This window comes from Candidatus Melainabacteria bacterium (assembly GCA_003963305.1).
In the GTDB taxonomy this organism is placed as follows: domain Bacteria; phylum Cyanobacteriota; class Vampirovibrionia; order Obscuribacterales; family Obscuribacteraceae; genus PALSA-1081.
On sequence record RXJR01000028.1, the window covers coordinates 173,015 to 288,357 of the forward strand.

The following is a 115,343-nucleotide window of genomic DNA, read 5'->3' on the forward strand; positions in this document are numbered from 1 at the left end:
GCAATATTTGTGCAAGCGGGTCGTCGGGAAGGTAAATTTTCGGTGGCTTTGGCACGACAGTAAAGCGACAAAAATGCGATCCACTTAGTGGTTGCCCGTAAATATCTCGAAGACTGCTACTCAGGTTGACCGTGTAGGTAGTACCGAGTTTGAAGGCACCGCTCAAGCTCGCATCGAAACCTTGTATCTCTACATTCAAATTTTTCACGGCAGGAAAAACTTTAAACATACTCGGTTCACAAACATCAGCGTCAAGCTGATTGCAAAACTTTATAGAAGCTGTGCCACCTGCATAAATCGATTGGACTTCAGTCGGCTTCGTTGTCAGACGCAACGGCGGATAGGTATGAAAATTGAATGATTGGCGCTCGTGACCTCTATTTGGACCTTCCATCGAAGGCACCCCAGGCGATACCACAACATCTACTCGAGTATTTCTAGGCAGACTGTTCAGAGCCTTGCAAAATAGATACCGGAGCTTTCGACTGGCCGTCCAATCCGCAGGTACAGCCTCTTTACTTACATAGTCCCGGATCTCTTGCTCCGTAGCCAGCCTGAGCGGCACGGGTTTGCCATTAATCCTGGCCGAAACTAAATTGACTGCTTTCCTGGCTTCGATCTTTTGATTAAAACCAAAGACCATAAGCGGATTCAATGAGTCAGCCACCGTATTGTAAGGAGCGCTCAGGTTGAATGACTCTGCACGTGGAGATGGTGTCGAGAACGTGTTAGTGTAATTCGCTTCCAGAGTTCCACCAATGAGCGAATGAGTTCCGGCTGGAACTTCAATTTTAAATGTTGTGGCACTGGGGAAGAGTTTGGCTTTCGGCTGGAAGGCGATAGATTGAGCGTCATACCAGTGCCAGGCTCCCGGAATAGCAGGAGTCAACTTAACTGGAATAGCGGCATCGTTTCCCTCTGGTGAACTTATCGCCACCATAGGCTGACTAAACGATATCTTCAAAACATCAACAGCCGAAACTTGCCCCTGATGGCTGACACGTCTGACCTTGAGAGGCAAGCTCTTAGCCTGTTCTGGTCTGGACGGCAAATCAGATGCAGAATTTTGGGGAGGAAACTCCTGTATCTGAACATTCGCTTTGGGTGGAGGTTGTTTGATGTAAGAGATCGGTTGAAACTTAGCAGTTGCTTCAGACTTCCGCATCGGAGGCATCAACAGGGCAAGTTCTTTCAATCTCTCTGGGGAAAGTGCCTTAAGATCCAGCGGCGTCGGCACAGAAGAAACAGCCGATGACGATTTCTCCTCCGTCAATTCTAAAACTTGTATTGAATGGCTCTGTTGTTTATTGACCGGAGGAGGCGCGGGAGGAGGCGGCGGCAAAATTGATGGCGGTGGTAACTCCGGTGATGGAAAATGGGCGACAGACAACTTGTGAGCTGCAATCTTTTGATTCCCTCCGTCAGCATCGCCTATCGACTGGCTGGAAGCATAAACTTGCAAATTAGCTACAGGGCAAAGGATAGAAACGATGCAATAGACGGTTATCCATAGTCGAAAATTCCTGAAGCGAGGCACATTGCGCCTCGGAAGCATACACGTAAAAAATTCCGACTTATCTGCAGTCATGAGAAGAGCCTATCTAAAGGAGAATACGGTTCCGTGATTCGGGGCTCCGAGTATCCATGTTTACTGGTTTTCCATTATCCACTGTTTCAGAAATTAAAGCGGCAAGAAACAAATTTTTCAAAAACGAATTTAGTATGGTTCGAAAAATTAACAGCAGCGAAATTGTTCGGTGACATCAAATGCGGTGCAAATCAAAACGCCGCCCTTTCGGGCGACGTTCAATTCATAAACAATTCAAAGCGTTTTAAATCGCCGTGAACTATTTTGCTTTTTTGGTGGTCTTGTTCAAACCAGCCTGCTTATCCAATCTTGCTTCAAAGGCAGCCAACTGCTTCAAAATGTCCTTCTTGCCGGAAGCATTCATTCCGTTACCTCTGGATTTGAGGTCATCTTCTCTGGTCATGATGCCATCGAAGTCTCTTTGCAACTGGGCATTTTGGTCAGCATCGATCAAGCCGTTTTTGAAATCATCTTTCAATTTCTGTTGGATGCGTGCTGCATCTTTGTTCATTGAACCTTTAACAGGCTGATTGTTTGTAATTTCGCTCTGGCTGAAGCTTGGTGCAACTGGCATAACTGCAGCTACTACGAGCGCGGTCAAAAACAATTTCTTAAGCATTTGCAACTCCTGGTCAACTATGCGCGTTCATTTTAGTACATTGTCGAGAAAGATGTTATAGCAAATCCCGTAAACGATACGGCATAAACTATTTCGGATGATTTCAAGGTGACATTAACTACTTCGGAACCGAGCGTACACACCTGAAACCGACATGATTCGCTGCCGTCTTTTCTTCTCCCTTGCCCCGGGTGCCGACCAGGTAACGAGTGCAATATTGATCCGTACAAAGAAAGGAACCACCGCGTTGCACGCGTTTTTTCTCATTCGGCTCGGCGGGATCCCAAGATGTACTTGGTCCCTGGGGATTTCTGGTGACGACACCAGGTGTCAATTGGGCATAGTAGTCAGCTCGGTACCAATCGTTGCACCATTCCCAAACATTTCCGGCGATGTCGTATAGTCCATATCGATTGGGTGGAAATTTAGCGACCGGTGCAATACCGACAAAACCATCAGTACCGGCATCTTTAACAGGAAACGTGCCCTGATAGATGTTGGCCATCCACTTACCGCCAGGCTTGAATTCGCTGCCCCACGCAAATGGAGCACCGCTTAAACCACCACGGGCAGCAAACTCCCACTCCGCCTCTGTCGGCAATCGCTTATGAGCCCAACGACAGTAGGCCTCGGCATCGGGATAGGCAATTTGAACGACAGGATAATTGTCTTTGCCGACAATATTACTTTTTGGTCCTTCCGGATGCTGCCAGTCAGCACCATGCTGATATCGCCACCACTGATAAATATTGTTCAGCGGCACCATATTCGGTGTGGGCGAAAAGACAGTCGCGCCGGCGACAAGATTTTCTTTCGGAGCCGTTGGAAATTCCTCCTGTGTTGGAGCAATTTCCGCTACCGTTTTGTATCCTGTCTCCTGCACAAACTTTCTGAATTGCGCGTTTGTCACCTCCGTCTTGTCCATCCAGAACGGATCGACAAAGACCCGGTGAACAGGACGCGCGTCACGCATGTGCTCGTGCCCGCCACCACAGAGTTCAAGCCCAGTGGGGTCCTCGCTGCCCATCGAAAATTCCCCGCCGGGAATAAGCACCATACCGTCTGGTGCTTTCTGTTTTAAGTTGACTCGATTTTGTACGGTCTCCTTAAACGCAGTTTCTTTCGACGCGGTTGAAATTTTTTTCTCAACCTCATTGATTGCAGAGACAGGCGCGGCAAGCAGAACAAGCGAACCTATCGCAGTGAGCACTGAGCTTAAGATAGCGGCGTGACTCCGCATTACTTACCCTGTGAGTTTATCTTTTCCATAATCGCCTGTTTCACAGATTCCATATTGAAGGTTGCACCCCTCTGCATTGGTGGAAATGCGACGAAAGATTGTGCAGCTTTGGATACTTCATCCTGGACAAAAACAAAGCGCCAGAACTGATCAACAAACCAATTATAGTAGGCAAGAGAACCCGTTTTACCATTTGGCATGCCGCATCGTTCGAACGGATCGAGACGAAGATTCGTCAAAATCGGCCAGTCGACTTTATCGGTTGAACCAAGCCATCCATTCGGTTGATCTGTAAAGCGATATTTGTAGTCGTTGATTCTGACAGCGCTGAGAGTACCTTCAGTGAAGTAGAAGATTTCATGACGCTTCGATGGACCTTTACCAGTGAGCAAATCTGTCTGATCGTAACCGTCAAGATAAACCTTGTAGGTTTGATCGCCTACTTGTTTCCCGCTCAGTAACTCACTCTTTATGTTCGGATTACCGGCTAACGAGACTAAAGTCGGAAACCAATCAAGCCCCGAAACGATGCTGTTTTCCACCTTGCCTGCCGGAATGTGTCCAGGCCAGCGAATGATTGCCGGCACACGGAAGCCACCTTCAAGGGCGGTACCTTTTCCGCCGGCAAAAGGAGTCTGACCACCGTCGGGCCAGGTGAAGTTCTCAGCACCATTATCAGTGGTGAAGGCGACAATGGTGTCATTATCAAGCCCATTGTCTTTGACATACTTCAATACTGAACCGACAATATCATCGAGTTGCGCCATTCCAGCTTCTTCGATTGACCAGCCATTGTCGGGAGTACGCATCGCTTCGTACTTATCTGATAGATGCGTCTTAATATGCATACGAGTTGGATTCAACCAGACAAAAAATGGTTTGCCATCTTTTTTCGATTTATCCATAAATTTGAGAGCATTGTCGAGAATTTCGTCATCGACAGTTTCCATGCGCTTTGGAAAGAGTTCTCCAGCATCCTGGATTTTCTGTTTACCAATTTTGCCCCAGCGCGGTTGGACAGTTGCATCATCAGCGTCAGTCGCCCAGCTGTGAATCATGTTGCGCGGACCCATCGTCGTCTTCAATGCTTCTGGATAATTGCGATGGGACGGATCTTCCATTGCATCGAGATGATACAGATAGCCGAAGAACTCGTCGAAGCCATGAACCGTCGGGAGGAAACGGTTCAAATCGCCCAGGTGGTTCTTGCCAAATTGTCCTGTCTCATACCCCTGCCCTTTCAAAGCAGTAGCCAGCGTTATCGCCTGGTCCGGAATTCCTGTTGTAGAACCGGCCTGACCAACAGTTGTCAGACCAGTGCGAATAGGTAATTCACCCGTAATGAAGTTGGCTCGACCCGCAGTGCAACTTGCCTCAGCATAGTAATCGGTAAATCGCATTCCCTCATTAGCCATTCGATCTAAATTTGGAGTGCGACCAGCCATAATTCCCTGGTTGTACACGCCGATGTTCGACCAACCAACGTCGTCACCCATGATAAATATGATGTTAGGCTGTTTGCTCGTGGCAGCCATAGTAGCCGAAGGCAGTAGTGTTGTGCCGATGGCAAGAATGACTGAACAAACTTTGCGGGCAAGTTTTTTCACAATTAGCTCCCTGATTTAAACTCAACAGTTCCAGACTTTAGCATTGACTGAGTCCGCTCAACCTGAAAATTCACTGACTCAATTATCGACGCAGAAGGTGAATCACCTTCTTGTCGTAGTCAACTGTATACTGCCAGCCATCGAAGACCTGATGGCCAAGCAGAGGCTCCTCCCCGCCAAAACCGCCGCCCATATGGGCTGCGACACTCAAATCATTACAGTCTATAGGACCGATGCGCAGATGGTTTATCGTATAGACGTACGCAGAGCCTGAGCCAGAAACACCGGTAAAAGTACCGGTGGGGCAACCATCCGGGACAGGCGCACCATATTTGGCGGCTTGTTCAGGACTGTGAAAAGCAATACCGGAGCCGGAATTTCCAGTATCCATCATAAATTTGTTCTTGCGCCCGTTGATCTCGCCTTCGACGATGATTCGATTTCCAGCCTCGCGAAAAGTAAAAGGCAAGCTGTAACCCTGACTTTGAGAAGAGGCAAGCGAACCTTTCTTCGTAAATCGAATGCACTTCGCCGACTGATCCACTTGATATTCGAAGTGTTTGACAAACGTCTGCCCCAGGAGCGCATGACCATCTTCCGAATCCATTACCTGGATATCAGCTTTAGGATCGATGAAAGGTCCAACTTTGACGGCCGCAGTCATGCGCCATGTGCCAATTCTATCGGCATTAGATGAACCACCGGTGGAGCCAGTTGCTTCTCCATCCGGAGGACGCACGCCTATTGAAGCCAGCTCATGCCTGCCGATGCAAATACCCGGAGCGCCGGTATCAAGCATCATTTCAACAGGGTGACCATTGATTTCGACAGTCAACATCATCCTCTTTCCCTGTGCTTTGTAATACACATTCGCCTGATCAGGACCTTGAATTGTTGATTCAGAGCGGGAAGTAACGGAGGTGATGGAAGAACTGGTAACAGATTGGCTACCGCGAGAAACTGCGCCTGTTGAATGATAACTGGGATCTAGTTTTACTAGAACAGACTCAGCATATGAAGCAATTTGGCTTCCTGGGCTAGTTTGCACAACCTGTCGATAAAGGCTTCTAGCACGAGACATATTGCCGATCTGTTGATTGCACAATGCGTCGTAATACATTGCATTGGCATCACGAGGACTAGTCTGTAGATATAGATCAAAGGCGGCGCTGGCTTCTTTGAAGCGATGCGCTTGATAGTGCGCATAAGCTTCCTGAACCTTATTTGCACCAAAAGCTGGTGCGACGGAATTTGTCAAAAGCCCTGCTAATGACAACATCAAACCAATCTGGTTGAGCTTATCTAGAAATCGAATCGTCTTTTCTCCGCAGTCGAGACACGAATACCATCTTAAAATCTGCCTCTTGTCAACCTTGATAATAACGGCTAAGTCAAATTCTAAGCCATGTAAAGCACCTAAAATGGTCACGCAGTGGCATTTTACAGCATCACGAAGTAAATATTTCAATCAGGTCGAAATCTGGCATCGCCCGGGTATATAGATTCCAGACCGGGCTCAAATGTTGAACATTAAGCAGGCAGGGGCGCCCTGTCGCCGCCGCCTTGGTCGATTCGCTTAGTAAAGGATAGGAGAACGAGTCGAAATGAGCATTGATAATGAAAATGACGACATGGACGCTGAAAATCCAGGCAATGCTGGAGTAGCGACGGCGCCATCGATAGACGATCTCGATGCAGCCATGGCAGCTTTGATCCGCGCTGCAAGCCCTTCCGAAAGCACACAAGCGCAAAGCGCCATGGAGCCTGCCAGATCGGGACCAGCTATGGCCCTTGTAAATTCAGTCTCGATCATGGATGAAGACGACGACGACTTTTTTGATGACGATGAAGAAGACGAAACCGAAGATGCACAAGACCAGGCTCCGGCGCCACTAGCCCAGAGACAGCAGCCGACTCCGCCTGCACCGATCCCTTTCCGTGCTCCTCAAGCGGCATCAGAACTGCAGACAGCTCCAGCCCAGATGCAGTATTCTCAACCTCCTCAGATGCAACAGCCGGCTCCTGTAACCGCTGAGTATCAGCAACCCCATTACACAGCGCCGCAACCACAGCAGGCTCCAATGCAGCCCGAGTATGCAGCACCGCAGATGCCACCGCAGCCGCAACCACAACCGGTGCAGATGCAAGAGCAGCAACAGCCTCAGCAAGTTCAGCAAATGCAGCCACAACCACAGCCTATGGCGGCACCACAACCAGCACCGGTGCCGCAGCAAGCCCCAGCACCACAGGCAGCTGCTTATCAACAGCCTCAGCCAGCGGCTCAGCCCGAGGCACAGGCTCCTCAACAGAACTCCGCCCCCCAACACGCTAGAGCGACACTGATGCACGAAACCAACCAAGACAAACACCTCCACGATGCCAGCAAGTACATCAAGAAGTGGCTGGAAGACAACACTAATGATGAAGAAGTAGTGGAAGCCGCGATGGATTGGGCAAGAAAGCACAAAAATGCTGAACACAACGGACACGTTATTGCAAGTCTGTTGCTCCTCGACAATGGAGACAACGAAGTTACTGTAATGGCTGTACGCTGGTTGACGCATCACTCAATGCATGAACTGGCACCAGAAATCGTCGATGGTTTGACCAGAAGACAACAATAAAATCAGCAATAACATCCGATCGGAATTATTGAGTGTGATAGCGAGCGGTACCTATGGTACCGCTCGTTTTCTTTCTGCGATGAAGCGCAATCGGTTACGGAAGCGTCTCGTCTCTCAGCATTTGACCGGTATCTGACAGAATCTGATCAATACTTCGTGACAAGCAAATTCCAATAAAATTCACTCAGGATAAATTCGAATATAGTCATCTAACTACAATGTTTTGGGCATAAAAGTTCTAGGAACCCTGTATTTATAAGACTCAAATCGTGTCCCAGCCAAAACAAGACTATATGTCTCCGCATACACACATCGGCTTCCAGGCATCTGGTGTCGGTGATGAATACAGACAAGGAGACATGCTGGGTGGTCGCTACCAGGTAGTGAGCACGCTCGGCAGAGGAGGGATGGGAGTTGTCTACAGAGTCAAACAAGTCTTTCTCGACAAAGAATTCGCTCTGAAAACTATCAGTAAACAGTGCCTTACCGAAACTTCGATCAGGAGATTTCAGCAAGAGGCATTAACATCATTCGCCATCGATCACGCCAACGTAATCATGGTCAATGACTTCGGTCTACTTGACGATGACACTCCATTTCTCGTAATGGAACTGCTCGACGGTGAAACACTGGGAGACCGCCTGCGCCTTCGAACCCGACTGAGTGTTGACGAGGCCACTGATCTTTTCATTCAAGTTTGCTTCGGCATGGCATACGCTCACGAAAAGGGCATCGTGCATCGGGATATTAAACCGAATAACATCATGATTTTGCAAGATCGCCCACCTGGCACCGAAGGCAGTGTCAAAATAGTTGACTTTGGGATCGCCAAATATTCAGCCAGAGAAGGTGGAGAAGTACAAGCCCTGACTCGCACAGGCGAAATCTTTGGCAGTCCACTGTACATGAGTCCAGAACAATGCCAGGGAGGTAGCGTAGACCACCGCTCAGACATCTACTCACTTGGTTGCGTGATTTTCGAAACTCTCACCGGGTCGCCTCCCTTTGTTGGCGAGAACGCACTGATCACGATGATGATGCACCAAACCGAGACTGCGCCCTCATTGAGTGACGCCGCCGGAAAAGACTTCCCAAAGCAGCTCGAAGCCATTGTCGCTAAGATGATTGCAAAACAGCCTCACCAGCGCTATCAAAGTCTCGGTGAAGTAGCACTCGAACTTGGCGCTCTTAAAAACGGCGGCACTGTTAAAGCCGCTCGAACTCAGGAAAAAGCAAAGCGAGAACAGGAAAAAATATCAATAGCCAAACCCACCTTCATAGCATTACTCTTTTTAGCTGTAGCAATTTCTGCCTTAATTTCTTACTTCGCTGTATACGCTCTTACGCCAGTGGCGCCGCGCAAGGTAATTCAAGTAAGAGAATCAGCGATCACACAATCTGAAAATTCGCCTGCGAAAAATGCCGAACAGGAGCAACCGCGGCAAGAATGAAAACTGAAAAATCCGTCAAACAAGAGAATTCGAACCTCTTCGAGCCAGGTCAAACACTTGGCGGTCGATACCAGATAATATCCGCTCTCGGTCGCGGTGCAGTTGGCGTTGTCTATCACGTGTCACAGATGTTCTTGAACAAAGACATGGCGCTGAAGACAATCGAGAAACGTGGACTAACCGAGAAAACGCTACATCAGTTTCAAAAAGAAGCACGCACTGCTTTTGCAGTAAAACATCCCAATGTGATTGCAGTAGACGACTTTGGGCTCCTCGATGACGGAACCCCCTTTCTTGTCATGGAACTAATCCGCGGTGAAACACTGGCAGAACGCCTGAAGCGCAAAGTGAACTTACCGGTCAACGAAGCAGTGCCCATGTTTCTGCAAATCTGCGAAGGCTTAGCACATGCGCATCAAATGGGAATCGTCCACCGCGATATCAAACCCAGCAACATCATGATTGTAGACGATCTTGAAGTCGGCACCGAAGGTAGTGTCAAAATAGTAGACTTCGGCATCGCTACTTTCTCATCCCCGGAAGACGATGACAACCAGAGCAACGAGATCTGCGGAAGTCCACTATACATAAGCCCGGAGCAATGTACAGGAGCGGCGGTAGATGAGCGCGCCGATATCTACTCGCTCGGATGCGTACTGTTTGAAACACTCACAGGTACGCCGCCTTTCATTGGGGAGAACGCCCTGACGACACTAATGAAACACAAATCTGCAACGGTGCCAACGCTTCGAGAGGCGTCGCTGGGAAGATCATTTTCCAGAGAGATGGAACAGATCGTAGCTACCATGTTGGCAAAATCACCAGACAACAGATATCAGAAAATTACCGATGTTGCCCGAGATCTCGCTAGTGTCATGCAGGGAGAGAAAGTCAAGCCAAAATTAGCAGCATCCAAACCTAAACAGCAAACTACAGCACCATCAACGCCACTAACTCTCACTCGTAACTTATTCTTTGGAATAATCCTTGCGACAACACTAATGTCCTCGACCATAGCAGGTTTCGCGGCCTTCCAGATAAAACATCTGGAGATGGAAAAGCCCATCGTCGAAGTCATTCGTGACAAAGCGAGCGCGCAATTCCGCGCAGAAGATAGCGCGCTTCCACTTGACGACGAAACCATTGCAAACATTCAGACAATTCCCAACGACCAGTTGCTGCTGCGATTGCAAGCCGCTAAGAGTGACGGGCGTCTGGGCCTACACTATACCAACCTGGATCGTCAAAAACTCCAATTAATCGCCCAGGCGAACTGGATCAAGTTTCTGGATTTGGAGCAATGCACCCTGGACAACAAGTCGCTTGCTGTTCTGTCGCAACTGCCGGGTCTTTATTATCTTTGTACGAAGGCATCCAACTTTGACGACACTGGTGCCGAGGCTCTGAAGAAAGTAAAAACTCTCACTACAGTCTCAGTTGGAGGTTGCAACGTTACTGATAAAGGTGTTGAATCGATATCGTTCAACAAAAATATAGACTATCTCGATCTCGACTCAACTAAGCTTACTAACAACGGTCTCAAGTTTGTTGCACAACTGCCGAAATTGAACAAATTGAAAGTGAGAAATAATCCCCAACTGACGGCTGATGGATTGAAACATCTCAATTCATGCACGATTCAAGAACTCTGGCTAAACGATAATCCCGGCATTGATGACGAAGCGTGCAGAACCCTGTCCAAATTCCCATTTCTGTCATTGGTGCTTCTTACTAACACTAACGTCACCTTGACTGGACTTGAGGCTCTCTGCGGCAATCCATCGCTCAGAGAACTAACAATCGATCGCTGCAAAAGAATATCAGAAAAGGATGCGGTTATCCTCCGGCGAAAAAATCCGCATCTCAAGATTCACTCTCTTCCTGAAAAACCCAGAGTAAACCTTAACGATTAGCGTTTTGACGGCTCATCTGAGTTCAGACCAACTCCACAGGGATTGACCAACTCCACACGGATTTCACAGCCTATAATCTAGAGTAACAAGGCGACCTCATGAAGTAGGGGTTGGTCGTGTCAATCATAGCGGGCGGCGGTTGAACAGTATCATGGCAAAAAAGAAATATATCACGGCGCTTTTAGTATCAACGTTTGTTTCCATTCAACTGGCAGGTGCCCAGACGTCGGTAAAGCAGACATCAGGGCAAACAAAGCTCGAACGAGCTCTGTTCTCAGAGGGCTGTTTCTGGAAAGTGCAGAGCGTGTTTAGCAAAGTGCCAGGGGTCGTGAAGACCACAGTCGGTTATTGTGGTGGCAAAGTTTCAAATCCTACTTACAAGATGGTTTGTTCAGACACAACAGGACACGCCGAGACGTGCCTGGTCGAGTTCGACCCGACTAAAACCTCCTATCACAAATTACTGGAAACTTTCTTTGCCAGCCATGACCCGACCACGCTGAACAGCCAGGGTCCTGATTTTGGCACTCAGTATAGATCGGTAATCTTTTACTCGACCCCTGAACAAGAACGTGAAGCAGTGCAAATGAAGGACGAACTGTCGAAGCAGCACAAATTCGCTTCGCCCATAGTCACTGAGATTGTCCCGGCGAAGCAGTTCTACTCAGCCGAAAAATATCATCAGAACTACTTCGAGAAACATGGAATGGTCTGTCACTGATGTAGTAGAAAGTGGAAAGTAGAAAAAAGAAAACAAAAAGCAAAAGCTAACAAAGAAGACAAAAATGAGAAATTCAGTCAAAAATAATATGCAAAAAACTGCACTGATAACAAGCGCACTGCTTTCGCTTTACGGCTGCAGCAGTCAGGCAAAGGAAAACATTCAAGTGAGCGACAACGAATCCAAAACAAAACAAGCAGAAAATGCTGTCAAAAAGCCAGACAGTTACTGGAAACAAAAACTCAGCCCCGAAGTGTATCAAGTGACTCGCTGCAGTGCTACAGAGCCGGCTTTTACTGGTAAGTACTGGAACAATCATGATATCGGACAATACAAATGCAGTAACTGCGGCGAACTTTTGTTCGATTCGAAAACCAAATTCGATTCTGGTACAGGCTGGCCCAGTTTTACTGATGCAGAGAAAAATTCAGTCAGCACTGCAACGGACAATTCATTTGGCATGACACGCACAGAAGTTGTTTGCAAACATTGTGGAGCGCATCTGGGACACCTCTTCGACGATGGTCCGGCTCCGACAGGAAAGAGGTATTGCATCAATTCCGCGTCTCTAGATTTCGAGAAAACCAAGTAACTATACAGCCAGGACAGGTGCTGAGGCAGTTTGCACTTATGCAGGCGATAGTTCAATTTGGAGAAATGATGCCCTTGATGAAACGAATTTTTGGATTATTTTGTGTTTCTCTCAAATGTTCAACGAACTGGTTCTGAACATCAACCAGATCAATTCCGAATTCTCTTTTAAATTCAACATCGAACATTTGATGTGTATTTGCCATCTCATAAACCACCCTGGCAATTTTCGTTATTGCGTTAGGGCACCCGGAGCCATTCAGGTCGACTCGAATGAATTCAATGAATTGTCTCCCCAACGGATAAACACAGTCAGCCCAACGTTCTTGCTCCTTCTTGTCCAGGTCGTAGCCTTCTTTCCTCGCTACAAATTTTTCTTGTTGAAAAAGCCAAATGGCATCATCGGCGGTGAGTCGATTGTCATACGAGCGGGCAGGGATACGTCCTGACGGGTACAAATATTTGTGCTTAGCCAGATCGAAACGATACTCCAGGCTTTGTGCTAATCCCTCGTCCCATGGACGGCTCCAGCCCAATTGCCTGGGATTCAATCCGTTTAGAGTTCGGTAAACCAAAAGGTGAGCAATTTCATGTGCAAGAACGGTGGAAAATCTGATCTTGTCCTTCTTGTAATTTTCATAATTTGATGCCAGCAGATCGAGCTCCAGGGCTTCACCACCTGGCTCGGCATTTAGCGTTTTCTTTGCGTATGCGGTACTCAAAATAGCAACGCAATATTTTTTCTTGAGAGATTTGCTTGTCCAGCCTAGAGCTTCCATATCAAAATTGACAGCATCGGTTACCATTGCCGCTACAGCTTTGGCTTCAGCCTTCGGAATCCGACAATCTGACACAACCCGTGCGAAACTACTCTCATAGACAGTGGGCAGATTATAGAGTTGCTTATTTTCTGGTTGGCCAAACGAGGCGAATACGGGCGCGCAGGCAGAGCCTGTAAAAACGATTGCCATGATAGCCAGGAGGTTTCTTCCAAATTTCATTACTCTTCCAATTGGTCATGATCGCACACAATCTCGGTTTCGGTAATTAATTGCGCTCCCCGCTGGCATGTAGTGAAGGTCCACAACCACTGACAAAAAACGAGAAATCGACTACGCAGTCCAATCAGAAAAAATATGTGGATTATCAACCAGCTCAGCCAGGCCAATACGCCTCGTGCATGAGCATTGAATGGCCATTTGATATTAGCGACTGCCCGCATGCGGCCGATGGTTGCCATATCGCCTTTGTCAAAGTATCTAAACGGCTTACGCGGCTGGTTGGCTAAGTCTCCGACTATTTGTTCCGCTGCATAAACGCCCATCTGCATGGCTGTCTGCGCCACCCCCGGCAACAACTTCCCATTTAGTTCAAGGTGCGCCAGGTCTCCGCAAATGAATATTTCAGGATGGTGCGGCGGGTTTAAAAACTCGTCCACTATCACACAGCCGCGTTTATCGACTGGAAAGCCCAATGACTTACCGAGCGGCGAAGCCTGCACTCCTGCAGCCCAGATAATCACAGCCGCGTCAATTCGCCCGCTGCTGGTCATGACATAAGAATCTTGCACGTCAGTTACCTGAGTATTAGTCATAACTTCAACGCCGCAATCCTTCAATTGCTTGGTCGCGCTGGCGGACAGGTCCTCTGGATACGGTCCTAATACCTTCGGCATCGCCTCCAGCAATATCACCCTTGCTTTGGTGGTATCAATGTGACGAAATTCATCGCGCAGATAGACGTGACAGGTATCGGCAAGCGCCCCGGCAACTTCAACTCCAGTGGGTCCTCCGCCAATAACAACAAAATTCAAGGGCTTGTGCGTATTGGTTCGAACCATATCGCGTTCTGCTTCTTCGAAAGCAGAGAACGTTCTTCCTCTAATTCGAAGTGCGTCCTCTATAGTTTTAAGGCCAGGCGCATATCGCTCCCATTCATGATGTCCGAAGTAAGAGTGAGTAGCTCCTGTCGCTAATATCAGATAGTCGAACTGCAAAACATCTTCGTTCTTCAAATGAACAAGTCGTTTTTCCGGATCGATGGATAGAACTTCATCCATCAGCACAGTGGTGTTTGCCTGCTTCTGCAAAATGGCACGGATGGGTTGAGCAATATCTGCCGGCGACAGAGTTGCAGTTGCCACCTGATAAAGCAAAGGCTGAAACGTGTGGTGATTTTTTCTGTCTACAACAGTGACACTGACTGGCGCTGAACTCAGCGTCTTGGCTGCACGCATTCCAGCAAAACCACCACCGATGATCACAACTTTCTTCATAAAGGCTTCCATAAAGACATACCAAATACTATCACCTGGAAACACCTCTTTTCGATGGCTGCACGTACAACTCAGCCACGGACCAGCTTCAAATCCACAACGCGCAGAGACATTTCGACCAGCTACCGTTCTAAACGTGGCTGTCAGCTAACACTGCTCATCTGCAAAAAATTGGCTCGCAATTCCTCGATGCGCACAAGAGCTTCCTCAGCAGAACCAATTCGTTTTTCCAAATCCATGGCAGTCAAGTCAGCAACTAACCTATCCATTCCCTCTGATATGTTTTCATCGAGGCTTCTAGGAGATGTGACTGACAAAGGAACAGGCTCCTGGGCAGTAAGCAAAAAACTCAGGGTACAGCCCATGGCGTATAAGTCACTCTGGCTGGTGGCATGCCCCCTGAATTGTTCAGGCGCGATGAACGATTGCTTACCAACGAGAGTACCAGTAGCATTACCTAGAAATTCGTTGGCAGCACCAAAATCGATCATCACCAATTCACCGTCACTATCTAACACCAGGTTGTCCGGCGTCACATCCCGATGAACGATAGGCGGGTCTTGACTGTGCAAATATGCCAAAATTTCTGCGATTCTCGCAGCCCAAACTAAGACCTTATCTTCGCGTTGAGGACCGTTTTGCTTAACGAATTGGCTGAGGTCTTGCCCACCCCTATATTCGATTAATAGATATTGCCTCGACTCTTCAACAAAGCAATCGATCACTCGCACAATCGAAGGGTGATTGATTTTCATGAGCAGCCGCGCCTCACGCTCGAACAGCTCAGAGGCCTTCTGCTTGAGTTGCTCATCACTATCTTCGGGAACGACCGATTCTTTAAGCACAACCAGTTCACGGTCTTTGTACTGACATAAGTAAACGGCGGACAACCCGCCAAAAGAAAGCTGACTGACGACTTTCAAACGACCATCCTGCAAGGTCTGGTTAGGCTCTAAAGGCACGTATGCAGTTGCAGTAAAGCGACGCGACAACTCATCGTCCCACATCGCCGTGTAGCTAGGCAGGAGAGCCTGATCCGATTGTTTTTGCAACTCCTCCTGCAGATATTCAAGTTCCGGCGTTCTCTTGCAATTAATAGCCCAAACATTCAAAGCAACAAGAAATTGTTCGAGTTCCTCCGGTGCGAAGCACTTCACGTCGAAATACATTGGAAAACCGTCCGTTGTATGAATGACAATCTCGCGCTTCACCTGCGAGTCAACCAGCTGAGCGGAGTTGATAGCACTCCAAACGAAGTTTCTCCGCAATCCAAAGGTGCTGCCAAGAAAGAAAGGCAATTCAATGCCACTTTTGCTCAAAACAATTCGGTTATCAGATAAATTCAGTACGCTTTTGACGCCGAGAACGGTAATCAACAGCATCCCGGTGACAATGCCAACTGTCTGCATCAACGAATAAGAGAGAACTCGCCATGAATCGACGGGATTAATACAAAAGTAAACGAGCAGCCAGATCAAAAGGCCAGGAATGATGATTCCCCACAACGGCAGAAACAGAACCACTACGGCAAGCATTAGCTTCGCCGGGCGACTGTTATATCGCACTACAATCTCAAGATCAGCCATGAGAAGACCTCGACTTCCAGTCACGATTCTTGAATCTGCGCACTTCAGGCATCGGCTCAACGCTCTGCAAATCGATGACATCCGACCCAGCTACGTCTAATTTCAATATAGATATCACGTTATCAGGCAGCTTCACCTCCGTGCCTTGCAGGGCAGCGAGAGCCTCACGCACCTCGATCGCAGACTGATATCGTTGTTCAGGTTCCGTGTGCGTTAGCTTCGACACTATTTCATCGAACTGAGGGATCACATTCGCATCAAAATCACTGGGATGAGAACTCGTAATCGGTTCAGGATCTCGCCCCGAAAACAAATAAAACAGTGTCGCTCCCATGGCATACAAATCACTCTGCGGAACCGGTTTGCCTCTAAACTGCTCAGCAGGCAAGTAGGCATGTTTCCCAACGACAGTGCTGGTTGTAGTCCACTGTTTCTGCTGCGCAACGTTGAAATCGATCAAAACAAGTCGCCCGGATGCATCAAGAATGAGATTATCGGGTGTGAAATCGCGGTGCACTACCGATGGCGTCAGTGCATGCAAATAATGCAGAACATCACACATTTGCAGTGACAGGGCAATAATGTCGTCTAAAGACAATGGTCCGCACTTCTGGACAATCTGCCTGAGCGACAATCCATCGATGTGCTCTAACACAAGATAAGCGCGATGATCCTCTAAAAAGAAATCGGTCAACTTCACAATCTGTGGGTGATTCAACTCCTCCAGAATTCTCGCTTCATTCTCAAAACGCTCCAGAGCTTGCTTTCTCACATTGCGACTTGTGTAAACGGGCAAAACGAACTCTTTCAGCACGACCGTAGAGCCAGACTTGCCGCGCAGCAACTCCTTTTCATTCGAATCTGAGCGTTCGCACTCATTCTGCAGATAAGGACCGCAGTCTCGCGCGATATACGCAACTCCCTGACCGCCTGTAGCCAACTGGCGCTCAATTACATAACGACCCGACTTCAGTTTCACTCCATCGGTAAGAGGTGTGAGTCGGTTACGATTAGGTGGTGTTGTTAAAGATTGCAGCCAAAGTTCAGTGTAACTCTCTCTCTGCGGAGGCATCAAAGCTCGAATCAAGGCAGGGTCTTGCACTGCATTCGGTGCCATCTCGGTAATCGTTCTCAACAATGTTTCGCGCGAAACATGACCCTTAATCGATTCGATATTCAAATTAACCGTCGTCTTATCCTGCATCCTAATTTGCATGCGCCACTTTTCAGGGTTAGCAACATCGCCAAATTGATCAAGCTCAAAAGCAAGCATGTCTTCCCATCGATAGCTTCGACGGAAAAGAGGAATCTTTTTCCATCTAAAAAACAATTGCAAACAATCAGATTTCAGCCGAATACCATTAGGTTGAAAAACAAACATGCCCAACGCAATAGTTGAAATCCACATTACCCCAAGACAAAGGCAAATAAAGAATGGATTGGTCGCAACGGATACATACACTTCAGAGGCGCTTCCAAGACCGTTTAGCAAAAGTCCGAGCACGAATGACTCGAGTGCATCTATAGTTCTCACAAAAACGGGTACGTCAACGAAACGTTCCACATGTCGTGCGTCTGCTATGAACCCCCAGACGATATCAGGAATTCTCATCAGATAGGCGAGCAGCAAACCTGCGACCCAGCAATACCAGAAGTATTTCTCATTTTCGCTCAACGACTGTTTGAATTTATCAAACTGTTCGTGAGGATTATATGGAATCTCGAGAAAGTCCGATTTCGACTCAGGTCCTGTCGTATGCAGTCGTCTTTTCGGTTTATAAAACCTCTCCCGAAGCGCGGTCAGGTCTTCAAGATCCTCCGGTTCTGCCTCCCACCGGCATTTCGGAGACCACTTTCTCAAGGCCGCGCGAAGATTCAGCAACTTCCTGACTGAAAGCCTCGAATGGTGTATGTCGACGTGATCCGATCCAACCCAGAAACGCAGGTATATTTCCTTCTCATAGTCATCCCAATGCCAGCACAGGCGGTCGACGTCGACAATTGGAACCTGCATAGCCTTGAGCGGCGGAAAGGAAATTTTCGATTTTGTCAAAACTAGAGTATTGATTAGCAGCGCAGCGGTACTAACAGAGCCTAGAGCGAAACTACCAAGCAGCAGGTAGATACGCTCATTCACATCGAAGAAGACAGGAACAAGATAGAAACCGAATATTCCAAGGAAGAGCGCGGGAATGTACACCGCCCAGAGAGGCGCGAGCAACGCCGCCAGACGAAGGGCTGTTCGCATGGTGGAGTTATGCGTGCTGATTACGACCCGTTCTTTTTTCACGTGGTCCGTCGCTAGTCCGCTATCGCCTTGAAAGCCTATATCCATTATGCACGTCAAGTGAAATCGCGCTATGGAGAATACCCTGACAATCTAACGTGCTAAGCTTTCCAGACTTAAGGCGCTCGGAACAAACAGGCTAACGGTTTCAGCACAGCAATTGGAAGACGCACACCGGATTGGATGCTCACCAGATGGTGATCGTGGCACACGGGCTTATCCGATTAAAACTACCGACAACTGACCCAATACAGGTAACCAGAATGAAGACAAAATCGAATTTGACGCTTTTATCCGGTCAGCAGACAACCGGGTCAAGAATTGCAATCTCTCTGGTTTCCTTGTCTATTCTGGCATTCTCTCTGACAACATATCCATCTTCCGCAAAGACAAGCGCTACGCAAAAGCAGGGCGACAAAACCACTCCTGCAGATGCTGCAGTAAACACTGTTACAGAAGCGAAATTGCAATCAGCTCTGGCAACGCTAGAGAAGATGTCACAACAGCTCGTCACCGATCAATCTGTACCCGGGCTTGCGGTAGGTGTGGTTTATAAAGACAAATTGGTTTACGCCAGAGGTTTCGGTGTCAGAGAAGTCGGAAAATCAGAACCTGTCGACGCAGACACAGTATTCCAACTCGCGTCAGTCTCCAAGCCAATCGCATCGACCGTCGTCGCGGCGTTAGTAGGAGAAGGAAAAATCAATTGGGACTCAAAAATCAGCGAATTGGATCCTCAGTTCAAAATGTTCGATCCGTGGGTAACAAGCCAAATTACCATTCGTGACTTCTTTGCTCATCGCAGCGGACTGCCGGATCACGCAGGTGATCTGCTTGAAGATCTAGGCGGCGACCGCGCGCAGGTTCTGCACAGCCTGCGCTATCAAAAACCTGACAGCAGTTTCAGGTCGCATTACGAATACACAAATTTTGGTATCACAGAAGGTGCCGTGGCGGCAGCGAAAGCTTATGGATTAACCTGGGAAGAAGCCTCGGAACAGAAGTTGTTTCGCCCCCTGGGAATGAACTCCAGCAGCGCTCGCTACAATGATTTTATGGCGCGACCAAACAAAGCCCTCGGTCACGTCAAAGAAAACAATCAATGGGTCCATAGAGATCAGCGCCAACCAGATGCTCAGTCACCGGCAGGTGGCGTCAGTTCATCAGTGACCGACATGGCTAAATGGATGCGACTGCAAATCGACAGCGGCAAGTTTGAAGGGAAGCAGATCGTAAACGAAAATGCACTTGCTGAAACTCACCATCCAACCATGTTGACTCAATTCAATCCTTTCAACGGAACTCCCGGTTTTTATGGACTGGGTTTCAATGTTTCTTACGATGAACACGGACGTCTGCGCCTCAACCATTCAGGTGCATTTGGAATGGGTGCGGCTACATGTGTAACGATAATGCCGGGCGAACAACTTGGCGTGATTGCGCTCACAAATGGGAGTCCAAGCGGAATTCCTGAGGCAATAAATGCAACTTTTGTCGACATAGCTCAAAACGGTGCGCCTCAACACGATTGGCTGGCAATATTCAAAAAAGCATTTCAAAATCCTGCCCTGTTAGGAGAGGTGAAAGGCGTAGACTACTCAAAAGCACCGATATCGGTGGCTCCACAATCGGCAAGCTCAGTCTATGTCGGCAAGTACCGCAATGATTTCTTCGGCGATTTAGAAATCAAAGAAACTAATGGCAAACTATCAATGATTGTTGGTCCGAAGAACATCAGCTCGCCCCTCACGCATTACAACCGGGATATTTTCACTTACATGCCGATTGGTGAGAACGCTGATGGCCTGAGCGGTGTTACATTTCTAGTCGGTCCAGGAGAGCACGCTTCAGAAATATTCGTAGAACATTTGAACAAGTGCGGCGAAGGCACTTTCAAACTGGTTAAGTAGTCCCTACCAAAATGCTTTTCGAATCAGGTAGTGTTCAGGGTCTAATTTATTCATCTCCTGATCGGTAAATCCACATTTGGAAATCGTCTCGAGATCCATTGCACCACTTCGAAACGACTTAGCTTCAAGCAAACTTCGAGCACTTTTACACGTCAGGTTTGGATTGCGGATTGCCTTGACGTATTCAATATGGGGCATTTTTGCAATGTCTCTCAAATCGTCATCGGATAAGTCGCAGCGTTCCACGTTGATACAAAAGGCAGTGCTACCGGCCAGTCCCCTAAATGCCCCCGAGGCAAATCGAGTTCTCTCAACATCGAGAAAACTAAGGTGGTTCAAATCGCACAAGGGGACGAGATCAGCAGCAATAAACTTGCCATCATTCTTAATGCTCTTAGATGAACGAATTTCCAACCATCTTATGTTCGAGCCGGCTAACTGTCGCAGCGCTGAGGGTTCGATGTCACAAGCAATCATGCCAAAATGTCTCACTGTCGGCATACGTGCGATACCCCCAAGACTGTCATCAGATATGGTGCCATCCTCGATGCGCAGTATCTCAAACGGATGCGTAGAAAGAGTCTGAAAGTCAGATCGTTTGAATTCACAGCGCTTCAAGCAAAGCTCACGTAAATTATCTATCGCCAGGACCTTGCGTAAAATCGCGTCGGTTAACTTCGCGTCTGACACCACGCATGCAACAAAATTCGGACGATTGATCAGCGTAATCGAAGTCAGTTCATCTTCATCGACCATTAGCGGTGCAACCCGAGTCGGTAAGTCCACTTTGGTTTGCTTGATCTCGTTGATGTGCTCACTTGAACGATCAACGATATGAACCATAAAAGCAGCCAGAAGCACCGCAACCAGCGCTAACACCCCCAGCACCGCGACAGTAGTCTTATCGAGTCTTTCAAACACAGTTACTGACTCCGGGTTTCCAAATCAAAGCGTATTCCCGTAATTTCCCCAATGACGGGCCGGAGAACCCAAGCTAAAGTCAGGTATCCCTAAGCAATTATATGAAATTCCGCCGCAAACACGGCATGATGGAGCTGCAAATCGTATGGCAGACATTCTCAAATTGGTTGAAAAACCAACTGGTTCGGATAAAACAGACAATTCAATCGGAATCAACCTGGTCGATTTAGCTCAGAACGGAGCCGAAAACTCAGATTCTGGAGCCTCCGCACATTCGAAAGGGAAACAATCAGCCGAAGTGGTGACCCTACCAGCCACATCGCCTGACACCTATCACCTGCCCACACCGGACACATTGCATTTAACGCGTCCGCAAATCGATGCTGACCTGAACCGAAAATACCAACCGCTCAATCCCGGCAACTGGAATAATGATTCACCATTGCACGACTACTACGAAAACGGGTTGTTGAAATTACAAGGCGACCCTGACGGAAAACGCCTGTTCGGTATTAGAATTTCCGCTCAGAAAAATGAGCGTATTCCGTTTGTGCCGATAGGAAGACAACACTTAGATGAGAAAGGCGTCGCTCTCGAACTGCGTCTGAAGTTTCCGTAGAAGCGATCTAACGCACTGGAATCAAACTAATACGGCTGATTTTTAGGATTTGCTTCCGTGAGGTCTTTGACATGGTTTTCGATGTCTTCGGCATCCTCATTCTTATTGAGCTTGCGCAATAACTCGGCGTAGTTTGTAGCTACCAGGGTGCTGAGCGCATACAGATGCTGGTCACCACTCGGCGGATACTCGATAGCCGCAAAAGCTCGTTCAAAAAATTTCTCAGCTTCGTCGTGCTTTTGCTGCTGCATCATGAGAACACCCAGTCCGTTCGTGGCGCGCGCTGATTCGGGCAGGCTACTGTCATGAACACCGATGCTTTCCATACTCGTTAAAGCCTGGCGATAAAGTTTTTCAGCTTCTTCGTCTTTTCCCGTCAGGCGCCTGACATCACCGAGTCCCATTGCAACATCGATCGATTCTAAATCACATGAGTGTGGATTATCTTTTGACGCCTTTTCGCAGAGGACCTGAGCGCTTTCAAAATGTACTTCGGCCTTGTCGAGAGCGTTCAACGCTAAATGCGAACCGGCGATGATGCAAAGGGCCCGAACCTCACCTCTGTCATCCTCAATGCTCTTAAACACCTGCTGTGCTTTGGTGGCAATATCGATCGCGGCTTGATAATTTTCCCGCCGCATTGCTTCACGGGCGTCGTCAAGCTGACCACTTGCGGTCATACCAGTAATTTTTTTCTGCAACCAATTCATAGCGTTTAAATCCGTTCTGTTGTCGATAAACCATAGGCAGAAGCTACTCAACAATACAAAATAACATCGTTTTTCTGATTAGTCATTAATTAGCTCAGGGTCAAGGACAGCTTGTCAAACACGAATTGTTCTGCCGATACCGAGCAATTGGGAAATCGAAACTAATAAACTCAACAAAACGAGCACCATTGCTGGTGCTCGTTTAAACGGTTCAACGATTTATAGACTTGCCAAACTAAGGAGTTGAAGTCTTAGTCGAACTGTTTACTGTTGTGCTTGAGCCGTCGGGACCGACCGTTGTAGCCGAAGCTGACTTCTTATGTGTAGCTCCGGCAGCATCGATGGCATGACTTTCATGCTGCTTAGTTGCGCTGACGCTGCCATCACCGTTAGCTTGCACGGCTGTCTTTGTGTGCGACACTTTGGCTCCAGCCGGACCGCTGGTAGCTTTGTAGCTATCAGAAGCAGATCCTGCTCCCGACGAAGTTGTCTGTGTCGACACAGAAGTTTCATCAGCCAGTGCGGACTGACCGAGGGTAACTCCAAGCGCTGCAACTACTGCTAAGTTGATTACTTTGTTCATTTTGGGAATACTCCAGTTCCAGTAAGTGGACTGAAGATGGCGTCAAGTGCTCATCTGTTCCCAAATGAAAGCAAATTGAAAGGAATTTAAGATTTCACTCAGTGGATTTCCTCTTTTGCACACAAACTGAGTGGCTTGCTCTTGAGCTAAGTAGCACCTCCAGTAATGCGTACACGCACTTTCTGAGCGAATTCTTCATCACCGGTATCATGCAACGCCTGTCTCTGAAAATTATGATCTCGAACGGCAAGTTCTTCTGCCGCATGTTCATCTCTTTCTTTCAGTTCCTGAAAAAGCTCAGGTGTAGCATTAAGAGACATCAGCTGTTTCACCTGATCCGTGTCGGCATTCATTCCTTTGATTGCTTCTGTACTGCCGGAAACGTTAGCGGCAAGCTCACTGGTAATTTTCGGTGATGAGGAAGTAATGGTTAGCGAGGGCAGACTATCGGTAGACATTTCCGGGCCTGTTTTGGAAAAACATGATCGCCCAGATGGTCCGCTCAAGTCACCATTCGCCTGTCTCTGAAAACAATCACTACTGGCAGAACGACGCTCTGGAGCAGGTTCTGCATCGCGAAAAAACGATCGATTCTGATTCTTTTTGTTTGGACCTTGTGGATACATGTTTGGTCCTCCAAGTCGGACATAGGTCACTCAATGATTGCGAAAGGAGATTACCAAATGGTGACGAAAACAAATTCGCAACCACAATATCCAAACAACGTGGTGCACTGCTCAGAAACAATCAATTAATTCATACTGCCGAGATTTGGTGACTGAATTTATGCGAACATGTGATGTTCCGCTCCACACATCTATTCAGTGATCTTAAAGCTTGCCAAAATGCGATCGAAGACACTTCGCATCTCACGTTCGCTCCAAATACCGCCAGTTAGCGCTACAGCGTAGTAGTACTTACCTTCTGCAAAAAATGCAGTTAAATGACGAAAGTGATGCCCTTCAGATGTAAAAGTCGACGAGGTCAGTGAACCTTCATGCCTCGTCACACCAAATGCGGTGTGCGTACTCGACAACTTCTGGTAATTTTGCAATGGCTTCAAATATGTCTTCTCGTAGGTGTCGAAAAATTGGTCCAGAGTATAGGCAGGATCACGCTCGAGACGAGTAACAACCAATTCAGCACCCAGCCCAGCTTTATTAGCACCGTGAAATTTGACCTCAAACTCTTTGCCAGGGTCTTGTTCCAGCTTCCATCCTTCTGGATAGTCGAAAGAGACCTGCCGGGCAGCGTCATTATACTTACTAAAGGACCAACCACCGGCATCCTGCACCCTTGATGCGGAAGAATAAGGCGACTGCTGACGAATGCTGGCAACAACTTGTTCAAACACTGACTTCGCAACTGCACTGTCACGGGCGGTGCCAATGAAAGTCAGCATGTACGATTGATCTCGATTTGAAAACAACACGACGCGAGCAGAATAGATATCATCGCCAACACTGAAGTTAAAGACCTGCTCAGCTCCTGTGTACGCGAGACCTTTTCCGAAACGTATGTCTCGACGGGAAACAGGTTTACATCCTGGAAGCCCTTTTTGAAAGTTCGACGAAACCATCTGTTCAGCAAGATGTAGATCAGTGACACCTTCAAGCTTCGTCAACTTAACTTCAACATGTTTCTGATCTATGACTCCAGCCAATTTGACAATCAGATCTTTTTCCGAGTCAGCAACCTTAGTAAGAGCCTTTGGATAGTCGAATTCGATGTTAACTGCCGAATCTCTGAAACGCGCCAAATTTGTCGGCACTTCTTGTTTCGCGTAAATACTCACATACTTGCCTTGCTGTGCGCCGACGATCAGACCGGATTGCAGGAACGCAGTAATCGATAGAGCAACCGCTGGAATAATCAATTTCCCTGTCACGTTCACTGCAAACTCCTTACTTTTCTAGTGCTTTCAATGCGTCTACAAAAACCGGTGCATTCGTGTAACCGCGAATCTTACCAACGAATTCTCCATCCCGAAATACGAGGAAAGCCGGATAAGCAAATATTTTGTACTGTTTTCGCAATTTCTTGCCTTCGGCACTGCCTTGATTAACTCGAGCGCAAGTGTAGCGGCTCAAGTTTTTGGACAGAAGAGGAACATATGCAATTTCCTCATCAAAATTCTTACAATAACCGCACCAATCAGCGTGCACCTTCACAAGCAGAGGCTTATCCGAATTTTTCGCCTCCTCAGAAGCTGCGGACATAGAGTCAAACCACCCCTGTGGTAAGGGTGTTTGATTCGAAAGGGTGCCGAAGTTTACGAAGGAAACCAACTTGGAGAGAATATTCATCCTCAAATTTTAACCGAAATTGGCACTCTACTCAAAAATTGCCGCCTAGTGATTTAAAAATTGCACGTGCTGCAAGAATTCTATCTTCGATCGGATACGTTTTATTAGCCAGCAGAACCAGACCTAATTTTTCTCTGGGAATAAAAGCAGCGTAGGCGGCAAAACCTGCTGTTGAACCAGTTTTATGAATCCACACATCTGTGCGGGGTTTCTCAGGTGGAATGATTTTGGTTACCGTGGGACTCTCGAAAATCATGGCGTGCGAACTTCCATCAAGCAAGTCCTTTTCAGAGACAGGCAACGGATACTGCTCCCAGATCAGATCCTGAGTCATGGCCCGAGCCTTAAAATAGCCTGTGTGCGTAGACTCTATAGCCCGACGCAAATTTCCGTCTGCAAGCCCATCGCCCATATTGCAGCGCAAGAAGTGAAGCAAGTCGGACGCGGTAGTCCGAACACCATAAGCTTCGGATGCAAGCACCGCCTTTTTCATACGCACCGGCACATCTTTTTCAGTGTAGCCTTGCGCATAGAACTCTGATGCTGAATCTGGAATCTGCAGGTAACTCTCTTTCATTCCGAGAGGCTTGAACAACGCCGTGGGCATCAGTTCATCAAAACTTTGTTTCAAAACTTTCGCCGTGATATATCCCAGCATTCCGATTCCAGGATTCGCATAATTCCTGACTGTGCCGGGCTTATGTTTGGGCTTCCATGACTGCAAATACTGCATCAATTTTTCATTAGTTGTGACAAACTCCGGCAACTGCAATGGCAAACCACCAGATGTATGAGTTCCCAGATTCAACAATGTCAGGTCACCAAATTCGGTGCCGGATAGTGCCGGAAGAAAGACACTCACTTTATCAGCCAGCGAAAATTTTCCTTCGATCAGCGCGAGGGAAGCAAGGGTTGCTGTCATTGTTTTGGAAATCGAACCGATTTCAAAAATAGAGTGATCAGTAATGGACTTCTTAGTTGAACGGGATGCGACGCCGTAGTTGAAAATGTAAGACTTTCCACCGACGGTAATGCCAACGGACATTCCGGGGATGCCATGCTTTTTCATCAGAGGTAAAACCGACGCATCGACAACCTTTCTGCAGCTTTCTTCATTGCTTTCCCCAGCAAGACAAGGGGTCAGGTTCATCATCATGAACAGCAAGACCGCAAATGCCAGCAGTCGACCAGGGATTGTGCGCACTCGTACCTTAAGTTCATGATGGAAATCTCCGCAGCAACTAGTCAAGATATACAACGACCTCATGTTCTGCCGCATAACCAATCCGGCGGTTAATTACAGGACAGCATATTGCATCAAACGACAAAGCGATATCGTCCGCCAAGAAAGGTGAACCTGAACAGCTAGTATTTCCTTCTCATTTTTCGCCTAAATCTTGATACTCTTCCGTTGATAAGGAGTCCTCGGATCAAGTTTTGCAAAACTGTCGCGCAGGAATCTAAAATAGGCACGGCAAAATAGCCAAAAGACTACAGGAAGTTGCAAATCAATATGAAAGCAAATTTTTGGTGCAAGCTCGCTTTATCCGGACTAATTTCCATCGTCAGTTCCGGTCAGGCATGGTCGCATCCCGAAATATTTTCAGACCTGAGCCTCGAACAGGCAAAGCAAGAAGCAGCCAAAAACAACAAATTCTTGCTCATAGATTTCACGGCTAGCTGGTGTCCGCCGTGTAGGCGAATGGAAGCTTCTACCTGGACCAACGCAACCGTGCAAGATTGGATCAAAGCAAATGCCGTCGCCATCCAAATTGATGTGGATAAAGATGAGAAAACAAGTGCAGAGCTTCACGTCGAAGCGATGCCAACTATGGTCTTGTTCAAGCCACAAGATAGATCGACGGAGTTTGGGCGGCAAGTCGGCTACATGGACTCTTCTGAGCTGCTGCAGTGGCTGGAAGGAATTAAAAGCGGCAAGTCAGACCAGGAGATAGCCAAAGAGGCGAACGGCTCAAACGGCAATGAAGTTTTTGAGCACGTTACAAAAGCCCAAAATCTACAAGCCGAAGGGAAGAATGACGAGGCGTGCGAAGAGTATCTCTGGATCTGGAACAATGTTTCGAGTAACGCCCCCAACATCGGGCAAATTCGCACAGGTCTCGTGCCCAATGAACTGAAAAGACTAGCACTGACTTCACCGACTGTTCGTACCAAATGTGGAGCCCTGAGAGATGCGGCCGAAAAGAATAACAACCGAAACGATTGGATCATTTTGAACGGCATTCTCAACGAAAATGTGCGTACTTTAGCCTGGTTTGACAAAGCAAAACTAGACCCTAATCTCCGTACAGAGCTGCAAAAACAGAGCACCCTTATTGAACCCGTGCTGTGTTCCGAAGCTCGCTGGAACGACATAGTTACTTATCTCTATCCAGATCCAATCGCCAAGTTGAATGAGTACTTCAAACGTGCACAAGAAATGAAAAAACCAAGTGCAGATACGGAAGTGTCGAAAACGTTCGATCCATTCCCGACAATGGTGATGACCATTTATGCTGCATACATTGGCGCAGGAAAAAATGTTGAGGCCCAGAAAATAGCAAGCGAGTGCATGCGTCTGGACGACTCTGCAGACATGAAAGATAGCCTGAATAGAATTGAAACGGTAATGAAAACTGTGCGCAGCACTCCAGCAAAACCAGCGAAATAATCTATTCTTTTCGTCGATCGTGGACATTCCATGTCAACGCCAATAAAAGAGTAGCGATCAAGCCTGCAGCTATTATTAGAATGAATCCGGCATTCCAGCCATATTGCTGAACTGTGTATCCAATGCCAACCTCAGCGACGGTCGCACCGAGATAACCAAAAAGCCCCGTTAGCCCAGCAGCAGTTCCTACGGCTTTTTTCGGCACCAGGTCGCAGGCTGCCACGCCGATAAGCATTACCGGACCATAAATTAGAAATCCAATCGCAATAAGAGAAACAGAATCAAGGATAAAATTGCCTTTGGGATTTTGCCAGTAAAGCACCACAGCAAGTGCCACCAAAATCATAGAAATCACCATGATCGGCGAACGTCGACCGTGGAAGAGCCTGTCACTAGCCCAGCCGCAAAAGAGCATGCCGGGAATTCCGGCAAATTCATACAAGCTCGATTGCCATGCCGTATCAGTTATGGAATACCCCTTCACCTCGGTCAAGTAAGTCGGAGCCCAATTCACCACTCCGTACCGGACGATGTAGACAAAAACGTTTGCTATGGCATAAATCCAGAGAAATTTGTTATTCAAGACGTACTGAAGCAAGATCTCTTTGGCGCTCAACTCGCGCTCCCGATCTTCAACAGCAGTTGATGGATAATCATTCTTATGCTCTTCTATGCTCGGCAAACCAACAGACTGAGGCGTATCGCGCAGGTATGCCACCACAAGAAATCCAGTACCTATCGAAAGAAGGGCTGGCACGTAAAAGGCACTTTTCCAGCTGGCTGTAATTAGAATCGAATAGCTGGCGATAACCGGCGCAAGCATTCCGCCGACGTTATGAGCAAGATTCCAGATGGCCATTTTTGTGCCCCGCTCTCTATCCGAGAACCAGTGCACCATAGTCCTGCCGCAGGGAGGCCAGCCCATGCCCTGAAACCACCCGTTCAAGGACCAGAAAAAAATCATGAAATATAAGCCGGGAACGAATCCGAACGCCAGATTCACGACGCCTGAGCAAATCAGCCCGGTAGCCAGAAAAAATCGTGGATTCGATCGATCCGAAAAATTTCCCATGACAAATTTAGAGACGCCATAGGCAATTGTCAGACCTGCGGCAAGAAGTCCAACATCGCCTTTAGTCATGCCAAGATCATTTATAAGATACGGCTTGGCGACATTCATATTGGAACGCACCAGGTAGTAGCCGGCGTATCCGACAAAAATAGTAGTGAGAATCTGAAGCCGGTGTCGCCTGTACTCAGCGTCAATCTTTTCAGCGGGCAAACGCTCGATATGAGGCGCGGGTTGAAATATTCGTGATATCTTGGCGACTGGCAAACGCTTCTAACTCGGCAGGGGTCATATAATGATACGCTGCCAGGGGTTGCAAACGTGTCTTCCATAGACACACTTTAGTCACTCCTTTTGTTTAAATTCGAAATTGGAGTCAACTCAATCAAATTCCTCCGAGTCAGAACGTCGTCGTCATGTCGGCGTATCAGTTCGGCGTGCTTGAAAGAACCATTTCAATTCGACTATGACCAGCGCCATCAATTTAACGCCGACGGCGCGGTAATGCACATGGCCAATTGCCACCGCTTATAGTGCCATAACAATTTGGACCATTAGCGCTAAAGCAAAACACAATTCAACCAGGACTTCCACTTAGAAGCCCTGCTTTTGCGCATTCCAAGCCCATCTCGGAACCGTTAGCGCGATGAAAAAAAATAAAAAGACAGTCAGTGCTGTCCAATTTTTCTACGAACCGAATAAATCCAAATGTCAATGAAACAAATTGTTCTCGCGAGATACCACAGAAAAGAATTCCAAGAGGGCTTAGTATGAGCGAACGATACAGTCTAAGATGCGGACCACACGCAGAACCAAACACAGAAAGTCAGATAGAGCAATTAGCAGGCGTGCGAATTCAAAGCCAAAGAATTGGCAAGCGCAGAAGCCCGTTGGAAGCCATCAGCATAAGCGCCGCCTGCAAAGAAGAATTGCCTACCCTTTCGATTTACGCCTCCAGTGAAGCGCCAAGTCCAATTGATGAACTACGGAAGTACATTCGAAATAACGATCACATCAAACCGTTCTCTTCAGTGCTGGGACATCTACCCATAACTTTTACCATATACGATCAGGACAGAGACAACTATTGGAAAAGAGTTGAAGCACAAATAGAAAGCAGAAAACATCCAATGTGCATAAATCCGTGGCCTCGAGCTGACCACGACGACGGTTTCAAATACAAGCTTAATCCAAACACTGGAAAAATCGAACTACGGCGAGAGACCGGCACACTGGAGTATCGGCCGGATCGAGACGGCTATAACGATGGCCGCCCCCAATATGAAATCGACCCGAATACAGGCGAGATTGTACAGCAAAGAAAAATTCGCACTCTCGAATGGAGAGAGCATCGCGATGGATGGATGAGAAAAGATCACCACTATGGTCTTAACCCCGAGACTGGAAGAATTGAATTAATTCCCAATATTCAGCTGATGGATTTCCGCTCCCGTTCATAAGTTTCCAGAGAATAGAAGACCACTCACCAGTAGTGGTCTTCTAGTTTAGAAACACCGAAACGCACTTACCCGGAAGTCTCTGCAGCGGGTGCAGCAATGCTATGATCGGTGGCTCAAAAGGAGAACCCGACCATGCTTACCATTCGCTCGACAAACTGCGCTCTAATCACAGCTATTGCGTTTCAATTCAACGCCAATCTTATCTTTCCTTTCAGTGCCATTGCAGCACCTGCACCCAGCCAAGCTGATGCCATAGAAAAGCGCGGAGACGAATCAGCTGCGTCAGCGAAGATAGCACCCGGAATAACACCAGCACAGGAACAAGCGATTGTAGATGCTGCCAAAAAGCAACTGAAGGCGTTCGGAGGAAAGGAGCCCATCCCCGGGGTCTACATAGGCATCTACATGCCAGGCAAAGCGCCCTACCTGAAGGGCGTAGGAGTGGCGGATCTCAAAAACAAAAAACCGTTTGAAGAGCTGGATCGCTTCCGCATTGGCAGCAACACAAAAACTTTCGTAGTCTCAGTTCTCCTTCAATTGCAAGACGAACATCTGCTCAAGGTCGACGACCCGATCAGCAAGTACGATATCGGGGTAAAAATTCCAAACGCTAAGAACATCACAATCAGACAACTTGCTGAGATGCGCAGCGGACTTTTCGAAGCCTACGACACAAAGGAATTCAACGCCCTCAAGATCAAACCAACCACCAATCTTTCAGCCAATAAATTGATTGACTGGGCCGTAGCGCATAAAGCGCTTTTCGCACCAGGAACAAAATACAACTACAGTAATACAAACTATCTTATCCTCGGTCGGATAATAGAACTGATCACCCATGACACGGTAGGCAACCAAATCCGCAAAAGGTTGATCGATAAACTCGGCTTATCGGCGACGACATTCCCTGAGACAGTGGCGATGCCGAAACCGTATGCGCACGGATATGGACCAGCCAAGAATGGAAGTTGGGAAGACGTCTCTGAAACGCTGCCGCCCTGCATTACCTGGGCCGCAGGCAATATGATTTCAGACATTCCAGACATGGCCAGATGGGTCAAAGCGTACGTTACCGGCACTACCAATAGTGCCGATTCGCAAAAGGACAGGCTGAAGTGTTTGCCGATCGCCCCAGGTTCTACAATGACATTTGGTATGGGCATCGGTCATCATGCCGGCTGGTATGGCTATACAGGCGGCTTGCCCGGCTATCACACAGCGGCATACTATCTGCCCGAAAAAGACATCACCATGATTGCTTTTGTAACAGCCCAGAAAGAAAAGCCTGCTCCTGGTGCAGCCAACGTTATCGTTCGAGAAATATCTCGAATAATAACTCCTGACCATGTAATCTTCGCACCAATACCGAAGCCGCACTAAGAACACAGCTCATACTAAATGCACGATGTGCAACAGCCACATTTAGGCAGTTCGCGTTCAAACTTATCGCGAGAGTGACGCTCGAACAATAGCTGGTAGAGAACATCGACCACTTTAGTGAAACCAACCGGTTTCATCAGGTAGTCATTCATGCCGGCATCAAAACATTGCTCAGGCGTCGCGCCACCTGCGGTAGTGGCAATGATGTAAGCAGGGGCATGTCCGTGCTCCAGCTCATGACTCCTTATCGTCTCCGCCGCAAGAATGCCGTTCATATTAGGCATCTGAATATCCATGAAAATGACGTCATAGCGGCACCCCAGTACAAGCTGAACCGCTTGCACCCCGTCATGTGCAACATCAACTCTCAACCCGAAGATTTTCAGTTGAATCTGCATGATCTTTCGAATAGTCTGATCATCATCGACGACCAGAAACTTCAAGCCACGTTTCCCAGTGTCATTACAAGTCATAGTTTGCATTTTTGCCCCCCGGCGCAGGCGAACACTGCAAATAGATGCTGTTCAATTTCGCGCTCTATTACCGTTATAGTCAGAGCTGTTGGCAGACATATGGCAAAATCTGACGCAAATAGAATCCTTTGGAAAAAGGTGACAATGCAGTCATAGCGGGCCTTGGCTCGCCTAAATGCGGTAAAATTTCCACCGATGTGCCGGGTGCGGCACGGTGAAAGTGATGAGGTAAACCATGTCATCTAATGGACACGGGCTTTTTCAGCTCGGGAAGAGAGATACACAATATCGGTTGATCAGCAAAGATCAGGTCTCAGTGGAGAAATTCGGCGACAAAGAGATGTTGGTCGTCAAGCCTGAAGCCCTGGAAGAACTGAGTAAAGCAGCATTTCATGACATCGCGCATTACCTGAGAGCTTCCCATCTGCAAAATCTCCGTGCCATTCTGGACGATAAAGAAGCCTCATCGAACGACCACTTCGTAGCGCTGGAACTTCTCAAGAACGCGAGTATTGCGGCTGGCGGCACCCTGCCAATGTGCCAGGACACCGGCACAGCTATAGTCGTGGCCCACAAAGGCGACCGGGTCTGGACAGGCGCAGACGACGCCGAGCTGCTTCAAGAAGGCGTCAAGAAAACTTACCTTGACTGTAACTTGCGTTACAGCCAGATGGCACCGATCGACATGTATAAGGAAGCGAATACAGGCAGCAATTTGCCAGCCCAGATCGACATTCTCTCCGAACCAGGCGAAGAGTACGAATTCCTCTTTATCGCCAAAGGCGGCGGCTCGGCGAACAAAACATTCCTTTTGCAGGAAACTAAATCGGTTTTGAATCCCACCTCTTTGCGGCAGCTGCTCACAGAAAAGATTGCCGGGCTCGGTACCTCCGCATGTCCGCCCTATCATCTAGCCATTGTCATTGGCGGACTTTCAGCCGAGATGACCTTGAAAACCGTAAAATTGGCTAGCTGCCACTATCTCGACACCCTGCCAAGAGAAGGTGACAAGACGGGGCGAGCCTTCCGCGACATAGCACTGGAGAAGGAGATACTGGAAATCACACGCGAGCTGGGTATAGGTGCCCAGTTTGGCGGCAAGTATTTCTGCCACGATGTGCGCGTCATCCGCCTGCCTCGCCATGGCGCCAGTTTACCGATCGGCATCGGAGTTTCATGCAGTGCCGACCGTCAAATACTCGGTCGAATCGACAGAAACGGTGTCTGGCTCGAACAGCTGGAAGTCGACCCGGCTAAATATCTGCCTGAAATTGAAGACGACAGTCTGCTCAGCCAGACCATACATGTCGACCTCAATCAACCCATGGAAGAAGTGCGCAAATTGCTCTCCGGCAAGCCGGCAGGCACGCGGCTGATGCTGAGCGGCACCCTGCTTGTCGCACGCGACATCGCCCACGCAAAATGGAAGGAGATGATCGAGCGCGGTGAGGAACTGCCTCAATACACCCGCCAGCACCCAATCTACTATGCTGGCCCAGCCAAGACTCCTACCGGTTACGCATCTGGTTCGTTTGGACCGACGACCGCGGGGCGCATGGACTCCTACGCAGATCTGCTGATGTCGCGTGGTGCCAGTTTGATTACGCTCGCTAAAGGCAATCGCGGTAAAAATGTGAAAGAAGCGTGCGCTAAATATGGCGGCTTCTATCTCGGCACCATCGGCGGTGCGGCGGCGCGGTTAGCCAAAGATTCAATTCGCAAAGTTGAAGTGATCGACTTTCCTGAATTGGGTATGGAAGCAGTTCACAAAGTAGAGATCGAGGAATTTCCTGCATTCATCGTCATAAACGATAAAGGCGAAGACTTCTATGCGTCCATTTCTGAAAGCCGAGTCGCTATCGCTCACTAAAGCTCTGGCCTGTTTTGTTATGACAGTTCAGGTTGGTTCTCTGTATCTCTGGTGCCGAAGTTCAATTGCTGCAGATGTAGTTCCAACACAGAAAAATTCAGCCCAGCACAGCAAAATGGACAAGGAAAAGACGAACAAGGAAATCACACTGATAGAGACCACCTTGCAGTCTCAAGCCGATGCCTGGAACGCAGGCGATCTGGACAAATTTATGACTGCCTATTTGAACTCGCCAGAAATCACTTTTGTTTCAGCCGATGGTGAGATGAAAGGTTACGAAGCGTTGGAGGCAAGGTACCGTAAAAAATACGGAACCAGTCGCGACACCATGGGTAAACTGTCATTCTCAGATTTGCAGATCAAATTGCTCGAAAAACAACACGCCCTCTGCATCGGGCACTGGCTGGTCGAACGACCGGACCATTCGAAGTTGCAAGGCATGTTCAGCCTCGTGCTAGACAAAGTCGATGGTGCCTGGAAAATCATTCACGATCATACGTCTTTATTTCCTGCTGCGGCTTCGAACGAATCGAAGTCTTAGCCAACTACACTCGGCATCTGAGTCGGTAATCACAAACGTTGCTGAAGATTAATTTTTAAGCGAGATCTTAGGCGCATAATATCACTTGCAAATTTAACGGCGGCCCATGAAATTACTTCTATCAATAGACAATTCGGAACATTCGCAAGTCGCCATTGAGGACGTGTCACACGGACTTTGGCCGGACGGCACCGAAGTTATGATCGCAACGGCGGTCTGGTCTCCTTTCGGTTTCGTTGGTTCGAAAGAACACTCCAACGAAGCAGCTCAAAAATTATTGAACGATGCTGCTGAGATTATTCGAAGCAATCAATATATAACGAAGGTAGAAACACAGATACTGGCAGGAAATCCAAAGAATGAAATCATTGGGGTGCTCGCCGAGAAACACTTCGACCTGCTCGTAATGGGTTCGCGTCGCCCGTCGATGCAAAAAATACTTTTTGGCAGCGTCTCTCATGCCTTGCTGCTTGGCTCACCTTGTTCGGTGCGCATAGCCCGACGCGCCATTGTCAGAAAAAAGCGTCGCGTGCTTGTCGGATTTGACGGCTCGGAATTTTGCTGGCGAGCACTGTCCATAGTGGCTGGTCGCCATGTACCAGACGGCACCGAAATATTTATTGTCAATGCGGTGCCGACTGTTGACGAAAGTGCTTATGATAACCCTCATGTTTTTTCGCAAGAACAGCTCGAACAAGGGCGCAGCCGTTTGTTGGATGTTGCTCAAGACGGGTTGGCCGAGGCCAAAGCTAAACTCTCTGCTCAGTTACCTCACTGTATCGTCAACACTAAGATTCTCAACGGTCATCCACGAAAAGCGCTAATTGCAGCGTGCGAAGACTTCGATGCCGACATCATTTTTGTTGGCACCCAGGGCCGAAATTTTTCCGCTCTCATTGCAATTGGCAGCGTGTCGGAAGCCGTAGCAGTTGGGGCACCATGTACCGTCGAAATTATCAAAACACCAAATGCTTCCTGAAAAATAAGATGGACCTGTCTTAGTCACTCTTGCTCTCGAGATCAAATATACAAATGCTTCCCTTCGGTAATCTAATCAGGCGATTGAATTTCGAATCAAATTTCGCACGCCTTTCAGCCTGTTTTCTCACACTGATTTGCATGGTGTGCATAGGAAAAGGAGTGATAGCTTATGCAGCCAGCGATTCACAAGCAGCCGACGCGACTGCAGCCTCGTCGCATGCGAACGCGGGAGAGACACCACCGCCAGAGAAAGGCAAGCTGACGGATTTCTCCGACGGCGAACCAACTATAAATTTGACCGGCGAGAGCGAATCAGACAATCAGAAATATCGATTGCCAAAAGATGTAGCTGTAGAAATCAACGGCTTGCCCTCTAAGCTTTCCGACCTGAAGCATGGCGATGAGTGCACAGTCACCAGAGACGCCAGTGGAAATGTCACCAAAATCACAGTAACAAGAACTACCTCTGGCATAATCGTGGACTCCACGCCAAACTCCCTGGTGCTTTCCTCTGACATGGTGAAAAAGGAAACGTATCAGATGGCGCCTGGAGCCAGGGTGCTGGCAGACGGCAAGCCTGCTTCGCTCGATTCGCTAGTCAAAGGCGACGACGTGACCTTGCTTCTCGACAATAACCAAAACATTCTCAAGGTCGAATCGATACACTTCAGTCTGTTCGCCAAGTTCTGGAATAACTTCCGTTCGAACCTATTCAAGCCGCTTCTGCTTTTCTTCTATGTCGGATTTTGCATTCCGCTTCTGCGCGTCGCCTTTGACTTTCCAAAGGCAATCTATCAGGGTCTGACGATTTACTTGCTCGTATCAATCGGCTGGCACGGCGGAGAAGAGCTTGCCATGCTGAGCAGCAAGTCCTTTAATCAAGCCTTTGCATTCATGATTGTCGGATTCTTGACCAACGCAGTCATTGCGCTTCTTGCATACGGCATGCTGCGGCTTTTCGTCCCGAAATTGCGCAAAGTCGATGCAGCTACAGTGGCCGCCTATTACGGTTCTGACTCAGCAGGAACATTCGTCACATGTCTGGGCGTATTGCAGGCTGCTCACATCGCCGCTGCCGCTTATATGCCGGTAATGCTGGCGATCATGGAAATTCCAGGATGTCTTGTCGGGCTTCTGCTGGTCAACCAGTTGCGCTTAAAAGGCATGGATCGTCGCGGAAACATGCCGGATGAACCAAACTACAAACCGCGAACAGACGAAGAGCAAGCTTCAGCTAAAAAGCAGAAGTGGGGTCATGTTTTCCACGAGATCTTCTTTAATCCTGGATCTTTCCTGCTTTTTGGCGGCATTTTTATCGGCTATGTAAGCCGATTACAAGGTCTGAAAGTGGTTCAACAAGACGACGCAGTTTTCATCTCACTCTTCCAGGGTTTCCTTTGCTTGTTCCTGCTCGAGATGGGCATGACCGCATCGCGACGTCTGGCCGACTTGCGATCAGTAAACTGGACGTTCATTGCCTTCGGGCTCGTCGCACCGAACATCTTTGCTATCTTCGGAATGGCTGTGGCGCAGCTTCTCAGTCACGCACTGCACCAGCCCTTCCAACTTGGCACCTATACGTTGTTCGCCGTGCTCTGCGCTGCGGCGTCATACATTGCTGTTCCCGCCGTGCAACGACTGGCAATTCCCGAAGCGAGTCCATCACTTCCACTGGCAGCCAGTCTCGGTCTGACATTTTCCTACAACGTAACTGTTGGAATTCCGCTCTACATGCTGATTGCGCAAATTCTGATGCGCCAATTCCCGGTTAGTTAAGCAGATTTCCACTTTCTTGACACAGGAATAATCTTTACGACCTGCTGCAAAGAAGGCAGGTTGAACTAATATTGTGCTAACTCCGAGACTTCGCTGAGTGTAATTTTGAGCGAATTCCTCACCGTCACTCAATCAAGATCATTTCGCAGCAGCAAGTGTGCATCGACCTGCGTCAAGCTTTTTGGATTATCGCATCCGCCTTTTGCCAGATTCGTTCTGGAGGTCAAATGAGTTTCATTAGCCGCTCAAAATTTCTACTTTTATCGGTGTTTTTACTGACCCTGCCCCTCGTTCAAGAAGCACATGCTGCCAAAAGTCCAAACCAATACGACAGCGACCTGATTGTGCAAGACAGGGTCGTAGCTAAGCCTTACGGTGCTTCGTCGATGAACGCCAGGCTGGAACACGCAACCGAAGGAGCGGCACACCTGACTCTGGCTCCTGCTTCACCGGAAGAGAAAGCCCAGGAAATTTCGCTCAAGCCTGACACAAGAATCACACTGAATGGTGCTCTCGCTGCGGTATCTGATTTGAAGTCGGGAGACGCTCTGGAACTTATAAACGATTCTGACGGCAAGGTAACCGAAGTCAAAGCAATTCGAGCGATATCGGCGATCGTAGTAAACAGTAACAGTAACGATCTCAAATGCACGAGCGACTATCTCGACAAATTCTCTTTCGCAGTTGGAAATGACACTTCGGTCATGATAAATGGCTTACCTGCCAGCCTGGCTGATCTTAAAATCGGAGACCAGGCCACGGTGGTGGCAAGCCAAAATGGCACAGCAAAGACAATAACAGTTGTGCGCAAAACTCTTATCGAAAGTTTCTGGGACAACTTTCGCACGAATCTGTTCAAACCTCTACTTCTATTTTTCTATTTGGGCTTTGCAATCGCGCTCCTGAAGATAGCCTTTGAATTTCCTCAGCCTGTTTATCAAGGACTGACAATATACCTGTTGCTGGCGATTGGGTGGAACGGCGGTGAGGAACTGGCGGCGCTTAGTGGTGGTACGATGGCGCAAGCAGTAAGTTTTATGGTGATTGGGTTCATAACAAACGCTGTTGTAACTGTTGCTGCCTACTTCATCCTGCGGGCAATAATTCCGAAGATGCGTCGCATAGACTCAGCCACGGTAGCAGCATTTTACGGTTCCGATTCAGCAGGTACATTTGTCACGTGCCTGGGAGTGCTGCAAGCGGCGCACATCGCTTTCGCTGCTTACATGCCGGTGATGTTGGCTGTTATGGAAATTCCAGGATGTCTTGTCGGGCTGTACATAGTCTCGAAATTGCGCAAAGGATACATGGATGCCCACGGCAATATGCCGGGTGAATATGGTTACGACTCCGATGCCATGCCTGAAAGTCACACTGAAAGCGCTGCCACGATAGGAGGACATAGTGCGTCTATCGACGACACTGTTCGTCCGCAAATTGCCGGCGCAACCGCGCTCGTATCAAAAGAATTAGTTGGAGCAGGATTCAGAAGCGGAAGTGCACTCGGAGTCGGTGTCGGTATCAGAAGCGAAGGTGCAAGCGGAGTTGGAATAGCAAGCGAAGTCGTGAACGGTTCTAGTGCTCGTGCAAATTCTCTATCAAGACGCAGCGGTGATGACTACGCGGCACCAGCAAGTTTCAGATCGCGAAGAAGAGATGGCATGCCCCTGTCAGTAAGCCCATTGAGCAACTACGACCCCAATCCATCCCTCGTACTCAGAGAAGTTTTTCTCAACCCGGGAATCGCTCTATTATTCGGCGGCATCATAATCGGCTTCCTGAGCCGCAGCCAGGGTTACACAGTCGCTCAGCCCAGTGACCAACTTTTTGTCAATCTATTTCAAGGTATGCTCTGCCTCTTCTTACTCGAGATGGGCATGACGGCTGCCAGAAGACTGCAAGACTTGAGAAACGCGAACTGGCGCTTTGTGCTTTTCGGCTTAATAGCACCAAATGTATTCGCCATTGCTGGGATGTGCATCGCGAGCCTGTTCAGTCATGTCGCCAACCAACCGCTCCAGCTCGGCACATACGTCTTGTTTGCTGTGCTATGTGGATCAGCATCCTATATTGCCTTGCCGGCAATTCAACGACTGGCCATTCCTGAATCGAGCCCCACATTGCCCCTGGCTGCATCACTGGGTCTGACCTTTTCGTACAACGTAACGATTGGCATACCGATTTATCTGATGATCGCTCAGGAGTTGCTTAAGGCGTTTCCCGTAAGCATTTAAATTATTGAACAGAAGGCAACGGCGGTCTGCGCATAACCGGCAGATAGTCTGGCGGAAGGCTGCCATCAACTCTCTGTTCGCGTCGCAGTTCATCAACCATTTGCTCACGAATGCGCTTGGCAAAGAGGAATTGGTCGACCTGCTCTGGTGTCAAACCTACATATCGAAGCTCACTCCAGCGTTGCTGTTGCTCCGGCGTTCGCTCAGAAATTTTGTGAAGCTTCCACCACTCATTTTCCAACGGTCCACGGTCCGGATATGCCAGTTCCGAATTCCAAAATGGAATGTCAGGCAATGGCTCACCGGCAGGCACCTTAAGTTCTTCACGCAACCACTGTTCGGTTCGTTCACGAGCACGTTCGATCGCCTGGTCCGTTTTTGCTAACTCTGCATCGGCCAGAGCTTTTCCTTCAGGAGTCATAATGTCGTAAGCGAATCCAAAACTGCGTCGTGGACTGGCAAGGGACTCGTTCATTGTTTTGTCACGGAAAAATATGTCGGTCTCCGGACCATTCATGCCTACTAACTTGCTAAATCCACCAGGAGTGGCGTAATTATCGATCGAATCAGCATTGATAAGGGATCTCGAGGCTGCGTACCAGGGCGTGCTTTCATGCGGAACGTACCAATTATCGTTGCCGGTTCGTTGCAAAAGAGAACGTTCCAGGTCGGTCAGCTCGACCGCTTTGCCACCATATGCAGTATCGACAACTCTCTGGTCTAGAGGTTTGGCAATCTTCTCACCAAGTGAAGTGATCGCCGCCGCCTCTTCGTCACTGACGAACCGTCCAAAAGCCTGTCTGGTTGCCAACTGTGCCCACTCGGCTCCGGAGCCGTTGAAACTTGCCAATTGAGAGGCACGCGAATCATACTCGTTGGACAATCTTTGTAGCCTCTCCAACTCAGCTTGTTCGCTCGCTGATCTCTGACCGGCAGGCTTTTCAGAGACTGCTGAAAGCTCGTTTCCTCTGGTCAGATTTAAATCAGCAGCAATATTGTTTGCGTAGATCATACGCATAAATCCAGGTGGTCCGATCTGGTGCTCCAAAATCATGTTGCCGATTCCGTTAACTCGCTCTGGACTCAGCCCCTGCTCCTTCATGAATGAAAGAAAAGCCAGTGCCCCTTCACGCCCATCACGATGGTGCACCATAAAGTTGGATTTGTGTTTGACCGCATCTGAAAACATCGATCCAATCAGGGAATCTTCGGTCTGCTCAGGAGTGAGACCCATTCTCTGAGCGGAATCGATATTTCGCCCGAATTCACCTTGAGTGTGAATCCAGTTCTTCTCCTGATCCGGATCTATAGAGCCATCACGCTGGCGAGTTGAAACATGATTCTCACGCACCGCAGCCAGTGCATTCAATACACGCTCCTTCTGTGCATCGGAAAGGTTCGAGTCGTTAAACTTATCCCAGACACTGATCGAGCGCCCATCCTCAGCAGAGGCTTTCACCTGTGCCAGTTCATTTCTGACAGCAGTCCTACCAATATCAAGTTGTTGTTCGGAATAGCGGGGAAATCTTGCCCGCATTTCACTCGGCGAAGCAATCTCACTCTTCTTTCCAAATGCCTCTATGCCACCAAAAGCGGCACCAAGTAAAGCGAAAGAAGCGATGTCATCACGCAGCTCTGTTCCAGAGGCAAGTTTGCCTTTGTGCACTATTGAATTCAACTCCGCGTTCGTAAAACCACCCGGAATACCGCTGCCTATTCCAAAAAGTGAGCTGCGCATGATGCGACTTGCGAGTGGAAGTTCGCCAGTCGATGCAAAGCTGGACGCAAGTTTCGAACTTGCAGCACCCATAACGCCGAAAGTACCGGCATCGACAAGACCGTTTTTCAGGCGTCCGCTAAAACCATCGTCTGATGGAGTAAGCGCAAAACCCATAAGTGCGCCGGTCGCTGCCTGCTCGCCAGTGCGGGATAGCATAGAACCAGTGAACTCAATATTCAATTTCGAAGCGCCAAACCCGACTGCTTTGTGGGCGACCATAAATGGCACGAGCATGCCAACAACATTGCCGGCCTGCTGGGCGAATTTGGCGGTGCCGTCAGAAGAAACATAGGGGTCGAAGTAGTGTAACTCCGGCAGCTTCAGACCGGATACCTCGCTTCCTATCTGACTGAGGCTGTTGATGGGATTCTGAATCGCGGAATTGATCAGCGATTTGCCGAAAGTTTCCAGCACCGAATCACTGTCATGCTTGTCAGCAGTGGCTTTAGGGATTTCAAACTCTGGAGGCATGACTGCCACTCCACAGAAAACGGCCCACTACCTCTATTCCCGCCAGAATAAGTCTCCCGCCGCTTTACAGCCCGTTGCCGGTTCGAATGGACCGAATTAATCAGGTGTAGTCCTCTGGCGTCGACTCTGCACACGACGCACCCAAATCATGCGCACTGGGGACGTAAGAAATCGCGAACCTACAGTTTGGTAATAAATTCGTAAGACCGCTCAGATATTGTTCAATCACGCCCGAACCAGATCATTTCCGCAAATGGGCGGGCGCCATCTTACCAGGAACCCAGGGGTGTGCCGTGGCATCAAACGCTCCATTAGACATACGTCCCGAAGCTCAGCGCAGAGCCGAACAGCACGCCGCGCCCAATATAGACGTGATCGAACTTCAAAGAAACGCGCACGATCGCCCCAGAAAAGGTGCACGCGTTCCTTCCGAGCAACCTAAAGAGTTAACGTACGATTCCATCGAAGAGCTGCTCAAGAAAAACGTCACTGACAGAAGAAACGTGGCTTGTAAGGTATCGCCCAGGTCCGGTGAAATTCCTGTTTTGCAGCCCGGGAAAGAAAGCAAAGGATGCGAATATACAAACTCCACGAAAGACCCTCTGGCAGTGTCGATCTATAAGCAGCATAGAGATCAAACCGTACAGATCAATGCAAAAAGTGAGAGTGGTCCTCGCAAGGGCAGCGGCGTAATAGTGGGTCAGGAGAAGGGCACCTGTCTCGTCTTGACTGATGCTCACGTCACAAACGGGCTTAATGTCGACAAGAAAGTCTCGTCTGTTTCCGTAATCACGGCAGCCGGTGAAAAGTTTCCTGCCACAGTGAAAAAACTGGATCCGAGCCAGGATCTTGCCCTACTGTCTGTAAAAACCGGTGCCGAGACAGAGCGTGTGTGTAAGCCCGTCAAAGTTGCAGAAGACTTGAGCAGCACCCGTACCGGAGAGCCGCTTGTTACCCTTGGTTCGCCCGAGTACTCAACGAGTGTCTATGCATCACCTGGCAAATCGCTTGGAACGAACCAACTGATCAACACCTTTGGCGAAGTCAGCAATATTCCAGGTCACCCTTATGTCAGCCAGTTCAGCGAAGTTGTACGTGGCGAAGACACCGGCAGACCTGTAATCGAACAAAATGCTCAGGTATATCCGGGCAATTCGGGTGGACCGACCTTCAACAAAGCAGGCGAACTGGTGGGAGTGCTAAGCCGCACGAAAGGACCAGCCCACTCCTTGACCACTCCTGTCACTGCCTCGACAATCGAAGCATTGCGTAAATAGCGACGGCGAAAAGAAAAATGCTTCTATACTGAGTGAAAATCACTCAAGCTTGGGCGTGGAGCAATTCTTGACATGACCGCCGTTACCGATTATCCAGCAATCGCTGAAGAAACCTTCGCTGGGCACCCGAAAGGCTTGTTCAATCTCTTTTTCACTGAGATGTGGGAACGCTTTAGCTATTACGGAATGCGTGCCATCCTGGTACTGTATATGGTGACAGCAGTAGCCGATGGCGGGCTCGCCATGACAAATGCTCAAGCTGGACAAATCTACGGTCTCTATACAATGGCAGTCTACCTGAGCGCGCTGCCGGGCGGCTTTCTCGGAGACAAGGTTTTTGGTGCTCGCCGCGCAGTTTTAATTGGCGGCATCGTCATTGCACTCGGTCATTTCACTATTGCTTTTCCAAGCACCACTTCACTTTTTCTCGGCATGCTCATGATTGTCCTCGGCACCGGGCTGCTCAAGCCAAACATGGCAACTATGGTCGGTGCACTCTATGGTCCTGGCGATGTCAGACGCGATGCCGGGTTCTCCATTTTCTATATGGGTGTCAATCTCGGCGCCATGTTTGCACCGCTCGTTTGCGGTTACCTGGCTCAAGGAACAGAGTTCAAAACATGGCTAACCAGCATCGGAGTATCGCCTCACATCAGCTGGCATTTCGGTTTTGCAGCGGCAGGTATTGGTATGGTTGTGGGGCTGATCATCTTTCTTTTGAACGCCCGACTGCTCGGTAACGCCGGGTTAAAAATCGCCAGATCTGAAGCCGCAGAGTCGGACAAAAAGCAAACCAACGGCGAGTTCTTAAGCAAAGATGAATGGAGACGAATTGGTGCTATCGGTCTGCTCTTCCTTTTCAATATTCTCTTCTGGGCCATTTACGAACAGGGCGGATCGAGCCTCAACATTTTCGCCAGTAAGTGCGTTAACACAACAATTTTCGGTTGGTCATTTCCATCTACCTGGTTGCAAACCTTTCAAGCACTATTCATCATAATTTTCGCACCGATAATTTCGTGGATATGGCTCAAACTCGGCGAAAAACAACCGACGGCACCATCCAAATTCGGCATTGGAATTTTTCTTCTCGGGCTGGGCATTTCGCTTATGGTGCCTGCAAGTATGTTAGCGGCGCACGACAAAGTAAGTCCGCTGTGGCTGGTTGGTGTATTCCTGCTTGAATGCCTGGGTGAACTTTGCTTGAGCCCTGTAGGACTGAGTACGGTAACTAAACTGGCACCAGCCCGGTTTGGCTCATTAACCATGGGCGCCTGGTATCTGAGCATTTCAATCGGCAATTACGTCGCCGGCAGTTTAAGCGGATTTTTCGATGAAAAGAACATCAGCGGCATGAACACGCTGTTTGGAGCAATGGCAGTATCGGCCATGGTGGCGACAGGACTGATGGCATTGCTGGTGCCTACGATTAAAAAACTGATGGGCGGCATTAAGTAGCTCTATCACACCTCAGGTAAGTTACCTATGGGCTGTGCGTAGATGAAGTTGATCACTGAAATTCGGCGTTCATTGTAGCTTTTAGCAGTTTCGTCGATTGCTTTAGATAAAGTAGCTTTCGGCAGGTACTTGTAGCGATGCTCATGATCTACATGCAAAATATTTTGCTCGGCAAAATCTCTCAGGCAGTCTTCAACCGCTCGCGGCTCGAGCTGCAATGCCCTTGATACCTCAACAATAGTTAGCGCCTTCTCGCATTTCTTGAGATACAGAAGTAGCTCGAGTTGCCAGACCGCCTTAATGTGCTGCCTTATGAATGCTTGCGCTGCCGGAGTAATCTCAGCCGTAACACTCCCTCCCATGTGATCTAAATCGAGATTGCCAGTGCTTCTTTTCTAACGAGTTTCGATTTCCACTGTGTAAACAGCGAACATTTCAGACTTTTCTTCCGCCGGACTGGCCAAAAGAAACGCTTTTGAAAGCTTCGTCACTGGATAACTAGAAATAGTGAGCGTTTCAGCGTTTTCGGAATGTGTCTATTCGAAACGTATTTGAAAAATTCATTGACTACCTTGAAAACAGATATCCAGAGGAGACACGATGAACGACGCGCAAGAACGCAATCAACCCTTCCTCGCCTACTCGATCGGCGTCAGATTGAAATCACTTTTAGAAGAGCAGGAAAGTGATGAAGCTGAGCAAGCCTCGTTATTTAACTGCAAACCATACTCCCCACTGAGAACATCAGACACAGAACAAGGCAGCATCGAGAGGTACCAATAGTGCAAATGCTCTCCTACCGTGGACCAAATGCCGCAGGAGGTGTTTCAAGCGCTCTCGGGCATATGTTCACCAGAGAAACCGGCATGAACTGGTGGTACTTGAAAGACGATCGATTATGTCGTCACTCCAGTCAAGCACAGCAAACAGTAAGTTCCTTCAGCAACGAGATTAAGGACAATCATTATCGTTACTGCAACAATTTTTTGTGGCCGGTCCTGCATGACCTTCCACAATTCGCACATTACAGCGAATTTGAGCGCCGCTGTTATCGCGCCTTCAACGGGGCAGTAGCCGCGCAAGCGCAGGAAATTGAACTAGAAGGCGATATCTGGTTCATCAACGATTATCAGTTTGCGATTATGCCTCGCTTGCTGCAGCAAGACTCAGATAGTCTGGTATTCTGGCACATCCCCTGGCCAAAACATGTTCTTGCTCAACATGTGGAACCTTTGACAGAGCTCGCGCTTTGTCTCATGAATGCACGAGTCATAGGCTTTCATACACAGGAGTACGTAGACAATTTTTTCAATTTTGTAGAAGCACACCTGGATCATTTGCATGTGGAGAGAACTGCGCAGTCAATTTCACTGAAGCATGGGAAGAACAGGGCAAGAGCAACAACCATGTTTGTGGTCGCGCCTTTAGGTGTTGACATGGACTACTGGAGAAGAATAGTCCGGGAGACAAAACCAACCTTTCCAAAGCAACCGCAAACTTCAATGGTTCTCAGCGTCGATCGCTGTGATTACACAAAAGGCATGCTGGAGCGCTTCGAAACGATAGACCTGTTTCTTGAGATGTATCCGGAATGGCATGAAAACATCCAGTTTGTACAAATCGGGGCCCGATCGCGACCTGGACTGATCGAATTCGATCAGTATTGGCAAAGGTGCCGACTGCAAGCCGACGCGGTCAACGCTCGATTCGCCAGCTCAACATGGCAACCTCTGCTCTGGCTAGAGGATCCAATAGGAAGCGAGGGGCTAGCTCAACTGTACAGTCGAGCTGACGTGATGCTGGTCAATCCGCTTCGCGACGGTCTGAATTTGACAGCAAAAGAATTCGCAGCCTGTCAGCAAGGCGTTCCCGGGGTGCTGGCGCTATCGAAATCGGCTGGGGCCTGGCATGAATTGAAAAACGGATGCGTGTCGATAGATCCGACCGACAAATATTCCTTGGCAATAAGTATAAATGACTGCCTACTGATGAGTGAAACCGAAAAGTACCGTCGCATGCACGCTCTCAAAGATCAGCTGGAAGAGAACTTGCTCCACGAATGGTGGCAGAAATTGCTGCGTTTGTATGTGCCACGGGCCAGCGTCGTTGCGGAAAAAGTGTGTAGTTAAGCGGAAAGCCAGAGTAGAGTAAAATGAACTTGAGAGAACTAATTGACAATCCCATCGGCGACCAAACTACGACTATGGTGTACATACTTTTAGCAGAAGACGATCAGTTTTTGTCCGATGGGTTATCGAGAACTCTTCGTCACAACGGCTACAAAATCGATCAAGCACACAATGGTTTAGACGCTGAAGCAGCCATGTTAGCCAACCAATATGACCTCGTCATTCTAGATCTTGGTTTGCCCGATATGGACGGGTTGACTCTGCTTGCAAATTTACGGCGAGAGGGAAAAGCACTACCTGTTCTAATTCTTACCGCACGAGACGCGCCCAACGATCGGATACGCGGGCTCGACCTGGGTGCGAACGACTATCTGTGCAAACCGTTCAACATGGGAGAACTGGAAGCAAGAATTCGCGCACTTCTGCGCAAAGAGAAGTGGGGCAATCGTATGGCAATAAGAGTTGGCTCCCTGCTATTCGATACTCATGCGAATAAATTTTTCATTGATGAACAGCCACTGGAGCTCTCCTCTCGTGAGTTTCTCGTTCTAGAGATGCTCCTGCAGCGCAAAGGACGTGTGGTTATGAAAACAGACTTGATTGAGCATCTAAGTAATCTGGAGAAAGATATGACCACGAATGCTCTCGACATAGTCATTCACCGGTTGCGAAAGAAGATTGATGATTCAGGCTGCATTATTCAAACCGTCAAAGGACTCGGATTTATTATTGAATAACGATGCGAAAGCCTGCCTCTATCCGTCGGCAATTACTTTTGTGGCTTTTAATTCCACTCCTCAGTCTGGCCATCGTAAGCAGTATCGTTGCTAATTTCCTCGGTTTGCAATTAGCCCGAAACATTTATGACAAACAGCTGCTCAATTCGGCCGACTCAGTAGTGGCTCGAATAAAAATACACGATGGCAACTTGACCGTCGATCTCCCACCTGCCGCCCTGGCAATCTTACGACACAACAATCGTGACGACTTTTCATTCCAGGTGCTTTCGCCAGACGGAAAAAACATCTCGGGAGATCCACGACTTCCGGCTCCAGAGGCAGCGGATACAAACACAGCGGAACCGACATTCAGAACTGTACAAATTAAAGGCAAACAGATGCGCGTGGTTTGCTTCTCTATGCCGACTCCCGATTTTCAATTCGATCATGTCATCGTGCAAGCGGCGGAAACGCGGAATACTCGCACAGAATTAGCCGGGCAAATCACAATGAGCATTTTGTTTGCTCAACTGCTGCTAATTATTAGTGGTGCCGCCTCGATCTGGTTCGGTGTGAAACGCGGTCTGCTACCGCTAATGCGAGTTGAGAAAGCAGTGGAGGCAAGAGGACCAAGCGATTTCAGCCCGATAGATGTAGAGGAACCAGTCGAAATCAACTCGCTCATCAAAGCATTGAATCGCATGTTCAAACAGCTGAAAGACGACCGGGACATGCAAGAGAGATTCATTTCCAATGCCGCCCACCAGTTACGCACACCGCTTGCGGTGCTTGGGACCTATTGCGATCTGGCCAGAAAGACAACCAGTGATCTATCTATCCACAGCGTGCTGGATGACCTGGATGCGGGGGTGAATCGCATGAGTAAACTAGTGAACCGACTGCTGTCCCTGGCTCGCTCTGAACCTCATGTTGCCGCAACACGCACGAGCACAGTTTTCGATTTAAACACATCCGCTTCGGTAATGTCGGCAGCACATGTACCACAGGCGTTGAAAAAGAAAATCGATATCGAGTTTCTGTCAGCCAAAGATCCGGCGCTTGTCTACGGCGATCCCAATGCTATAGACGAACTGATAGCGAACTTGATTGAAAACGCGGTTATCTATGGACCACCCGGCGGCAACGTAACAGTAAAAGTCATAAATGAAGAGGGACATGCTTCCGTGCTTGTTGAAGACGATGGACCTGGAATTCCGCCGGAAGAAAGAGGTCGCGTCTTCGAACGCTTCTATCGCATGCCAGGCACTGACAAGCCCGGCACGGGACTTGGTCTTGCGATCGTACGTGAAATAGCAGCCAGTCACAATGCACTTGTTGACATAACCACTGGTCCTGCCTCTAAAGGCACTTGCATTCGAGTTGACTTCCCAGAGATCGTCACTAACGGCAAACACCGATAATTGATTGTTTATTGATGAGATAAAGTGATCCAACGGGTATCATGTTCTTGTTGCCGACTGAACAATTGAGATCCGGAACTTACCATTCAATGACGCTCGAACAAACCAACGATTCTTCGTTCAAAAGAGATTTCCGCGCCTGGTTCTTTGAGGGCATGCAACCAAGCGCCAAGGTTCGCGATGAGAAATCGCCCTGGTATAACGTCATGTGCTTAACCGGGCTTGACTACTTCGGCAGCCTGGGATATGCGCCAGGAATAGCAGCAATTTCAGCAGGTTTGTTAGCTCCACAAGCAACAGTCGTGCTGGTGTTGCTCACCCTCTTGGGCGCTTTGCCCATGTACAAAAGGGTTGCAGAGAAAAGCCCTTACGGACAGGGCAGTATTTCCATGCTGGAAAAACTTGTGCCGGGGTGGATTGGCAAAGCACTTATTCTTTGCTTGCTCGGTTTTGCAGCCACCGATTTTATCATCACCATCACCCTGTCGACAGCAGATGCGGCAGCCCATATTGCCGAAAACACTTACGTAAAACAGTTGATTAGTGAGCAAAATTTCTATGCCTTCCTTCAAAATCGCATGGGTGTAACAATTGCACTATTGACCGTTCTCACGCTTGTCTTCTTGAAGGGCTTCAAAGAGGCTGTACAAGTAGCAGTGGCAATCGTCGCATCATATCTGGTGCTCAACGTCGGTGTTTCGATTATCGGATGCTATGAAGTTGCTAAAACACCTGACCTGTGGAATCAGTGGCAATCTCATTTGCTCGAAACATTCAAAAGTCCGTTGAACATGACGATTCGTTCGCTCATAGTATTTCCAGCGTTGGCACTGGGTATGTCGGGTTTTGAAACCGGCGTCACTGTTATGCCAATCATAAAAACGGATGATTCAGGAGGCAAGGAAAAATCTCTCGAAGACCGAATTCACAAGACGAAGAAGCTGCTTACTTCAGCCGCTTTAATCATGTCAAGCTTTTTGCTTTTAAGCAGTCTGATGACCACGCTGCTGATCCCACAAGCTGCGTTCCAGCCCGGTGGTGAAGCAAATGGAAGAGCACTTGCATACATCGCTCACAAATATCTGGGCAGCATTTATGGAACCTGTTATGACATATCGACAATCGCCATCCTCTGGTTTTCCGGAGCCTCTTCCATGGCCGGTCTGCTCAGTCTGGTGCCTCGCTACTTGCCTCGGTTCGGAATGGCGCCGACGTGGGCAAAAGCCACAAGGCCGCTGGTCATATTCTTTGGCTTAGTATCATATGTAGTGACTTACCTATTCAAAGCCGACGTCGATGCCCAAGGCGGAGCATATGCGACCGGCGTTCTGGTCTTGATGAGCTCAGCAGCAGTGGCTGTATTTTTCTCAATACCGAAAGAGAAGAAAGGAAACCGCGCTTTCTATCTCTCAATCTCGGCAATTTTCATCTATACGACAATAATGAACATTTTCCAGAGACCTGAGGGACTGAAGATAGCTTGCTTCTTTATAGCCTGCATTTTTACGATCTCGTTAATTTCCCGGGCTGTCAGGTCGACAGAGCTGCGCACACAGATAGTCAAATTCGATGAAACTGCCACCGAAGTTATAGAAAAACACAAGAACGCGGTGATGCACATTGTTGCCCACACTCCAGGCAAATACGACTATCGCTTCTGCGATAAACAAGCACGCGCCCTTCACTATCTAGATCTGATCGAAGCACCAGATCTGGTATTTCTAGAAATCACCATAAACGATGCCTCCGATTTTTCCGAAAAGCAACTGCTCGTCACCGCCGAAAAAATTGATGACAATTATGTATTTCGCTGTTCCAGCGCAGCCGCACCAAATGCTATTGCTTCAATCTTGTTTGCCATCCGCGATCAAACAGGGCTGGTGCCCCACGCTTTTCTATACTGGAGCGAAGGCAATCCGATTTTCTCAACCCTGAAATATCTATTTCTTGGAGTGGGTCTGACCGGTCCGGTAACACGCGAAATTCTGCGCGAAGCAGAACCGGACGTGAGCCGCCGACCGAGAATTCATGTAACGTGACGGCGAAGCTAATGTCTTTGAAGTAAACATCCTGTGCTCAACCTTCCACGCTGTGAGGCTGATTATGACTATTAGACCCAGCTTCCAGGCTTTCGATTTCAGCGTCGACCTCTACTCTAATTTCATGCAGTGCTTCTTCCGATAACTTTCCTTCTTTGACAAGTTGCGCCAACTTTTCTTTACGGAATTTGGCCAGTTCGAGCTGAGTTTGCCTGAGATGGAGATCCTGAATCGTAGTAGCAGTAAGTGAAACTGTTGTCAGCTCAGCCTCGGTCTGCACGGTGCGAACTTTGTTCTTTTCATTGAGAACTTCGTAAATCTCAGATGATATCTGTCCGCCAGCTCTCATTTCTTCAATGCGTTTTGATTCTGCCTTATACACAGAAAGCAACGATTGACACTTTTGATAGTCTTTGAGTTCTTGATCCTTGGTCATCATGCCTAGCAATCGAACCAAAGTACCCATTGTCAAACCAGGAACGAGAAGCGTAAATAAAACAACACCGAAAGTAAGATTTATAACCGCTTCACGATCTGGAAAATCTAACGGCAAGCTCAACGCCATTGCCATTACCAGAGCACCTCTTAGACCGCCCCATGCAAGCAAATGCCGCCATGCATCAGGGATAGGTAATCGCTTACTGGAAACGAAGGGACACAACCCATACACGACCAACATCCGGGAAACAAGAACTGCCAGTACGCCATAAGCGATAAGCTGAGAATGTTTCTGAATCAAATCTACATTGATCTGCAGACCAATCAACAAGAACAGCAAGGAATTGACGAGAAAGGCGGCATACTCCCAAAAAGAATTGACCGCCAACCGGGTCGTAACTGACATGCCGGTACGACTACCGTAGTTGCCCAAAACAATTCCCGCACCCACCACGGCGATAACCGGTGAAACACCCAACCGTTCTGCTAACAAAAACGAACCATATGCTGTCACCATGGTTAATGTAATTTCCAGCAAGTGGTCGTCGAAAGCACTGGTAATTCGTGATGCGAAGTAACCAAGCGTCGCCCCAAGAGCAGCACCGCCAAACACGACGATGAAGAAGCTGACCACAGAATCAGTAATTGACCAGTGACCACCGGACAAAATAATTGCCAGAACTATGCGAAAGAGAACGACGGCGGTGCCATCGTTGAACAAACTCTCACCTTCAAGAATCATCGTCAAACGCTTGTCGATGCCCATCTTTCTAAACAAAGCTACAACTGACACAGGGTCAGTTGCAGAAACCATTGCACCGAACAACAACGCAGTCTGAATGTTCATGCCACCAACAAAATGCAGAATGGCAGCCACGGCGAACATGCACACAATCACACCGATTGTGGCCAGAACACTAATGGAAAGCCAATCGCGCCTTAATGCCTTTATATCCATATTCCAGGAAGCTTCAAAGAGCAAAGCAGGCAAGAATATCATTAGCACCAGATCCGGTGTCATCGTAATCGGTGGCATGACCCGAAAAATACCGATACTCAAACCAGCAATAACAAGTGCAACAGCATATGGAACTCGCACCCATTTAACAATTACAGCGGTTGCAGAAGCCGCCAGCAAAAGAGCCAGCAAACTATCGACAGGAATATGTGGGTGAGTTGTATCCATTAGATCTCAGATCAAGCCCAAACTGCACATGTCAAGAACAGGAGACATTCAAAAGTGAGCATTACATGCTGATTCAAGTTTATACCGGAACCACATCATTTTCAGTGCATTTTTGTGGCAAGTTCTTACCAATTACTTAGTTTCGAAACGAGTTTGAAACTAAATATTGCCCTTCCAACTGCATACGCAATTACTCAACTAAAGAGTAACTGGCGATCAGCTCGTCCAATTACTCAGTGGCCACGACTGGCCAAATCCAGCCCGATGCATAGAGGCCTCAATCATCAAGACGGCTTTAGCGTCCACAAATTCATGCGCGGTCTCAATCGATCTAAGATTGCCTGATTTATATCTAGAGCTTCGACACAAGATAATTTCTTAACGACATCCATCTGATTTTCGCATTCACTTCGAAATCCCATCGAACTAAAGAAGCGCTCCATTTCGGTCTCATTTTCAAAAGCTGACTCGAAAAGCTGTCTTTCAGTCCTCCCCAGAATCGCACTGCGGAAACGTTTGACTGCGTCAGGGACATTATCTGCAAGAGAACGAGTAGTGAAGTCAGGGGTAATCCAGGCGCCACCGCCAAATCGCTTGAGCAATGAATAAACGTTCTCAGCGACGCGAGCCCGCTCTTCGACTGAAAGGTACATAAGCAGACCTTCAGTGACCACTATCAATTTCTCATCGATGCTGAAGCAATCAATCAAACCTTCCAGGTCTGAAAGACTTAAAGCGTTAGCGTCAGCTAAATGGTGGTTTCCAAGATCCGGCAAATTGAACTTAGCGCGGATCGAGCGAACAAGCTCTCTTTTCTCAGAATTGAGCTCTTGCAAATCTGATTCTACATAAACAAGGTTCGGATCGCTTGTCATCGCCAAACCCCGTAGTGAAAACCCACTTGCCAACTCGAGAACCTGTCTAAGCCCTGACTGTCGTATCAATTCTGCGATGCTCTTGTAACGCGCTTCGAACAACGGCGCGTAAATATCACCGTCGGAGATCTGAGCGCGGCGCTGATAATGCTTCTCATCAACAGTTTCGCTTAAATCAGCTGCGGAACGCGGACGAGGCATTATGTCGATGTCTGATTTCTCTACAATCTTCCGCACCGCGTCTTCAGCGCCAATGAGCTCAGCCACCTCAGAAGCAAAAGGAATATCTGAGAATCCACGAAAGAACGCGACTAATTTAGCTGTAACACTGATCTTTCCAAAATCGAACTTTTGTGCGGAATCTTCGGTCATGAGTGTCTACTGGTATTTCTTTCTCTTAAGCAGTTTTCTGACGAACAGCGCAAGTAAGAGGGCAACAAAGAACGGAATAGTCAAACCGATAATCTTTCCGAACCGACGTCCCTCTTCGAACGGTGTATCAGCAGTAGCATTTTTAGGGTCAACAAGACCACCAAATGTCTGGTCGGAAGGATCAGCTTTGGGAATATGCACAACAAACGATTCAAAAAATTCTTTCGTTTGAGAGTCATTCGAAGGACCATTCGTAACAAGGGTGTATCCCAATGGCGCATCATTTGCGTGCGAAACCAGGTAACAGAATTTGGACTCTCCTTTCTGCGCCTCGATCAGTGATCCATTCCAACCTGTACCAGCCGCGGGAGTTGACGAGACAATATCTGCCTTTTCGTCTTTGATACTGTCTTTGATACCGTCCAAAAATCCTTCGACAGATTTTGCATCAGACGGCACGGTCGTGGCACTGATTACAAAATTTCGAGTTCCTTTCGTCGCTTTGTAAATGCGAATACTAATGCCTCTTGCATCCTTTGACTGGCTATCAACGGAAGCCGGCATTTCAACCTCAAAATCCTTGGTTTCCGGAGCGAACTTAGTCCAATCATTGCCGGCCGCAAGAGCAGGAGCAACTGATAGTAAAAGCGAGATGACGACCGAGCGATATAAAGTGACTTGCATAACCCACCTGGTGAATTTAACAGCGTCTAAGCCTAACACGTTTAGGCTAAAACGCTGTTAAATTCAACTGTCAGTCAACGAATCAAGAAAGTTCGCAGCGATGAGTTCCCCAGCTGTCCTTGTATCAGCTTTAAGCAGCGTAGACATTTGCAATAAGGCCCAATCATTTTCCGTCTTGCTATTCGAAGCAATACAATCAGCAGGGACGACTATTTTGTATTCGCGCATGTACGCGTCATTGCCTGTGAACAAAACGCAGATGTTGCCGGCGAATCCACAAAGTATCAGGGTTTCACACATTAGAAACTCTAGAAGTGGATCCAATGAGGTGCAATAAAAACCGGAGTGTTTTGGCTTCAATACGAAATAGTCGTTGGCTGAAGGAACCAATCGATTGCTAATCTCGCTTCCCTTACTCGACTGCGAAGTGCAATGCTTTACTACTTGCGCAAAGTCAGAACGCCACACGCCAAAGTTGTCGTTGACATAAATGACAGGAACCTCAGCTTTATGACAGTAATTGCGCATATTCAGTATGTTTATGGAAGCAGCGATCCCTTGCTGCAAAAAAGCATCGGACTCTGGGAAGTTCAGATCGTTTATTACATCAATAAGCAACAGTGCGGTCTTTGTTCTGTTGTTTTGCATAAAAATTCTCGACTACGTAATCAATGGTTGCGAAGCTTAGATCGAAGAAAAAGTTGTGCCAAGCCGAACAAGTGCCACATTCTCTTCTTATAGAACTTCAGGAAAGCATGAAAACGCAATTGCTCCTGATCGGTGCTCTCGATTGACCGCACGCTGTCCACAAACAAGCCCACTGCACCGCAGGTAGTGCAAACAATCTTTGAGCTCTGAACTCGGAACAGACACCTGGAACAAATTTTGTACATATGTGCCCTCGTCGCCCCGTCGAAATGGAACGTGCTTTCAATATATGTAGAGGGACGATTACTTCTGCTGGTTCCACAAATCTGACAAGTTGGTCCGATATCGGTGCAAATCATAAAAATTTGGTTTAAAAATCTGACTACTAAAACAAACTTCTGATATCAAAAATAGTGTGAGTTCGATGCAAATCGCTCGCAGACTCAACCGACAACTTCATCACTAACACACCTTTGGTAGTTAAATTTCGGGGGTGCGAGAATGGAAGCTGCTGACTTCTCGTTACATAGCCATTAATACAATTTGGAAATCGGCAGTGCAGTGTGGCTTGACGAACTATAGAAATTTTGCAAATTAGTAAAACGGAGGAACTTGACTATGACCCTGAATAATATCGTTCAACGCCGAAGAACAGTTCCGAGACAATCTGAACTTTATTCTTTGCCTCGCCTTATGGCTGGTTACGGTGCACCCTGGCAAGATGTTGAGAGAATTTTCGAACGCGCTTTCAACCTGACACCTGTGCAGCTGAACGGTACTGATTCCCAAGATTTCACTCCTGCATTGGACTTACATGAAACCGAAAGGGAATTTCAAGTCAGACTTGAGCTACCGGGAATGAACGAAAGTGACATCGATATATCTCTCTCAAAAGACACGCTCACGATCAGTGGTGAGAAGAAGGAAGAGGTCGAAGAAAATGCTCGTGGCATTTATCGCATGGAAAGACGCTTTGGTTCGTTCTCACGTACAGTCCGCTTGCCTGAAAATGTAGTCGACGCAGATAAAGTCGAAGCCGCCTACAAAGACGGTGTTCTAACAGTCAAGCTACCCAAAATGGCGGAAGTGAAAGAGAGCGTCAAAAAGATAAGCATCGGCGAAGGCAAGAGCTGCGTTAGCGACAAAATTAGCGGCTGCCAAGCACAACTGGAAGCGGCCGAGAACAACTAGATCGATCTTCAACGGAACCCCAACGCACGGCAAGACAATGTCTGCACAGCAGCCATGTCTTGCTTTTTGCTTTCAAGTTTAACGACAACATAAGAGTTTGCAGGGAACCAGATTTTTCAGGCAGAGTCTCTTCCTTCGATAGAGTCTGATCCGCATGTCTAGCGGTGGAAAAGTAACAAGTATTCGCGCGTGAGCGAGGGAGACAAAATGAAGAAAAAAGACGTTAAGAAGTTGATTGACAAGGAAATACGGAAATCTATCTCAAAAAACCTTGAAAAACCGATGCGCGAAGTGGAAGTCCAAACGCATGCTATCGATCTGGTCTTTCCAGTTCATCAGCCATTATCAAGCTCCGAATTCTTCGATGGTACAGAAAGCACGGCGCATCCATTCTTTGACGGACGCGCCGGTGCATGATGAATAATTGCCCGAACTGACAAAAGTATTCCTAAACCGCAAGCAATTCCACTTTAGTCCATCCGGGCTCTCGCTTATCGAAATGCTCATAGCACTCGATTACTCCAGTTATGTTGCTGATACGCGAGATCACTTGAGACGGATAAAATCCGGATTCAACAGCTTTCAAACAGATTGGAATATACTTCGCATGACTGCAATTGGCAGCACGCACAGTTAAGCATTTCTGCATCGCTAACCCGATTGGAAAAAACTTGGCTGTTTGCGGATAGACACCAATAATCGAAACCACTCCACTCTTCCTCACCGCTTCAACAGCCCACATGAGAACCTGACCCGGGGCATCGCCCTGTCGCCACTGCTCGCCGAACATGACCGACTGTGGTGCCACTATTTTCTGATCGATGACGTTTTCGAGTGCACCCATAACAGAACGATCAGCAGCCGGCCCATGATGCGCACCCTGCGCGTCAACGCCGACAGCATCAATCACGGCATCTGGTCCAAAACCGTTGGTTCTATCTTTCAAAGCCTTGATGGGATCTGCCTTTTCGTAGTCTATGGTCACAGCACCCAATTTCGCCGCTAGCGCCAGCCGATCAGAGATAGTGTCGATGGCAAATATCTGACTGGCACCACGCAACTTTGCGCTCGCGATCGCCATCAATCCGACCGGTCCGCAGCCAAACACCGCAACCGAGTCGCCCTCTTTTACATCAGCAATGTCAGCGCCCATATAACCAGTTGGAAAAATGTCAGAGCACAACAGAGCATCATCGTCGCTGATGGTATCAGGCAGTTTAATTAACACGGTATCGGCAAAAGGAATGCGAGCCCGTTCAGCCTGTAACCCGTGATATGCTCCGGTCGGAGCAGGTCCCCCAAAGAAAGCACCTCCCGCTTCCGGTCCAACCGGGTTCGAGTTGTCGCAGGAGGCAAACTCACCAGCTTGACAGTAAACGCATTCACCGCAAGCAATGGTCGAGCAGACCACAACGCGATCACCGACTTTTATGTCCTGCACGGAAGGGCCCACCTGCTCCACGATACCCACCGCTTCGTGCCCAAGTATTGTTCCAGGCTTCATGGGAGAAAGCGTTCCACGTACCATGTGCAAATCAGTACCGCATATGGAGCTAGCTACCATCTTAATGACCGCATCGGTTGGGTCTTCAATCTGCGGCTCCGCTACTTCGTCAAGAGTAATTTTTCCAATACCATGCCAGACTACTGCTTTCATATACACCTCGCTGCCGCAGTTTGCACCGCCTTACGAAGCTCTGTGCGAACTGTCTCTATCTCAACGAGAGCATGACGAGGTACAAAACCCAAAGTTCCTCTAGATATTTCACCAGAGGCGAATGAGCGGGCAACAATAGATTGTGAGTCTCATGGTGCTTGCGGCCAGGACTGTTTCAAAATAGATGTACAAAAAAGCAAGTCTCTCGAATGCCGTCCAGGTTGACACATTGCCGACACAGCAAACGATTATGCTCGTACTCCCCAATGTTCAAGGGTAAGGTAGGAGCGAAACTATGCGTGAATTCGAACAAGCCCCGGGAAGCCCAGACACCAGTGACTCACTGATTGCCAGCGCTAAACTCATTTTCTCTCTCGATGATCCGGACATACGACGTATTGCAGCTACCAAATTCGGTCAACTTAACGGCTCGAGAAGTGACCTCCCTGAGATCCTGATAGCAGGGCAGGCACTTTCGCAGTCATCACACGAAAGTGCACCAGCCTGCGCTGGTAAATTGTCCAGTGAGCACGATGAGCGACTGGCGAATAGTTTAGCGCAGGTGATTCTACTGGAAGACCCTAACCTGAGTGCGTCAATCGTTACAGATGCTTCGAACATCATTGCCTTCAAGTCAGAGGATCCTGGCTCAACATTGAAACGCACTAATCAGATAGCCAACTGTCTTCGCCAGTCTAGGATTGATCGCAGGTTCTAAATGGTACAAGACACGGGCAAATCTATGAAAAACTGCGATTACGACTCACCGAACGATGAATTCAAAAACTTTAAGTCACCGACTGTACGCGGTCCGGCTTCTCTCTTCAAACACGCGCAGAGAACAGCAGTTAACATGGTCGCATTTGAGGAAAACATCATAATAGAGGTCGGGAGAATCTTGGGCCGACTCACCCTGATTTTTCTATTGTTTGACATTGGGCAAAAATTCCTCAATGCACAGTGGGCGGGACTCTATAGCGCATCGGCGACTCTGCTGCTGGTTCTTGCTCTGTTACTATGGCGGAAAAAAAGATCGCTGCTTGAACGCAAAGCCAACAGATCTTCGTCTCAAATTGCTAAATGCGAAAATAATGATTTTTCCAGCCGAACTGGTCAATGACCTTCGAACCCCAGCACTATCGAAAAGCCCCTGAAACCTGAAACCGCTGCGTCTTTCGAAAGCGCGCTGAATTTTCGAGCATCTTGGCAATAAGCAAAGTGCTGGATCACATAGAAGAAACTCTGTCTAAAGAGACATCTGGTGGACTGGAGATAACTTTCAGTCCACCAGAATATCCATGAATCTTGCAAGAAATTTGAGATTCGGCAAGGCTCTAGAAGTCAGGTTGTCATGCACGGCATCACGAAAACATTACTGCTGAGTTGAGGTAAAATCACAATCTTCAATTAGGGCCTACTTGGGCGATCTACGCAATGTCTCAAACTTCACTAGGAGAAACCATGAAACCGCACTGGAAGATGATTATTCTGCCTCTCGCCTGCCTGGCATCGACAAACTCGGTCTGTCATGCCCTGATCGAGAAACAGGAACCAGCGGTGAACGTGATTAAAGGTACAGTCGCTGCTATCGGTTACCACATGGGCGCTAACACGCGCATTGACCTGCACGGCTCGCGTCACGCGACTCAAGCAAGTGGCGAAGCCAGAGTCTCCGCAAGACCAAAAGGTACCGAGATCGATTTAAGGGTGTCTGATTTGCGCCCACCATCCACACTGGGAGGACAGTTCCTGACCTATGTGGCATGGACCGTTACACCAGATGGCACAACGAAAAATCTTGGAGAAATCCAAATCAATCAAAACGGATCGGGCAGATTGGAAGCCCGTACCCTGTCGCCAACTTTCGCTCTCATCGTCACAGCTGAACCTTATTTCGCCGTGCGCATGCCTAGCGAATTGGTCGTTCTCAAGAACGTAACAAACAATAGAACGAGAGGACAGATTTTCCCGAACAACAGTTACAAGCTGATGAAGGTAAGCGAATACTCAAGGTCTGGCAATCCTCTTTCCCTGATACCGGACTTGAAGAAAGCACCTCTGGAAGTTTATCAAGCCCGCAACGCAATTGAGATAGCAAGATTGAGAGGTGCCGAACAGCGCTCTCAACGAATTTTTGCTGAGGCTAATGCAGCTCTTCAGCGCATGGAAAACTCACTTAAACAGAACTCGGGTAGGAATCAACTGATATCGGATGCTCGCCAGACCATCCAGCTTGCCGAAGATGCTCGCGCTCTTGCAGTGCAACACGAAGAGCTGGAACGCATCGAGTCCGAGAAACAAGCAGCTGCTGCTGCCGCTGCCGCCAAAGCCAAAGCTGAGGCAGACAGAAGAGCCGCTGTGGAAGCCAGGCACCAGGCCGAGCTAGCAGCCGTTCGTGAAGCTCAGATCGCAGCAGTGGCTGCAGCACATGCTGCGGAGCAGCGAGCTCAGGCACAAGCGGCAGCAGCGGCGGCGGCTGCGGAGCAAGCGGCTTTGCAGGCGAAGGCCGATGCCGCAAAGGAAGAAGCAGCCAGAGCACATGCTGCTACTATCGCGCTGCGAGCGCAATTACTGCAGCAACTGAACTCGGTTCTTCAGACAACAGATACACCACGCGGTCTGGTAGTGCAGATGGCTGATGTGCTGTTTGACATTGGCAAATTTACCTTGAGCAAAGATGCACAGCTGAAGTTAGCCAGGCTCTCGGGAATCATTCTCGCTCACCCGGGATTGAACTTGACTATCGAAGGACATACCGACAACACTGGCAGCGACGCTCTCAACATGACTCTGTCTGATCAGAGAGCTTCTACCGTGCGACAATTCTTAATTTCGCAGGGTCTATCGGCAAACGCGATTTCGTCTAAGGGCTTCGGATTATCGAAACCGATAGCAGACAACAGCACTGCCGACGGACGCAGGCAAAATCGTCGCGTCGAAATCATTGTCAGCGGACAAGCGATAGGCGCAGATATCGCTAAGTAGGAGACAACAGTCCCTAGCGGTGTAGAGTTAACCACCGGTACGTACGTGTTACAACGTGAGGAGCAGGGCGTCGCGACGCTTTCGCAACCTTTGCGGGTCGATTGGAATTATCAGGTGGTGACGCAGGCAATGTCATGCTTGGGCTACCAACCATACCAGGCTTGTTGCCCGCTACATTTCTGTCACCAGTGTTGTTTTGTGCTGCCGGCACCATAGATCCGGGTTTACTGTGGGTCAGAGGACCACCAGCTGATTCAATCCGTGCCTGTGAAAAGTTCTCCGTACCTGCATGACTGTTCTGTTGATTAGCCGCCTGCGAATTATTCGAGGAATTCGCATGGGAATTATTTTCACTGGTAGATTGAGTGTCATTCATCGATCCAGCCATCGAGCCAGCTTGGAAGCCTGCCATACTTTCGGCCCATGCCGGCATCATTGATACGACACTGATTGTGGCGAAAGATGTGACCGCCATAAACCGTCTTTCTCTCTGCTTCATCATAATTCTTCTCCTCCGTTTAGCTATCGGACAGCCAAATAGAGAGAACGGTTCCCGTTATCTACAACAGTCGACAACAGTCGAATCTCAGCAGTGACGACAGAACCAACCAACCAACCAACCAAAAACCCACCACCAATATCCAGGCAATAGACTTTTGTGATCAGTATTTTCATTGAACCAACATATCAGCGACTATCAGCTCAACGTTTAAGACGCGTTCGACTACTTTGCGGTTGGTAAAAAATTCGAAGGCGCCGAATTTACTGGTACTGTATGCAGTGGCGTACCGGCAGTAACATTTCTCAGAACCACCGCTGCAAGGGCGACCGCAATCAACAAACCAATTGTGAGTCCAACCTTGATGCCGCGTTTTTCCTCGCGAACTACGATCGCTTTCAATGGAAGTTTTTGAGATGTCGCATATGTTGCCTTAGAGACACGCGGCCCGTCATCGGCCAGGGCACTTTCCAAATCCCTGGCCAATTCACGCATAGATTGCGGGCGATCCGACTTTTTCTTCTGAAGAGCTTTAAAAACGACAGCTTCAAGCGACCCTGGCAAAGTGAGATCAGGTCTCTTTGCAGAAAAAGCCATTGGTGCAGTTTGAACTTGCATTTCAACCGTTTCTTGCAGTGTTCGACCAATAAAAGGAACTTTACCCATCAGAGTTTCGTAAAGCACAACGCCCAGAGAATAGATGTCTGATCTTCCGTCCAGTTCCCGACCCAAACACTGTTCCGGACTCATATACAGAGGACTACCGAGAACTTCACCCTCTTGCTCTATCTGAGTTTCATCAATGTCTCCTTCGGGCATCAGCAACTTTGCAATACCAAAATCAACAAGCTTCACATAATCCTTCTCGTCTCCAACTTCGGTCAACAAAATATTGCCAGGCTTCAGATCTCGATGAATAACACCCTGCTGATGCGCATGATCCAACGCATCACACACTTGTTTGATAATGTGCACCGTTCTCACTGGAGTCAGAGATCGTCTCTCATGAACGATTTTCGCAAGCGACTTGCCATCAATAATCTCCATTACCATGAACAAATAACCATCGACAGTAGAGCCGTAATCGTGCATGGCAACAATGTTAGGATGTGACAAACGAGTGGTGGCAACAGCTTCGTGCTTAAATCGCCTCGCTGCAATTTCATCATGCATATACTGCTGGCGCAGAATTTTTACAGCAACTGCTTCCTTCGTCGTGGTATTCACAGCACGGTAGACAACACCCATGCCTCCTTCACCGATAATACTTTCAACAAGAAAGCGGTCCGCAATTGTGCGGCCGACAAACGGGTCCGCATTTTGCTCTCCACAGTTTGGACAAACTTTCAGATTGACAAAATAACTTTTCTTGCATTTCGTGCAAGATTTACGGTCAACCTTCTGCGATTTTTCGTCAGGCAATGTCGGAACCGATTCGAATGCGCCAATAAATGAACTCTTCAGCTAAATATTAGTCTAGCACTGCAGCCGGCCCGACATTACCTTTGCAACCAGCTTCAGCATTAGGGCTGTGACGGATTCGCAGCAATGTTCCACGCTCTAATGTTCAAGTCGATCAAGGACTGTAACCGGAGTTAAGGCGCAATATGGGTTGAGGTTTCAGCTCGAATTACCTCTCAGGCGCTAAACTATAACAGTGCATCAAACTCGGATTTATTGAATGAATTCACTGGAAAAATTTTACTACTCAGCGATCCTCTTAGCTGCCCTTGCCATGCCTTGTTCGCTAGAGGCTAACGGCAGTAATCCCCCTGCAAGTTTGACATGGAGACAAGTTTATTCCCAGGCGCAAGAAAAGCTCGATCAGCAGAAATTCAGTGAAGCAGAAAGGCTCTTGCGCCAGGCCCTGGACACGATGCCGAACGACAACGCCCATGAAGAATATCGCTCACAGCTTTATCTAAAACTAGCTAATACATTAACTCTCAGCGATCAAACTAACGAAGCGCAAAATTACTATCGAAAGTTGCTGGACCTCGAAACACAACACCACGGCAGTGACAGCGTCCACATTGTTCCCGCACTTCTGGCTCTTGGATCAATTCAGGAGGCGGAAGGAAATCATACTCTCGCGATGCAGTATTATCGTCGCGCACTTCAAATCAACGAACGCAATTATGGTCCGTATAGCCCCGCTGTGGCAGACAATTTACATCGCATAGGTCGAGCTGGATGGCACAACGGCGACAGAACACAATCAGCAGTGGATTACAAACAATCGCTAAATATTCTGCTACAACAGCCGACACTGACGGCAAGCGATCAACTCTTGCGCGTCATGAATGATTATTCCGACAAACTAAAAGGTAATGACAATTCTAGTCGAGACCTGCTTCTCGACTTCAAGAAGGAAATACAAAGTAAATCAACACCGATTACATCGATACCGGTCACATCAGTACCAGTTTCATCAACTCCGTCTCCAACATCAGCACCGGTTGTTCCAACTCAGGCTACAATACCCACGCCATCGAATGGTGCATCACAAAGCGCAAGCAGCTCCGGAAGTGCGCAGACGTCCTTCACCGATCAGGATCGATTGAGATTGAATGCCGTCAAAGAGCAGCAAACGGAGACGGATCCGGGCGTGACTCTTCGTGGAATCGCTGCGCCATATTCCAATCAGACTTTAGACCCAGCCTACAAGATCGTAAATTCGAGTCTCAGCAATCAGGTAAGGTACGGTCAAAGCGCCGATAACCTGGAGCGCAGCATCGCCGCAGATGTCGACGCACTCGGTCCCAACCATCCAACCGTAGCAAACGATTTGACCAGCCTGGCGCAGATTAGAATCGCCGAGGGCAAGTACTCTGAGGCTAGAAACTTGCTGAACAGAGCGCTTCCCATTTACGAAAAAGTGTATGGGGTGAACAACAACCTGACCATTTCGGCGTTAGCATCACTCGCCTTTGTCGAAGGACAAACAGGAAATGTCGAAACAGCCATAGGAATGTACAAAAGAGCACTGGCAGCCGGACAGTCTGTGCTCGGTCCCAACAGTCTGGAGACTGCCCGCATATTGAACGAGATGGCACACCTGTATTACGCACAGGGCAAACTGAACGAAGCACGCACTTACTATGAATGGGCTGTAGCCAGCACAGAAGCTGCAGTCGGCGAACATGACTCATTGCTTGCGGCTTGCCTCCGCGATTATGCACAGGTCTTACGTACTATGGGCAAAGACGATGAGGCAAGCAGTGCCGAGCTAAAAGCCAGTCGTGTCGTAGCGACTGTACAATAAGAAGTTAAGTTTACAGGCAACCTTCACCTAATATGGTGGCAAGGGCAACCTACAAGTAGCGTGGCAGAAAGGCAAATTTTGGCGGCACAAAATCTAGAAGGCTAGGTGAGCACTTCGAGCCCGTGTTTTTTAGCTACGCATAGAAGTTTCAGAGCGGCTCCGGTCGGCTTGGTCGCGCCAGTTTCCCATTTTTCTACCGTGCTTTCACTTGTGTTGAGATAACGAGCGAAGACGGGCTGGCTCAAATGGAAGCTATTGCGCAATGCCTTGATCTGCTTTGGTCCTAATTTTTCAGGCACTTCAAGACAGCTTTCATCAAAGCGGCGCATGGTCTCTTTGGATACAACTCCAATTTTGTGCAAGCCAGAAACATGGCTGTGAATTGCTTCGAAAGCATCGCTTTTAAACTTTTTTGCCATGACATATCTCCACTAAAATGCCGGTTGTCTTTTCCAGTTCAATGTCTTCGTCTGTGATATTTGTATAGATGTCGGCCAGTTCTCGAAAAACTTTTAGCTCTTCTTGAGTGATGTTTTCACGATCTTTTTTTGCAAACAAGTAAGAATAGATCCAGTATTTACCGCCTTTTGCAACAATTATGCTGCGGTACAAGTTCTTTTGCAGACGCTTTTTGAAAACCCCTCCGCCCAGGTCGTCGCACTGCCCGATCCGCACTTGAGCAATTGCCTTGCATAAATCAGCATCGGATATATTGGCTTTTTTGGCAGCCTTCGCGAACCATTCCGTTTTGAAAGTCCGGGGCGCGGCTGCTTCATTCATTGAATAAATGTAGCAGGGAATGCTACCCTTGTCAAGCCGTAAAACTAATGAAACGCCCGCAGGTTGCGGGGTTTAAAGCAAATTGAGGGTGATCGGGGGGGGACTGGCTGGAAGTGTCGCGACTAGTGTGGCGTTAATGGCACCTTCACCGGTGGTTTGGCTGTTTGCGGCGTGGGCATTAAATTAGGAGTTTGACCATCCGGGACTTCTGTCGCGGCAGAGACATTAGCATCCTGAATTTCTTGCGGCGTTGCATTAATCGGAGTGACGAGACTCTGATTCTCTAGCTCTTCGCTGGCTTGCAGCGCTAGTACGTCTTTTGTAGTCAGGGGTCCAAAAATTTGAACATAGCCTTTCATGGTTTGACCTTTTCGCACATTGACCCACTCAACCTGCCCATTTTTGACGCGACATACAAAGGTGCTTAACGGCGTAGAAACAACAGAAGATACTGGAACAAACAGCGACTCTTCACGACTGCGTGTCGGCCAGAAGATTTTGCAGAACATGCCCGGCAGCACTTTGAAGTCGGGGTTGAAATAATTCAATTCAACAGGCATGGTTCTTGTTGCTTTGTCCAGGTCATTGCTGATTCTTGCGACCGTACCAGTAAATTTCTGACCGGGGAATGACGACACCGTAAATTTCACCTCCGACCCAACTACAACACCCGCAGTATCTCGTTCTGGAACTGGTGCGATGATACGCAGCAAGTCGATTTGCTTGACTCTGCAAATTGGTGGATAGGCACCAGTGCCATCTGGGCCAACAAAGCTGCCAACGTGCATGCGGCGTTCAGTCACATAGCCGTTGAATGGTGCCTTTATCTCCAGGTACGACGCAAAGTCGGAATAATTTTTGAAAGCATTCATCTCAGCCGTCACTTCTTCTCGACGGGCGGAGACCTCATGATCTTTGGCGTTCACGCGCTGAATTGCAGTGTTTACATCTTGTTGATCTTCTTCTACTGATTGCGACCACTGCACAACATCGTTATCAGCGATCACTCCCGGCACCAGAGACGCGGCATAGACACGCTGATAGGTAGACTGATCGGCAAGCAAACTGGCCCTCTTCTTTTTCAGATCAGCTTGCAAGTCAGCCAGTTTAGATTGCTCCGCTGCCAGATCAGCTTTTGCAGCGGCAACCCTTGCAAGTTGCTCATTTCTTCGTGCCACATATTCTGGCGCATACATCTGCACCATTCGCTGATCTTTCTGCACCACGGAGCCACGATCCACCCCAATCCACTTAACAAAACCCGGAACCTTCGGATAAATCAATACATCCTGGTAGCCCTCGATCTCGCCTGGTATCTGATCTTCACGAAAAAGCGTTCTAGCCTCGATAGGCACAACCTTTACGGCAACTGGCTTTTCGTTAACAGGTTCCGGAACTTCCTTGTTTTTCTTCCAGGCAGCTAGAAGAGAGAAATATCCAACACTGGCGATTAATAGCACGATTCCGACGAATATCAGATTCTTCGGATCAGCGATTCGCGCCACTGGGAGCTTTCTGCCGTACTGGTCGACATGAACACGTTCAGAGTGAGCAGCTTCGCCACTGTCACCCTGACCGGGCGCAGGTTTACCACCACCAGTATTGGTTATTCGATCTGATGCCAAATTATCCTGTTCTTCTTCGCTCATGCCTTAATTTCCCAAATCCTCAGGGTGAATAGATCGCGAACCAACTGGCGCCCCTGCCTGCACCATAGAAAAAACCAGCGGCAGCAGAGTTAAAACCGACAGAGTCGACATTGTCAAACCACCAATTACAGCTCGTCCAAGAGAAGCACTCTGCCCACCCGAAAGCGCCATTGGCACCATACCTGCCACCATAGCAATGGATGTCATCAAAATCGGTCGCATACGCGATTCGGCACCATGGATGGCCGCTTCCTGCGCACTCATGCCGGCGACACGATTCTCTTCAGCAAACACGACGAGCAGAATTGCGTTAGCGATGCCGACACCAACCGCCATAATCGCGCCCATGAATGACTGGACATTCAGTGTGGTGCCAGTAATAGTCAAAACAGTCAAAACTCCAAGGAAGATTGCCGGTGTGGTAGACATGACGATCAACACGACTCTGGCAGCCTGGAAGTAGGCGAGGAGCATCAATGTAATTACAACCACCGCGAGCAACAAACCCGTCAACAGGTGGAAAAATGTATCCTCGAGCAATGGCACTTGCCCCATCACATCGACAAAAACCCCTGCTGGCGGCTTACCGGCGCGCTTGACGGCTTCCTTAACAGCAGCTCCAACCCGACCAAGATCGTGCCCCGATAAATTGGCAGTCAGAGAGACCATACGCATCATGTTGTAGCGATCGTATTCACCATTTGTAGTACCGTACGTTACTTTGGCCACATCACCTATCAGAGGTCGCTGAGGACGGCGCGTTCGATTTTCGAAATACATCTGGTCAACTTTAGGATCCTTGAAAGGATCGACTTCGGCCATTTGTTCTCGACGCAAACTGGACATAGTTGGAAAACTTTCTATATCGTCTTTGGATTTGATCTGGTCTTGGGGCACTTGCACCTGCACCTGATAAGAGAATCCGCTGTTGGCATCACGCCATAAACTGAGGTTGACGAAACGGCTAGAGAAGAATGCCGGCTGCAACGACATACCTACTTCTTCAGGAGTCACCCCTAGCTGACCTGCCACTTCCCTATCTATGTCTATGTTGCAAGTTGGATAATCGAGCGGCTGACCCCACTGCAAATCGCGCAGCAAATCAATCTTCTTCATTTCCTTCAAAACTTTGTTGGCGAAAAGTTTATCGGCAGTCAAATCAGGACCAGTAATCTGAACTTTGATCGGTGTGGGAGAGCCGATATTCATAATCTGACTGACTAGATCTCCCGGCTCAAACGAGAATTCGGTATCAGGAAGCGCCTTCTTGAAACGTTTTCGCAATTTGTCTTTCAGGCTGAAGACATCGATATGCGCGTCTTCTTTCAATTCCACATCCAGAACAGCCTGATGCGGGCCACTTGTCCATAAGAAGGCGGAACTGATGGGAAACATCGGAGGTTGCTGACCAGCATAGCCCAACGTCTTCTCAACGTTCCCGGGACCAACTTCTGCTTTGATTTCTTCTATCGTCTTTAAAACCCGTTGTTCCAGCGCCTCAACACGCATGCCTGTAGGCGCGCTGATGCGCATTCGAAATTGATTACTGGCAGCCGCAGGAAACATTTCCTTGCCAATCGTCATATACAAAGTCACTACAGTACCAACTGAAACTACCAGATAGACTGCAATAATCGGCACCCTCAAAGGCATGATGAAGTGCAGCAGATGCCCGAGACCTTCCTTCAACGTATCGACAAAATCGCGAGCATGTTCTTTGTGAGACGGCTTCAGAATCCAGACGCCCATAATTGGGGTCAGAGTAGATGCCAGTGTTGTAGAGGCGATCATGGCAAAACCAACGGCCAGAGAAAGAGGAATGAACAGTTCGCGCGTGATTCCAACCATGAAAAATGACGGTATGAACACTGCCACCACGGACAACATCGCCAACAATCGAGGCACCATCGTTTCGACACAAGCATCGAAAACAGCTCTGGATAAAGGCTCGTGCCTGGCCAAATGACTGTGAATGTTCTCGATGCAGACGGTAGACTCATCTACCAGAATTCCGATAGCCAGCGCCAGACCACTCAGTGTCTGAATATTGATTGTTTGATTGCAAAGCCACAATCCAACAATCGCCGAAAGTAAGGAGAGCGGAATAGAGGCAACAACGATAAGAGTGCTTCTGAAATCGCGAAGAAACAGTAAGATCATCAGCCCCGGCAGAAGAGTGCCCAGAAGTCCCTCGTGAAAGACATCATTGATCGCTTCACGCACGTACTTGGACTGGTCGAACTCATATGAAATCGTCACGTCTTTAGGGAGCACAGCTTGCATTCGGGGCAGAGCCTTTTCCAGTGCATCGACAACCGAAACTGTAGACGCATCGGCTCTTTTGACAGCAGGAATGTAGACCGTTCGCCGCCCCTGAAACATTGCATAACCGGCGAGGATATCTGAGGAGTCGGAAATACTGCCGATATCCCGAATGAAGATCTGAGGACCATGCCCTGTGCGAACCGGCAGATAATCAAGCTGATGTATGTCAGGAAGATCTGAGTTGACAGGCGCAATACGCATGTAATCGCCTGTGCGCACGTTACCAGCCGGCAGCACCCGATTTCCACTCATAATCGCTTTGATTATTTCATCGCCGGAGATGTTGTACTGACGCATTTTATCCGCATCTACGTTGACAACAATACTGCGAATATTGCCGCCGAAAGGAGGCGGCGCCTCGGCACCAGGAACAGTGGCAAGCATCGGGCGAATTCTCGTGTATGCGAGGTCTTCCAGCTCCTTCACATCACGAGTTTGAGACGAAAGCACAAGCTGCCCAACCGGCAAACTGCCCGCGTCAAATCGAAGTACAAACGGATTATAAGTGCCATGAGGCATCAAGCTGGTGGCACGGTTGGCCATTGCAACAATCGCCGCCATGGCGCTTGCCATATCGGTATCAGGTTGAAAGTAAACCTTGATCAAGGTCAGGTTTTGAATCGACTGAGATTCGATATGCTCGATGCCCGGCACATACAAAAAGAAAAGCTCGTAGGTGGAGGTGATGTAACCTTCCATCTGCTCCGGCGACATACCACCGTAGCCCTCAATCACGTAGATAGCAGGAATCTTCAGATCTGGAAATATGTCTCGTTTCATGCTCGTCAAGGCAAGCACGGAAATAAGGCAGATGCTCAAAATCGCCGCTATCACGGTGATCGGTCGTTTCATCGCTGTAGAGACGATCCACATACTGCTTAACTTCCCTGCCTCGTTTGATTGGAGCCTTGCATCAGATCAACTAATTGAAGAAACGGGCGCAAATCTCCCTGCACATAGGAAAGAGCGAGAATAGATCTCCACACATCGATTTGAGCAATTGCATCCTCGACCTGAGCAGAGGCCAGCGCTTTCTCCGCATCTGCGAGTGACACCATATTTGTCAAGCCCGTGCTGTACCGCTTGGACACTTTAATTTCACGCACTCTGGCAGCTTCAACAAGTATCGGAGTTTCGTCGGCTACTTTCTTTGCCTGCGCAAGTTCAATACGAGCGCGAACATCTTTCTTTTCCAGAATCTGTATCGCAAGGTTGTAATCAGCCTTGGCTGCATTTTCGTTACTCCTTGCGATCTCCTTTTGAGCCTTGAGTGGAAAGTACTCCATGAACGGAAAACTGTAGCTCAGTCCAACCATGTAGTTAAACACTTGAGGCAACACCCCGCCACCGACCGGACGAATCGGATTGACACTATCGTTGCTGCCTTTTCCCCACAAGGACGCATTAAGCCAGAGGTGCGGTCTATATGCCTTGTCGAGCACCACTTCTTTGGCACGCCAACGCGATACTTCTGCAGTTTTCAGCAGGCTGAGAGGGTGCGCACTCAGATCTGTTGCAGCGTGAAAAGGCACATCAACAGTAGGATGCGAAATAATCGGATCACTGATGATATCAACATCTGCCGCCGCTGTTCCCATCTTTTCCGCTAGCTCTGCAAGCGCTACCCGCCTATCTTTCTCCGCTTTGATCAAAGCTATCTTTGCCTTCGAGACCTCATAATCCCAATCAGCAGTGTCAACAGCAGGTCTCAAACCTTGAGACACGAGCGTGCGAGCCCGAACATCGGCCGCTTTCATGTGCTCGAGCGCAGCCTGTGTAGATACAATCACTTGCTTGGCCGCAGCAGCCGTAAGAAATGCATTAGCTACATCGAAAGCCACATCGAGCTTGACCAGATTCACGTCTGCCCTCGCCGCACGCGCATCTGCGTAAGCGTAATTATCATTGGCGTGACGAAGCCCCTGGTCGATCAATAACCAGTTGAAATTCAAACCCTGCAAATTATTCTGTAACGGTCTCAGCGAGCTGCGTTGCGACGGTGGACCTGAATCGACTGGAACAGTATCAAAGCCAGAGACGTTGTTCATGACGACACTGGCGACGCGATTGCCTGTAATTTCAGACTCTTGAATATCAATGTTCAAGTTCGGCAGATACTGCGTTTTGGCAAGAGTGACTCCACCTTTGGCGGCACGCAATTTGAATTGCTTCTGTGCGATCGCGGGATAGTTTCGAAGCGCAGTATCGACAGCCTCACGCAATGTTATCGCCCTCGTGGGCGCTTGAGCTGTGAATTGAAAGTCAGGAACGGGCGTCTCTCTACCAGCAGCTCGGCAAGGCAAAACAGCCATAGCAAAATATAGAAATACTGCTATGGCAATAAGAATGTTAGTCGGGAATCCGCTTATCATGAAAAATGTATATCTTCGTTTTCGAAAGACGTTTGAAAGATAGGTAAGATAGCCAAATTGCAAACGTCCTCAGCGTAGATTATGCTAAACCGTAATCGCGCAGATTCCGTGGTTTCAATTGAAACAAAGGCTGAGCCATTTTGATCAAAACGACAGCTTACTTATTTTTAGCCACCTTAGCCATTTTGCAAACATATACACCATGTATCGCTAACGACTACGAAGAGGCGCACAAATACCAGGGCTTGAATACCTCTAACCTGTATGAGGACAATCAAAAAGCATATCGAGAGATGCGTGAACGACGTCATCGAGCCGCTGAGTATGAAGCAGATGAGAGAAGAAGAAGAGCTGAGGAAGCGGCTCAAGCGGACGATCACAAATTTCGCGACGAAGACACAGACAAAGGTTCACAAGTTGTCAGTGATGATGTGCCCTTTAAAAAACGCAAATCGGCAGTCGATGATTACAGTGGATCACAATTCAATGCACCGGATTTTTCAGGCACTGACTTTCAAAAAAGTAGTTTCGACGACCTCGATCGAGACATGCGCAAATTTGATAGCTCAAATGGTGCCGATCACTTATATATTGTCGACGAATTAGATATGCCAGGTCGTTCACTCGAAAGAGCCAGAGAAAAAGCTCGCAAAGAATTCGACGATATATCGCATAGAGATAGAGTCATGCCCGGAGCAGATTGGGCACCTTCCAAGCTGGACCCGCTTGATAACGGTGGTTTCACAACCGCCGACGACAATGGAGCACCAGTTCCTTACAAACTGAATGGACACGTCGATTGGCAAAGGCGACCAGCGTGGGAAGCTGCCGACTAACTTACAATTTGGCCGTTGCTTTGCGAACAATGTTTGAGCGCACAATTGCGGCCGCGTCATTCTCATACTGAGTTGCAGTTTGAGAGTCGCTCGATGCTCGCAAAACACGAGCGTAATCGTTCAAACAGCAGGCAGCAAGCATGCTCCTCTCACCTGCCGTTCGCGCTGTTGTTGCAAGAGCCCATGAATAGAGAACGAGAGCCTGATCGGTCTTTCCGTAACTCAGACACTGAAGGGCCAGATAATTTAGCCGCAAAGCAACTTCAGGAGTCTGGGCCGCAACAGGCACCACTGGTAGTTTGGAAACATACTCAGTGGCTGGCGGCTGACCGGCATCTCTGACCCGCTGTTCTTCACTGATCACACCGATCAGGGTTCTGGTTCGATCTGTCAGAGCTGATTTAGCACCGTATGACGATTCATAGATCACCAACGCTCGTTGAAGAAGTGGCTTTGCTTCGCTGAAATTGTTCTGCGCAAGGTAAACCGTGGCCAGACTGATCAGATCGCGCGCAACACTAGGATGGTTAGGGCCAAGCGATTTTATGTCAACCGAAACCATACGCTCATAAAAATCGATACGCTGTTGAGAGACCTGCTGATCCAGAGCCAGGTCATTGAGTGGACGATCAGGATGGATAACGTTTGAACCTGGTAAACCATTACCAAAATTTTGCCCGGCGTCCCTGTCAGCATTTACCGAAACTGAGACTGAAGACCCCTCAGGACTTGTCAAACGATTACTGCTTGCTGAACTCGACGAGGTCTCCTGCTTGTTCTTCAACTGCAGACTCGCAACTGCCTGATCCGCGAGGCGCGCAGCTACCGCTGCACTAAACGCAGAAGGAGCGACTCCTTTGCCATTACCAAACATCTTCGGATCATCTTTCAACAATTCACGCTGTACGCTCGACTCTCGCACAGCAGACTGATCGAAGTTGTTACGAAACAAATCCGTGTAATCAGCCAGAGCGTCGACAAGAAGAATGTTATTTGGCAAATCAGCTTGTACCATTAACTTGGATATAACATCGTAATAGGCTTCAGCTGCGCCTTTCAAGTCGTCAATCTTGCACAAGACTTTTCCATAGCGCAACTGCAGACTGGCATACAGATAACTGGACCTCTGATTAGCATCAGCAAGCACTTTCAATCCATCGGCAAACAGCTTCTTCGCTCGGGGATAATCGCCGTCGAAATAGGCTATATCAGCGAGATTTCCGTACGTTTCAGCGAGCAGCGCAAAATTCTCGCGAGTATTTTTCTTCAAAAGGCGAAGGGCACGCTTGTAGTTTTGATTCGCATCTTCGGCGATATCTTGCTGAACAAAAATCTCACCAAGAGCTCGATAGCAAATTATCAAATCAGCATCACTGGCATGAACGCGCTTAGCTTCCTTCAGAGCAGCCTCGAAACATGACTGCGCAACCGTCAGATGTTTCAGTTCCTGCTGTTTGCGCCCTTCCAGAAGAGCCTCACGCCAGGCGAAAGAACCATTAGCAACAACGGATTCACCAGGTTTAACAGGAGGATTTAATTTAGCCGTCTCGTCTGCCAACGCAACAAGTTGCTGACTCAGCAAAACAGATGCAGCAATCAGAAGACGAAATTTGATACCAAATGAGTTTCTAATCATGACCAGAGCACAGACCGGTTGATTTATATATGGACCACGCAACCGGATAATCTATCATACTAGTTTTCCAACTAAAAATCTGGGTGCCTTCACTGCAATGGCTTCTGGTACTGCGGGCAGTGTAAGCGGAGGGACAAACCCTTGAATTCGGCTAGAATAGTTTAGCCAGCTCCTGCATAATCTTGGCGTCCGCGGCGGTTTTAATGCCGTTTTTATGATTTTTGGTGAAGTAATCGAGATTGGTTAAATCGTTGTGCCAGTACGCGCGGGCAATGTCATTTGCCGTCGGCATCTTTCTTTCGGGGAAGTTTGCCGTAGCTAGCAACAAATCCAGGTCCAATGCTTCGCCATTCGATTTCCTGGGCCAATCGATCAGAAGTCGCCCCGAACTATCGACACTGGCACAGGTTTCATAATGGTCACGTTCTCTGGATACACGAGTTGCCCACCCTTTGAGCAGACTTTCCGGAATTTGACCGTCAAGCTCGCGGTCAGGGTGCGGAAGCAATGCCACACAACCCCACTTCGCCGATATTTCGTTAAATTGGTTGTCTCCGTTCAATTCGGCGGTCCAAAGGTGTGTTGCCTCCAGGATGAGGTCGCGAAGATGTCTAACTTGATTAACGCATGGAACGACCAGAGCTTGTCCCATCATATTAATTGCTGTATCAAAGACAATAGATGAATAGGTATTCCCGCGCGTTTTCGAACGCCTGCCGTAAGCAATCGGGACTTGGACTGCAATGGTCTCCTCCATCCGAAGCCTTGCCTGTCGCCAATGCGCTCGACTGCATTGCCAGCAAGGTTTTTCGCAGACCGGCGCGCACATCCGACTGTCCCAATACAATGATCCTACGATAAGAATGCCTGTTTTCAGATCCATATGAAATGTCCCCTGTCCGAGATCCTCTGGCTTCTTTAGCGCCACTGCGCTATTCTTACTTGGATTGATCTCGTGCTTGTCTCAGGTCATCAGAGAATACGCCACCTTTTTCAATCAGTCAGTCCACCACTTTTGAGAATAACTCATATCACAAATGACTAAACTAATTATTGCGGCGTCACTAGCATTACTTTTTGACTCTGCATTTGGATTTTGCAGTTTTGCGGCGGCGCCCAATATGCCGCTAACAAGCAATGAAGTAAAAAACGCAAAAGGATGTTTGCCGAGTCTTGCCGATCCACCTGATGATATGGTGCAATTTAAAAACGGGAAGTTTAGCTCGAAAGATTATCCATTTGCCGAAATTCGTGCAACCGCATTTGGTGTACTAAACGGATCACAAGTAGCCGTCGCCGAAGTTTGCTGGAATACGGGCGGCAGCGGTAACTGGGAAGTCGTCGAACTATTCAGAAGAAAAAACGGGCACGTAGTCGGTGACAAAGTTTACTGGCCTGAGAATTTGCCCGATGGCGGCACAATGGTTGGTCGAATAGAGATAAAGAACAACAAAATATATCTCTATGGAGAAGCACCGATGGAAAACCGCAAAATCAAGAAACCCAAAATCATCAATGTTTCTGCATTCACGGATTTTCGGAAGTAGAATTGCTGCAAGTCACTGTGACTTGTTTTTACGGGCACTGGAGCAATATTAAATGAAACAGCGCACGGAACCGGACACAAGAATATTTGCCATTCTTGCTCGACAATCGTCGCTCGCAACAATCTTTCGTCGCGGTCCACATGACCACGTGCAGCTGATTTTATGGGACAGAAGAAATGACACCTTTCAACCTGGACAATGGTTTAGAGGCAGAATATATGAGCGCCGATGTGATTTGTCGCCTTCAGGCAAGTACCTTATTTATTTTGCAACTAATTTTAATCCCGAAGCAAATCGCGACAATTACTATGCCTGGACTGCAGTAAGTAAGACACCTTACCTCAGCGCATTGCTTCTCTGGCCGAAAAAGAGCACCTGGGGCGGTGGCGGGTTATTCCGAGAAGAGAAGGAAATTCTGCTCAATCACAACGAAATCGAAATGCAACTCGGCACGCGGTGGCTAAAACCGAAGTCGATTACCGTTCGCCAAATAGCACCCTGGGCAGGCGGAGGGGAAGACAATCCGATTTTAGAAGAACGCTTGAGTCGTGATGGATGGAAGCTGGTACAACCAAGCAATGATTATGAGACGGTTGAGAATATGCAAATTCCATTCGAGACACCAATCACAATCGCCAAGCCAATCCCGATTTCCTCAACAGTAAAATACAGCTTAGAATGGATTTGGCTTGGAATGAAGGAACTGAACGGTCCGTGGTGGGTAACTCAGTTCATCGTCCGAAACGAAAACGGCAAATCCGTTCTCAATCTAGGTCGATGTGATTGGGCAGACGTAGATCTAAATGGCGATGTATTATTCGCAGACTCAGGAAAACTTTTCAGATTGGGGAAAGGACAGTTCGACCTTGAAGCGGCAAAAGAACTCATAGATTTGCGTAACTCCAAATTTGAGCGCATAACTGTACCGGCAGAAGCCCAAAGATGGTAGTAAAACTGGGACAATCATTAATGTCTTAGCGGCACAGTTAAGGAGCGGGGCCGGAGTAACTGCACGCCCTGCATTTAACGAGTTTGTTCTCTATGACCCAATCGCAAGCTGAGACACATGTCAACGACGATCGTTTCTTAGAATTCGGAACAGATACGACTAAAGGAATTTCCATCAACTGCTCACAGAGCGAACATCTCATCACAGCAAACTTCTCAGAGACCGAAAGAAGAGGTCCATGGTGTTTGCTGCTACAGAATTCTGGAAAGAAATCGTCCAACATTCGGTTAAAACCAAACCAATAGCGCTGCGATCATAGATTATACGGGCAACTTAAACTCCGCGATATGCAGGATTTTTCGTTTTACGTCGGTTTTACAGGCTGTCAAGTAAAGTCGTTGCGTTAGAACATTTACTAGCCGCCTTCGAATTGAACCAAGCAAGCCGTACAAAACGGCGTATAGCTTGACGTCAAATCGTGCCTTGAGGAGTTAATCGAAATGTCCCATTCCCACCATGAGCATGACATCGCGAGAAAAGTCGGTCACGATCTAACTCACCATCATCATCACGAAGCCGTGCAGCATCTCATGAAAGAGTTCCACAGCCACGACTCAAAAGAATTCAATCACCTGTTGAAGAATATCCAGAAGTCACTTCATGGACATCACGATTTATCCGTAGAGCGCCACAACGGCAAGATCACGCACATCAACTTCGACCATCACGACATCTATGGCGGTCATGCACACGACAAGAAGCATTCCAAAGATGCTGAGAGAACAGGAAATACAAAAGACGCAGGACATTCGAAACACGCTGAGAAGAATGCTGAGACCCACGATCCCAAGCATTCGAAACATGCTGAGAAGAGTGCTGAGACCCACGATCCCAAACATTCGAAACACGCCGAGAAGAATGCTGAGACCCACGATCCCAAACATTCAAAACACGCTGAGAAGAGTGCTGAGACCCACGATCCGAGGCATCACAAGTATGGTCCGAAGCCTGAACATAAGGCTCCCGCACCGCACGCAGGACAACCAGGCGAAGGACAGGTAGAGTCGCAGGCACGTGGCTCCACAGAAGCCAGAAACGCCACTCCGGTTAAAGATCAACAACAGCTAAAGGATGACACCGCACGACACAGGCAAGAGCACGAGAAAGCAAAGAAAGAACATGTCGAAGAAAAACCCCTGACCGAACAGCAACAACATGTCAAAGGACTGTTAGAAAAACACCTTGGTCATCCAATTGATAGACCGCAATTCGAAGCTTACATGGATCGCGCCAGACGACAACATGCAGAGAAGAGTGCACACTAACAATCTGGCGCTAATTAGGCTGAGATGAATATCAACCCTGAGTATTGATGCTGAGAGGTTTTACACCAATTTTATAGAACGCCAGCTAGTCTGCAGTTGTAATCAGCTTACTGAGAGCACTCTGCAAATAGCAGATAGGATTTACAACCGGATTTTACGACAGAACAAAGGATTGACCGTGATTGATACACAACAAAATTCCGAATATTATGTCAGAAGAAGCTGCGCGTTCGGGGTTCTTGGCGAACCGGAGCGCACCATTGCCGACTGCGACAAGGCACTGACACTCAATCCTAGCAGTGCAGTCGCGTACTTCAACAAAGGTAGAGCACATTACGAACTTGATCAGTGCGAGCACGCACTTGCAAGTTTCACCTCCGCCATTCGAATCAACCCTGAGTTCAGTCAAGCTTATAACGCACGTGGCGTTGTTTACGCACAATTGCAACAAGACAAACTGGCGCTGAGTGATTTCGACGAAGCCATAAGACTCGAGCCAACCACATCATTGGCATATGCAAACCGGGCCAACTTATATTTCCGTCAGAACAGACTTGAACGAGCGTTGCGCGACATGAACCACGCGGTCCGGATCACACACTCGACACAAGCACACTCAACGAGAGCGGTAATTCTCAATCGACTTAATCTACACGATCAGGCTCTGGATGACTGCGATCGCGCTATCGAACTGGACCCCGTTAACTACGATGCATATTTCGAACGTGGACGCTCATTTATGCACCTGCAAAGATTCGATGACGCAATTGAAGATCTGAGTTTCTACATTGAACACAATCCGAAAAGCGCCAATGGCTACTTCATCAGATCATACGCATACAGATGCATGAAGAAGGCGCGAGAATGCCAGCAAGATCTCGCAACGGCGATCAGCCTCAATCCCTCACTTTCAAATCTGTTGATGATCAATTAGTTGTTCTGCAGTTAGTTATTCTGATGATCTTGCGTCGACACCGATAGATTATCGCTAATTGATCGCGTCCAAAAGATGGGCGACAGATCATCGCCGTTTTGCGTTGATTTCCTGCTAAATTAACCAGCGCCTTTAGCCAGAAAAGCAGAACGCATGACCTTTATCATGCGTTCGACAGAATTACTGATTCGCAACTGTTACAGATTAGAGCTTTAGCGATGAGCTGCAGTATAGACGGATGGTGTTTCCCATTCAGACATTCCTGCTGGCTTCGACTTCAAACGATTTGTCAAAGCAATTACCTGATTTTGTGTTGCAGCATCGCTTCCATAATGCCCCCACAAATCGACAATGCGAGTACCTTTTGGACAAACAATGTCAGTTTGGCAAGCTCGACGTAGCGCGATCAGTAAAATCGCACCGCCACCGACGACAATGAAAAAGGCTCCATCAAAAAATGGCACTTGCATAAATATTGTATTCATCAACCCTCCTCAAAGAATGCACATACACAGCAGGCAGCTCAGTAGCGAACTCGCCCTAAGACTCTGTATTTTCGAAAGACTTGGAGACGCCTGGGCGAAATTCAGATGTCGGAATTTCATCACCCACGGTTGTCATGATGTCCATTCACTCGTAAAATGCCCGTCAAATCCGGGTGTAGAACTACGCAATTAAGTCAGAGTAAATTTCGCACACCATATTAGGCGAAGGTTGTATAGAAAGGTTGGCACCATATCCAGTGCAGAAGAAACCAGCTGAAGGAAACACGGAACACAACCTAAATATTGAATTGAACGCACCTTCGTAGTCTTCCCACCACGTTTAACAGACGTTTTATAACGTTGTCAGTAATCTCTCAACACAAGATGGTCGAGAACTGAATGGGTCTGCCACTGGCGCCAGAGAAATCTCAACTCTACCAATGATTCTAAAAAGAGAGGAAATAGCATGGGTTCATTCCAAGTCTTTCGAGCAGGGGCCGAGGCATTAGCTGAATCACAACTGGGGATCAAGGCTGCAGCAACTCTCAGTGAAGCGGCAACAACGGCGAGCAGATTTCTTAGCGAAGCATATCCATCAGCAAAAGGAATGATTGCTAAAGCAAGTGACATGTTCAGGAGTCCTCAGACAGCTTCTTCTCTGAGCCTTGAGGGTGCTGGGGAGATGACTGCCGCTGAGAGAGCCGCGACACCCGGTGGAAAAGCCTATCAGAAAGCTTTCGAAGCGTATGAGAGAGAGAGAGCAATTGGCTTCAATGGCACCAGAGACCTGATAAATCAAACGAGAACACCCGCAAACGGCTTCGATGCATTATCAAGACAGGTCGAAAAGCTTCAAGGCATTGGCTTATCGAGCGGAGGAAGTGAGTTACCGCGTTCCCTTGAAGGCATACGAAAATCGTTTCAACCGGTCGCCGCAAATTTGGAACTGGGCTCGGCACGCTCTGCAAATTTGCACAGCTTTGTTCCGGGAGAATCTGGTCTGGCCACCAGGATACAACCATCCACTTTAAGATATCCACCAATCGAAACGCAAGTCGTAGGCACTACAACTGCACGCGCAGAAAAGGTGACAGCAGCTGCACGCACAGAGCAGACAACAGTCGCAGCTCAGGAAGCCGAAAGTGGAACCGGCACAACTGAAGCGGTGGCAAAAGTCCGCTCACGCCGAAGAGGTTCTAAGGTCAATACCGAAACTCCGGCGAATGGCGAAGCACCCGCAGGCAAAGAAGCGGTAGAAGCCACCACTTCAGGACGGCGAACAAGCTCACGAAGAACGTCAAAGGTTTCTGAAACGGCTGAGGAAAATGCCGGAGACAAGAAGCTCAATAACGACATGAAGAAACCGACAGCTGATGTTCCTTCTGAGCAAGGGATGCCCGGAGCAAGATCTCAATCATCTCTTAGGCAGGAGAAAAACGGTTATGATGAAGTCGTCCAAAACCGTGCTAGAGCCAGAGACCAAATTGAGCAAGCATTTCAACCAAGTCGGCCGAAAGCAGAAGCAAGAGTAGAACCAGTAAAAGCTGAAGCTCCTAAACCAGAACCAGCAAAAGTTGAAGCTCCCGTAAAGCCAGAACCAGCTAAAGCTGAAGCTCCCGTAAAGCCAGAACCAGCTAAAGCTGAAGCTCCCGTAAAGCCAGAACCAGCTAAAGCTGAAGCTCCTAAACCAGAACCAGCTAAAGCTGACGCTCCTGCCACGGTCGACGAGACTGCAACAGTAGCGGAAGTCGTCGAAGGTGAAGCCACCGGACCCGCAGGACAGAATCTGAACAGAGCTGCTCGTCGCAAGTTGGACCGCGCGGCAAGACACGACCGCAGGAGAGGCCCTTCGCCTCAAGAACAAGAGGCAAGGGACTACCAAAGAGCATAGTCTAGAGTCCAATTCACCTCCAACACCAAAAAGCACCGGTCCAGGCACTGAAATTCAGTACCTGGACCGCGAGCCTCATCTACTTTTTCCAAGAGTCTATAATGCTGTTCGGGCAGAATCGAACTTCTAAACAGCAGGTTCAGAGTGAAAAGTATAGTAATCAATAAAGCAAGTGACATGCATGTTCATCTTCGACAGAATGAGATGCTTCACAACGTTTTACCGCACACGGCACTGCAGTGCTCAAGAGCACTTGTGATGCCAAATACGATACCACCGGTATTGACATCAGATGATGTTGCAAATTATCGCCAAGCAATCATGAAGAACCTACGCAGCGGAGAAGATTTCACTCCCTTGATGACATTCAAGGTATCGCCAACAACTGCTGCATCGTCTATCAAAGAGTTGAAACAACAGGGAGCGGTTGCAGGCAAACTATACCCAGAGGGTGTCACTACAAATTCAGAAGGCGGCGTCACAGACTTCGAAGCACTCTATCCCGTCTACGAAGCAATGCAGAATGAAGGGCTCGTCCTCTGCCTGCATGGAGAGATGCCTGGTGTTTTCTCACTAGACCGAGAAACTAGCTTCCTGGCAGTTTTGGAGGACATCGTTAGTTCGTTCCCAGATCTGAGAATTGTGCTGGAACATGCAACCACCGCAGCCGCCATTCAGTGCGTCGAATCCATGCCTGAGAATGTCGCTGCAACTTTGACAGTCCATCACTTATATCTGACCTTAGATGACGTAATTGGCGACAGACTAAATCCGCACGTATTTTGCAAACCAATTGCAAAACGTCCAGAAGATCGAGCCGCACTGGTCGCAGCAGCGATGAGCGGCAAATCGAAATTCTTTCTGGGATCTGACAGTGCACCACATCAAATTTCGGCAAAGGAATGTGCATGCGGAGCGGCAGGCGTCTATACCGCGCCTGTGCTGTTACCAGCATTGTGCGAATTGTTTGACCGACACAACAAGTTGGAGTTTCTTGAGTCATTCACATCCGGCTTCGCGACTGATTTTTATAAGCTTGCCGAAGAAACTCAAAAAATCGAATTAGTTGAAGAGAGATGGACTGTTCCTGAAGAATATCAAGGCGTTAAACCATTTCTGGCAGGAACCGAACTTAAATGGAAAGTCGCAGACCGCTAGCATAATAACCTTCATGCCAGCGAACCTCCACCACGTGAACAATCATGCACGACAGCAATAGAAGTAGACCGGTCGTCTACCAATTGCAAGAAAAAAAATGTTCCCGGACTTAGCGTTGGGAAACTGCGACAAGAGAGATCCGTTCGTTAGACCAGAGGCGCCACAGTAACTGCGGCGCCTCTGAAATTTTTCCTCCAGTTTCGACATATGCCACTATTGATCGGCGTCCAGTCTGACGGTCCGAAACAAGGGCAACTCACGCTCATGCTGCCAACCCCAACTGTCGCAGAGCGCCAAGTAAACCAGACTCGCCAGCACCCACGCGATTATCGAAAAAAGCATGACAGATCCAAGGGGCGCGAAGCCGAACCACCAGGCGACGAGCGCCGGCAGTCCAACGACCATCGACCAGGGAATGAACTCCGCCAGAAAGGCAGTCAGCCTGGAGCCGCACACAGCCTCTTCCAAAAGCGCATGAACACAGCGATGAAAAGCATTTCCCCGGGGCAATACAATCCTGTAACGGAAGCTGAGCTTGTAAGCATCAACCATGTCATTCCAGCACAAGAACACGATCTCCAGCACGACATACAGAAGGAGAATTATCTGCGCCTGCAGCAGAAAGAGAATCCCATTCACCGGAACAGGAGCAGCCAGGCGAAGGAAAACCAGCGTGGTCAGCGCACCCATAGCGACAGCGCTGCGGACCAACGGACGTGAAAAAATGGCGCAGAGAGACTTGAGCGTAAGAAGGTTGGACATGGTTCGTTCCTTCAATTTGCTAGTTGACGTAAACCATCGATGTCTTGCAGATCAGCCGACGCAGATCACGAATGCGTCCGCGCCGGCTGAGTGCATGCTTGTCTTCTCAGTTCCAGAAATTCTCGCCTTCGATACGCCGCAAAATCGGCGTGTATACGAACGGTCGAGCACCGCTGTGAGCTTTCTGGAAGCCAGTGACGAAGCTGTTTTGACGTGCCCGGAAACGATGAACGTCTCCGTGCATGTGGAAGATCACGAAGAGAAAGGTGCCTTCGCTATTGGTGTTGAACTGACCACTTAGCGTGCTCACTCCGAGATCAGTTTCTGGCAGCGTCCCGGTTTTACCCACGACGGAGCCCGCTTGACCGACTGCACTAAAACGCCCTCTCAGCGTTCCATCATCGACCCCGGCGACAGCCAATAAGTCGGTGAAGGACAGTTGGTGCGCCTTGAGTTCAGCTTCGAACGCCTGCAGAATCTTCATCATCGCTTGCGGCGAAAGACGATTGACGAAAAGTCCGCTGGTCGAAGCAAGCTGAACTTCAGAAGCATCAATGCCGATGGACTCGATCAAGAACGTTCTCAGTGCAGCTGGACCACCTAGCATCGCGCCGAAGCGCTCAGCCATATTGTTGTCAGAGTGGCACAGCATAATCTTGAGTATGTCCTTGAGCGGCGGGGCGTTATGAGTCGCCAGCAAAGCAGCCGTCGCAGGTGGAGCATCGACTTTCACCGATCCCTTGATCGCCACTTCTGGAGTGCCGTCGGGCAAGAGACCGCTCTCGCTTCGGAGACCAGGCGTCTTGTGGTGCGGGTCGAGTGTCGCCATCAACTTTTCTCCTGCGGCCGCACCGGTGCTATGCAGATCCATGGAGAACTCAGGAGACACGATGAGATTGCCTTTGACCGATGTTATGCCCATACGGGCAAGCAGCCTGGCCAGCTGACGACCCTGCTTTTCACCAAAGAGCATATAGCGACCGCTGACGTAGAGGTTGCCGTGAAGGGCACCGTCGGCATTGATGGTACCGTCGGTACTGACTTCGGTAGTGAACCGGTAGTCCGGTCCCCACGTGCGCACTGCCCACAATGCAGTAGGCACTTTGACATTCGAAGCAGGATTGAAGAGACTCGTAGTGTTGTTGGAAACTACAACGTTGCCGGTGCTTTCCTGAACGACCATGATCCCTTCAAGCGAGCTTGATGCGAGAGTGCTCCCGGTGTCACTCCTGGTGTCACGCCTGGTGACGCGTAAGGTGTGACGTCCTGGCACTCTTCTGATGTTTGCCCCGACCGCCGCATGTGGCCGGGCAATCACACTGCGGTGGTGGGGTCTGAAGGCACGACCTTGAGCATCTGTTGAAAGAAACGCTGTTATGCACAACAACGCCGCTGTCAACGCCAGGCGGGCCCACTTTCGAGTTCTATCCGTCATGGCTTTGGTCCCGCGTGAATTTTTCCAGCTCAGCGAGCCGTTCGGCTTCAGTCCAGCCTAGCTCCGCAGCCATCACGTGGGATACCGGCTCAGCAGATTCAAGAGCCGCTTGCCTGTCCGTGATAGTGAGCCGAATTCGCCTGGAAAGAACATCCTCGATCGTTCGCGCCGCCTCTGCCCGGACAGCGTAAACAACCTGAGCGAGAATGTAAGGATGCTCTGGACTGATAAGTTGACCTAGCGATTGATCGTCAATCACCAGCCTGAGCACATGAGCAGTTGCTGCACCGTACACGGTAGGCAGATATGCTCCCGTCCAATCCTTCAGATTTGTCCAGAAGGCGGCTTCACGGAACTTTTTCACCTTGGACGTGACGTCGTCGGTCAAATTCCAACCGCCGAGCATAATGCGGTCGGTCTGGCATTGAGCAAATTCGCGCTCAGGGCTGGACCTGCGCATGACTTTGCAAACAAGATCGACTGTGTCGCGAGCCATCACTCGCGCTGTCGTCAGCTTGCCGCCGGCGATTACAATCAGTCCATCCGCAGCTTCCTCCAGATGATGACTGCGAGCCAGCTCCGCCGTCAATTCAGGAGCGTTACGAGGCCGCACCAGCGGGCGCAAACCTGCAAACGCGCCAGTAACGTCGGCGAGAGTAAGCTTCAGCTCCGGGAACATGGCGTTGGCAGCATCGAGGCAATACTGCTGTTCCGAAGGTTCAGCACGCAGATTCTCGAGGTCGCCATCGTATTTGGTGTCGGTCGTTCCGATGATGACCGAGTGATACCACGGAACGGCAAAGCAGAAGCGCTTGTCGTGCGGGGAGGGCAGAATCATGGCGCAGTCGAGAGGCAAGCGCTCCCTGCTGACCGTGAGATGCACTCCTTTAGCCGGAACGACAACAGTCGAAGACTGACCGCCTGAGAGTTCAGTCGTTTGCTGCGACCAGACACCCGTAGCGTTAATGACGGTCCGAGCATTCAACCGCACCACATCAGCATTCGAACCGCCCAGTGAATCGACGACATCGACTCCGCACACTCGACCGTTCTCGTAGTGATAGCCGCTCACACGCGCATAGTTCAGGGCAATTCCGCCAGCGGCGCACGCTGCTTTCAGCACCTCGAGCGTATGTCTGGAATCGTCCGTGCGGCAATCGCCGTAAACCAGACCACCGATGAGGCGCTCTTGACGCACACCGGGGCAGGCCTTGAGCACTTCCGCAACGCTCATGCGTTTGTGGGCGTGAGGATTGCCGAGACCAGCCATGAGGTCATAGATCCACAGCCCGATCTTGATCCGGAGATTTCGAAAAGGCTGGTCTGCATATAGCGGAATCACAAAAGGCAGATTCCACACCATATGCGGTGCCAGGCGTGACAGAAGGTCCCGCTCACGAACCGATTCGAGCGTAACGCCGAATTGGTAGTTTTGCAGATACCGCAGTCCGCCGTGCACCAGTTTCGTTGATTTGCTGCTTGTGCCTGAGGCGAAATCGTCCTTCTCGACAAGAATTGCCGACAAGCCTCGACTGGCAAGGTCAAGCAGAACGCTGGCGCCCGTGATACCACCGCCGATGACAACTGCATCGAAAGTGCAACCTCGGAATTTTGCCAGGTCTAGCCGTTCAAGTGCGACTTGCACCATGGTCAACATCTCCATCATTGCAAAAAGCCCCCGGGGTCGAAACTCCGGGGGCAGTCTTGAGAATGCTGTCTCAGCCAGACAGCCAGATCAGATCGTCACCGATTTGACCTGACCGTCAGCCGAGCCGCACCACCATCACCTGGTCGACGAACCTGCCGCCTCCTTGCGCGCGAGTTCCAGGAACTTCGGCCAGTTGATCACGCCAAAGCCGGTCGGAACACCGAGCAGATCACTCGGCTGAACCGAGTAGTCGCCGTTGTCGCCGGGTTCGGTCACCTGGTTGAAGATGCCGTTGCGCGCATTGCGATAGACAAATCCGAGCATATCCGGAAGCGGCTTGGGCAGCGCCGCCTGGATCATGCACAGCTTGATGAAGATCGTCGGCGCCGCGCTGCTGGTGCCGCCGACAGTGCTGGCCGTGCCGTCCTCGTTGTAGATGAGCGGGCCTGTCGCCGGAGCCGCGTTGTCGGCGATCGTCGAGGAGATGTGCCCCGGCTTCTTGGTCGACTTGGAGATGAAGACACTCGGATCGAGTCCGAGCGACAGCTCCTCCGGCGTCACCGGGAAGACAGCCGAAACGCCACCGCCGGTGGCGCCGCCGAACGGCATGTCATTCCACACCTTCTCACCGGTCACTTTCTTGCCCGTAGAGTCAAAAATGAGCTCCACGCCCGCAGCGCCGATCATGCCCGCAACGCAAGAAGGAGCATCCGGCGTGGCCGCCCGAGTCTTGTCCTTCGAGCCATCGTCACCGGTGGCGGCGGTAACGAACATGCCACGCAGTCGAGCCGCCTTGAGGGTGCGCTCCCAGCGACGCAGCGACTGCTGGGTGTTGTGCACCTCGGCCATGCCCCACGAGATCGAGACGCCCATGAGCGGCTGAAGAACACCGTTCACTTCAGCGCCCTTGAACGCCACGGCCGCTTCCAGACACTGAGCAAACGAATCATCGTCGTTCGGAGCGCGGAAGACGACGCAGACGCCGTTGGGATTGAGCAGAGCCTGGTCCTGCATGTCGAGCTTGTTTTCGACAGTGGCGCCGTCATCGGGATCGCCATCGATCGTGGCGCCGTTCACGGGCACCCCGACGATCTTGGTCACAGCGATGCCGGCCTTGCCCGCGGCGATCTTGAGCCCGCCCTGCATCTTCTCGCCGTTGTCGCCGTCGAGGCTGATGTAGCCGCCGACCACAGGTGTCTTGTCCATCTCCTCGACCGGGAAGCCCTGAGCCCGAGCGATATCGCGGGCGGTGCCATGATTGGTCCGTCCGGCGCGCGGCTGAAGCGTCGGCTCCAGCAGGCGGTAGCGCGTCTTCGCGACCCGACGAGTGTCGAGGCCGAAGATGCCTTCGATGGGAAGGTCGGCGCGCGCGTTGATCTCGCCTGCACGAGCGAAGAACATGCGCCCCTTCTTGTCGCGATTGTGCGACAGCTTCAGACCCGGAAGGAACTTGCGAGCCGCGGCATAGGTGCCGGAGACGCGCACGATGCCGTGGCTGATGTCAGCGTCGGTGCGAGGCAGCACAGTCAGCCCAGCCACCTTGACCGCCTCGACGATCTGCTCGATGTGCGCGACGTCAGCGCCGGTGACCGCTTCCAGCTCGGCGACCGAAAGAGGTGCGCGGGCGCCGCTCGCCACTTCGTCGAGGAGCTTCTGCACGGCTGCTTCAGAAGCGACCATCGGCGCCTGGATCGAGAACTTGACCCGCTTGCAGCCGTGAAGTTCGTCCTTGACGACATCGCAATCGCGCGGCGCAAGTTTCTGCGAGCCCGGAATGGGAGCGAACTGGAAGGGGGAAGTGTTCCGTTTGGTAGACATGGTTACACACTTTCTGAGGCTGTTTTGCCTCGGTTGGGTTATGCAGAATGCAAACCCTTACACAGAGAAAAGGCACAGCATTTGCTGCACCGGTTCAAAGGAAGCACGCGCTTCCCTGGTGCGTATTTGGTGGCATTACACCAGACACGCGAAGGGGCGCCAGTTGCCCGGCACCCCCATTCTCGAAGCGTGCTGATTGGCTCAACACGCTTTTAAGAGAGCCAGTTTCCCGGCGCCCTTCTTCTTATGGTGCGGCTCAGGCCTTCTCTGCAAAAGCGGCTTCGAGTTCCGCTTTGCGTTCCAGGAGCTGCACCGGCACCTCGACGCCCAGCATGTCGAACAGCTCGCCTTGCGAATCGAGCTCCGCACGCCATTCAGACGGATCGATGTTCATCAACCGATTGAATTGAGCCTCGTCGAGGTTCAACCCCGTCAGGTCGATGTCACCGAAACTGGGCACCATGCCGAGCGCAGACGGATGCGCGTCGGCAGTTCCCTGCGTGCGCTCGAAGATCCACTTGAGCACCCGCATGTTGTCGCCATAACCCGGCCACAGGAATTTGCCGTCAGGTCCCTTGCGGAACCAGTTGACGCCAAAGATGAGCGGCTGCTCGGTGAGCTCGGCGCCGAACTTGAGCCAGTGAGCAAAGTAGCGCCCCATGTGATAGCCGCAGAAAGGCAGCATGGCGAATGGATCGCGCCGCACCTTTCCAACGACGCCCACAGCCGCTGCCGTGGTCTCCGAGCCGAGCGTAGCGCCCATGAACACACCCGACAGCCAGTCGTTCGCCTCGACGACGAGAGGCGAAGTCGTTGCCCGGCGCCCTCCGAACAGAATCGCGCTCAAAGGCACGCCGTTCGGATTATCCCATTCGGGATCGAGCGAAGGACAGTTGGTAATCGGGCAGGTGTAGCGGGCGTTCGGATGCGCAGCGGGTCGGCCGCAATCCGGAGTCCAATCCTGACCAAGCCAGTCGATCAGATGTGCGGGCTTCTCCTCGGTCATGCCCTCCCACCAGACATCGCCATCATCGGTGAGAGCGACGTTGGTGAAGATGCAATCGCGCGCCAGCGCTTCCATGGCGTTCGGATTCGTGGCGAAGGAGGTGCCAGGCGCCACGCCGAAGAAACCGAACTCCGGATTGACCGCCCACGCTCTCCCGTCTTCGCCCTTGTAGATCCAGGCGATGTCGTCACCAATAGTGGTGACTTTCCAGTCACTGAACTGGGCTGGCGGCTTCAACATAGCCAGATTCGTCTTGCCGCAAGAGCTCGGGAAAGCTGCCGCCACAAAGATCTTCTTGCCCTCCGGCGATTCGAGACCGAGAATGAGCATGTGCTCGGCCAGCCAGCCTTCCTTCCTGGCGATGTTCGAACCAATGCGCAAAGCAAGACACTTCTTTCCGAGTATGGCGTTGCCACCATATCCGGAGCCGACAGACCAGATCTCCCCGGTATCCTTGAAGTGGCATATGTATTTCGTCTCGTTGCACGGCCATGGCACGTCTTCCTGCCCTTCCTCCAGTGGCGCGCCGACCGAGTGCATGCAGGGGATGAACTGCCCATCCGGTCCCAGCTTCTTGAGAATCCTGGCGCCCAAACGGGTCATGGTCCGTTTGGTGACGGCGACATAAGGGCTGTCACTGATCTGAACGCCCAGCTGACAGATCTTTCCCTCGAGGTCGGCCATAGCAAACGGCACAACGAACATTGTTCTCCCCCGCATCGAGCCATCCAGGCGCCCGCAAAGGATAGTCATGGCGTCGTCCGAATCCATCCACTTGTTAGTGGGTCCGACATCGTCAGGATTCTTGCTGCAGATGAAGGTGCGATCCTCCACGCGAGCAACGTCGCTCGGGTCGGAACGAGCGGCGTAGCTGTTCGGCCGCAGCTTCTCGTTGAGTCGAATCAACGTGCCCGTCTCCACCATCTGAGCACAAAGCTCGTCGTATTCGAATTTCGAGCCATCGCAGATCAGAACATTCTTCGGCTGGCAGAGTTGGACAGCCACCCTGATGCGACGAGCAAGCTCCTTGTTGCGCACACGCTCATGAGCCGTAGCGGGGGTCAGATAGCGAAGTTTAGTCATGTCATCATCCTCGTTTAGTTAATCGAATCGTTAGCACCACAGATTCCGCGCACCGGAATCTGTTCAAGTAGTTGCTGCATTCTTTCTACAGGCTCAGGCGCTCAAGCAGACCTCGTGGAAGGAGTCGAAGTTCTTGATGCCCTCGATGAGCCAGTAGGAAAGAATGTCGGCGTCGGTATTGCCACCGTAGTAGTAGAAGATGAGAATCGCAGCCTTAGCCGTAGCTGCGAATTTCCACCCATTCATTTTGATCGTGCTATCAATCCACCACCATGCACTTGCGTCGCCGTAGTAGGTCTTCACGATCTTGCCTTCCAGGTCATTGACAAGCGCCGGGCTTTTCTTGCGGAGAAATTTCTGCAGGCTGCCAAACATGACACTGCAGAAGTTTGTCCACGCCAGACAGAAACCCAGCGCCTGAAAGAACTCAGCCTCGGTCATCGGGCGACCGGGGCTGAGAATCTGCTCGATCAAACGTGCCTGTTTGACCGACGCATCGCTTGGTTCAATGGGGATTTTGGCGAAGCCCATTGTCAGCGAAGCCTGCGACAGAAATGCGCCCGAGAGTTTCTGCCGCACCACACTGGTGTGAATCGGTTCGAATCGGCCGCTCTTCGAGCCGGTCGCAAGCAGCGTATAGACCTCAACGCTTCTGCCGGCGCCAAGATGCGTCGGCACCCCCGGACCCCGCACGAGTTCGGGCTGCACCACGATGGTATGTGCAAGGTTGACCATGCACCGTTCAAACGTCGCCGTGATGTGATGCAGATTAACGAGAGCCTGCATCAATTGTGCACCCGAAGTCAGCGCCTCGAGCCGATCTTCGCATACACAAGTAAGCCGCTGATCGAGATAATCAGCGAGCGCAGTTTGGTCTTCGAGCAGCTTCAACGTTGTTGTAGGCATTACAACTTCCCTTTCTTTGCGCATCCTTGCCTGCGGATTATGCTGGCATTACATATGGTGCAAGCGCGCACTGGAGCGCCCGTAGCTCCAGTACAGTCACTCCTGTGTTGGTGGCGAAAGTGCCGTTTCCGCCATCTACGCTCGACGAAGACTCTTGCCCAACTTGCTGTGCCGGAAGCCATAGGCGAAGTAAATCACCAGACCCACGGGGCAGCTGATCAGGTAAACCTGACGCACCATCGGATTGAGATAGAACACAAGCCCGATGCTGCAGACGATGACGACCGTCGCCGACAGGTAGTCGACCCAGGTTAAGTTGGGCAGGCGCAGCGAACCGGCGCCGACTGCCAGGAAGGCGACCAGCGTGCCCAGCACCATCATCTCCGAAATCTCTCCGAACGGAACGAAGCCCGCGAAGATGGCGCACACAACTCCGGTGACGACGATGCCGAAGTTGAGATTCTCGAACTTGTGGGGAAGAATGCCGTCTTCAGCCATGTTTCGAAAGATGCGCGGTGCACCCTGAATCATGACGAAGACTACATTGAACAGTCCGACCACTGCTCCGAGCGCGATCAGTTTCGCGACCAGATCGTGCCCAGTCGAGATGAGCACTTTAGCAAGGGGTGCCGCCGATTCGCTGCCCGAAAAGAGCGGATTAGCAGCAAGCACGCCATCGCCCGCCGGCACGAAACTCGGAGCCAGACCGGTGAGCACCATGAAGACGAGCAGATAGAGCACCGCCACGCCGAGCACGCAAACGAAGGTGGCGATCTTCGTGTCGCGCAGACTCTTGGACTCGCGAGCAAAAGTGTAGAGCGCGTCGAATCCCACGAAGGGGAAAACGAAGAGCGCCGCACCTTGCATAACGCCGTTCCAACCAACCGGCAAGAAGGGATGCCAGTTGTCGGGATTGATCGAGCTTGCTCCGGCGCCGATGAAAAGAGCAAGCAGAGTCAATTTCAGCCCGACCATGATGGCGTTGATCCAGGCTGGTTTGTGTGTGCCCACTTTGATCAGCAAGAGCGTTATCGTCAGAACGCAACTCACTGCTATCAGGTCGACGCCGAATCGACCGTCTTTGGACCACCCGCAAAGAAACTCCGGCAAGCCGAAGTTGACGGCGGTGCGCAGGTATTCGCTGAAGCCTATCGCCACTGCTGCTGTGCCCATGAAATATTCGATGAACAAGCCCCAGCCAACGACCCAGGCAGCCAGCTCACCCAGCGTGTGGTAAGTGTAGCTGTAGGCAGACACGCCGTGCGGAACGACGGCAGAGAATCGCTCATAGCGATTCCCAATAGCGCAGAAGTAGATGCTCGTGACGGCAATCGAAATTGCGCCGGCTGGTCCTGCCAGCGAAGCGATACGTCCGGGCATGACGAAGATGCCTGCACCGATGGTGGCACCGATGCCCAGAAGAGCGAGCATGAGCCAGCCGAGATGACGGTGAGACTCGCCTCTGCCATGACTCACATCATTGGGCAGAGTGGCCGTGAGGCGCGCTATTACGTCGGTCATATGTTCTCCAGAGTTTGACGATGCTTGATGCACCGAGTTTGACCAGTGCAGTGCCGAACAAGCACCACATCTGGTATCGAACAGTTGTTGTTTGAGAGGCGCAGTCAACCCGCGCCCCTCCTTGTTCGGGGAGCGCAGTCAACCCGCGCTCCTATTTGTTCAGAGAGCGCAGATAATCCGCGCCCGCTCTCTACTCAAGCGCCCTGGTTATGGCCGGACTAACGTCCTCGCCGCGACGGACCGGGGCGAAGGCGCGGAGCGCCACGAGATCTGGTGCCACTGCCGTTGGTGCCGCCGTGCTTGCCTGACTTGGAGCCAGCCGACTTCGAACCAGACGACCTGGTTCTGGGCGGCTTCTTCCCCGGCGACTTCGTCTCCGGCTTCGGCTCGGTCGCCCCGGGTCCTGACGACCTGGGCGCCGGCTTGGTGCGCTCACCCGGGCATTTGCCATCGTTTGTCTCGCACGACTCGTCGCAGTCAACCTTGACGTGTCCGCAGACAGGCTGCAGATCTTCGGGCTGAATGTCATAGATGCCGTGATTGCGCTTTTGCTCCTCCCAGGGGTCGAGCAACTCGGCCATCATGCTCTCGGCAGCACGATTGACCAGAGCGAGAGCTTCTTCCGGATCCATGCCTTCCGCCACCAGCTCGAAGAAAGCGATAGTCGCCGCCGACGTGATGTGGTGGAAGAAGTAGTGGTGCTCGCTGTCGGGAAGCTTGCCGATTCCCTGCTTGAGCAGCTCCTTGAGCGGGTTTACCTTCCGTTCCATCATGACGGGAGTCAGACAGACCAGCTTCTTCAGAGACAACCCATTCAAGCACTTGGCCGGAGTGTTGAGCAGGTGGGGCACGAGAAGCTTGCAAACCGCAGCGTAATCGGCCACAGTCACGCTCACCAGCGGAAGTTCAGGCTCCTTCACGCGGGCCAGGTTCCTGCTGCCATTGCCGTCCCGGGGGTTCGACTTCGACTTGCCCCTGGAACCGCCTTTGCGTTTGCTTCTGCCACGGCGATCTGCCATCGCCTGTTCGCCGGATTCATCATGCTCCTCGTCTTCACCGCCATCGTCTGATTGTGAACCGTGCCAGACCACGGTTTTGGGACGGGGAGTACCAGACTCCTTGGCCACCATGTCTCGCAACCATTTCGCGGTATCGCGAAAGTCAGTCTCGATTGCGGTCTCGGCCTGCCACTCGCCGGCGCGCACAATGTCCTGAGGATGCGGCTCCAGAACAATGGTAGCGGTGCCGTCCGGGCCGGCTATCAGACGATATGAGGAAGCGTTCCCCATAATGTGATCGACCTTGGTCATGTCGCCCAGCGCCATCGCCGTCATCGCTCCGATGAAGTAAGCATAAGCAGGAGCAAACGCCGGTGAGCCGCCGATCAAACTGCCGAACAGATCGGCGAGCAGTTCGTGCAGCTGATTGAGAAACACCTTCTTGAGCAGCTCGACAGTCGGCACTTTCTGGCCGCCGAGATTCGTAAACTCAGACGAAAGTTTGAGTTTGCCGCTCTTGTAAGCGCCGTCGATAAGCGCCCGCACCATGCCACCGAATTCAGGCGCAAAGCCTGGAACGCAGCCGACGACGAGATGACCGACCTCGTGGTCGTAAGGCTTGTCGGAGGTGCCCAGAGTGTTGAGGAAGTTGGTCTGCACGAAAGCGATATGACCGCCCCGCGGACCAACCGCTCCTGTTGCCGGAATCACAGCCGGTCCGGAATCAAACGGTCCGATCAGAACCGGAATGATCACGTCTCCGACAGTGACTTTGATCGTCGGAATCTGCTGCTTGACCGGACCGTCAACGGCGTCCAACTTAAGGTTGCCGGTGAGAACCAGGAAGAGCTTTTGCTCGAGCATGGCGCGGATGATCTTGAGCCGGGGCTGCAGAGCCGGATTCATCCACTGCCTGAAGCCCGTCGTCCACAGCTGGATGGTCGACAGAATCGGCTTGAGCTGGTTGGTGATAAGCTGAACCGCCGCCACGAAAACCTGACCGGTAGTCGCATCGGGGAACTTCTTATAGATGGACTGCATGACTGCCTGCAGCCAGTCGGGAACCTTTGTCTGCAGCTTCAAGATCTGGTCTCGAAGACTGTCACAGATCTCGCCGGTCTCAGACGGCAGCTGCGGCTTATCGCGCGTGACGATGACGAGATCAGGGTCGAACCATTCATGCACGACGGAGACAAACATGTCTCGCGTCAGAGCATTGGCCATCGCCTGGGCGCCACGGCGAAAGGGCGATGGTTCATCGCTCGAGATTGCGGCCGGCACGAGAGCCAGGCGCTCCGGTATCGGCATGTGCAGACCCGGCACCGGCCGTAGTGCGCGCAGAACGGCCCGATTCAAGTCGTTCTGCGGCACCAGCGCGAAGTCAGAGTCATTGATAAGCTTCCGGCAGTTGGCCAGCAGCGTCCGCCTGCGGGGAAACAGGTAGTTCTTTCGTCCACCGCCCAGGAAGAATTTTTCCTTCCCGTAAAGCGCCCGATGAATCGAGCAACCAGCAGATGGATGATTGAAGTCGGGTTCCGCAAAGAAAAAGCGCGGAATCGCAGTGGAGGTTTTGGTTCCTTTACGCATGCACAGATCCTTTCTTGTTTTTCATGCGTTATGGCACCACCGTCAGTGGTGCCACAAATAAACCACCATGGAGCGCACGCGTCCCGCGTGCATCAACATGGAGCGCACGCGTCTCGCGTGCACCTCTTCTTAGAGCAGCAAGCTATGATGCCGGGCGATTCTTACGAATCGTCCGGTACCTTCTGTCAATCGGATAACAAGCCGCTAAGCCACGACTGTCTCACTGGAGATATACGGGATCCTGCTGTTCAAGCGGCATACCGTCGACCGCCGCACGCTCCCGAACCTTTCTCTCGAACCCCTCTATGCGAGCGCGACTCTGCTTTTGAGTGGCGTCAAACCGCAGCAGCTGCTGCTTATTGAGCGCATAAATTTCTTCCCGAGCCGAATTCACCATGGCGGTGAGATCGCCGAGAACTTCTTTGTCGACAACAAGTCCTGTCACATTCGACTTCTGCCCACCAGGAAAGAACTCGAAGTTGGTGACGTGCAGGCTGAAGCCGTATGGAATGTCCACACCAGACTGACCTTCACTTTTGCCGCGACTGCCGAGTCCATGCAAGCGAGCACGGTGATTGCTCTGCATGACACCGGCAAGCCATTCGCTACCGCTTGCACTGGAGCCGTTGATGATAATAACGAACGGCAGGTTCGAGGGAAGCAGAAGCGGCACTCGTGGCTTGGGCATGGCACTCGTTTTGCCGCCATGATGGACAGTGACAAATTCGAGATCAGGAGTGAGAAAACTCTCCGTCACCTCGATTTCATCGGTGCCAGGAAGACGCCGCACCACCTCACTTGTCTCGCCAAACGGCAACATCAGACCAATGGCTTGCTTGACCTGTTCAACATCGCCGCCCGGATTATCGGCCAGGTTGAGAATGAAACCGCCGCCGGTGCCTCCTTTCTCATAGACCTCACGCGCCTCGACAGCGATGCTCACCATGTCGTCCTCGAGAATCTGACCTTTATCGAGGTTCGCTTTCAGCTCGTCAAAGCGGGCTGCTTTCTTGAGAGAATCGGCGTCTCCAGCCGTCCTCAAAGTCTTACTGGCAAGAGGTAAGACGGTCTTGGCGATAGCGGTGGCCAGATCCGCTCCAAGATTCTGCGCATAGAAAGAACGAATATGCAGCAGATTAATGCCATCTCCGAGCGATTCGAGCAACACCGAATGCTCCTGAATGACAGCCCGTTTTAACGTGAACTCCTTCCGCTGACCGTTGCGTTCGACAGTCAAAGTCACCGGCGAATCGGCGGCTCCCCGAAGCAATTCAACTGCCTGATTGACAGTCTTGCCAGCCAGCGTCTGGTTGTCGACAGAAACGATGAGATCGCCCGGCTCAACTATCCCGTCAGCCGGAGTGCCTTTTTCAGCTCCGTTAGCAACCAGCTCGAACCCAGGACCAAGAGCAAGTCCGTCCTCGCCGACGAACTCAATTGGCACACCCGCGTCGGTGATTCCGGTCTTTATGATGTTGCCCGAAGGGTCCGGAGTGTAAGCGCGTTCGAGCGAGACTGTCATCATGCGCGCATCCGCAGATTGCCCACCGCGACGAATCGTCAGAGAGATCTTCGAACCCGGCTCACCGAACAGGGCTTTCTCGACCTCACCAATGGTCATTTCAGCGACCGCCCGATCTCCTATCTTGAGCACCACGTCACCATAATGCACGAGCCCGTACGAAGGACTACTCGACGGCGGTTCATGCACCAGCACGGTGAGACGACTACCGAGAGCAACATTGTCACGATTGTTCATACCGACATGGATACCCAATCCACCAAAGTTAGCCTTCCTCGTCTTGGTCTCTGTGACAGTGCGTTCCCGGCTCTGAACATAGTCGAAACGAAGATGCAGAGAGTCGCGCATCAGCCTTATCGCATTCAGTGTCGCCGCGTCCGATTTGAAAACGGCAGGCTCACTATCGAACTTGTGCTCCCACTCAGCGACCCACCGAGCTCGCTGAATCGGATCAGCCATATTGACCGGACTGTCAGGGCTGTAGTGAAACTGCATGTAGGCGCGCAAGGCACGCATATACATGCATTTGTAGTCAGGCTGTTCGGGGCAGCCCAGACGCGTTCCAACTTTCACAAGCTGTTCGATGGCGCGATTGGTGCCTTCTTCGGTCATCAAATCGCTGTTGTGGTCGAACTTGTGCTCCCACTCCGCTTTGAATGGCGCGACCTGGTTGTTATCGGCGAGCAACTCGAATATCTCCAGAATAGTCTGGAACTGATCGCGATAAAGCGGCAATCCGAGCGGCTCCTGCTGTGACTCTGCCTGTGCAGCGGGTGACACAGGCTGAGCCCGAGAAGCTGTGGGCGCTTGCTGGGCAAACGCCGCAGTTTCGAGCGATAGCATCGACAGCGCCACTGCGGCGACGCTTGCGAGCAAGAAGGACTTTTTCATTTCGAATGTCTCCATTTTGTCGCTACGCGACGATTCGAAGATTCGCGCCCTTGTTCAATGGCGCAAACCGATACAGGTTTCTAGATTTTGTGTCGATCCACCCTTCTTTGATGCCTGGTGGCGATCAAGCCAAACAACCACAAAACAACGCCAACCCATAGATCGGCGTCGTTTATTAGCGTTGAGGAGCAACGCTCAGTCGAAGTCAATAACCACCGGACGATCTCTGTGCTCGTGCCTGCTGATCAAGACTTCAACCGTTCGCCCCCTGCGTGTCACGACACCTATGTCACAGCGCACATTTGCGTTAGTAACCAGGACAATCAAATCGTTGGCTTGAGTAGGGCTGACGATCAACTTGTTCTCGTCCATGCCCAGGATTTCAGCCGTCGATTGCTTGATGGTCACTCTTTTCCGCCGCACACCATACGGAAGAAGCAGCGTGCCCCTGGCCGGTATGGTAATGCGATGCCCGCCGAACAGAGTCTTTCCATTGCGCTGCAGCTGGAACGACAACGCTTGCGGTGCAACATTGATCATGTGCACCAGGCGATCGCCTTCTTCCGACAGAGTGGAAGTGACCACAACTCCCGGACCATCCGCACCGACCAGTCTCCAGCGAGGCTCGACGCCCAGCGCACTCATGAGAGCGCGATAGAAATCGAGATCAGCCGGATAGTCGCAACCGAGCACAATCGCTTTGCCCTGACCGGCGTCTACTTCAACAGCGCACGGAAGCTGACTGGCTATTTCCGTGAGCAGAACATTGCACCGGCGACCATCCGAGCACGAAAGCAACTGCGCTTCCGTAACACGCTGATCGGGTCGCGGAGACACCCAGGAATGAGCCTTGACAGTCGGCCAATACGGACCGCTCTCTCGAACGGCGTCGACGACACGACCGGCACTTGTCAGACCCAGGGCGTCACCAAGTATGGTGCAAGCTTCACCATCGTGATCGCACTCAGGCAACAGACCGACAAGCAAAAGCTTGCCGCCCTTGAGCACATAATCAGCCAGATTCTGCTGCACCTGGCGCCCCAGAGTGCGTCCGGTCGCCAGAACAACAACAGGATACTGCGGCACCTCAGACTGCAGATTCACACAAGGGAATGAAAAGCCACCGAGCAGGAGAGCGCGAGTGAGAATGTCACGCGGGCCCATGCCACGATAGCGCTCCAGGTCTGCAACCTGCTCTGACCGCAGACGCGAAGCCGGATGATGATACTCGCTCAGGTAATGGTCCAGGACCAGCCCGAGAGCAAAACCATCATTCTCTTCTGCACTTGTGCTGAGGATATCACGCACGCCATTCACAGACGCCATCGCCTGAGCTATGGCGTGATAAGTGGCGTTCACCTGACCATCAGGAGCAATCGGCGCGGCATAGCCATGCAACTGCCCGGTCGAAGCCAGCCTATCGATGCCATCGTCAGCGGTGCCGAAAGAAGGGTTCTCGCCGCCGGCCAACATGTAGAAGTTGAGCAAACGGAAACCCTGGGCAGTGCTCAAGATAGTTTTGAGCTTGACCGCCTCGGGTGCATACAGTTCGCCCATATCGAAACCGTAATTTCCTGTGCCGGCTTCGAACTCCATCGCTGTGGCTGGACGTTCTCCAAGAGTCGCCTTCAACATAGCATTGACGACATAGAGGTCAGCGACGTTGGCCACGGTCAGGTCGCCCAGATAGAGATCAGAACCAGCAGTGATCTGATCTGCCGTCGCCCAGGTTTCATGCAACTGGCTGATGCCAATCGGGAAATTTCGCGCCCGACCACCACCTGTGCCATGTACATTGATGATGAAGGGACCAGTGACGCCGTTCTGACGAGCATACTGGCTGAGCGTCGAGACGTAACGGGCGAAACGGTCACGCATGAACAGACCGAGATCATGGTGCAGCGCCAGCGATTTCTCACCCGGGCTGCGAAGCGCAGCGGCCCAGGCAATGTGATCGGAAGACCGAGCGCCGATGCGAGCACCGGCGAGGCTCCCGCCATAACGATTGATCGCCCAGTTGCGAAATTCCTCGCACATGCAGTCAGTCAGGTCCGGGCTGTTCGAAACCCAGCTGAGCATGCCGATCTCATTATCCAGCTGCACCGCGATGATCGGACCACCGTTGGATGCGGTGTATCTCGAGAGCACCGGCATGACATTGTCATACCAGACCTTCACCTCGGCAAGGAAAGCCGGAGCCAGATAGTCGACGGTCATTGTCGAAATCGGCTTGCCGTCCCATGTGACTGGACGAACTTCCGGATGTTCCTTTTTGATGCGCGAAGGAATGCCCTCGTTCTTCAGCTCGGCCATGCAGAACGGCCCGGGTTTGACAATGCACTGCAAACCCATCTCGTGACAGAGCCTGATGAAGCAGATCAGATCACGCTTCGGGTCCGAAACGCCCTCGAAGTCGAACTCTCCCTTTCCCAGCTCGTGCCAAACCCACGGCACATATGTCGCGACAGTATTGAGTCCAGCGTCACGCAACTTGGTGAGCCGATCTTTCCAATCCCGCGGCGCCACACGAAAGTAGTGAACTTCGCCCGCGCTAACAAGTTGCGCGCGACCATTGATGAGGATGCGGTCACGGCTGAGAGTGACCTCGCCGCCGCCATTTGTCTTTCGAGTGCCCATCGGCTTATCTCCCAGCATGGAGCGCACGCGTCTCGCGTGCAACTAATTTCTCTTCGCATGGAGCGCACGCGTCCCGCGTGCACCTCATTTTTCTCGCATGCATACCATGGAAATACACGTGTAGCGTGCATTCCCATGACATGCACGACCAGACACAAATCGTGCACCATCTGCGCCATCAAACATATTTGCGTGCGCATCGAAACCGACGCGCACGCATTTCTTGTCAGGACTTATAATTCCTGTCAGGAACGAATATTCCCATCAGGACCGAAGTTCGAACTGCACCGCCTGCACGTCTCGGCAGTTGGCGCCGATGAAGAGCTGGAAGGTGCCAGGTTCAGCAACGAACTCGAGATCCTGGTTATGGAACCTGAGGTCATCGGACGTCAATTCGAATTGAACTAACGCCGACTCACCAGGTTCGAGGAAGATGCGACGGAAACCCTTCAGTTCTTGAACGGGTCGCGTCACAGTTCCGACAAGGTCACGGATATAGAGCTGCACCACTTCAGCACCGGCACGTTCACCAACATTGGTAAGCGTCACCGTCGCAGTCAGTGTTTCGCCCTCGTATATGTTGTCGGTGTTGAGTTTGACAGGTCCGATCTCGAAGTTGGTGTAGCTCAATCCGAAGCCAAACGGATAGAGCGGCGAGTTCGCCACATCCAGATAGCGACTGCGATATTCAAGATCAGGCTGCGTCGGGTCGAAAGGTCGCCCCGTATTTTTGTGGTTGTAAAAGATCGGCACCTGCCCGAGCGTACGAGGGAAGCTCATAGTCAGCTTTCCGCTCGGGTTGACATCGCCAAATAGGACGTCGACGATAGCCGCACCAGCCATAGTGCCGCCGAACCATGTCTCGACAATTGCGTCGAGATTCTCGTCTTCCCAACTGAGCGTGAGGGGGCGACCATTCATGAGAACAAGAACGATGGGTTTCCCCGTCGCCTTGAGCGCCTTCAACAGGGCGACCTGGTTCTCAAACAAGCCGATCGTGCTGCGGCAAGAAGCTTCGCCCGTCAGGCCGAGGCACTCGCCGAGCGCAACCACGACAACGTCAGATTGAGAAGCGACCTCCACGGCTTCGTCAATCAGCTGAGCCGGCGACTTCTCGTCGATGGTGATCTGACCATCTCCCAGCTTCTTAATAAGGTCGGGCTCATCGATAAGATTGCAGCCCTTTCGATGTATGAAGGATGCCGAACCGAACTTCTGCCTGATGGCCTGCCACATACTAGTGGTTCTCTTCCAGTCGCCGGCAGCGCTCCAGCAGCCAATCAAGTTGCGATTGTCTGTCACCAGAGGCCCGACGAAGGCAATCTTCTGCTCCGGCCGCAGTGGCAGAACATTGTTCGCGTTTTTCAAGAGCACAATGCTCTCCGCGGCAGCCTGTTGCGCCAGTGCGAGCTTATCGGGGCTCATGATCTCGTTCTTGACGCGTTCTTCGCTGAGCCCTCGGAACGGATCTTCGAACAATCCAAGTTCCCACTTAGCTTCGAGAATGACGCGGCAGGCAGCATCGATCTGCTCAACCTTGATGCGCCCTTCCTCAACCGAGTCGGCAAGGTGTTTGAGAAACACTTCGCCGACCATGTCCATGTCGGTGCCGGCGCTCAGAGCCAACTCACCGACAGTAGCCTCATCGCCGACGCCATGCTCGATCATCTCGTTGATGGCCGTGTAGTCAGTGACGACAAAGCCCTGGAATCCCCACATCTTGCGCAACAGCGTCGTCAACAACCATTTGTTGCCGGTAGCGGGAAGTCCGTCGACCTCATTGAATGAGGTCATCACGCTCAGCGCGCCCGCCTCAACACCAGCACGGTAGGGCGGCAGGAAGTAATCGAACATGCGCCAGCGGCTCATGTCGACCGTATTGTAGTCGCGACCTGCTTCCGCGGCTCCGTAGAGCGCGAAGTGCTTAATGCACGCCGCCACAGCACGGGGATCGCGAAGGTCAGCACCCTGGTAACCGCACACCATAGCCTGAGCGATTCTCGAACCGAGGAAGGGGTCTTCACCGGCGCCTTCCGCAACCCGACCCCAACGGGGATCTCGGCAGACATCGAGCATCGGCGAGAAAACCCAGTTGACGCCATCCGCGGAGGCTTCGCCGGCCGCGGCGCGAGCAGTGCGCTCGATCAGATCCATATCCCACGTAGCCGCCAGTCCGAGCGGCAGAGGGAAGATTGTGCGGTGTCCATGAATGACGTCATAGCCGAACAAAAGCGGAATGCCAAGACGCGACTGAGTGACCGCCATCGTCTGCAACGGACCCACCACTTGCGGACCGATCGAATTGAAGACGCCTCCAGCAAGGCCACCTTTGATTTTATCCTCTGCCCCAACACTCATAATCGGGCCGGTGACAGCGGAACCGACAGACAGCAAATTGAGCTGTCCGATCTTCTCTTGCAGAGTCATCCTGGCCATCAAGCCGGCGATGAACTTGTCTCGACTGCGTTTATCAAGCAGCATGTCTTACTCCTTCATGTTTGATCTGTTGTCACTTAATGGCATCGGCAGCCCTTCCAGCCGCCGATTGCCAATGTCAATAAACAAGCGCGAACTAAATCGCGCTCGTCCAGACCACCATACGGCGGTGCATCACTCCGGCAACTGCAACGAACCCAAACCTTGCAGGCTGGAATAAAGCGCACCATAATAAGCTGCGAGTACCGCAACCACACCCAGAAAGATAAGCACCGGTATCGCGAACGATACCAGTGCTTCCAGACCCCTCTTCATAGATCACCTTTTCGTCAGGTAGAACAGCTGATATCACTGGCGGTGCAGATCGTCAAGCGCCTCCTTCATGAAACGAGCCGGCAAAGCAAGGGTAACGCCGCCACCTTGCTGGGTGACGAACGACATGCTGACCACCTCGCCGTTGAGATTAACGACAGGGTTCCCAGAATCGCCTCTGTAGCCCTGGATGTTCTCGACCACGACTTCTTGACCCAGCGCATAACGCGAGTCGAGACCGGGCAAAGCGGCGAACGGCTTGACCTCGCTGACCTGACCGATGCTGTCGGAGGGACCACGGGTCCAACGAGCGCTGCTCGGATTGAAATGCTCAGGCAAAGGCAGCGTTCCCATGAAGACCTGACTGCCCGCCTTCGCTGGCTCGTCGGCGATCTTCAAGGGTTTGCATGCTTCAGCCGGAACTGCCGCCGTGAGAATGGAAATCTCACGTTCGCGCTTTTCCAGAACCTTTTTAGCCGGATAGCTCTGACCGTTGGACAGCGTCACTTCGAACCCGGCGAATTCCTCGTCGGTGACGTGACTGACAGTCGAGATCTCGCAGTTCCCCGCCTTGTCGATGCCTACGGCGAAGCCTGGTCCAACTCCGCCGGAGCGCTTGCCAGCCTGTGTCGTCCAGACGAAGACCATGCTCGGCTTCGTCAGGGCGTCCAGACGATCGGCCAATTTGGCACGTTCGTATGCTTCCGGAGTCGCATAGCTGACCGCACCCGAGGCCGAGACGTTGGCGTTCTGCTGAATGAAGCCTTCCAACTCCTGCGGACTGCAGATCACGCCCTCGGAGAGATCGGGAGAATCGCTCCTCTTCATTACGAATATGACGGCAGTCGGGCCGGTTGCCGGGCATGTATCAAAGTAGCCCCTCTGTTCGAATGTGGGCGCTATCGGCGTAACGGTCGTATCGCCGTCTACATGCGACTTCCCGAGGTTGTTTTGAAGTCCCGCTTTCGCCCTAGCTTCGAATTCAGCCTTAGCCGCAGCAAAATCGGACTTGCGCTTCGCATCATATTCGGTGTGCAAATCGAGGTCGATTTGTCCAAACTGAATTCGCTGCCCGGGATAGGCGCGAGCGAAAGCTTTCAGATCTTCGCGCAGACGGGAGCACTGTTCCGTGCCCCGGCAAAGCTGGATCAAATAACGATCGGCTGCGTCGACCTGCTCGTAACGCCCGGGCGGAATGACAGCAACATGCGTGCTGCCATTCTCGATCACGCCGCCGGACGTGGCGGGCGCATTCCCGATGCCACCTTCAGCGATGCCCAAGTCATCAGCACCCAATGCGGCACCGATCATTCCGAACGTGGCGCACATCAAAGCGGCGCCGAGCCAGAGAACCTTGCGGTTGGCATTTCTCATTGAGGTATCCTCACGATTTTTGTTGCACAAATTGGAAGCGATACTTGCGCCTTTCAGCGCAAGTTCGCCAGTTTTCCATCCTCACGAGCGCGATTCAACGCTTCTCGCGCCGTCAGTTGGGCATCAAGCCTCATCTTGAGGCAACGTTCGGCACTGAGCCCGAAGTTGAGACCAGCAACGTCGGGATCGCCTGTTTCGATAACCAGGTGCCTGGCCTGGTCAACATAGCGGTGATTACCCGCAAGCGGGCAGTGCACCTCGCACTCGGTGAAGAACAGGTAGAGCCAGTTCTTCACCTCTGCCGGCACCTCGGTGGCAGGACGAAAGGTGCTGAAGATTGCCGAGTCACGACAAAATTCAGCCGGACTGTAGTGAATGGTGGCACCATCACCAAGCAGCCGCATACCACCCTCGAAGTGATCCCACTGAGGCACGAACACCCTCTGCAGCGAACACGCCGAAGCCAGAACATGAGCCAGATCATGATCCTTGCCTCGGAATGAGACCAGGGTCTGCCGAAACAAATCAGCAGCGATCGGGTTCAAGTTGTCCTGCGGACGCAGATTGTAGCGCTCGACCATGCTGCGCATGGGTCGAGCCAGATCAACAAAACCGCCGATGCTGACCCTGAGCGGATCAGGCAGAGTGAGGCAGCTCAAGAACGTCTGCAAACTGCTGCCATGATGCCAGAAGCGAGTCGCAGCCTCAGTCATACGGACGACAGCAGAGCCCCAGCCACTTTCCATGAAAGCACCCGGGTCAGGCTTGAGAGAGCCTTCCATAGCCAGCTTGAGAAGTTCGTCGGACATTTCCTTCCAACCAGCCAGCAAGACCGTGACCGGGTCCTTGCAATCCTCGAGAGCTTCAAGAAAGATCTCAGTGATCTGGTCGGGAGTATACCCGTTCGTGTAGAAGGCTGCGACAATGGCGCCGACCGACACACCATGGATGGTGCCGAGCGGAATCCCTTGCGCCTCGAGTTCATCGAGCACGCCGATATGGCGAAAGCCGTTCACTCCACCGGCAGCCAACACCAGTTCGATGTCGGTGGCAGGCAGGCGAAACGGCGGATTCTGGTGAGCAACCATTTTCTCCTCCTGTTCGATGTTAGGGATAAAAACCAGCTCCGGTGTTTTCTTCGACCGGAGCTGATTTGCGGTTGTGGAAAAGTCAGTTCACCTTTCCGGCGACGACAGTGACAGCGTTTTCGAGACCGAAGTGAACGCGTATGGCGTCGTTCACCTGCTCGCGAGTGACCGCCTTGAGGCGCTGCGGATAGAGATCGATCTCCTCGACCCCGAGACCCGCAAACTCGAGATCGGCGATTGTGGTAGCCACTTTCATATCGGTGCGCAGCCCGAGTAGGAAAGCTTCGACAGCGCGACTGGCCTGGCTGCTGACTTCGAGTTCAGTGACTCCCTCATTGACGAACTCCGAGGTCACTTTGTCGACCAGCTCAAGCGCGCTCTCAACCTTCTGAGCATCGGTCGAGAGTGATATCGTCCACGGTGCGCCGCCGACATACAACTCCTGGAACCCGCTGTTGATGCCATACGTAAGCGAGTGCTTGACGCGCACAATCTTGCCCAGGCGCGATCCAATCGTATCGCCGCCCAGAATCAAGTTGCCGATGCGCGCGGCGCAGAAATCAGGATTCGACCACTTCACCGAGCTGGATCGGCCGATCACGACATCGAGATTGGCTTCGTCTCCAACCGGCACATCGAAGCGACTTTTCTGCGGCAGGGGCGCAGCGACAACAGCGATAGGCCGTGCCGTCGGCCCACGCCAATCACCCAGATACCGATCGATCAGAGCGAAAGCAACTTCGCTGTCAACGTCGCCGACGATCGAGATAACGCCACCGTGCGGTGCCACGTGCGCATCGTAGAAGCGGCGCAGCATTGAGCAATCGATGTCGTTCAGCTCAGCCTGGGCTTCGGCGAAGCTTCTTTCTGCGTAAGGTCCGCTCTCGTATAGCTTGCCAGCGAGAACGTTGCTCGCCATTTCGGCAGGCTCGTTGATGCGGCGCGTCAGATCTGAAGCCCACTGCTTCTTCGCGAGAGCAAGCTCCCCGCCATCGAAACGAGGGTTGCGCAGCAGTTCGGACATCAGTTGCATGGCGTCAGAAAAACTCGAAGCCGTGACAAACGCGCTCAAGCCGAAGCTGAACGTATCAGTCCCGAAACCGAGGCGACCCATGCCTTGAAGCATTCTGGCGATTTCTCGCTTGGAGTATTTGCGGGAACCCATCTTCAACTGGTGGGCAACCAGAGTCGGCACGAGCGAATAGCCGCCGGCTAAGGCATCGCCAGCGTGCAACTTGCCGACAATCGAGACCGCACCCGAGTTAGGAACAGACTTGACGAGCACCTTCAGACCATTGTGCAGAAGACGCTGCGCGACTGTATTGGCGATGCCCATCGGAATTCCCGCCGATGCACCCTGAGATTCTTTCATTGATTACTCCTGATGTTCCATACCAAAGACACCACTAGTAGTGCATGATTGAATGCACAACTCGGTTCTGTTCTGTTCAGGATTCTTCAGAATCCGAGTTCGTCGGAATAAACACGCCGACGGTGCGATTCGTTTCGGTGAAATACTTGCCAGCCACGCGCATGACGTCTTCGGATGTCACCTCGTCGAATAAGTCGTCGAATTCCACCTGCCAGCGCCAGTCACCGACGGCCGATTCACCTTCGCAAATCCACTTCACCCATTGCATAGGATCCTGAAGGCCAAGCACCGTGCTGACACGATTTGCTGCCCGCGCAAAAGCAAGCTCTTCCTCCGAAACTGGCTCCTGAGATAGTCTTGCCAGTTCAGAAAGAAGCACGGACTCAACTTTCTCGACCGACGTCTTGGGTGTGAGCGTCGTTTCGATAGTGAAAAGTCCAGGATCGCGAAACTCAAGCTGCGAGCAACCAGCGTCTGCGACCAACCCATTTTCAACCAGGGCTGAGTAGAGACGGCTGTCTGGATTGCTGCTGCCGCCCAGAATACGCGCAATCACTGCAAGCGCATAAGTGTCGTCCTGACTCGACTCCGGCACATGAAAACCCAGCCAGACCCGAGGCAAGTCGCCACTCTTGCGCACCTCGAAACGCCGCTCAGCTTCCTGGGGTGGCTCAACGTCGAATACGAGCGGTATCGGCTGAGGCGACCGCGGAATGTTTGCATAGTGCCGGGCGATCGCTGCCAGGACGACGATGTTCTCGACGGCGCCTCGACAGACGATGACGCAATTGTTCGGCCAGAGGTAGGTGTCGTAACACGCCCGAATTTGCGGCAGCGTCACGTTCTCGACATCCGGTCTCAGCCCGATCGCAGTCCAGCGATAAGGATGCTCCTGGAAAGCAGTTTCGAACATTTTGCCGAACATGATCCTGTCGGGATCTTTGCCACGCATGCTCATTTCTTCGAGAACAACACCACGCTCACTCTCCACCGGACCGGAATGAAGAAGCAAGTTGCGCATACGGTCAGCCTCGACCTCGATGGGGGTCTCGAAGTGTTGAGCCGAGACGCACTCGAAATAAGAAGTGCGGTCGAAGAAAGTGGTGGCGTTGAGCAACATGCCCAGCGGTCCGAATGTCTCAAAAACACCGGTGCCATTTTCCGGATTGTGCTTTTCGGTGCCCTTGAACATCAAGTGTTCCAGGAAGTGAAAGACGCCGGTCGTGCCTGAGAGATTGACGCGAGCCTGGCGAGAAAGGGCGCTGAAAAGACCTGCGGGCTTCTCGTTGCGGCTGCCGACGCGGAACATCTGCAAGTAAGTGAAGACTGGTTTGGAGTGGTCTTCCATGAGCACGACCTTGAGCCCATTGGCGTTCAAGACATACTCCGAGATGCCATGTGCGCTCTGCACATGCGTGAAGCCGAGTTCCTCTTCAGGAGTCGGCTTCCTTTCCTGGTCGCCGTGGCGCCCACTTGTTCTGGTCATGAGGATCTCTCCTTCTGAGTTTGACCTGAGAATACGAACATCCTGGTGACACCGAATGTGCCACCAGGTGATTGGTGTGATTGCGCCCTAGCCCGTGTCGCCGATCAAACTTTCGATTTCTCGGTGATCGGGCTGACGTGCCATTCCGCGATGAATGTGGCGACGAGCACGCCAGTCTCGTTCCCCTCGGGAGCGTGCGGCGCGCATGGTATAACAACAGCCCCTTCGGTGTCGGCCGAGCAAAGCTGGTATATATAGGCCCTCACTTCAAAGGTTCGCTTTTCCAGCGAAAATTCAACGGACGGCGCATAGCTGATGGCGACAAGCGTGCCGTGGGCGACTTTGTGATATTCCGTGCTCAGCTTGGCGACGATTCCGCGCAGTCCAGGCGGAAGACTGTGCAGGAAAGCAATTCCGGACGTCATTTCGCCCAGATTCGTCATCGCCACGGCGTGGATGGAAGGGACGAAGTTTCGCACGAACCAACGGTCTTTCATCGACACTTTGGCGTACCCCGGTGCCAGCTCCAGAACTTTGGCGCCGATCGTGCCCGTATAGGGGGCTTTGAGGTTAATGCGGGTGCTGAACAGCAAATTGCCGAAAGGCAGCTTGCTGCACATTTCCCACCCGTCGCGCAATACCGCACCGATGCCGCCCCGAGCCTTCTTCGGCGCCGCAGTTGAAATAGTCTTTGTCATGATGTTCTCCAGCGATGATGGCACCATTCTCGGTGCATTTTTCCAACTCTACTTACAGAACGCGCTCTCTCCAGTTCCCGAAATTGATCGATCACTGAGAGGCGCGTTCTTCCTTTAGTTATGTGGTATCAGAAGCGGTGCAGCCGAGATGGCTGCGCTCCATGTTTAGGTGCAGCCGGGACGGCTGCGCTCCATTACTTCGGCACCACTGCTCAGACTCGGAAGGCCTGAGCCGACGTTTCATCGCCCACGAAATACTCCGAGGCTTCGAACTCGTCAACCTGGATGGCCGTCTCCATCCAGTCGTAAGCGGCATTCAGCTGGGACGCTTCCAAAACATTGATCACGCCCAGTTTGGCAGCCCGCTCGATCAAAGCCGGACGGATATCGCCTTTCGGCAAGACCCCCTTCTTCTGAGCCTTGCTCAGTTTGGCAGCGGCGCCCCGAGCTTCCGTTTCGACTTCGAAAGCTCTGAGCAAAACGCCAAGACCAAGCGCGCTTCCCGGCGGCTGGTAGACATATTCGCTCAGTCGCAGGAACTGATCGTTGTATGTCTGCATGGTCGCCGCCGCCGCCTTCTTCTGACGGTCAGTCGGACCGACCGACAGAGTATTGAGGCGCAGCATCGGCAAGCCGACCTTGCGCATCAACCAGCCGACCACGGGCACTTCGAAGTTGGCGTAGATGCCCTCGAAAGCCCGCTGCACCTGCTGCAAAGCGTATTCGACCGCGTATTCGACGAGCGGAAGATCTTCTTCACGACGCCCTTCGCGTTCGAAACGCAGCAAGGCAAACTTCGCCCAGAGAATCCAACCGAACGCGTCGGTGAATCGCCCGGAGAGCATGCCCTTGACCTTGAGCTTGGGACCCATGGTCAGCAGCGTGCGGTCGATGAGCATGCCGAAGCGCGTCGTAGCCCAGTCCAGTCGACGATAGAAATCGACAGTCTCGGGTGCGACGTTCTCAGGCTTCGCGCTCGCCAGACCGACAGTCAAGTCGCGGGCCAGGCAGCGTCCTGCGCCCACCGCAGCATGGCCTAGCCAGGCGGCGAACTCGGTGCAGAACTGATTGGGAAGGTCCTGTTCCAGAGCCGTCAGCACATCGAGCGCGTACGGATGGCAGCGGGTCGCTCCCTGACCGGTAGTGAGCATGGTGCGCGTCATGATGCTGGCGCCTTCGACCGTCTTGCCGACCGGCAAAGATCCATACATGCGTCCGAGGATGTTCCGCGGTCCCTGCATCACTGCAGCACCCGCGAAGATGTCCATGCCTGCGATGACCACTTCGGCGCCGAGCTCGGTCGAAAACAGCTTGAGCGCGCCTGATATCACAGGCGGTGCAATGCCGGAATCGATGAGCGAGCAGACGCCAATGCGAGCCGCTTCCATCATGTAAGTAATGCCGTTGATGTGGGCGAGCTTCTCGATAATGCCCTCCATCTTGCCGATCGGCATGGCGAACTGCCGCCGCACCATGGAATAGGCGTTGGCGGAAGCGGCCGTCAAGAGCATGCCGCCCAGAGCGCCCGCCGGCAGCGAGATAGCGCGACCGCCAGCCAGCTGCTGCATGAGCATCTGCCATCCCCGCCCGGCGCCATCGACACCGCCGATGATGTCATTGACGGGCATGATCACGTTCGTGCCGGTGAGAGGCCCATTGAAGAAGCCGTCACCGATCGGAATGTGATGCTTGCCCTGCGTGAACCCGGGCGTTCCCCTCCACAAAAGTCCGCAAGTGACGCCGATGTCTGTGACCGGTTCACCATCTGCGTCTTTCCGACCGAGCAAGTGCTCGGGGTCGAAGAGCTGGAAGGAGAGCGTTGTGATGTCGGCGACCGGGCCCAGCGTCATGTAGCGCTTTCTGAAGTTGAGCCGCACTGCCAGCGTCTCGTCAGCCTGGCGAAACACCACACCCGAAGCCTCGATGTTGGCCGCATCGGAGCCATTCTTCGGTTCGGTCAGACCGAAACATGGGACAAGCTCTCCGGTGGCGAGCTTCCGAAGCAGCTTCTTCTGTTCGGACGTGCCGTAGTGCTTGATCAACTCCGCCGCCGACAGCGAGTTGGCGATCGTGATGTAGGTGCTGACTGCGGCTGAAACCTGACCGACCATGGTCAGAACAGTCGAGATAGCGAGCCAGGAGAAGCCCAGACCACCATCAGCTTGGGGAATCAAGAGACCCATGAAGCCCTGCTGGTGAATGAAGTCGATGACCTTCTTCGGCACTCGCCGCGTCTGATGAATTTTCCAGGCGTCGACCATGCGACACAGATCCTTGCAGGGTCCGTTGATGAACGCCGCCTCACGATCGGTGAGACCATTGAAAGGCAACGCCGAGTAAGCCCTCCAGTCAATCTTGCTGCCGAAGAGACCGCCGTCGATCGAAACATCGCCTGCCTGCAGCGCCAATCGTTCGCTGTCCGAGATGCTCGGCATGGGGAAAAACTTGAGCGCAAGCTGCATGACAGCCCCGCTCGGTCGTCCACGCAGAAGCTCGCTCAGAACCGTCTTCTTCACCTTCCTGGAGCCGCGACCGGCTTTCGTTTCTACACTCATTTCTGTCTCCCTTATCTGGAGGTGAGCAAGCAAGACCATCTCGCTGTGCTCAAAAATATTGCCGTGTGGGCTCGAAAGTCCACACGACTTAGCGTTATTCAGCGCACCATGACAGAGGCAGAAGAGGCTACGCCTGCTTCTTGTCGTTGACCTCGATCAAGAGCTCGGCAGCCTCAGCCTGCCGCTGCACCTCGAAGTAGTGCGCCCAGTTCGTCGGATCGTCCAGCTTGATGTCTTCGCCGTTGCGCTCATAGAGACGCAGCAGTTCGGACGGCTGGAAGTTCTTGCGCCAGGTCTCCGGGCCGGCGCTGGCGATGATGCGGCTGAGTCCGGCGAAGACCCGCACGCCCTGCGCATTGAGGTAGCCAATCGGTCCGCCCCAGACGCCGGTCAAACCGGTGCCAAGAACGAACGCAGCGTCGCCATAAATGCGGTGCTCGGGCGCCACCACATTTTCTTCGATGACACGCACCGCTTCATTGGCGATTGCGCCAAGAAGCAGAGTCTGAATGGCCTCACGCGAGAACGACTTGTTCTCGCCCAGACCAGGGAAAGCCGCCTTCAACGCGGGGTTGATAATCAGCTTGCCCTTCTTGTCGCGCGCCTGCTTGCCCTTCTCCCAGACGTAAATACCACGCCCGGTCTTCTCGCCGAGATCGCCCAGCTCGAGGAGAATTTTGAGCACATTGCGCCCGTCTTCCGGCAACGCCATGCGATCGCCAAGCGCCTCATGAAGAGTCCTGGCGACGCTCGCCACGATATCGGCGCCGACCTTATCGAGCAGCGCCGCCGGTCCCATGGGAGCGCCGGAGTGCTTGATTGCCTTGTCGATTTCGTCCGGAGGAACGCCCTCGGCAAGCAAGTGGGCCAGTATGACGAGATACGGACCAAGCTCGCGATTGAGCTTGAAGCCGCGCATGTTGAACACCGGCAGCGGTGCCTTGTTCATGGCCGCGACCAGTTGCACGCCGACGGCCATGGTTTCGTCAGTGGTGGCAGCCGCGCGACCGACCTCGACCACATTCATTTGCTCGGGCGGATTGAAGAAGTGCAGCCCGCCAAAGCGCTGCGCCTGCTCTCCCAGGTCGCTCGCCAGAGAGTCGAGATCGAGCGCCGACGTATTGGTGAGCAAGAACCACGGGTTCTGATTGGTGCGCGACTTCATGACCTCGACGATCTGGGCATAGCTGTTGCGCTTAAACCCCTCCTTTTCCGGCACAGCCTCAATGATCGCATCGCACTCGCGCAGTGCATCATAGTCGAGAGAGTAGACGATTTTCGCCATCGCCCGGAACTTCTCGTCTTCCGTCAGCCCGGACTTTACGAGATGCTTTTCGATGCGAACCATCGCATCGTTCAAGGCCTCTGCCTTGACGTCGATCAAGACAAGACTCTCGATGCTCTCGGACGCGGCCGCCAGAGCAGCTATGCCCGCACCCATCGGACCACCAGCTCCGACAATAGCGAGCTTCTTGATGGACGGCGCAACCACCCTGGCAAAGGCGTTTTTGGCGCCGCCCTTCTTGACGAAGAGCGAGACCAGCCCGCGCCCAAAGGGTGAACGAGCTTCCCTGGCGAACAGTTGCGATTCCAGACCCGAAGCCTCGGCGTCGGACAGGTCTCGCACCTGCATGATCAGACCGGCGACGCTTACCGGACCGCTCAGATTGCTCTTCGCCTTGATCTGCAGGACGATCGTCTGAGCCAGCCACTGCCGCATGGAAACGTCGAAGGACGCACCAATTGCGATGGCACCAGCCAGCAAGGCTGTGACGAAGATGTTCGGACCAACGAGCATCGTCGCAAGCCAGCCATAGGCATTCGGACCGCCGATGATTGTAGCCAGCACCTCATAGAAGATGCCGACGCCAATAAGCGTGGAGGCGAAGTGCTCCATGACACTCGGAGCCACCACATCCATGAGCACCTGACCACGCTTGCGACCGAAGAGTCCCTTCAGCTCGCGAGCGGTGCGCAGAGCGCGCCGCCACCTGGTCTGCTGCTGCAGAGACGCCTTGAGAATTTTCCTCCATGTAGGCGACTGCAAGCAGTAGTGTTCGGCGCTCGCCATCATCTGCTCATAGCTGCCGCAAAGCCCGTCGATCAAGCCCATCTCCTGAGCCTCAACAGCCTTCAGGCGCTTGAACCCGGCCACGAACTCGACCGCATCGGTCAGACGCGCCATCCGCTGAGCGACATGAATGCTGCCCTTGAACCCGGGAATGAGCCCGACCAGACATTCCGGCAGCTGCACGGCACTCATCTGCTCGCTGCCGCTGATGCCGAGAATGTGATTGCAGAAAAGCGCCATCTCGAAACCGCCGCCCTTCCACTCGCCATTGATAGCAGCGACCGTGGGGAAAGGCATGTTGCTGAGGCGACCGAGAATGCGCTTCGCTTCTTCTGTGACCTTGACGAATGCATTGACGTCAGGATCATGCTGCAGGCGGTGGATCTCCTTGATGTCGGCGCCTGCAATACCGGGCTTCTCGAAGGGCGTGCTGACGATCAGACCGCGACAATCACGGTCCTGCGCAATCACATCCAGGATGCGATTCAGGTCATAGAGAGTGGCCGGCTGAATGGTGTTCACCGGTCCGGGAGAGTTGAGAAGCAGCGTGTAAACGCCCTTCGAGCTGCGGCTCAAGTTGAAGACTACGCTGTCGCGAACGACAAGCGGGGTAACTTCCTGACCGCGCGAGCCGAAACCGAAATTTCTCTTTGTCATAGATTCCTCACGTTGTTGTGGCGTCTGCGCCTGGTAGTCGACAGTTCGACATCAGCCGGTCAGCAGGATGCTGTCCGACCGGTTCTTCTTGATGCGCTCAGACCCTCAATCGGGTTCGTAGCGCTTGACGAGAACGGCAGTGCCCATGCCCCCGGCAGCGCATTGCGTGCCCAGGGCATATTCCATGCCAGGCTCGTGACGCCGCAAATAAACTTCGCGAGCGATCATGCCGAGCAAGCGCGCTCCGGTGGCGCCGAGCGGATGCCCGATCGAGATGCCGCCGCCATAGAGATTGGACTTGTTCACGTCGATGCCGAGCACCTTCATGATCGCCGCCCAGATATGCGCGAAAGCTTCATTGATCTCCCAGTAGCCGATATTCGAGACGCTCATGTGGCGCCGCGCTAAAAGCCGCTGAACAGCAGGAACAGGACCCAGCCCCATTGTCATGGCGTCGCATCCAGCCGCTTCGAAGTCGACGACTTCAGCGAGG

Annotated in this window: 87 protein-coding genes and 1 pseudogene (2 of these 88 running past the window's edge); 34 read left to right on the plus strand and 54 right to left on the minus strand. The window is 51.0% G+C overall.

Features of this window, described 5'->3' with window-relative positions; translation table 11 throughout:
* From EKK48_25780 to EKK48_25800, 5 genes are all read right to left on the minus strand, one after another.
* On the minus strand, nucleotides 1–1,588 hold the start of the coding sequence (locus EKK48_25780; protein ID RTL36651.1) for a hypothetical protein. It extends 4,757 nt beyond the left edge of the window; only the first 1,588 of its 6,345 coding nucleotides appear in the window; it begins with the start codon at nucleotides 1,586–1,588; its stop codon lies off the left edge, out of view.
* Between the two features lie 259 nt (nucleotides 1,589–1,847).
* Nucleotides 1,848–2,207 (minus strand): hypothetical protein, encoded by a 360-nt coding sequence (locus EKK48_25785; protein ID RTL36652.1) that lies wholly within the window; start codon nucleotides 2,205–2,207, stop codon nucleotides 1,848–1,850.
* A 118-nt stretch (nucleotides 2,208–2,325) separates the two neighbouring features.
* Complete coding sequence (locus tag EKK48_25790) at nucleotides 2,326–3,447, minus strand: formylglycine-generating enzyme family protein (GenBank protein RTL36653.1); 1,122 nt, start codon at nucleotides 3,445–3,447, stop codon at nucleotides 2,326–2,328.
* On the minus strand, nucleotides 3,447–4,982 hold the full coding sequence (locus EKK48_25795) for an arylsulfatase (protein RTL36787.1): 1,536 nt from the start codon (nucleotides 4,980–4,982) through the stop codon (nucleotides 3,447–3,449). The genes EKK48_25790 and EKK48_25795 overlap by 1 nt, the downstream gene beginning before the upstream one ends.
* Before the next feature lie 154 nt (nucleotides 4,983–5,136).
* Nucleotides 5,137–6,333 carry a hypothetical protein gene (locus tag EKK48_25800; protein RTL36654.1) on the minus strand — a complete coding sequence of 399 codons (1,197 nt, stop codon included), beginning with the start codon at nucleotides 6,331–6,333 and terminating at the stop codon, nucleotides 5,137–5,139.
* 325 nt (nucleotides 6,334–6,658) lie between these two features.
* Between EKK48_25800 and EKK48_25805 the strand changes: the two genes are divergently transcribed.
* From EKK48_25805 to msrB, 5 genes are all read left to right on the plus strand, one after another.
* Nucleotides 6,659–7,678: a hypothetical protein gene (locus EKK48_25805; protein ID RTL36655.1), complete on the plus strand. Its 1,020-nt coding sequence runs from the start codon at nucleotides 6,659–6,661 to the stop codon at nucleotides 7,676–7,678.
* 269 nt (nucleotides 7,679–7,947) lie between these two features.
* The gene (locus tag EKK48_25810) at nucleotides 7,948–9,129 is read left to right on the plus strand and encodes a serine/threonine protein kinase (GenBank protein ID RTL36656.1); all 1,182 of its coding nucleotides are present in this window, start codon (nucleotides 7,948–7,950) and stop codon (nucleotides 9,127–9,129) included.
* Nucleotides 9,126–11,042, plus strand: coding sequence for a serine/threonine protein kinase (locus tag EKK48_25815; GenBank protein RTL36657.1), 1,917 nt, complete (start codon nucleotides 9,126–9,128; stop codon nucleotides 11,040–11,042). The genes EKK48_25810 and EKK48_25815 overlap by 4 nt, the downstream gene beginning before the upstream one ends.
* A 151-nt stretch (nucleotides 11,043–11,193) precedes the next feature.
* Nucleotides 11,194–11,763 carry a peptide-methionine (S)-S-oxide reductase gene (gene msrA / locus EKK48_25820; protein RTL36658.1) on the plus strand — a complete coding sequence of 190 codons (570 nt, stop codon included), beginning with the start codon at nucleotides 11,194–11,196 and terminating at the stop codon, nucleotides 11,761–11,763.
* Between the two features lie 88 nt (nucleotides 11,764–11,851).
* Nucleotides 11,852–12,355 (plus strand): peptide-methionine (R)-S-oxide reductase, encoded by a 504-nt coding sequence (gene msrB / locus EKK48_25825; GenBank protein ID RTL36788.1) that lies wholly within the window; start codon nucleotides 11,852–11,854, stop codon nucleotides 12,353–12,355.
* 52 nt (nucleotides 12,356–12,407) lie between these two features.
* Here msrB and EKK48_25830 read toward each other — a convergent pair whose 3' ends face one another.
* The 4 genes from EKK48_25830 to EKK48_25845 all read right to left on the minus strand — a co-directional run bounded on the left by EKK48_25830 (nucleotide 12,408) and on the right by EKK48_25845 (nucleotide 18,550).
* A complete protein-coding gene (locus EKK48_25830) occupies nucleotides 12,408–13,355 on the minus strand; it encodes a hypothetical protein (GenBank protein ID RTL36659.1) in 948 nt (315 codons plus the stop codon).
* A complete protein-coding gene (locus EKK48_25835; protein ID RTL36660.1) occupies nucleotides 13,355–14,641 on the minus strand; it encodes an NAD(P)/FAD-dependent oxidoreductase in 1,287 nt (428 codons plus the stop codon). Before EKK48_25835 ends, EKK48_25830 begins: the two co-directional genes overlap by 1 nt.
* Nucleotides 14,642–14,772: 131 nt before the next feature.
* On the minus strand, nucleotides 14,773–16,296 hold the full coding sequence (locus EKK48_25840) for a serine/threonine protein kinase (protein RTL36661.1): 1,524 nt from the start codon (nucleotides 16,294–16,296) through the stop codon (nucleotides 14,773–14,775).
* Entirely contained in the window at nucleotides 16,208–18,550 is a 2,343-nt protein-coding gene (locus EKK48_25845; GenBank protein ID RTL36662.1) for a serine/threonine protein kinase, read from the minus strand. The genes EKK48_25840 and EKK48_25845 overlap by 89 nt, the downstream gene beginning before the upstream one ends.
* A 146-nt stretch (nucleotides 18,551–18,696) precedes the next feature.
* Here EKK48_25845 and EKK48_25850 point away from each other — a divergent pair, with 146 nt between their 5' ends.
* Complete coding sequence (locus EKK48_25850) at nucleotides 18,697–20,412, plus strand: serine hydrolase (protein ID RTL36663.1); 1,716 nt, start codon at nucleotides 18,697–18,699, stop codon at nucleotides 20,410–20,412.
* A 3-nt stretch (nucleotides 20,413–20,415) separates the two neighbouring features.
* Here the strand turns inward: EKK48_25850 and EKK48_25855 are convergent, their stop codons facing one another.
* Complete coding sequence (locus EKK48_25855; protein RTL36664.1) at nucleotides 20,416–21,333, minus strand: hypothetical protein; 918 nt, start codon at nucleotides 21,331–21,333, stop codon at nucleotides 20,416–20,418.
* A gap of 145 nt (nucleotides 21,334–21,478) precedes the next feature.
* Between EKK48_25855 and EKK48_25860 the strand changes: the two genes are divergently transcribed.
* The gene (locus tag EKK48_25860) at nucleotides 21,479–21,952 is read left to right on the plus strand and encodes a hypothetical protein (protein RTL36665.1); all 474 of its coding nucleotides are present in this window, start codon (nucleotides 21,479–21,481) and stop codon (nucleotides 21,950–21,952) included.
* Nucleotides 21,953–21,978: 26 nt separating this feature from the next.
* Here EKK48_25860 and EKK48_25865 read toward each other — a convergent pair whose 3' ends face one another.
* From EKK48_25865 to EKK48_25890, 6 genes are all read right to left on the minus strand, one after another.
* The gene (locus tag EKK48_25865) at nucleotides 21,979–22,662 is read right to left on the minus strand and encodes a tetratricopeptide repeat protein (protein ID RTL36666.1); all 684 of its coding nucleotides are present in this window, start codon (nucleotides 22,660–22,662) and stop codon (nucleotides 21,979–21,981) included.
* A 235-nt stretch (nucleotides 22,663–22,897) separates the two neighbouring features.
* The gene (locus EKK48_25870) at nucleotides 22,898–23,245 is read right to left on the minus strand and encodes a hypothetical protein (protein RTL36667.1); all 348 of its coding nucleotides are present in this window, start codon (nucleotides 23,243–23,245) and stop codon (nucleotides 22,898–22,900) included.
* A gap of 146 nt (nucleotides 23,246–23,391) precedes the next feature.
* Nucleotides 23,392–23,703 (minus strand): hypothetical protein, encoded by a 312-nt coding sequence (locus tag EKK48_25875; GenBank protein ID RTL36668.1) that lies wholly within the window; start codon nucleotides 23,701–23,703, stop codon nucleotides 23,392–23,394.
* A gap of 359 nt (nucleotides 23,704–24,062) precedes the next feature.
* Nucleotides 24,063–25,139: a hypothetical protein gene (locus EKK48_25880; GenBank protein RTL36669.1), complete on the minus strand. Its 1,077-nt coding sequence runs from the start codon at nucleotides 25,137–25,139 to the stop codon at nucleotides 24,063–24,065.
* A gap of 10 nt (nucleotides 25,140–25,149) precedes the next feature.
* Complete coding sequence (locus EKK48_25885; GenBank protein ID RTL36670.1) at nucleotides 25,150–25,551, minus strand: thioredoxin; 402 nt, start codon at nucleotides 25,549–25,551, stop codon at nucleotides 25,150–25,152.
* Between the two features lie 31 nt (nucleotides 25,552–25,582).
* Nucleotides 25,583–26,818, minus strand: coding sequence for a beta-lactamase (locus tag EKK48_25890; protein ID RTL36789.1), 1,236 nt, complete (start codon nucleotides 26,816–26,818; stop codon nucleotides 25,583–25,585).
* A 246-nt stretch (nucleotides 26,819–27,064) separates the two neighbouring features.
* Here EKK48_25890 and EKK48_25895 point away from each other — a divergent pair, with 246 nt between their 5' ends.
* Nucleotides 27,065–28,222, plus strand: a complete 1,158-nt coding sequence (locus tag EKK48_25895) for a DUF255 domain-containing protein (protein RTL36671.1) — start codon at nucleotides 27,065–27,067, stop codon at nucleotides 28,220–28,222.
* Between the two features lies 1 nt (nucleotide 28,223).
* On the opposite strand, the gene EKK48_25900 is transcribed toward EKK48_25895, so the two are convergent.
* Nucleotides 28,224–29,543 carry an MFS transporter gene (locus tag EKK48_25900; protein RTL36790.1) on the minus strand — a complete coding sequence of 440 codons (1,320 nt, stop codon included), beginning with the start codon at nucleotides 29,541–29,543 and terminating at the stop codon, nucleotides 28,224–28,226.
* Between the two features lie 518 nt (nucleotides 29,544–30,061).
* On the opposite strand from EKK48_25900, the gene EKK48_25905 reads away from it, so the two are divergent.
* Together EKK48_25905 and EKK48_25910 are read left to right on the plus strand one after the other, a co-directional pair.
* Nucleotides 30,062–30,751, plus strand: a complete 690-nt coding sequence (locus EKK48_25905) for a hypothetical protein (protein RTL36672.1) — start codon at nucleotides 30,062–30,064, stop codon at nucleotides 30,749–30,751.
* A gap of 132 nt (nucleotides 30,752–30,883) precedes the next feature.
* Nucleotides 30,884–32,131, plus strand: a complete 1,248-nt coding sequence (locus EKK48_25910) for a class A beta-lactamase-related serine hydrolase (protein RTL36673.1) — start codon at nucleotides 30,884–30,886, stop codon at nucleotides 32,129–32,131.
* A gap of 14 nt (nucleotides 32,132–32,145) precedes the next feature.
* On the opposite strand, the gene EKK48_25915 is transcribed toward EKK48_25910, so the two are convergent.
* A complete protein-coding gene (locus tag EKK48_25915) occupies nucleotides 32,146–32,613 on the minus strand; it encodes a response regulator (protein ID RTL36674.1) in 468 nt (155 codons plus the stop codon).
* A 226-nt stretch (nucleotides 32,614–32,839) separates the two neighbouring features.
* Here EKK48_25915 and EKK48_25920 point away from each other — a divergent pair, with 226 nt between their 5' ends.
* The 5 genes from EKK48_25920 (at nucleotide 32,840) to EKK48_25940 (ending at nucleotide 40,006) form a co-directional block, all read left to right on the plus strand.
* Complete coding sequence (locus tag EKK48_25920) at nucleotides 32,840–34,474, plus strand: fumarate hydratase (protein ID RTL36675.1); 1,635 nt, start codon at nucleotides 32,840–32,842, stop codon at nucleotides 34,472–34,474.
* A complete protein-coding gene (locus tag EKK48_25925; protein RTL36676.1) occupies nucleotides 34,434–35,015 on the plus strand; it encodes a DUF4440 domain-containing protein in 582 nt (193 codons plus the stop codon). Before EKK48_25920 ends, EKK48_25925 begins: the two co-directional genes overlap by 41 nt.
* Nucleotides 35,016–35,121: 106 nt before the next feature.
* The gene (locus EKK48_25930) at nucleotides 35,122–35,994 is read left to right on the plus strand and encodes a universal stress protein (protein ID RTL36677.1); all 873 of its coding nucleotides are present in this window, start codon (nucleotides 35,122–35,124) and stop codon (nucleotides 35,992–35,994) included.
* A 674-nt stretch (nucleotides 35,995–36,668) separates the two neighbouring features.
* Entirely contained in the window at nucleotides 36,669–37,772 is a 1,104-nt protein-coding gene (locus EKK48_25935; protein RTL36791.1) for a sodium-dependent bicarbonate transport family permease, read from the plus strand.
* 704 nt (nucleotides 37,773–38,476) lie between these two features.
* The gene (locus EKK48_25940; protein RTL36792.1) at nucleotides 38,477–40,006 is read left to right on the plus strand and encodes a sodium-dependent bicarbonate transport family permease; all 1,530 of its coding nucleotides are present in this window, start codon (nucleotides 38,477–38,479) and stop codon (nucleotides 40,004–40,006) included.
* 1 nt (nucleotide 40,007) lies between these two features.
* On the opposite strand, the gene EKK48_25945 is transcribed toward EKK48_25940, so the two are convergent.
* Complete coding sequence (locus tag EKK48_25945; GenBank protein RTL36678.1) at nucleotides 40,008–42,257, minus strand: hypothetical protein; 2,250 nt, start codon at nucleotides 42,255–42,257, stop codon at nucleotides 40,008–40,010.
* Nucleotides 42,258–42,427: 170 nt separating this feature from the next.
* Here EKK48_25945 and EKK48_25950 point away from each other — a divergent pair, with 170 nt between their 5' ends.
* The gene (locus EKK48_25950) at nucleotides 42,428–43,534 is read left to right on the plus strand and encodes a serine protease (GenBank protein RTL36679.1); all 1,107 of its coding nucleotides are present in this window, start codon (nucleotides 42,428–42,430) and stop codon (nucleotides 43,532–43,534) included.
* Between the two features lie 72 nt (nucleotides 43,535–43,606).
* On the plus strand, nucleotides 43,607–44,992 hold the full coding sequence (locus EKK48_25955) for an MFS transporter (protein ID RTL36680.1): 1,386 nt from the start codon (nucleotides 43,607–43,609) through the stop codon (nucleotides 44,990–44,992).
* A 5-nt stretch (nucleotides 44,993–44,997) separates the two neighbouring features.
* Here EKK48_25955 and EKK48_25960 read toward each other — a convergent pair whose 3' ends face one another.
* Nucleotides 44,998–45,354 carry a hypothetical protein gene (locus EKK48_25960; protein ID RTL36681.1) on the minus strand — a complete coding sequence of 119 codons (357 nt, stop codon included), beginning with the start codon at nucleotides 45,352–45,354 and terminating at the stop codon, nucleotides 44,998–45,000.
* A gap of 238 nt (nucleotides 45,355–45,592) precedes the next feature.
* Between EKK48_25960 and EKK48_25965 the strand changes: the two genes are divergently transcribed.
* The 5 genes from EKK48_25965 to EKK48_25985 all read left to right on the plus strand — a co-directional run bounded on the left by EKK48_25965 (nucleotide 45,593) and on the right by EKK48_25985 (nucleotide 51,300).
* Nucleotides 45,593–45,775: a hypothetical protein gene (locus EKK48_25965; GenBank protein ID RTL36682.1), complete on the plus strand. Its 183-nt coding sequence runs from the start codon at nucleotides 45,593–45,595 to the stop codon at nucleotides 45,773–45,775.
* Nucleotides 45,775–47,121: a hypothetical protein gene (locus EKK48_25970; GenBank protein ID RTL36683.1), complete on the plus strand. Its 1,347-nt coding sequence runs from the start codon at nucleotides 45,775–45,777 to the stop codon at nucleotides 47,119–47,121. The genes EKK48_25965 and EKK48_25970 overlap by 1 nt, the downstream gene beginning before the upstream one ends.
* Nucleotides 47,122–47,198: 77 nt before the next feature.
* The gene (locus EKK48_25975; protein RTL36793.1) at nucleotides 47,199–47,858 is read left to right on the plus strand and encodes a response regulator transcription factor; all 660 of its coding nucleotides are present in this window, start codon (nucleotides 47,199–47,201) and stop codon (nucleotides 47,856–47,858) included.
* A gap of 2 nt (nucleotides 47,859–47,860) precedes the next feature.
* On the plus strand, nucleotides 47,861–49,261 hold the full coding sequence (locus tag EKK48_25980) for a sensor histidine kinase (protein RTL36684.1): 1,401 nt from the start codon (nucleotides 47,861–47,863) through the stop codon (nucleotides 49,259–49,261).
* A gap of 155 nt (nucleotides 49,262–49,416) precedes the next feature.
* A complete protein-coding gene (locus tag EKK48_25985; protein ID RTL36794.1) occupies nucleotides 49,417–51,300 on the plus strand; it encodes an amino acid transporter in 1,884 nt (627 codons plus the stop codon).
* 37 nt (nucleotides 51,301–51,337) lie between these two features.
* On the opposite strand, the gene EKK48_25990 is transcribed toward EKK48_25985, so the two are convergent.
* The 4 genes from EKK48_25990 to EKK48_26005 form a co-directional block, all read right to left on the minus strand.
* Nucleotides 51,338–52,924 carry a Na+/H+ antiporter gene (locus EKK48_25990; GenBank protein ID RTL36685.1) on the minus strand — a complete coding sequence of 529 codons (1,587 nt, stop codon included), beginning with the start codon at nucleotides 52,922–52,924 and terminating at the stop codon, nucleotides 51,338–51,340.
* Nucleotides 52,925–53,208: 284 nt separating this feature from the next.
* Nucleotides 53,209–54,171 carry a hypothetical protein gene (locus EKK48_25995; GenBank protein ID RTL36686.1) on the minus strand — a complete coding sequence of 321 codons (963 nt, stop codon included), beginning with the start codon at nucleotides 54,169–54,171 and terminating at the stop codon, nucleotides 53,209–53,211.
* A gap of 6 nt (nucleotides 54,172–54,177) precedes the next feature.
* Complete coding sequence (locus EKK48_26000) at nucleotides 54,178–54,855, minus strand: hypothetical protein (GenBank protein ID RTL36687.1); 678 nt, start codon at nucleotides 54,853–54,855, stop codon at nucleotides 54,178–54,180.
* 63 nt (nucleotides 54,856–54,918) lie between these two features.
* Nucleotides 54,919–55,503 (minus strand): cysteine hydrolase, encoded by a 585-nt coding sequence (locus tag EKK48_26005; GenBank protein ID RTL36688.1) that lies wholly within the window; start codon nucleotides 55,501–55,503, stop codon nucleotides 54,919–54,921.
* A gap of 618 nt (nucleotides 55,504–56,121) precedes the next feature.
* On the opposite strand from EKK48_26005, the gene EKK48_26010 reads away from it, so the two are divergent.
* Together EKK48_26010 and EKK48_26015 are read left to right on the plus strand one after the other, a co-directional pair.
* Entirely contained in the window at nucleotides 56,122–56,694 is a 573-nt protein-coding gene (locus EKK48_26010; protein ID RTL36689.1) for an Hsp20/alpha crystallin family protein, read from the plus strand.
* Nucleotides 56,695–56,901: 207 nt separating this feature from the next.
* On the plus strand, nucleotides 56,902–57,111 hold the full coding sequence (locus tag EKK48_26015) for a hypothetical protein (protein RTL36690.1): 210 nt from the start codon (nucleotides 56,902–56,904) through the stop codon (nucleotides 57,109–57,111).
* Nucleotides 57,112–57,142: 31 nt separating this feature from the next.
* Here the strand turns inward: EKK48_26015 and EKK48_26020 are convergent, their stop codons facing one another.
* Nucleotides 57,143–58,351: a glutathione-dependent formaldehyde dehydrogenase gene (locus EKK48_26020; protein RTL36691.1), complete on the minus strand. Its 1,209-nt coding sequence runs from the start codon at nucleotides 58,349–58,351 to the stop codon at nucleotides 57,143–57,145.
* 295 nt (nucleotides 58,352–58,646) lie between these two features.
* On the opposite strand from EKK48_26020, the gene EKK48_26025 reads away from it, so the two are divergent.
* The gene (locus EKK48_26025; protein ID RTL36692.1) at nucleotides 58,647–59,069 is read left to right on the plus strand and encodes a hypothetical protein; all 423 of its coding nucleotides are present in this window, start codon (nucleotides 58,647–58,649) and stop codon (nucleotides 59,067–59,069) included.
* Nucleotides 59,070–59,785: 716 nt separating this feature from the next.
* Nucleotides 59,786–61,336, plus strand: coding sequence for an OmpA family protein (locus EKK48_26030; protein ID RTL36693.1), 1,551 nt, complete (start codon nucleotides 59,786–59,788; stop codon nucleotides 61,334–61,336).
* A 13-nt stretch (nucleotides 61,337–61,349) separates the two neighbouring features.
* Here the strand turns inward: EKK48_26030 and EKK48_26035 are convergent, their stop codons facing one another.
* Nucleotides 61,350–61,838 (minus strand): hypothetical protein, encoded by a 489-nt coding sequence (locus EKK48_26035; GenBank protein ID RTL36694.1) that lies wholly within the window; start codon nucleotides 61,836–61,838, stop codon nucleotides 61,350–61,352.
* Between the two features lie 222 nt (nucleotides 61,839–62,060).
* Nucleotides 62,061–63,083: a serine/threonine protein kinase gene (locus EKK48_26040; protein ID RTL36695.1), complete on the minus strand. Its 1,023-nt coding sequence runs from the start codon at nucleotides 63,081–63,083 to the stop codon at nucleotides 62,061–62,063.
* 433 nt (nucleotides 63,084–63,516) lie between these two features.
* On the opposite strand from EKK48_26040, the gene EKK48_26045 reads away from it, so the two are divergent.
* Nucleotides 63,517–65,100 carry a tetratricopeptide repeat protein gene (locus tag EKK48_26045; protein RTL36696.1) on the plus strand — a complete coding sequence of 528 codons (1,584 nt, stop codon included), beginning with the start codon at nucleotides 63,517–63,519 and terminating at the stop codon, nucleotides 65,098–65,100.
* Between the two features lie 101 nt (nucleotides 65,101–65,201).
* Here EKK48_26045 and EKK48_26050 read toward each other — a convergent pair whose 3' ends face one another.
* The 5 genes from EKK48_26050 to EKK48_26070 form a co-directional block, all read right to left on the minus strand.
* Nucleotides 65,202–65,519, minus strand: a complete 318-nt coding sequence (locus tag EKK48_26050) for a DNA-binding transcriptional regulator (GenBank protein ID RTL36697.1) — start codon at nucleotides 65,517–65,519, stop codon at nucleotides 65,202–65,204.
* Nucleotides 65,503–65,880 carry a type II toxin-antitoxin system RelE/ParE family toxin gene (locus tag EKK48_26055; GenBank protein ID RTL36698.1) on the minus strand — a complete coding sequence of 126 codons (378 nt, stop codon included), beginning with the start codon at nucleotides 65,878–65,880 and terminating at the stop codon, nucleotides 65,503–65,505. The genes EKK48_26050 and EKK48_26055 overlap by 17 nt, the downstream gene beginning before the upstream one ends.
* A 122-nt stretch (nucleotides 65,881–66,002) precedes the next feature.
* Complete coding sequence (locus EKK48_26060) at nucleotides 66,003–67,529, minus strand: efflux RND transporter periplasmic adaptor subunit (protein ID RTL36699.1); 1,527 nt, start codon at nucleotides 67,527–67,529, stop codon at nucleotides 66,003–66,005.
* Nucleotides 67,530–67,532: 3 nt separating this feature from the next.
* Nucleotides 67,533–70,727 carry an efflux RND transporter permease subunit gene (locus EKK48_26065; protein RTL36700.1) on the minus strand — a complete coding sequence of 1,065 codons (3,195 nt, stop codon included), beginning with the start codon at nucleotides 70,725–70,727 and terminating at the stop codon, nucleotides 67,533–67,535.
* A gap of 5 nt (nucleotides 70,728–70,732) precedes the next feature.
* Nucleotides 70,733–72,226, minus strand: a complete 1,494-nt coding sequence (locus EKK48_26070; protein ID RTL36701.1) for a TolC family protein — start codon at nucleotides 72,224–72,226, stop codon at nucleotides 70,733–70,735.
* A 140-nt stretch (nucleotides 72,227–72,366) separates the two neighbouring features.
* On the opposite strand from EKK48_26070, the gene EKK48_26075 reads away from it, so the two are divergent.
* Nucleotides 72,367–73,062, plus strand: coding sequence for a hypothetical protein (locus tag EKK48_26075; protein RTL36702.1), 696 nt, complete (start codon nucleotides 72,367–72,369; stop codon nucleotides 73,060–73,062).
* 1 nt (nucleotide 73,063) lies between these two features.
* On the opposite strand, the gene EKK48_26080 is transcribed toward EKK48_26075, so the two are convergent.
* Together EKK48_26080 and EKK48_26085 are read right to left on the minus strand one after the other, a co-directional pair.
* On the minus strand, nucleotides 73,064–74,698 hold the full coding sequence (locus EKK48_26080; GenBank protein RTL36703.1) for a tetratricopeptide repeat protein: 1,635 nt from the start codon (nucleotides 74,696–74,698) through the stop codon (nucleotides 73,064–73,066).
* A 151-nt stretch (nucleotides 74,699–74,849) separates the two neighbouring features.
* Complete coding sequence (locus EKK48_26085; protein ID RTL36704.1) at nucleotides 74,850–75,455, minus strand: hypothetical protein; 606 nt, start codon at nucleotides 75,453–75,455, stop codon at nucleotides 74,850–74,852.
* 364 nt (nucleotides 75,456–75,819) lie between these two features.
* Here EKK48_26085 and EKK48_26090 point away from each other — a divergent pair, with 364 nt between their 5' ends.
* The 4 genes from EKK48_26090 to EKK48_26105 all read left to right on the plus strand — a co-directional run bounded on the left by EKK48_26090 (nucleotide 75,820) and on the right by EKK48_26105 (nucleotide 79,453).
* The gene (locus EKK48_26090; protein ID RTL36705.1) at nucleotides 75,820–76,245 is read left to right on the plus strand and encodes a hypothetical protein; all 426 of its coding nucleotides are present in this window, start codon (nucleotides 75,820–75,822) and stop codon (nucleotides 76,243–76,245) included.
* Between the two features lie 52 nt (nucleotides 76,246–76,297).
* Nucleotides 76,298–77,194 (plus strand): hypothetical protein, encoded by an 897-nt coding sequence (locus tag EKK48_26095; protein ID RTL36706.1) that lies wholly within the window; start codon nucleotides 76,298–76,300, stop codon nucleotides 77,192–77,194.
* Nucleotides 77,195–77,694: 500 nt separating this feature from the next.
* Nucleotides 77,695–78,519 carry a hypothetical protein gene (locus EKK48_26100; GenBank protein RTL36707.1) on the plus strand — a complete coding sequence of 275 codons (825 nt, stop codon included), beginning with the start codon at nucleotides 77,695–77,697 and terminating at the stop codon, nucleotides 78,517–78,519.
* A 178-nt stretch (nucleotides 78,520–78,697) separates the two neighbouring features.
* Nucleotides 78,698–79,453 (plus strand): tetratricopeptide repeat protein, encoded by a 756-nt coding sequence (locus tag EKK48_26105; GenBank protein ID RTL36708.1) that lies wholly within the window; start codon nucleotides 78,698–78,700, stop codon nucleotides 79,451–79,453.
* A 212-nt stretch (nucleotides 79,454–79,665) separates the two neighbouring features.
* Here EKK48_26105 and EKK48_26110 read toward each other — a convergent pair whose 3' ends face one another.
* A complete protein-coding gene (locus tag EKK48_26110; GenBank protein RTL36709.1) occupies nucleotides 79,666–79,938 on the minus strand; it encodes a hypothetical protein in 273 nt (90 codons plus the stop codon).
* Between the two features lie 1,531 nt (nucleotides 79,939–81,469).
* Between EKK48_26110 and EKK48_26115 the strand changes: the two are divergent.
* Nucleotides 81,470–81,652: pseudogene (locus EKK48_26115) on the plus strand (DUF4115 domain-containing protein).
* Between the two features lie 321 nt (nucleotides 81,653–81,973).
* The gene (locus tag EKK48_26120) at nucleotides 81,974–82,987 is read left to right on the plus strand and encodes a dihydroorotase (protein ID RTL36710.1); all 1,014 of its coding nucleotides are present in this window, start codon (nucleotides 81,974–81,976) and stop codon (nucleotides 82,985–82,987) included.
* Nucleotides 82,988–83,200: 213 nt separating this feature from the next.
* On the opposite strand, the gene EKK48_26125 is transcribed toward EKK48_26120, so the two are convergent.
* From EKK48_26125 to EKK48_26215, 19 genes are all read right to left on the minus strand, one after another.
* The gene (locus EKK48_26125; GenBank protein RTL36711.1) at nucleotides 83,201–83,749 is read right to left on the minus strand and encodes a hypothetical protein; all 549 of its coding nucleotides are present in this window, start codon (nucleotides 83,747–83,749) and stop codon (nucleotides 83,201–83,203) included.
* A 106-nt stretch (nucleotides 83,750–83,855) separates the two neighbouring features.
* On the minus strand, nucleotides 83,856–85,184 hold the full coding sequence (locus tag EKK48_26130) for a hypothetical protein (protein RTL36712.1): 1,329 nt from the start codon (nucleotides 85,182–85,184) through the stop codon (nucleotides 83,856–83,858).
* A complete protein-coding gene (locus EKK48_26135) occupies nucleotides 85,174–86,850 on the minus strand; it encodes a glycerol-3-phosphate dehydrogenase/oxidase (GenBank protein RTL36713.1) in 1,677 nt (558 codons plus the stop codon). Before EKK48_26135 ends, EKK48_26130 begins: the two co-directional genes overlap by 11 nt.
* Before the next feature lie 117 nt (nucleotides 86,851–86,967).
* Complete coding sequence (locus EKK48_26140; protein ID RTL36714.1) at nucleotides 86,968–88,650, minus strand: hypothetical protein; 1,683 nt, start codon at nucleotides 88,648–88,650, stop codon at nucleotides 86,968–86,970.
* A 256-nt stretch (nucleotides 88,651–88,906) separates the two neighbouring features.
* Entirely contained in the window at nucleotides 88,907–90,739 is a 1,833-nt protein-coding gene (locus EKK48_26145; protein RTL36715.1) for a phosphoenolpyruvate carboxykinase (GTP), read from the minus strand.
* A gap of 93 nt (nucleotides 90,740–90,832) precedes the next feature.
* Nucleotides 90,833–91,645, minus strand: a complete 813-nt coding sequence (locus EKK48_26150) for a hypothetical protein (GenBank protein RTL36716.1) — start codon at nucleotides 91,643–91,645, stop codon at nucleotides 90,833–90,835.
* Between the two features lie 135 nt (nucleotides 91,646–91,780).
* Complete coding sequence (locus tag EKK48_26155) at nucleotides 91,781–93,166, minus strand: amino acid permease (protein RTL36717.1); 1,386 nt, start codon at nucleotides 93,164–93,166, stop codon at nucleotides 91,781–91,783.
* A 218-nt stretch (nucleotides 93,167–93,384) separates the two neighbouring features.
* The gene (locus EKK48_26160) at nucleotides 93,385–95,751 is read right to left on the minus strand and encodes a hypothetical protein (protein ID RTL36718.1); all 2,367 of its coding nucleotides are present in this window, start codon (nucleotides 95,749–95,751) and stop codon (nucleotides 93,385–93,387) included.
* A 220-nt stretch (nucleotides 95,752–95,971) separates the two neighbouring features.
* Complete coding sequence (locus EKK48_26165; protein ID RTL36719.1) at nucleotides 95,972–98,179, minus strand: PDZ domain-containing protein; 2,208 nt, start codon at nucleotides 98,177–98,179, stop codon at nucleotides 95,972–95,974.
* 180 nt (nucleotides 98,180–98,359) lie between these two features.
* Nucleotides 98,360–100,801 carry a hypothetical protein gene (locus EKK48_26170; protein ID RTL36795.1) on the minus strand — a complete coding sequence of 814 codons (2,442 nt, stop codon included), beginning with the start codon at nucleotides 100,799–100,801 and terminating at the stop codon, nucleotides 98,360–98,362.
* A gap of 264 nt (nucleotides 100,802–101,065) precedes the next feature.
* Nucleotides 101,066–103,282 (minus strand): beta-glucosidase BglX, encoded by a 2,217-nt coding sequence (bglX, locus tag EKK48_26175; GenBank protein RTL36720.1) that lies wholly within the window; start codon nucleotides 103,280–103,282, stop codon nucleotides 101,066–101,068.
* A 303-nt stretch (nucleotides 103,283–103,585) separates the two neighbouring features.
* The gene (locus EKK48_26180) at nucleotides 103,586–104,923 is read right to left on the minus strand and encodes a serine protease (GenBank protein ID RTL36721.1); all 1,338 of its coding nucleotides are present in this window, start codon (nucleotides 104,921–104,923) and stop codon (nucleotides 103,586–103,588) included.
* A 53-nt stretch (nucleotides 104,924–104,976) separates the two neighbouring features.
* A complete protein-coding gene (locus tag EKK48_26185) occupies nucleotides 104,977–106,011 on the minus strand; it encodes a hypothetical protein (GenBank protein ID RTL36722.1) in 1,035 nt (344 codons plus the stop codon).
* 82 nt (nucleotides 106,012–106,093) lie between these two features.
* The gene (locus EKK48_26190; protein ID RTL36723.1) at nucleotides 106,094–107,383 is read right to left on the minus strand and encodes an insulinase family protein; all 1,290 of its coding nucleotides are present in this window, start codon (nucleotides 107,381–107,383) and stop codon (nucleotides 106,094–106,096) included.
* A gap of 76 nt (nucleotides 107,384–107,459) precedes the next feature.
* The gene (locus tag EKK48_26195) at nucleotides 107,460–108,869 is read right to left on the minus strand and encodes an insulinase family protein (protein RTL36724.1); all 1,410 of its coding nucleotides are present in this window, start codon (nucleotides 108,867–108,869) and stop codon (nucleotides 107,460–107,462) included.
* A 104-nt stretch (nucleotides 108,870–108,973) separates the two neighbouring features.
* Nucleotides 108,974–109,594, minus strand: a complete 621-nt coding sequence (locus EKK48_26200; GenBank protein RTL36725.1) for a DUF4442 domain-containing protein — start codon at nucleotides 109,592–109,594, stop codon at nucleotides 108,974–108,976.
* Nucleotides 109,595–109,779: 185 nt separating this feature from the next.
* Nucleotides 109,780–112,029, minus strand: a complete 2,250-nt coding sequence (locus EKK48_26205) for an acyl-CoA dehydrogenase (GenBank protein ID RTL36796.1) — start codon at nucleotides 112,027–112,029, stop codon at nucleotides 109,780–109,782.
* 220 nt (nucleotides 112,030–112,249) lie between these two features.
* Nucleotides 112,250–114,850, minus strand: coding sequence for a hypothetical protein (locus EKK48_26210; GenBank protein ID RTL36726.1), 2,601 nt, complete (start codon nucleotides 114,848–114,850; stop codon nucleotides 112,250–112,252).
* Nucleotides 114,851–114,955: 105 nt separating this feature from the next.
* Nucleotides 114,956–115,343, minus strand: the final stretch of a protein-coding gene (locus EKK48_26215) for a thiolase family protein (GenBank protein ID RTL36727.1). The gene runs 1,016 nt beyond the window's last position; 388 of the gene's 1,404 nt are visible here — the last part of the coding sequence; its start codon lies beyond the right edge, outside the window; the stop codon is at nucleotides 114,956–114,958.

Coding starts and splice junctions, on each gene's coding strand:
- EKK48_26155 (RTL36717.1), bottom strand. CDS start 93,166: ATGACCGACGTAATAGCGCGCCTCACGGCCACTCTGCCCAATGATGTG.
- EKK48_26150 (RTL36716.1), bottom strand. CDS start 91,645: ATGCCTACAACAACGTTGAAGCTGCTCGAAGACCAAACTGCGCTCGCT.
- EKK48_26045 (RTL36696.1), top strand. CDS start 63,517: ATGAATTCACTGGAAAAATTTTACTACTCAGCGATCCTCTTAGCTGCC.
- EKK48_26065 (RTL36700.1), bottom strand. CDS start 70,727: ATGTGGATCGTCTCTACAGCGATGAAACGACCGATCACCGTGATAGCG.
- EKK48_25985 (RTL36794.1), top strand. CDS start 49,417: ATGCAACCAAGCGCCAAGGTTCGCGATGAGAAATCGCCCTGGTATAAC.
- EKK48_26025 (RTL36692.1), top strand. CDS start 58,647: ATGCGTGAATTCGAACAAGCCCCGGGAAGCCCAGACACCAGTGACTCA.
- EKK48_26180 (RTL36721.1), bottom strand. CDS start 104,923: ATGAGAAATGCCAACCGCAAGGTTCTCTGGCTCGGCGCCGCTTTGATG.
- EKK48_25915 (RTL36674.1), bottom strand. CDS start 32,613: ATGCAAACTATGACTTGTAATGACACTGGGAAACGTGGCTTGAAGTTT.
- EKK48_26110 (RTL36709.1), bottom strand. CDS start 79,938: ATGAATACAATATTTATGCAAGTGCCATTTTTTGATGGAGCCTTTTTC.
- EKK48_25990 (RTL36685.1), bottom strand. CDS start 52,924: ATGGATACAACTCACCCACATATTCCTGTCGATAGTTTGCTGGCTCTT.
- EKK48_26000 (RTL36687.1), bottom strand. CDS start 54,855: ATGCAAGTCACTTTATATCGCTCGGTCGTCATCTCGCTTTTACTATCA.
- EKK48_25865 (RTL36666.1), bottom strand. CDS start 22,662: ATGAATTGGTTGCAGAAAAAAATTACTGGTATGACCGCAAGTGGTCAG.
- bglX (RTL36720.1), bottom strand. CDS start 103,282: ATGCTGCTTGATAAACGCAGTCGAGACAAGTTCATCGCCGGCTTGATG.
- EKK48_26030 (RTL36693.1), top strand. CDS start 59,786: ATGTCTCAAACTTCACTAGGAGAAACCATGAAACCGCACTGGAAGATG.
- EKK48_25980 (RTL36684.1), top strand. CDS start 47,861: ATGCGAAAGCCTGCCTCTATCCGTCGGCAATTACTTTTGTGGCTTTTA.
- EKK48_25835 (RTL36660.1), bottom strand. CDS start 14,641: ATGGAAGCCTTTATGAAGAAAGTTGTGATCATCGGTGGTGGTTTTGCT.
- EKK48_26095 (RTL36706.1), top strand. CDS start 76,298: ATGAAACAGCGCACGGAACCGGACACAAGAATATTTGCCATTCTTGCT.
- EKK48_25885 (RTL36670.1), bottom strand. CDS start 25,551: ATGAATATTCTCTCCAAGTTGGTTTCCTTCGTAAACTTCGGCACCCTT.
- EKK48_26190 (RTL36723.1), bottom strand. CDS start 107,383: ATGAAAGAATCTCAGGGTGCATCGGCGGGAATTCCGATGGGCATCGCC.
- EKK48_25830 (RTL36659.1), bottom strand. CDS start 13,355: ATGAAATTTGGAAGAAACCTCCTGGCTATCATGGCAATCGTTTTTACA.
- EKK48_26040 (RTL36695.1), bottom strand. CDS start 63,083: ATGGGTGTTGTCTACCGTGCTGTGAATACCACGACGAAGGAAGCAGTT.
- EKK48_26140 (RTL36714.1), bottom strand. CDS start 88,650: ATGTCTACCAAACGGAACACTTCCCCCTTCCAGTTCGCTCCCATTCCG.
- EKK48_25995 (RTL36686.1), bottom strand. CDS start 54,171: ATGACCGAAGATTCCGCACAAAAGTTCGATTTTGGAAAGATCAGTGTT.
- EKK48_25840 (RTL36661.1), bottom strand. CDS start 16,296: ATGTCATCGATTTGCAGAGCGTTGAGCCGATGCCTGAAGTGCGCAGAT.
- EKK48_26020 (RTL36691.1), bottom strand. CDS start 58,351: ATGAAAGCAGTAGTCTGGCATGGTATTGGAAAAATTACTCTTGACGAA.
- EKK48_25940 (RTL36792.1), top strand. CDS start 38,477: ATGATAAATGGCTTACCTGCCAGCCTGGCTGATCTTAAAATCGGAGAC.
- EKK48_25785 (RTL36652.1), bottom strand. CDS start 2,207: ATGCTTAAGAAATTGTTTTTGACCGCGCTCGTAGTAGCTGCAGTTATG.
- EKK48_25795 (RTL36787.1), bottom strand. CDS start 4,982: ATGGCTGCCACGAGCAAACAGCCTAACATCATATTTATCATGGGTGAC.
- EKK48_26160 (RTL36718.1), bottom strand. CDS start 95,751: ATGCGTAAAGGAACCAAAACCTCCACTGCGATTCCGCGCTTTTTCTTT.
- EKK48_26170 (RTL36795.1), bottom strand. CDS start 100,801: ATGGGCACTCGAAAGACAAATGGCGGCGGCGAGGTCACTCTCAGCCGT.
- EKK48_26035 (RTL36694.1), bottom strand. CDS start 61,838: ATGATGAAGCAGAGAGAAAGACGGTTTATGGCGGTCACATCTTTCGCC.
- EKK48_26050 (RTL36697.1), bottom strand. CDS start 65,519: ATGGCAAAAAAGTTTAAAAGCGATGCTTTCGAAGCAATTCACAGCCAT.
- EKK48_25895 (RTL36671.1), top strand. CDS start 27,065: ATGAAAGCAAATTTTTGGTGCAAGCTCGCTTTATCCGGACTAATTTCC.
- EKK48_25870 (RTL36667.1), bottom strand. CDS start 23,245: ATGAACAAAGTAATCAACTTAGCAGTAGTTGCAGCGCTTGGAGTTACC.
- EKK48_26210 (RTL36726.1), bottom strand. CDS start 114,850: ATGACAAAGAGAAATTTCGGTTTCGGCTCGCGCGGTCAGGAAGTTACC.
- EKK48_25800 (RTL36654.1), bottom strand. CDS start 6,333: ATGTTGTCATTAGCAGGGCTTTTGACAAATTCCGTCGCACCAGCTTTT.
- EKK48_26080 (RTL36703.1), bottom strand. CDS start 74,698: ATGATTAGAAACTCATTTGGTATCAAATTTCGTCTTCTGATTGCTGCA.
- EKK48_25920 (RTL36675.1), top strand. CDS start 32,840: ATGTCATCTAATGGACACGGGCTTTTTCAGCTCGGGAAGAGAGATACA.
- EKK48_25965 (RTL36682.1), top strand. CDS start 45,593: ATGAACGACGCGCAAGAACGCAATCAACCCTTCCTCGCCTACTCGATC.
- EKK48_26070 (RTL36701.1), bottom strand. CDS start 72,226: ATGATAAGCGGATTCCCGACTAACATTCTTATTGCCATAGCAGTATTT.
- EKK48_26205 (RTL36796.1), bottom strand. CDS start 112,029: ATGCAGCTTGCGCTCAAGTTTTTCCCCATGCCGAGCATCTCGGACAGC.
- EKK48_25910 (RTL36673.1), top strand. CDS start 30,884: ATGCTTACCATTCGCTCGACAAACTGCGCTCTAATCACAGCTATTGCG.
- EKK48_25845 (RTL36662.1), bottom strand. CDS start 18,550: ATGGATATAGGCTTTCAAGGCGATAGCGGACTAGCGACGGACCACGTG.
- EKK48_26130 (RTL36712.1), bottom strand. CDS start 85,184: ATGACGGATAGAACTCGAAAGTGGGCCCGCCTGGCGTTGACAGCGGCG.
- EKK48_25925 (RTL36676.1), top strand. CDS start 34,434: ATGCGTCCATTTCTGAAAGCCGAGTCGCTATCGCTCACTAAAGCTCTG.
- EKK48_25945 (RTL36678.1), bottom strand. CDS start 42,257: ATGCCTCCAGAGTTTGAAATCCCTAAAGCCACTGCTGACAAGCATGAC.
- EKK48_26010 (RTL36689.1), top strand. CDS start 56,122: ATGACCCTGAATAATATCGTTCAACGCCGAAGAACAGTTCCGAGACAA.
- EKK48_26125 (RTL36711.1), bottom strand. CDS start 83,749: ATGTCCAACCTTCTTACGCTCAAGTCTCTCTGCGCCATTTTTTCACGT.
- EKK48_25930 (RTL36677.1), top strand. CDS start 35,122: ATGAAATTACTTCTATCAATAGACAATTCGGAACATTCGCAAGTCGCC.
- EKK48_26195 (RTL36724.1), bottom strand. CDS start 108,869: ATGACCAGAACAAGTGGGCGCCACGGCGACCAGGAAAGGAAGCCGACT.
- EKK48_26060 (RTL36699.1), bottom strand. CDS start 67,529: ATGAGCGAAGAAGAACAGGATAATTTGGCATCAGATCGAATAACCAAT.
- EKK48_26015 (RTL36690.1), top strand. CDS start 56,902: ATGAAGAAAAAAGACGTTAAGAAGTTGATTGACAAGGAAATACGGAAA.
- EKK48_26185 (RTL36722.1), bottom strand. CDS start 106,011: ATGGTTGCTCACCAGAATCCGCCGTTTCGCCTGCCTGCCACCGACATC.
- EKK48_26165 (RTL36719.1), bottom strand. CDS start 98,179: ATGGAGACATTCGAAATGAAAAAGTCCTTCTTGCTCGCAAGCGTCGCC.
- EKK48_25805 (RTL36655.1), top strand. CDS start 6,659: ATGAGCATTGATAATGAAAATGACGACATGGACGCTGAAAATCCAGGC.
- EKK48_26200 (RTL36725.1), bottom strand. CDS start 109,594: ATGGTGCCATCATCGCTGGAGAACATCATGACAAAGACTATTTCAACT.
- EKK48_26085 (RTL36704.1), bottom strand. CDS start 75,455: ATGGAGGAGACCATTGCAGTCCAAGTCCCGATTGCTTACGGCAGGCGT.
- EKK48_25875 (RTL36668.1), bottom strand. CDS start 23,703: ATGTCTACCGATAGTCTGCCCTCGCTAACCATTACTTCCTCATCACCG.
- EKK48_26055 (RTL36698.1), bottom strand. CDS start 65,880: ATGAATGAAGCAGCCGCGCCCCGGACTTTCAAAACGGAATGGTTCGCG.
- EKK48_26135 (RTL36713.1), bottom strand. CDS start 86,850: ATGATGGAGATGTTGACCATGGTGCAAGTCGCACTTGAACGGCTAGAC.
- EKK48_25860 (RTL36665.1), top strand. CDS start 21,479: ATGGCAGACATTCTCAAATTGGTTGAAAAACCAACTGGTTCGGATAAA.
- EKK48_25960 (RTL36681.1), bottom strand. CDS start 45,354: ATGGGAGGGAGTGTTACGGCTGAGATTACTCCGGCAGCGCAAGCATTC.
- EKK48_26100 (RTL36707.1), top strand. CDS start 77,695: ATGTCCCATTCCCACCATGAGCATGACATCGCGAGAAAAGTCGGTCAC.
- msrA (RTL36658.1), top strand. CDS start 11,194: ATGGCAAAAAAGAAATATATCACGGCGCTTTTAGTATCAACGTTTGTT.
- EKK48_26145 (RTL36715.1), bottom strand. CDS start 90,739: ATGACTAAACTTCGCTATCTGACCCCCGCTACGGCTCATGAGCGTGTG.
- EKK48_25955 (RTL36680.1), top strand. CDS start 43,607: ATGACCGCCGTTACCGATTATCCAGCAATCGCTGAAGAAACCTTCGCT.
- EKK48_25815 (RTL36657.1), top strand. CDS start 9,126: ATGAAAACTGAAAAATCCGTCAAACAAGAGAATTCGAACCTCTTCGAG.
- EKK48_25790 (RTL36653.1), bottom strand. CDS start 3,447: ATGCGGAGTCACGCCGCTATCTTAAGCTCAGTGCTCACTGCGATAGGT.
- EKK48_25905 (RTL36672.1), top strand. CDS start 30,062: ATGAGCGAACGATACAGTCTAAGATGCGGACCACACGCAGAACCAAAC.
- EKK48_26090 (RTL36705.1), top strand. CDS start 75,820: ATGCCGCTAACAAGCAATGAAGTAAAAAACGCAAAAGGATGTTTGCCG.
- EKK48_25890 (RTL36789.1), bottom strand. CDS start 26,818: ATGAGGTCGTTGTATATCTTGACTAGTTGCTGCGGAGATTTCCATCAT.
- EKK48_26005 (RTL36688.1), bottom strand. CDS start 55,503: ATGCAAAACAACAGAACAAAGACCGCACTGTTGCTTATTGATGTAATA.
- EKK48_25850 (RTL36663.1), top strand. CDS start 18,697: ATGGTGATCGTGGCACACGGGCTTATCCGATTAAAACTACCGACAACT.
- msrB (RTL36788.1), top strand. CDS start 11,852: ATGCAAAAAACTGCACTGATAACAAGCGCACTGCTTTCGCTTTACGGC.